Origin of the sequence: Bacillus cereus group sp. BfR-BA-01441 (assembly GCF_022663075.1) — a bacterium.
Lineage (GTDB): Bacteria > Bacillota > Bacilli > Bacillales > Bacillaceae_G > Bacillus_A > Bacillus_A cereus.
In genome coordinates this window covers 1-115,343 of sequence record NZ_JAKUEU010000001.1, presented here as the reverse complement: position 1 = coordinate 115,343, position 115,343 = coordinate 1, and the positions used below count along the sequence as shown (strand labels likewise).

The following is a 115,343-nucleotide window of genomic DNA, read 5'->3' as shown; positions in this document are numbered from 1 at the left end:
AGTTCGCTCTTTAAAACAATCAAGCCAACTAAAACAAATTCGTTATGCTCGAACTTGTTATGATCATCTTGCAGGCAAACTCGGTGTAGAGATAACTGAAAAATTACTAGATAGGCAATTTATAATTTTAGAGGATGGAGAATACATTGTAACGGAACAAGGTAAGAAATGGTTTCTGAATTTTGGAATAAATGTTGATGAGGCAGATACAAAAAGGAGGGTATTTGCAAAACCTTTCCTTGATTGGAGTGAACGGCGTTACCATATTTCTGGTTGGTTAGGGTCTGCAATTGCAAAACTGCTTTTTGAACAGGGATGGATTACGAAAACGGATAAGAACCGAGCTGTCCATCTTACAAAGAAAGGTGTAAAGTTATTGGAAGATCAATTAGGCATTGATATGAAAACTGAGGAAAGAAAAGCTTGAAATTAGAAAAATCCGTCAAAATGAAGGGCTTTTTTCATTATGGTAGGAGTGTACATGAATAATAGGATGTTACCAATAATCGTTGCCAATAAAAAATCTTTCTTTTCATTCTTCTTTTTTAAGTTTTAAAGGAGAAAGCTAGGCTTCTTATTTTTACTAATGTTATAATAAGAAAAAAGCACGAAAAGAGGTCATCTCATGCTAGAGGTTATTGCAACATGTTTAGAAGATGTAAAACGAATTGAAAGCGCTGGCGGGAAGCGGATTGAATTAATTTCATCTTATACAGAAGGTGGTTTAACACCGAGTTATGCTTTTATAAAAAAAGCGGTAGAAGCGGTAAGTATACCAATTCATGTTATGATTCGTCCGCATGCGAAGTCTTTTACATATACGGAAGAAGAAATTGAAATGATGAAAGAAGATATTATAGTTGCGCAGAAGTTAGGAGCAGCTGGTGTAGTATTAGGCGTATTAAACGAACGAAATGAAGTGGATGAAGAGAAATTAGCGGACTTACTATCTGTTGTAGATGGAATAAATGTAACGTACCACCGTGCGATAGATGATATAGAAAATCCAGTAGAAGCAATGAACACTTTAAAGAAGTTTCATAAAGTGACTCACGTTCTAACTTCAGGTGGACAAGGAAATATAGTAGAGAATATTCCGGTGCTTACAGAAATGCAAAAGGTAAGCGATGGTCAAATTCAGCTTGTAGCTGGAGCTGGCGTGACGAAAGAAAATATAAAGCGATTGCTAGATGAAACTGGAATCACGCAGGCGCATGTCGGTACAGCGGTAAGAGAAGGAAAATCATGTTTTTCTGAAATAGATCCTAATTTAGTACAAGAATTAGTTGAAATAATAAAATAAGTGCTTAAGAAAGAGGAGAAACGATGAAGGAAAATACGAAGAAAGAATTATTCTCTTGGGCTAAAACGATAGGTTTTACCCTTGTATTAATTGCTATTATTCGCGGTGTTTTATTTACACCTTCTTTAGTGCAAGGTGAATCAATGATGCCCACTTTAAAAAATAACGAACGAGTTCTAGTGAATAAGATTGGTTATAGTATAAGTGGATTAGATCGCTTTGATATTATCGTCTTCCACGGAAAAGAAGGATACGATTTAGTAAAACGAGTAATTGGTTTGCCAGGAGATACAGTTGAGTATAAAAATGATGTTTTATATGTAAACGGAAAAGCGATGGAAGAACCATATTTAAAAAAGTTTAAAGAAAAAGCAGTAGGCCGTGTATTAACTCCAGACTTTACGTTAGAACAAATCACTGGGAAAACGAAAGTGCCAGAAGGCCAAGTATTTGTTTTAGGGGATAATCGTGAAGTTTCTAAGGATGGTCGCATGTTTGGCTTTATTTCAGAAGATGAAATTGTCGGAAAAGGACAAGCTGTTTTCTGGCCGTTGGAACAAGTAAGAGCGTTATAAAGTGTGGTGAAGTATGGGAGAGATATTCTTCCATACTTTTTTATTTGCTTAAAATCTATTGATTGAATTGAAAGAATATTTTATAATTTTAAATTATATGTTTGTTTCGAAAAACGGAATTTAAGTTCCGTAATTCGGAACGAAAGGGAGATAGAATGAGTATAAATAAAACGGCAGTTAAGACAATGGATATTTTGGAGTTGTTTTATGAGCATGAAGAGCTAAGTTTAACAGAGATGGTTCAGCTTACAAATATGCCGAAAACATCTGTTTATCGTTTAATTGGCTCGTTGGAAGAGATGGAGTTTTTACAAAAAAACGAAAAGGGGAAATATCGTTTAGGGGTCGTATTTTTACGGTTCGGTCAACTTGTTTCACAACGATTATCAGTAAGAAATATAGCAATTCCTTATATGAAAGAACTTAGAGATAGTTTAGGACAGGCAGTTAATTTAATAATTCAGGATGGAAATGACGCAATTTATGTTGAAAAAATGGAAGGTGTTCAGCCGGTACGCGTGTATACGGCGGTTGGAAGAAGAGCACCGCTTTATGCTGGCGCATGTCCAAGAATTTTACTATCGTATTTCTCTGAGGAAGAGAAACGGAGATACATAGAGGAAGTGGATTTAAAACAGTTTGCAGATGGAACAATCGTGGATAAGAAACAATTGTTAGAAGTGTTGCAAATGGCAAAAAAGGAAGGCTACACCATTAGTTATTCTGAGTTAGAAAATCATACAGCCGCGATAGCAGCACCCATTTTCGCGAGCGATGGAACGGTTGTAGCAGGCATTAGTATTTCGGGATTAGCAATTGAGTACAACGAAAGTAACATTTCATATTTTATTGCGAAGGTGAAAGAAACAGCGCATCGCATTTCGAAAGAACTCGGCTTTTTGGCATAGAAAGAGGGAGTAGGATGAAATTTTCTGCGTTAGGGGATCAAGCAATTATTGTTACATTTGGTGAAGAAATTAAGAGGGATATATATGAGAAAGTACAGCGGTTATTTCAAGCACTGCAGCAACATCCGTTTGCAGGAATGATAGAGTGCGTTCCGTCGTTTACTTCATTAGCTGTTTACTACAATGTATACGAAGTATGGAAGGGAAATGAGAGAAGTGAAAGGTCACATGATTACGTTCGCCAGTATATAAAGGAGCTGTGTGATTCTTATAAAGAAGAAGTAAAACAGGATGTGAAACATATTTCTATACCAGTGTGCTACGGGGGAGAATATGGACCTGATTTAGAAGAAGTCGCGCATTATCACGGTTTACAAGTAGAAGATGTGATTCGAATACATAGTGAAACTACATATTTTGTATATATGCTAGGTTTTACACCAGGGTTCCCGTATTTAGGAGGACTTTCAAAAGAATTAGAAACACCTAGAAAAGAAACACCACGGTTACAAATCTCTCCTGGTTCAGTAGGTATTGGCGGAAATCAAACAGGTATATATCCGCTTGAAACACCAGGAGGATGGAATATTATCGGCCGAACTCCTATTTCATTATTTAATCCGGAAGAAGAAATACCAACATATATTCAAAGTGGTATGTATTTACGATTTATTCCAATAACGAAGGAAGAGTACGTATCGCTTGAGGGGGCTAAAAAATGGATGTAGAGGTTTTGCATGCGGGAATGTTTACAACAGTCCAAGATTTAGGGCGATCTCATTATCAACAATACGGTGTGCCAGTTGGCGGGGTGATGGATCAAAGTGCACTTCGGATGATCAATATGTTAGTTGGTAATGAAGAGAATGAAGCGGGACTCGAAATGACGATTATGGGACCTAAATTGTTAATAAAGAAAACGACTTTACTTGCGATTGGCGGAGCAGATATGGAACCGTTATTGAATGGAGAACGTATCCCGTTATGGCGTCCCATTTTAGCGGAAGAAGGTAGTATGCTTTGTTTTGGAAAAGTGAAAAGTGGTTGCAGAGCGTATGTAACTTTTGCGGGTGGTATACATATTGAGCGTACAATGGGAAGCAAAAGTACGTACATACGTGCTGCGATTGGTGGTATAGAAGGAAGAATGCTGAAAAAGGGTGACTACTTCCAAATTGGTGCACAACCAGAAATGGCGAGTCGTTTCATTCTAGACTTACAAAAAGATGCGAGAATAAAAACGAAATGGGCAATTAGCAACAGCGTACTACCAAAGTATAAGAAACATCCAAAGCTTCGTGTCATAACTGACTTTGAATACGATCAATTTACAGAAGAAAGTAGAAAGGCATTTTTTACGAAAGAGTATAAGGTATCTAATTATGCTGACCGTATGGGCTATAGGGTTGAGGGAGAGGTTTTAAATAGGAATGAAGAAAAAGAGATTTTATCGAGTCCTGTTACATTTGGAACCATTCAAGTTCCTAATGGTGGACAGCCGATTATATTAATGGCAGATAGGCAAACGACAGGTGGCTATCCGAGAATGGGAAATATCATTTCAGTAGATTTACCTCTTCTTGCCCAGCTAAAGCCGGGGGACTATGTTTCTTTTGAGAAAATTACGCTTGAAGAAGCGGAACAATTGTACATAGAACAAGAAGTAAATATGAATTTATTAAAGAAATTCATCGCTTTACGAAGCTGAAATTAGGAGGAATACATTATGACTACAATCGATTTAAACTGTGATTTAGGAGAAAGTTTTGGCGCTTATAAAATGGGGAATGATGATGAGATTCTTCCGTTCGTTTCCTCTATAAACGTTGCTTGCGGTTTTCATGCGGGTGATCCGTCTATTATGCGTCAAACTGTTGAAAAAGCTTTGGAGCATAACGTAGCAATAGGGGCGCATCCTGGATTTCCTGATTTAATTGGATTTGGTAGAAGAAACATGAATGTTTCAGCAAGTGAAGTATACGATTATGTTCTATATCAAACAGGCGCATTAGACGCATTTGTGAAAGCGGCAGGCGGGAAAATGCAGCATGTAAAGCCGCACGGTGCCTTATATAATATGGCGGCGTCTAATCCGGAAATTGCAGATGCAATTGCAAAGGCAATTTATCATATAAATCCAAGTCTATTACTTTATGGATTAGCAAATAGCGAGGCGTTTATACAGGCTGCAGAAAAATACAAAGTAACTCTTGTACAAGAGGTTTTTGCGGATCGTACATATAAGCAAGATGGTACATTAACGAGCCGTACAGAAGAAAATGCGCTTATAAAAGATGAAGACGAAGCGATAAAGCAAGTACTTCAAATGGTGAAAGAAGGCCATGTAAATGCGGTCAATGGAGAGAAAGTAGCAGTTCAGGCGCAAACAATTTGTTTACACGGTGATGGGGAAAAAGCAGTGCAATTTGCAAAAAGAATATACATAACATTCAAACTTAATGAAATTTCTATTTGTGCACCGAAATAAAAAATAGGGGGAAGTGCTGGGATGATTAAATTAATCGGAATACTACTTGTTGCAGTGGGCTTTTTATTTAGATTAAATACACTTTTAGTAGTTATGGTTGCAGGTATTGTTACTGGTATGGTTTCAGGATTAAGTTTTTATGATGTGATCAGCATGTTCGGTAAATTTTTCATAGAAAATAGATATATGTCTATGCCAATTATATTAACTTTACCGGTAATCGGAATTTTAGAGCGTTACGGTTTAAAAGAAAGAGCAGAAGCACTTATAACGAAATCAAAAGGAGCAACAACTGGAAGAGTATTAATGTCATATTTTACGATAAGAGAATCATCAGCAGCACTAGGGCTTAATATTGGTGGGCATGCGCAAACAGTAAGGCCGCTCGTTGCACCGATGGCAGAAGGGGCCGCGCAAGGTAAATACGGTAAACTTCCTGAAAAATTAAGAGAAAAGATTAAAGCAAACGCAGCAGCTGCTGAAAATACAGCTTGGTTTTTCGGAGAAGATATTTTCATCGCAACTGGAGCTATTTTATTAATGAAAGGATTCTTCGATTCAGTAGGTATGCATGTCGGAGTATGGGATATGGCACTTTGGGGCATTCCGACAGCAATATCTGCACTTATTGTAAGCTGGATTAGATTTAGAAGGTTTGATAAATATATAGAGAAAACAATGAAGGCAGAAGGAAAAGAAGAGAAGGAGGCAATTTAATATGAACATCATCACAATGGATACAATCTATTATGTATTAGGGATAATCGTTGCTTTTATCGCTGTTCGTATCGCATTCGATCGTGAACATCCAAACAGATTCGGTTCTAGTTTATTTTGGGCATTGTTTGCAGTTACATTTTTATTTGGAAATGTAATTCCTTCGTTTTACGTTGGCTGTATCGTGCTCGCTATGGTCGTTTTAGCCTCGCTAAATAAAGTAACAAAATCAGAGGAAAAAGAAGTTCCAGTACAAGAACGTGTGAAACATGCTGAGAAATTAAAAAATAAAATTTTTATGCCTGCACTATTAATTCCTATTTTTACAATTATCGGTACGTTGACCTTAGGGAAAATTAAATGGGGAAATGTCTCTCTTGTTGATCCAGATAAAGTAACATTAGTTGCACTAGCGCTTGGTGCATTACTCGCATTTGTTGCGGCGATGCGTATTACAAAATCAAAAATAACAACACCTGTACAAGAAGGAAGCAGACTATTACAAGCTGTTGGCTGGGCTGTAATTTTACCACAAATGTTAGCAGCACTTGGCGGTATATTCGCGAAGTCTGGCGTTGGACAAGTTGTTTCAGACTTAGTCGGACAAGTGCTACCGACAGAGTATCCGTTCGTTGCCGTTATGGCGTACTGTTTAGGCATGATGCTATTTACAGTCGTAATGGGAAATGCATTCGCAGCGTTTGCTGTTATTACTGGCGGAATTGGCTTACCTTTAATAGTTCAAATGCACGGCGGAAACCCAGCAATTATGGCAGCGCTCGGTATGTTTGCTGGATATTGCGGAACGCTGCTTACACCAATGGCAGCAAACTTTAATATCGTACCTGCGATGCTTTTAGAGCTAAAGGATAAAAATGCGGTTATTAAAGCGCAAGTACCAATTGCTCTTTCAATTTTTATCATAAATATGTTTATTATGTACGGCCTAGTATATCGTTTCTAATTAGGAGGATAAAACTATGAAAACAGTATTATTAACAGGGTTTGATCCGTTCGGCGGAGAAAATATCAATCCAGCTTGGGAAGTAGCAAAAGGTTTGCATGAAAAAACAATTGGAGAATACAAGATAATAAGCAAACAAGTACCAACTGTATTTCATAAATCAATAAGCGTATTAAAAGAGTATATAGAAGAACTAGCGCCGGAAATTATTATATGCATTGGACAAGCTGGGGGCAGACCAGATATTACGATAGAACGTATCGCAATTAATATTGATGATGCAAGAATCGCTGACAATGAAGGGAATCAGCCGGTAGATGTACCGGTTGTAGAAGAAGGAGCCATTGCGTATTGGTCTACACTTCCGATGAAAGCAATCGTAAAAAAACTTCGCGAAGAGGGTATACCGTCATCTGTTTCACAGACGGCAGGCACATTCGTTTGTAATCACTTATTCTATGGACTTATGCATGAACTAGAGAAACATGATAAGAAAATAAAAGGCGGATTCATTCATATTCCGTTTTTACCAGAACAAGCGAGTAATTATCCAGGGCAACCGAGTATGTCACTTTCTACTATTCGTAAGGGGATAGAATTGGCAATCGAAGTAACGACGACAGTTAAGGTAGATATTGTAGAGGTTGGGGGCGCAACGCATTAAGTAAAATGAATTGTACAACACCTCCTGTAAACAACTGGTATAATAAGAATAGGAAAATACATAGAGGTGATTTTTGTGCAACAATTTGAAGAAGTACGTTCAATTTTAGAAAAAGCGAAGAAAATTACAGTATTAACAGGCGCTGGTGCAAGTACGGAAAGTGGTATTCCAGATTTTCGTTCAGCAAATGGATTGTATGCTGATGCGAATGTGGAGATGTACTTATCAAGAGGGTACTATAACCGAAGTCCGAAAGAATTTTGGAAGCATTATAAAGAAATCTTTCAAATTAATACGTTCCATCAATATAAACCAAATCGTGGACATCGCTTTTTAGCTGCGCTAGAAGAACAAGGGAAAGATATTACGATTTTAACGCAAAATATTGACGGTTTACATCAATTAGGTGGCAGTAAGCATGTCATCGATTTACATGGAACACTTCAAACAGCACATTGTCCAAAATGTAAATCAGGCTATGATTTACAGTATATGATTGATCATGAAGTACCGCGTTGTGAGAAGTGTAATTTCATTTTAAATCCAGACGTTGTTTTATACGGAGATACATTGCCGCAATATCAAAATGCTATCAAACGTTTATATGAAACAGATGTGCTTATCGTTATGGGAACATCACTAAAAGTACAGCCTGTTGCTTCATTCCCGCAAATTGCAAAGAGGGAAGTAGGAGCAACAACTATTTTAGTAAATGAAGAGTTAACAGGACAGGAATATAACTTTGATTTTGTTTTTCAAAATAAGATTGGTGAGTTTGTTGAAGGGTTATCTTCAATGAAATAAGTTATCGAAAAAACTGAGGTATCTGCCTCAGTTTTTTATTTGAGTAATCACTGTTTTAAGCCATATGAAAACATTTTGATAACGTAGTAACAACATCTCTATAATTTATAAAAATTAATTTGCCCCATTTTTCTTTTAGAATAATATTCATGTTATTGTGCATTAAGGGAATGGTAATAAATAGGATGTAAAAACAAAAAACTGAAAATTAAATCTTTTATTTCTTTTATAATTAATATAAAATTCTATATATATCATATAAATAAATTTGATACATAATGATTTTGCGTAGAAATGTTAATAGAATGAAGCGAGGGAGCGAAATGAGACAGAAAAAGGAGCAGAAAAAACAATCGAAAAAGAAAAAGACTCATATTCCATTTCGGTTAAATGTACTATTTTTTATTGTCTTTCTTTTATTTTCAGCTATTATAATTCAATTAGGTAAAGTACAAATCATTGATGGAGAAACGTATAGAAATGAAGTAAACAAAAAGGAAGATGTAACGGTAAGTACTCCCGTTCCTAGAGGGAAAATGTTTGATCGACAAGGTCACGTTATTGTAAATAATAAACCATTGCGAACCGTTACATATACGAAAATGAGAGGAGTAGACTCGAAAGAAGTTTTACAAGTAGCAAGAGATTTAGCTAAGCTAATTGAAATGTCGCAAGAGGACATGGATAAGTTAACAGAGACAGATAAGAAAGATTTTTGGATGCAGTTAAATGAAAAGCGGGCAGCAGCGAAAGTAACGAAAGAAGATGAGAGTAAATTTAGAAAGCAAGAAATAGAAGGAAAAGAGTTAGATAAAAAAGTAGAAGAACTGCGCCGGGAAAGAATTACACAAGAAGAATTAAATGAGCTTTCAAAGGAAGATATAGAAGTATTAGTAATTAAAAGCAAAATGAATGCGGGATATAAAATGACGCCGCAAATCGTTAAAAAAGATGTAAGTCAAAATGAATATGCTGTCGTTAGTGAAAGGTTGGCAAGCTTACCAGGGGTAGATACGACAGTAGATTGGGAACGTGAATACCCAAATGATAAAATACTGCGCTCTATACTAGGTAGCGTTTCTAATGAAAATGAAGGATTGCCAAGAGAACAATTAGATTATTATTTAGTTCGTGATTATAATCGAAACGACCGTATTGGTAAAAGTTACATTGAAAAACAATATGAAGATGCACTACATGGAACGAAGGAACAGTCTAAAAATATTATGGATAAAGCAGGGAAGATTGTTCGAACAGAAAAAGTGACTGAAGGAAAAAGTGGAAATAACTTGATGTTAACAGTCGATATGGATTTACAGAAAAGAGTAGAGGGCAGCCTTGAAAAGAATTTACGAGCCTTTCATGCTGCAGAGCCGATGATGGATCGTGCGTTCGTAGTAATGATGAATCCGAAAAACGGTCAAATTTTATCAATGGCAGGAAAGAAAATTGTAAATAAAGATGGCGGTATGCAAATAGAAGATTATGCATTAGGAACGATGACAAGTTCTTACGAGTTAGGGTCAACTGTAAAAGGGGCTACTTTATTAACTGGATATCAAACAGAAGCGATTAAGCCGTATACACACTTCTTTGATGCGCCAATGTATTTTAAAGGAAGTTCTAAGCCGAAGAAATCGTGGAAAGAATTTGGGGATATTGATGATTTAAGAGCTTTGCAAGTGTCATCGAACGTTTATATGTTTAATACAGCTTTAAAAATGGCAGGCATTAATTATGTTCCAAACAATCCATTAGATATTAAACAAGAAACATTTAATAAAATGCGCTACTATTTTAGACAATTTGGCCTAGGTGTGTCGACTGGTATTGACCTGCCAAATGAATCGATCGGTCAAATAGGTAGAACTGATAACATACCCGGATTTTTACTTGATTACGCGATTGGACAGTATGATACATATACGCCGCTTCAGCTTGCACAATATATTTCAACCATTGCAAATGGCGGTTACCGAATGAAACCACAAATTGTACAAGAAGTTAGAGAGCAACCGAATAGACCAGAGGATGTAGGAAAAGTCGTTCGGTCGATTGAACCAGTTGTATTAAATAGAGTGGATATGGACACTTCGTACATTAATCATGTAAAAGAAGGATTTAGAAGAGTTTTTCAAGAAGCTGACGGAACAGGTACCGGAACGTTTAAAGGTCTACCATATAAACCAGCGGGAAAAACAGGAACAGCTGAGACAGTATATGGTGGAGAAAGTGATATTGGAAGAGATGAGAACAACAACCGAAAAAAATGTTATAATTTAACTCTTGCCGGTTATGCACCATATGATGCGGATCCGGAAGTAGCTTTTTCAGTTGTTGTACCATGGGTGAATGATGATAAATCAGGAATTAATTCTGCGATTGGTAAAGAGATTTTGGATGCGTATTTTGAATTAAAAACAAATAGATCAAATGCAAATTCAATTCCAGTAGAACAACCGAACAAGGCACAGTAAAAATAGTATCACTGCATGGAAACATATTGTGCAGTGATATATTTTTTGAGTTAAAAAGCGCTTTATAAGGTGGGAATGGATATGAAAAAGGAGATTAAGAGAGGCTGGGGAAAGTACATACTATTTATATTGGTGATAGTCATAGGCTACCATTCTTTTACTTTATGTAAGGTGGAAGGGGAATCGATGCAGCCGACTTTATATGAAGAAGACTACGTATTTGTAAATAAAGCGGTAGTACGTCTTTCTAATTTACAACACGGAGAAATTGTCATTATAAAAGAAGAGGATGAATCGAAATATTATGTGAAACGTGTAATAGGGCTTCCTGGTGATGTAATTAACATAACGAACGGAAAGGTATATGTGAACGATAAAAAGCAAGAAGAACCATATACAAACAAAGATTTATTTAACAACACACAAGTATTTTATAATTTTCAAAAGACAAAAATTCCGCCAAATAAGTTATTTGTAATGGGAGATAACCGCGAAGTAAGTAGAGATAGTCGAAATGGCTTAGGATATATTGAAGAAGATAACATAATAGGCAAGGTGGAATTTGTATATTATCCTTTTTCAAAAATGAAAATGATAGAATAAGTGGGGGATGAGCAAAATCCCACTTATTAAAGTTTCACTTTATTTTCTTTAAAAAACCTTTTGGATTAAATGATATGAAAAATTTATGTTTAGACTCGTCGATTATGAAGTTATTATTTTTAGTTAAAAACTCATCCACAGCTTCCATCGGGCCAGGACCCCAATCGGGAAGAAGCGGATTTCCATTAATGGAGGTATCTTCTACAATCATATAACTGCCAGTAGTGACGATAGATTTATATAGTAATAGTTCTTTGGAGACATGTTCTTTACTATGATCAGAATCTAAAATAACTAAAACCACATCATCAGGTTTGCGCATGCTTACAATTGTTTGGATGGCCTGCACAGAAACAGAAGATGCTGTTAAATACGTAATCCGATTATGTGATGGCCGATTTGGCTGCGGAGTTATATCGATAGTAAGTACGTGACCTTTTCCAATTAAATCTAACATAGAAGCTAAATACAGTGCACTACCACCGTGAAAAGTCCCGCATTCAATAATTAAATCGGGCTTTAATTCATAAATAATTTCTTGATACAAAAAGAGATCAGAGGGAAGTTTACAGATTGGAACCCCGAACCAGTGTGTATCGTTTAACCACACGAGGCTGTTGTAATATTGGTTTAGAAATTCATTGCTTATATTATCGATTTTAAATTCTCCTTTCTAAAAAGGATTCTCTCGTTTGACGTAAAGTGTTTACGCATGAAAGTTGTACTATATATTATGTAGTAAGGAATTGTAAGGCGAGTGTTTTTACTTGAAAATAAGCCAAATAACTCATGTGGAAAATGAAAGGAAATGATCGTATGTACAAATACACAATTTGTTTTATTAGAAAAAGCGATAAAATACTGCTATTAAATAGAAATAAAAAGCCGAATATGGGGATGTGGAATGGTGTTGGAGGAAAAATAGAAGAGAATGAAACGCCATACGAAGGAATAATTAGAGAAACGTTTGAGGAAACGGGTATAGAACTTTCAAGTGTAACGTATAAAGGGACTGTTGTTTTTAAAGGTAAAGATGAGCCCCAGGCTAGTGAAGGAATGTATGTGTTCGTTGCTGATTTTCCAGATGGAATGCAAATGAATACACCATTACGTACGGCTGAAGGATTATTAGAATGGAAAGAAATTGATTGGATATTAGATGGTGATAATAGAGGTGTAGTTAGCAACTTACCAAAATACTTACCGACAGTAATAACAGAAGAAAATAAGTTAAAACATATATTCACGTACGATAACCGGAATATTATTAATTACACAACTGCATGTTTGACAGAAGATGATGCGAACAAGCGATATGAAAAACAACTCATTTCTCAATAGAAGAGGATAGTGAAAAATCACGTTTTTGTTCTCATTATATATACGAAGTGATTATATGTTTCAGAAATACAATTTATTGGTCAGAATTGTAATATGTATGATATAACTTTTCTTATGGTGAAAGAGTAGAGAACATACGTAAACGGAAAAGAGGTGGCTTTGCCACCTCTTTTCCGTTAGTCACGAATCGCCTTAATGATAAACCGATGTTGTTTCACATCAAAATATCCTTTTTGTAAGATAATTTCATGTATACGATATAACTCCTCATAATACCTTTCGACAGTAAAATCAGGAATTTGCCACGGAATCGCTTTTAAATAGTAGACGATAGCGCCAATATCATAAAAGCGTTGGAAAGGGAATTCTTCCTTTGCTTCTAAAATAGTAAATCCAGTTTCCTCTAACTCACTACATGCTGCTTCAAGTGACCAACTTGCAAATTCGTTATTTAGCGGTGCGTTAAATTGCTCATTAAGTTCCACACAATCGAGACCACCAACTTGTTGTGTAAGGAAAATCCCATTTTGAGAAAGGATTCTTTTTACTTCAGAAGCAGCATATGATTCATGTTGGTTTAGGATTAGATTAAACTGACCATCTTGAAATGGCAATGCAGTATCATCGTTCACCTCTACAACAGTAACCCCTAAAGGCTCTAATTTCTTTCGAGCAATTGGCACGTTTGGAGCGTAGCCCTCAGTAGCATAAATAGTTGACGGGAACGGTTGTAACATAGATAAAAACTCTCCGCCGCCAGTTCCCATATCTAGCATTGATTTAGCGCGTTGCATAAGCTGGAAAGCAGTACTGCCGTACGACCATGATAAAGGCTCGCTCTTCATTCGGCCCGTTTCTGAAATGAAAGAAAAATCCCAACCGCTAAAATGTGTATTTGCACTTTCTAATAAAGTTAAAAATAATGGATCACGTTTCATAATTATGTCCTCCTATTTTTCAATGAATGATATGATGAGAAAGGAGAAAGGAGAACGGGAGGACCTCTCATGAAAGAGAAGCGGTTTTACGTTTCGTGTTCGAATAGATTCATATAAATTTGCTCCTTGTGAGAATAGTAATTTATATATTCGGGATAATCGAGTGGGAATCCTTTGAGGGTATAAAAGAAGGCAGTTGTTTAATGAAAAAATAAATTGAGTTATCTAATTTTATAGTGTAATTGTTCATCCATACGCATAAAAAAATTATTCTCTCCATAAAATAGTAAAATTATATTGGAGGTTGAATTATGAAAAAATTTAGTGTATTTTCAATAACATTGATGACTTTTGGAATGTTATTATTTGGATTAAATAGGATAATAGATAGCTATTCTGAGCCTATTATCCTATTAGGGTATATTTCTTTTTTAATTGGAGTGGTTCTGAGTATTATAGCGATTGCTAGACGTGAAGATGGAAGATTAAAATTCATATCACTTATCTCTTTCTTTGTTCTCCTGTTTTTCATTACTTGGTTTGAGTCGTTTCAGGTACTACGAATTATTACTTGGCTAAAAAATATCTATTAAAATTTAAATTGTTGGTAAAAATGGGAAACCTTAAATTTAGGTTTCTTTTTATTATATTCGATTATCAATATTAAAACTTATTAGAGCCATTAATAAAAGAAATAGATATATAAACCGAGTGTAAAAATATTTTAATTCTTTGAAAACATTCAGCGATTTAGTATTCTTTATATATGGAATATTTTGTTTATGCGAAAAGAGGGCAAGGTGCTATATGAAAAGAATAAAAAATGTAATGTTACTATTGTTATGTTTCTTATGTTTAAGTGGGTGTAATTATAAAGATGACGATCAGGTGAAAAAATATGTGAAAAAAAAGCACGGAATTGATGTGATTGTAACACATTGGGGTGCTATAAACGAAGGGAATATGGGGCATACATATCATACTGTTCAAGCAAAAAATAACAAAAATATTCAATTTAGAGTAGAGGTAGATGGCTTCTTATATTCAAGAATAAAAGGTGATGAATATCAATACGGAAAAAAAACATATGAGGAATATAAGAAATTTAAACCAATGCTAGAAGAAATGAAAAAATTAGGTTACGTGGAACCTGAAAATAAAAATGTTTTTCAATATATAGTGGATGATGATATAGAGGAGAAACCAACGGATACGTTATTATTAACTTTAAAAACGAGTGACAAGATTGATTACAGTCAATTTGAATCAAAAGAATTAGATCGTTTATATGCTCTAATCCAATTCATTCAGAAGAGTAATAGAAAGATAACAACACTTGAAATTGAGGATTATAATGGTGAATCTATAGGCTTGCCTTTTCAAAATGTGCAAAAAGCTATAACGAAAGAAGAACTGCTTTTAACAATGAAAAACACAGTAAGCGGTTATTGGACATATTTGGTTCAAACTGAAACAAAAGTAGGCGTAAGGTTAAATGAAATTCAAAATGATCGTTTTGAAATTGAGGATATTACTTGTCCACACCCGAAAGACGGCAATTGTCTAGAGTATGAATTGACATTAGTTTTCAATGACAGTGAGATAAAATATAGAAATGATCCATATGTAATAGATGATTTGAGAAAGGTAGTCACTATTCTTAAAGAAGAACTATATAATAAGGAATTTAACATATATTTAAGGAACAAGGATGGAACAAGTTATTCACTCTGGCTATCATCCGAAAAAATTAAGGAAAGTAATAACATAGAAGAGTTAGTAAAATAATGATATAAAGAAGAAATTTAAAGTACTTTTTATGTTTGTTATTTCTGTATTCAAAAGGAAAACCGCTTATACTTCATTTTTGAAGCATAAGCGGTTTTGTTTAAAATACTCAAAAACAAAAATCTTTTGGTAAAGTACCATTTTTAATAACTGTTCTTAACCCATGTTTTATAATCCAAGGATTAATAGGATGCTGTTTATCACGTAATTGCTGTAACCACTGAAAAACGAGTTCTTTATCTTCTTTCGTAATATCGTTAATATGATTGGCTACAGATTTTTGAACATATTTAGAAGGGTCATTCATTAATGGTTCAAGAAGTTGTAAATTGTACTTAAAATTACCTTTTAGAGCTCCTATTTTTTTAGCCCAAGGAAGCCTTGGTCTTGTACCTTCAGAAACTAATCTCCTAATGTGACTGTTTTCGTCATGAATCCACTGTTGTAATATGTTTAGTGTATCTTCATGGTATGTTTCAAGAAAGGGCCGAATGGCATATTCAGCAGTATTCCTTTTCGTTATTTCATACATTGCATTAAACGAGATTTTAAAATCGTTAAGCCCATATTTTTCAACGTATTTTGCAAGAGGCATGTACATATATCCGTTTGTAAATGTGCCTACTTCTGTTGTATTTTCTGGGCCTAATGTTTTTAGTAATATATGTATTGCGGCATTAAAATCTTTTTGTAATGCATTATGTAATTCATCTGCTATTACTTCTATACGCTGCTTTAACTCTAAATTTTCAACTTTACATGTCACCGAATCTACAAAGATGCTTTTAGAGAAAGAAGGATCATGTTTACAAATAGAATCAGCTATTTTTTCGGCTAATTCTTCATTAAATAAAAATTTTAACGGAACATATTTACCCATTTTTTCACCTCATTGGTCGGATAAACGATTTTTATTTTTTAATCGACAATCCATAAACCAAAGTCTCACTCGGAGTCGTAATACTAAAACCTGTCGTCTTATAATCAAGCTTCACTGTATAACCAGTGTAGTCTTTCGTAAATGAATCCATTTGTACGATAAGCTCCGCATCTTCATATACAACATCATCTGCGTTAAATGTATCCCAAATTAAATCGACATCAACGAAAATACTACAAGAGTTTGTCATTGTTCCTCTAATGCGAATGATCTTTTTGTCTTCACGTTCTAATCTATGTATAGCTGCTTTTGCTTCATCAGTAATGCGAATGTTCATTGTATCCCAACCTTTTATTTATATTTCTTCTATTATGGCAAAAACAGGAGCAATAGGGAAGCAAAGAGGTTTGCAACAAAAAACGAGCAAACAAATTTGTTTGCTCGTTTCACTTTATTTTAGTTCACATTTATCAAGTGGAATCACTTTTGTTTTTTTCGTAAATTTATATCCTAACCATAGTACTAAGAAGAGTGGCAAACCGATGTAAGAAACGAGTACGCCATTCCAATCGATTGATTCACCCATAAATGCCCCGTAGTTTTGTCCTAAAATTACGATGATACAAAGTGTAAATGCAAAGATTGGACCGAATGGGAACCATTTTGCTCTATATGGTAAGTCTTTCAAATCTTTTCCTTGTGCAATATATGCTTTACGGAAACGGTAATGACTAATTGCAATGCCGACCCAAGCGATAAAGCCAGACATTCCTGATGCATTTAATAACCAAATGTATACAACACCGTCACCGAATAAAGAAGCAATGAAAGCGATACTACCGACAATCGATGTTACGATTAATGCGTTAACAGGTACACCGCGGCTATCTAATTTACCAAGAAACTTTGGTGCTTTCCCTTGGCGAGCTAAATCCCAAAGCATACGAGTTGATGCATACATACCAGAGTTACCAGCAGATAGTACTGCCGTTAAAATAACAGCGTTCATAACAGAAGCAGCAAAGGCAACGCCCGCTTTTTCGAAAATAAGTGTAAATGGACTTACTGTTACATCACTTGCAGCAAGACTTTCAGTTGTATAAGGAATTAATAAACCGATAACGAGAATCGCAAGGATATAGAATAAAAGAATACGCCAAAAGATTGAACGAATTGCTTTTGGGATATTACGTTCTGGATCAGATGTTTCACCAGCAGCTACTCCTAATAGTTCAGTACCTTGGAATGAGAAACCAGCTGCCATAAACACACCGATAATTGCCATGATACCGCCGTTAAATGGTGCATCTGCAACAGTGAAGTTTTTAAATCCAACCGTTTCACCGCCCATAATTCCAAAAATCATCATGAAACCAACAATTAAAAAGATAATAATCGTAACTACTTTAATAAGTGCGAACCAATATTCAGATTCACCAAACCCTTTAACAGATAAATAGTTTAAAAGGAAAATAATAGCTAAACATAATCCGCTCCAAATAAGAGAAGGGGTATCTGGGAACCAAAATTTCATAATTAATGTTACGGCTGCAAGTTCAGCAGCAATCGTAATTGCCCAGTTATACCAATAGTTCCATCCAAGTGCAAAGCCAAGTGATGGATCAACAAATTTTGTTGCGTACGTGCTAAAAGATCCAGTAACAGGCATGTAAGCTGCGAGTTCAGCTAAGCTTGTCATTAAGAAGTAAACCATAATTCCAATTGCGGCGTATGCAATTAATGCACCACCAGGTCCAGCTGAATGGATGACACCACCGCTGGCAAGAAATAGTCCGGTACCAATTGTACCACCGAGAGAAATCATCGTAAGGTGCCTTGATTTTAGACCGCGTCTTAATTCACCTTTTCCTTGTGTAGTTTCTGTTTTAGAGGTAGCTTGATTTGTTGCGCTATTCATGTTCAACACTCCTTTTCTTGTAGGTTAGGAAGGAGCGGGGGAGAAAAATACAAAAAACCGCCAAAGGAATTTGGCGGAACGTTTCACAAATAACCACCCCATCATACCCTTCCGTTAAGATAGCACCCCACGTTTACACGGTAATTTTGTAAACGTGACAGTTCTGTTCCTTTCGGAGACAGCCCCAGCTCATATTTCCAGAGAAGAAATATAAACTTCGGCAACTTTTCCTTTCAAACGGAGTCGGTGACATTCTCTGTGTCTCGTCCGTCGTACTCTTAAAAGTCGCAACCTCTACCTCATCGGATTGATGAGGATTTATATATTGCTAAGATTTTTAATATATGGCAATTGTAATGACTTTCTGAATATATTGCAAGATATTTTGTTAGGAAAAGTCAAAAAATATCGGTTATTGTATAGGAAACGCTTGCGAAACTCCACCCGAACCTACTATTATGTAGCAATAAGCAAAGAAAAAATTGTTATACAAATGTTTCGCAAAAAATATTGAAAAACCCTCTAAATTAAAAGAAAATTCAGAAAAATATAATTCGACATTCATAATAAAGTCATATTATTTGTTATAATTAGAGTAACGTTTAAGCAAAAAGGGGAAATCAAAATGAAATTAGAAACAGAAAGGCTCTATATAGTGCCGTGTACAGAAGAGAGGATTCAAGTCGCTAACGAGCAAGGATATAATAGCGGTCCGCATATTGTAGGGCATGTAGAGAATGTGAAACAAGATGAGGTTTTATTACCATGGGGGGCGTGGTATGTTCTTCGAAAAGAAGACGATAGCGTTTTAGGTGATATTGGGTTTAAAGGGAAACCAAACGAGGATCAAACAGTAGAAATTGGCTATGGATTCATTGAGAAATATTGGAATCAGGGCTATGCAACAGAAGCTGTAAAAGAACTAATCGATTGGGCTTTCAAAACAGGTGAGGTAGAAACAATAATTGCAGAGACACTTCTAGATAATTATAGTTCGATGCGTGTTTTAGAAAAGTTACATATGAAGAGAGTAAATGCTACAGAAATGATGATTAATTGGAAAATAGAAAAATAAAAAATACCGCTCTAAATTGAGCGGTATTTTTTATAGTTATGGTAGCATTTGCTTCTGATCATTCGGATACTCAGCCGTTGACGTATTAGGACGATTGGAATGATTACGAACAGCAATGAAAATAGAAATAATAACGACAAGACCAACTGCAACGTAAGAAAGTGAAATAATAGTTGGATCCACTTTAAATGTAGTAAGCAGTGTACGAATGTTTGTAAAGATAATAAGACCACCAACTAATACGCCAAGTAAATGAGAAGGAACGATGCGAACTAGCCATGCCGCGATTGGTGCCGCTACGATACCACCGAGCATGAGAGAAAATACCCAAACCCAGCTTACTTGTTCCCAGCCAAGTGAGATGAAGAAGCCGATTGTTGCAGCGAGTGAAACAGGAAATTCACTCGTATCTACAGATCCAATAACTTTTCTAGCTTCATTTCCTCTTGCTAGAAGAACAGGTGTCGTAATCGGCCCCCAACCACCGCCACCAGTTGAATCAACGAATCCAGCGAATAAACCAAGCGGCACAAGTTGTTTTGCAGACATACGCTTATTTGAAGTGACAATTTGTTTTTGAATGATGAATCGTAATAAAATATAAACCCCTAAAGTAAATAAAAATACGGAAATGTACGGTTTAATTACATCACCAGGTAAATTGCTTAAAAAACATGCCCCAACAAATGCGCCGATTGCCCCAGGTAATGTAAGCCTGGAAACTGTATATTTATCAACGTTTCCAAATTTGATATGAGATGCGCCAGAAGCTGCAGTTGTAACGACTTCAGCTAAATGAACTGATGCGGAAGCTACAGCCGGTGCAATACCAAACATTAATAATAGTGAAGTAGACGTTACCCCATACGCCATTCCGAGTGCTCCATCGATCAGTTGAGCGAAAAATCCAATAATAGCAAAGACAATTAATTTCTGCATAAATAATCCCCCTGTAATAATAAATGAAAAAGACACTTTTCCCGTATGAGAAAAGTGCCTTTGGTTTTTCCAATCAGCAATAATTAAATTTGTTTCATTATAATACATATTAATCGTATAAATCAACTAGGTTTTAAAGTTTTTGAATTGAATGAAAGAAAAATAAAATATACAATAAAAGGATGGAGAGAAAGGGGAGAAAGAATATGTTAGCATTTGATCATCTCGTTCACGCAGTGCAATGTACACCGGAGGAAGCGGCAAAACAAATGCAGGAGCTTGGATTTCATACTGTATTAGGCGGAGAGCATACTACTTGGGGTACTTGGAATAGTTTAAGTTATTTTGACTTATCATACATAGAATTTTTAGCAGTTCAGCATGAAGAAAAAGCGAAAGAAGCAGAAAATCCATTAGTACAAGAAACAGTGGTGAAACTACAAAATGGAGAAGGAATGCTACAAATCGCGATCCGAACAGATGCAATTGAGGAGCTAGCAGTTAACTTTAATAAGTACGGCTTACATACGATAGGGCCATTTGAAGGGAAACGCATGAGAAAAGATGGCCGGCTTTTAGAATGGAAAATGTTATTTGTTAAGCAAGAAGAGAACGGACCGAAATTACCTTTCTTTATACAGTGGAATGAAACGGACGAAGAAAGAAGAAACGATTTACGTAACAGTGGGACGATCACTGAATATAAAAACAAAGTGCAACAAATTGAAACGATTCATTACGCAGTAAAAAACGTTCGAGAAACAGTACGGAAATGGAAAAAAGTAATGGGACTATCTACAAGCTCAGTTGTGAAAAATGAAAAATGGAATGCTGAGAGTCAAAGTGTAGTGTTTGGAAATATTCATGTGCAGTTTTGTGAACCGATTGGAGAAGGGCTAGTACTAGAACATTTGAATAAGAATGGCGAATATCCATTTGCAGTAGAGTTTAAAGGTGGAAATAAACGAGAGCATGAAGTGCTAGGTAGTTTGTACATATATTAATAGAGGTGAACGTTGTGGAAGAAATGCTTAGGGAGATAGAGAGAATACTAGAATGGCCTCGTATTGTAAAGTGTACAGCTATTTCAAAAGGTTTCTCACATGAAGAGAAACATAAAATAGAATTAGAAAACAAAGTAACATATTTTGTAAAAGTATGTGATACAGTTCATTTTGAACGTAAACAAGAAGAATATACGTATATGAAACGATTAGAGTCATTACATATTCCAACACCCAAGTTAATTCATTTCATAATAATTGAGAAATTAAATAAATGTGTTCAAGTATTTGAATGGACCCGAGGTATAAATGGTGAAGAAGGTTTAACGAAGTTATCGGTGGAAGAACAGTATAAGGCAGGAAGAAAAGCAGGGGAAGTATTAAAGAGGATTCACTCAATTGAAAGAGAAAGTGCAAGTAATAAATGGGAAACATCTAGATGGAATAAATACGAAAGATACATAGAGGCACTAACAGATTACGAGGTGAATTTTCTGGATTTGAAGCCAGTATTAACCTTTGTAGAAAATCATAAAGATTTATTGGGAAATCGTCCAATAAGATTTTTACATGATGACTTCCATCCAGCAAATAGTATGATTCATAATAAGGAGTTTATCGTTATTGATTTTGGTGGATATGATTTTGGCGATCCAATACACGATTTTTATAATGTAGCGATTTTTACTACAAGAATAAGTAAACCATTTGCGGTTGGACAAGTTCACGGTTATTGCGGAGGCGAACCATCGCTTCATTTTTGGAAACTCTATACATTGTACGCCGCGATGACATTCCCAGCGGATATCGTTTGGACGAATCGAAGTACGCCGCATTTAGTAGATGATATGAAGGAAAGATTAAATGGAATTTTAGAAGATCATAATCATTTTTCATCTTATATTCCAAAATGGTATCAATCAAGCGAATTTAATAAATAAAGGAGTAATTTATATGGATAAAATAGCGGTAATTTCAGATATACATGGTAATATTCAAGCATTAGAATCCGTGTTGAATGATATTAAATTAAGAGGAATCGAGCGCATTATTTGTCTTGGAGATTTAGTAGGAAAAGGACCTCATTCCAGTGAAGCAATTGAAATCATTCGTAAAGAATGTGAAGTAGTCGTAATGGGAAACTGGGATGATTTTATTACAAAGCCGACTGAATTTGAAGCATTGAAATGGCATCAAAAACAATTATCGGAAGAACAAAATGACTATTTAAGAAACTTACCATTTTCAATCGAGTTTTATATGAGTGGGAAATTCATTCGTATGTTTCACGCTTCACCGAGAAGTTTATATGAAAGAATTCAACCACACGCTTCAAGAGAAGAACGTATTAGTATGTTCGAAAATAGTGATCTGACGGAAAATATAGAAGGGGAAAGAAAACCAGATGTCGTTTGTTACGGTGACGTTCACCAAGCATTCGTTCAAAATTTCAGAGGGAAAACGTTATGTAATGCCGGTAGTGTAGGAAACCCACTTGAAATAACACAAGCTTCCTATTTAATATTTGAAGGAACTTACAATAAAAAAGAAGCAGCGAGCTTTTCTATTCAACTTGTACGAGTACCGTATGATATTGAATTAGCTATCAGACTAGCAGAAGAACTCGAAATGCCAGAAATTGAAGAATACAAACAAGAATTACGGACTGCTTTATATCGAGGGTTTAAGGGGAAGTAAGCTAATAATATATCAACGATTTTTCAAATATATCTATCATAACTTAAAATATATCAACGATTCGACAAAGGATATCGATTTACCGACAAATAGTGACATGAATTGTTACTTATAATTATATTATGTAAACTAATTATAAAGGGAGATATCATGAACCGAAAACAACGAATCAAAGAAATTGCAGATCATATTGTAAAGCTAAACTTAACCTATCCAACAAGAGTTGGAGTAAGTGGTATTACAGCATCAGGAAAAACAACATTTGCAAACGAACTAGCGGAAGAAATAAAAAAACGAGGATTACCAGTAACACGCGCCAGCATTGATGATTTTCATAATCCAAGAGTGATTGGCTATGCAAAAGGAAAAGAATCTGCAAGAGGGTATTATGAAGATGCACACGATTATACAGCTTTCAAAGAAAGATTATTAATGCCTTTAGGACCTAACGGAAATTTACAGTATGAAACGATTTCTCATAACTTAATAACGGATATGCCTGTACATAATGAGCCGCTATTGGCCACGCAAAATATGATATTAATAGTAGATGGAACGTTTCTATTGAAAAAAGACGTTGCGTATTTATTTGATTACAAAATCTTTGTAGATACAAATTTTGAGATTGCGAGAAAACGTGGTGCTAAGCGGGAAACTGAAGCTTTTGGAAGTTATGAAGAAGCAGAGAAGATGTTTTTGAACAGATATCATGCGGCCTGTAAGATGTATATAGATGAGCATAATCCAAAAGAGTGTGCGAATGTTATATTTAAGAATAGTGATTTAGGAAATCCAGAAGTTATATTTCATGAAAGAGCGTAATACATAATCAGAAATATATGTATAGCCTTTTGTTTATTGTTATAATTAAATTAATTTTATGAAGCAAATAAAAGGGGATAAGACAATAAAAAACGCAAAAAGGGGACAAGAAATATAATGAATGAAGTACTCGAACTAAAAGAAGAACTACTACAAATTAAAAATAATAATTATGCTGTACCAGAAGACGTAGATGCATATCCATATGCGCAATGGATGCTAGATTATATCGGATCACCTGATGCTGAATTACGTGATGATTTAATTTATAGTACGCTTCACACATGGATTACAAATGATGTATTTAGACAAAAAGAGTTAAGAGGATTAATGTTACAAGCAATTAGTCCTGATTATTTATTTTATAAAATTGGTGAAAAGGGAACAGACTCTGTATTTAAACGTGCATTCTCCGTATTAATTCCACCACTTATTTTATCTGTTCATGAAAGAGAACCGTTGTTATCGGAAGAACAATTGTACAGTGTGGCAGAACAAGTGTTGGAATATGTGTATTTAGAAGAAGATGTAAGGGGCTACGTAGAAGGAAAAGGCTGGGCACACTCTACTGCACATGCAGCAGATGCGCTCGATGCGTTAGCACGTACAATTCAAAATCGTGAGTTTTCATATGCGATTCTTGCGGCTGTTCGTCAGAAGGTTCGATTGAGTGATTACGTATATGTACACTTTGAGGATGAGAGATTAGTAAAGCCAATTATGTCGTTACATAACCAAAAGCTTTTAACTGAAGAAGAGTGGAGCAATTGGCTACATAGTATAGCAACTGTTGAGGACATCCGACATCCGCAGCGTGCTATTTTAGTACAAAATATTAGATCGTTCTTAAGAAGTTTATATTTCAGAGTTTTAGAGACAGAGGGTAGTACAGCCTTTACAGATGATATATTGGAGACTTTGAAGGGTTTGCGTAGGTATTAAAAATTCTTTTTTCTAACAGAAAAGTACATAAAATCAACATCTCCCAACCATACTAATAAAATGTGTTGGAGGTGAGTTTAATGGACAAAAAAGACTTTGAAAAAGTATACAATGATTATTTACATCAAGGGGAAGAGCACGCTCAATTTGAAATAGCTCAGGAAGTTACTTCAGGAGCAGAACAAATTGTTGCTGTTCGTAAAAATGATGAAGGTAATTTGATTGCTTTTAAAACAAGTAGCGGGAGAGAGTTAAATTATATGACTGCTCTTAATGGAGCAAAATCAGGGAAGTTAGCTCATGTGGACGTATTTCATAAGTATGGCAGAGATATTATACGTAGTGAACCTGATGGAATAAAAGAAAATAACTTAGATAATTTACCTTCATTTTAAACGGGTAAACCTCAAGAAGAGAATGTTCATTACGATATTCTCTTCTTTATTTTGCGAAGTTTTCCTTGTAAATAGACGATTCATTTTTAAAGTGCAATCATACTTTTAAAGAGCGCTCTAAATTTCTCTTTATCTTCTGCTGTAAATGGTTTCGGTCCCTTTGTACGTTTACCACTTTTTCGAACCATTGCACTTAAATATCGTGTTTGTAACAATTGTTCAATGTTATCATTCGTATACTTATAGCCTTTATGGTGTAGTACGATACAGCCTTTTGCTAAAGCGAGCGAAGCAAGACCGTAATCTTGTGTTACGATTAAATCTTCTTTTTTTGCTAACTGCATAATTCGGTAATCTGCAGCATCTGCCCCAGAATCAACATAAATTGTTTCTACTCCTTTTGGTTGCTGAGCATTAGAATAATGAGAAAAGCTAGTAACGAGGGTAACAGGAATTTCTGCCTTCGTAGCTTCAAAAATAATCACATCTTTTACAGGACAAGCATCTGCATCAACGTAAACTTTCATTGGTATCACTCCTATAAATAGGTTCGTGTTGATAATAATGGTAGATTTTTCTTTTGTCAAACGAGAAAGCTTTATCTCACATTATTTTTCACAAACCAAAATAGCCTCACGTAAACGAGAAATCCCTTCCTCAATTTGATCAATATTCACTTTTCCATAAGATAAACGAATATAACCATCTTTCGCGCCGAAAATACTACCCGGCATAAAGGCGATTTCTTGTTTTAAACTTTGCATAATGAGTTGTTTTTCGTTTATAGGTTCTTTTAATTTCCCCCAAATGTATATACCACCAGTAGGGTTTGAAAAAGAGATTTTGTCGTGAAGTTGCTCATTTAAGGCGCGAACGATAACGTCTCTTTTTTCTGCTAGTTGTTTTCGTAACGGTACGATATGCGACTGAAATGGTACAGTTTCAAAAAATTGTTGCATAAGCCACTGTGGGAAAATGCTCATACCTAATTCCATTTGGTGTCTTGCGTCGGATAACCTTTCTACTACAGACTGCGGGGCAACAAGCCAACCAACTCGTAAGCCTGGTGCAATCATTTTTGATAAAGAATGTACATAAATGACAGTTCCATTTTCATCAATTGATTTCAAAGTAGGGCAAGGTTGTTTCTTTTCTAGCGTAAGTAAACTAGACGGATCATCTTCCACAATCGCAATTCGTAAGTCTGCACAAAGTGATAATAGTTTTTTTCTACGGTTTGGATGAAGCATCGTCCCCGTAGGGTTTTGGAAATTTGGATTTAAAAAAATCATTTTAATGCGGTGCTTTCTATATAACTCCTGTACATCATCTGGGTTAATGCCGTGTTCATCAACAGGTAATGGGAAAATACGAATACCTGCTGATTGGAATAGAGGCAGGGAATAACAGTGTGAAGGACTTTCGAAAGCAACAGCATCACCTGGATTTAATAAACATTGCACGATAAGGTGAAGTGCTTGCTGTGCGCCAGATGTAATCATAATGGATTGTTCAGTCGCCTCAACTTTTAAATATTCCTTCATATATTTTACGACCGCTTGTCTTAGCGGGAGATAGCCTTGCGGATGATCGTAACTTAATGAATGCGTTAACGGTTGTTCACGTAAAATCGCTTGTAGTTGATCGTGGGGATAAAGATTACAACCGAGCTCTCCGTTTGCAAAATCAATAATATTTTCATTTTGTTGTACTTCTGCCCGAATATGGCGAAGTAGTGGTAAGTTTGGTAAAAAAGTACCACCTTCTACGAAATTTCTCCAGTTCGGCGTTAATGTTGGAGAAACACCCCACATATGTGTACTCACGCGTGTTCCTTTACCAGTCGTACTCTCTACAATTCCCATAGCACGTAGTTCATTATAAGCAGTCGTTACTGTACTTCTGTTTACATTTAACTGCGTAGCTAATTTCCGTTCTGAAGGGAGGAAGCTTCCTGGAGGAAGTTCTCCATATGTAATACGTTTTTCAATAAAGTCAACAACTTGCTGATAAATAGGGATTTTACTGTCACTATCTAGTTTCCATTCCATAAAAAACGCCTCCGTATCTCTTATATACATCAAGTATAGCAAATTGGCTGGGTAAAAAAACAGCCAATTGGACGGTGTTATATACAGCCAATTTTACTATGCTAAATAGGGAAGGGGAGATTCGGATGAAACGATGGCAAATGGAATGGCTCCTAGTATCAGTTGCATTAGTATGGGGAGCAAATTATACAATAGGAAAGTATGGAGTGGCATATATGTCATCCATTCAATTTAATAGTTTACGATTTTTAGTAGCATCACCGGTATTATTACTTATTACATTTTTAATGGAACGCTCATTACGTATTGAAAGAAAAGATTGGTTACGATTAGTAGCAGTCGGTATCGTTGGTACGACAATGTATCAAACGATGTTTATGCTATCTGTGAAATATACTTCAGCAACAAACGCCTCATTATTAATTGCAATGTCACCTATTTTTACAGGGATATTAGCAGTATTGCACAAACAAGAACGTTTTTCGATGAAAGTACAAATTGGTTCAATAGTGGCCTTTGTTGGTGCAGCATTCGTTTTATTAACAGGGCATACAGGAGGAGCTACTTACGAATATGCGTGGCTCGGAAACATAATTGGATTAGTCGCAGCGATTGCGTGGGGATGGTACCCAATATTAGCGCAACCTCTTATAACAAAATATTCCGCAATGAGAGTCACATCTTGGTCAACTTTAATTGGAATTGTACCTCTCGTTGTATATTGTTTATTCAACGTAAATACATTAACGTGGCCAGTAGACATGCCAAGCTGGGGGTCTCTAGCATATTCAATCGTCTTCGCGACAATCTTCGGACTTGCAATGTGGTATGTCGGTATTAGTAAAATAGGCTCAACGAAAGTAATGGTTTATATGTATCTTGTACCATTGTTCGCAGTTATCTTCGCGGCAGTAACTATCGGAGAGCAAATCAACATGATGCAACTCGTTGGCGGACTTATAATCTTTATCGGCTTATATGTTGTAAAAAAGGGTGGAATTCAAAAGCAAGCTCTCAATTTGAAAAAAGTAAGTTAACAATAAAAAGGATCTCTTTCATATAGAAGGAGATCCTTTTGGTTTTTGTAATAAAAGCGCTTGTTCAACAGCCCATTTTTGATGATCATGAATGAGAAGCTCTACAGCAAGTAAAGGAGACATCCACCGCAAAACATGATCTTCCTCACAGTTTTCAGTTTGTGTTTGCACCATGTTCGCAATATAAAAGAACCCATCGTTTAAATAATATGTATCTTCTTTTTCCGCATAAAAATAGCGCATTGCATTACCGATATATTGATTAATTTCAATTGCCCATCCTAATTCCTCTAGTAGTTCACGATGTAAGCATTCATCTTTTGTTTCGGTACCTTCCATACCGCCACCAGGTAAAAAATAACGGTCTCCTTTTTGGATAATAGCAATGTTTGAAGAAGTTGAGTTAAAAATAATTGCATAACAACTAGGTCGTAATACATATTGCTCAGTAGGCTTTTTATAACCAAAAATAAGTTTAGATATCATAAAACACGTCACCTCTCTATAAAATACACAAAAGGAATAATAAGGTAAAAATAGAATTGTATAAGTATAATCTTACGAGATTGGAGTGATAACAAAATGATAAATCGAAAGTGTTCGCGCTGTAAAGAAATTACAGGTACATTGCACGGTGGTAAAAAAATTAAGGAAGAATTTCTATGTGAGGACTGTTTACAAAAAGGAATTGCGAGCGGTGAAATCGAATTATCACAAGTGGAGCAAGAACAAACTTCGTATCTTTCTATAAAAATATTAAAAATAATGAGTGTGATTTATTTAATAGCATCTATTTTAATGGCTTTTTCAACCGGTCCATTTATACATAATATAGGATTTGATGAAATGTCCATTTCAGGCCCAGAATTAGGTTTAATAAGTATTGTTATGCTAGGTTCTTTATTCCAGTCTGTTCTTGTATTTTGCGGGATATGGGTATTCATCCTTTTAGTAGAAACAGTCATTAAAATTTATGAAAAAATGAAGTGAGTGAGAGGGAGAAACATATGCGAGTAAGAAACATCCAAGGGGAAGATTATGTAAAGATTCATTCTGTTTTAAATGATTGGTGGGGCGGGAGAGACATGGCTGCCATGTTGCCAAAATTGTTTTTCGTTCACTTTCAAGAAACGAGTTTTATCATTGAAGAAGATGGCGAAACGTTAGGTTTCTTATGCGGATTCTTTTCGCAAACGCATAAAGAGGAAGCGTACGTTCATTTTATCGGGGTAAATCCGAAGTATAGAAGAAGAGGAATTGCATCGACATTGTATTCGTATTTCTTTGATGTCGCACGTGCAAATAATTGTAAAGTTGTAAAAGCAATTACGTCACCAGTTAATAAAAAATCGATACAGTTTCATCAAGAAATCGGTTTTCGAATTGAGGCTGGGGATGATGAGATAGAGGGTGTATCGGTACATACAAATTATGATGGGAACGGCGGTAGTAGAGTTTTATTTTTGAAACATGTGTAAAAGTAGGCTAGCGAAAAGTTAGCCTTTTTGTTGTGAGGAGCTAGAAATATGGAGAGTAAACAAAGTAGAAATGAATACTTACGACGCATTTATAAAGTGCAAGATTATATAGAATCAAACATAAATGATTCACTTTCAATTGAAGAGTTAGCGGATGTAGCAGGATTTTCAAAGTTTCATTTTCATCGGATTTTTAAGGGGATAGTAAACGAGTCATTATCACGGTATGTAAACCGATTGAAGTTAGAAAGGGCAACACATCTACTTACATATCGGACAGATATGACGATTACAGATATTGCGTATCACTTCGGATTCACAGATTCAGCAGTTTTCTCCCGAACATTTAAAAATTATTACGGCGTAAGTCCATCTCAATATCGAAACGACAATAGCAAGAATTGCAAAGACGTAAGGGGAATTCCTCAATACAATGAATGTAAGAAGGTTCGAGGAAATGTTGAAATTGTAACAGCAGACAATATAAACGTCGCATACATAAGACATATCGGTACATATGAAGAGTTAACTATAGCTTTTCCGAAAATGATAGAGAAATTATTTCATTACGCAGCTAAGCAAAACTATCATGTATTTGAGGATACGAAAGTATTAACCATTTACCACGATCATCATGAATTTACTGAGGACTATCATTTAAGAACAAGTTTATGTGTAACAATTTCAGATGAATCCACAGTAGAAACGAACGACGTTGGAATAATGGTAATACCTTCTGGAAAGTATGCAGTAGGACATTTTGAAATATGCCAAGATGAATATAAAGGAGCATGGGACTTTATATACGGTGAGTGGCTTCCAAATAGCGGATATAAACCGAGAGATTCGTATCCTTTTGAAGTATATAGAAATGACCCAAAGCAGCATCCAAAGCATAAACATATAGTTGATATATATGTACCTATCGAACCTTTTTAATTATAGGTTAAAGGGGAAGGAATAATGAAAATTGCTGAAAAGTTAGATCAGATTATAAAAGAAGAATATGAAAATATGAATGGTATGTTAGTAGTGCAGAAAGGTAATGTTATTTTTGGAAAATATTATAACGGTTACGGTCCAGATGATGCATTTCACATAGCGTCAGTCACAAAAACGATAATCTCTGCGCTAATTGGGATATGTATAGATAAGGGCTATATAAAAAGCGTTGATCAAAGAGTAATAGAATTTTTCCCGGAATATAACGTTAATTCATCTGAAATAACAGTACGACATCTGTTGACAATGACAGCTCCACATCCTTTCGTAGACTGGCAGGAGCCGTTAGAAGAACTATGTATGCAACGAGATTGGGTACAGTATACGTTAAATAGGATAGGACAAGGCGGAGAAATTGGGGCTTTTAAATATTCATCTGCAGGAGCTCATATACTATCAGCGATCATAACGAACGCAACAGGAAAAAATGCGCGTGAATTTGCGAATGAATACTTATTTCAGCCACTCGGCATGAGAGAAATTCCAAACTACAATATGAAAGCATTTGGATTTGATGACTTATTCGGAAAAGATGTGAAAGGATGGGTTCACGATCCAAATGGTATTTCGACGGGTGGCTGGGGACTAACGTTAACGGTTAGAGATATGGCGAAGTTTGCACAGATGTATTTGAATGAAGGTATTCATAATGGAAAACAAATACTATCAAAATCATGGATAAAAGAATCGACAGAAATGAACCCAAATCAATATGGTTACTTATGGTGGTTACGAGAAGAAGATGGAATCTTTTCATACTGTGCAATGGGTGATGGGGGGAATATGATTTGTTGTATTCCGAAGCAGGATTTGGTTGTAGTAATTGCTTCTGAAGCTAAGCCGAATGCACGGGATAGATGGGAATTAATTAAAGGGTGCATACTTCCTTATTTAAAAGATTAATATGGTTATTTTTATAAAAATAAGAATGAAAGGTTTAGTTAAACTTGTTTTGTTCTCCATGATAGAAAAAAGTGTTGTGTTAACAAAGTTATGTAACTAAGATTATAAAACTTCAACACCTATACCATTATTAAATAATTGCAAGGTGTTGAAGTACTTTTTAATCTATTAAAGCTGCTTTCAACTAAAAGAAGAAACATCTTTTTTCTTAGCTGTTTAACTATTTTTTAACTTTGTGAAGTATGAGATACATCGTGCCCAGCACAATTGCTAGTAAGGTAAATTTAATTAATTCTATTAGGCTGGCATCCCACTTGTTTTGTACTATATCTGTTAAATAAAATACATTAAACATACCATGTGAAAATGCGGGTGATATTACAGAACCGCCATATTCTCTCGTGTACGTTAAAATTATAGATAATATAAATAATAAAGAGAGATAACTTAATATTCCTACAAACTGAAACTCATAATTTTTATAAAAGATTGCTATTGGTAAATGCCATGAAGACCAAATTGAAGCTATAATAATAGCTGTTTGTATGAATGTATATTTTTTTCGTAAATAGTAATGAAAATTCCCTCGCCATATAATCTCTTCTAATAATGCAGATAAAGATCCAACTGTAAGACCAACGAGCAAGAGAAATCCTACTTCATTCCAATGATGATATAAGAACTTTATATCATAAATATAAAAATAAAAATGGAGACATAGCCCTAGAAGTAGTGGAAATAATATGGAGAAAATTAGTGTTTTTATTTTTGAACGTGAAATTCCTAGTGTATGAACTATTTTTTGTTTCTTATATAATGTTTGATATGAAGTAACTGCTAAAAGCGGAACAACCATTGTAAACCCTAAATAATTACGACCATTTTCTATGTTCAGCAAGATGATATATACAAGTGATGTAAGAAAATAAATACATAATGTTGAATGATAAACTATGTGTTTATTAATATTTTTCACCTGCCTAAGTATGTATAAGTGGTTAATCGAATATCCGATATTTTAATTATATATGAAATGGAAATCGACAGAATGAATATTTCCATATTATTGTTTTTTAGATAGAAAAAGTGTCGAAATTGCATATATTGAACTTGTAGAAAAAATTTAATTATCCCCGTAACTTTTCACAACAAAAAATCGTTAAACAAAAGAATAGATTTTTTATCACGAATGGGGGAGAACCATGAAAATGTTAATACTAGGTGGTACACGATTTTTGGGAAGAGCTGTGGTAGAAGAGGCTTTGAAAAGAGGGCATGAAGTTACATTATTTAACCGCGGAACAAACAAAGAAGTTTTTCCTGAAGTGGAGCAGCTGATCGGTGACAGAAATGGCGATGTATCAAGTTTAGAAAATCGAAAATGGGATGTTGTTGTGGATACATGTGGGTTTTCTCCGCATCACATTAGAAATGTTGGAGAAGTACTTAAAGATAATATTGAACACTATATATTCATCTCAAGCCTTTCCGTATATAAAGATTGGATTCCGCATGACATAAAAGAAGACTATATATTACAACCTGAACCGACGGATGATCAAATAAAGGCTGTAGAGAATGGTGAAGTTTCACCTTATGAGTATTATGGTGCACTGAAAGTATTATGTGAAAAAGAAGCAGAGAAGTATTGGCCGGGGCGTGTATTACACGTAAGAGCAGGACTTCTTTCAGGAATGTTTGATTATACAGATCGACTTCCATACTGGATTCAGCGTGTAGCAAAGGGTGGGAAAGTATTAGTACCAGGAAGAAAAATTCGTCCCGTGCAATTAGTTGATATAAAAGATGTCGCGAGATGGGGGCTAAATATGGCAGAACATAATAAAGCAGGAACATTTAATATAACAGGTCCGAATGATGAATTGACGATGGAAGAGCTATTAAATACGTGTAAAAAGGTTACGAATAGCGATGCTGAATTTGTTTGGGTAGACGAATCATTTATGAGTGAACATAATGTGCAGCCTTGGACAGAAATGCCTTTGTGGATTTCAGAAACTTTTCCATTAGATGGTGAGACGAAGCCGTGGAGAGGCGGGTTTTCTATTTGTATCGAAAGTGCGGTTAATGAAGGGCTTACTTTTAGAAGAATAGAAGAGACAGTTACAGATGTGTATGAGTGGATGGAGAGTACGGAAGAATGGGAATTAAAAGCAGGTATTTCAGGCGAGAGGGAGAAAGAATTGTTAGAAAGATGGTATCAATAAATTTAGCGGAGTTCTTTGAATATGCTTGATTGCACATAAGGAGGAAAAGGTGATGTGGAAAGACACCATTCACAGTATCTCATCAAATTTAAGCTTGAAAAACCCAGCTACGAAGGATGAACTTACTGATATACAAAAATGTTTACATGTGGAGTTACCGAATGATTTATATCAATTATTACAGGAAACAAACGGTATAGAAGGTGAATACGGTGACTTTATATGGTCTGCTTCAAAAATTAAAACTGAAAATATGAGTATGAGAAATATAGTTGATTTTAAGGATTTATACATGCCTTTTGACTGTTTATTATTTTTTGCTGATGGGGGAAATGGTGATTTGTTTGGCTATTCTATTTTGAATGGAAAAGTACAAAAAGATGATATATATGTATGGAACCATGAAAATGATAGTAGAACGTGGGTTGCTCCTTCTTTAAAGACTTTTATGGAGTGGTGGGAGAGTGGAAAGATGATAATTTAAATATAGTATCAAAAAAAGTGCCTTGTTACTAAAGAAACAAGGCACTTTTTCACGAATAATTAATCTACCACTCAATCGGTTCTTCCCCATACATCTCCCATAGCCTAGGAAACATCTTTTTTAAACCTTCTTCATCGTCTTCATCCCAGTCAAATTCAAAATCTACATCGTCGAATTCTTCATTAGATAAGACATGGTAAAGTGTAAAGTAAGTATCATCTTCGTCACCAGTTTTTTCTGCATATACAGTGAAACCGAAATATAAAGAAAGTTCTTCTATTTCTGGGACGTCATACTCACTCAAATTTTCTAATACAGGAATTAATCGTTCTGGATCTTCAATACAAGCTTCGTATGTCTCTTTTCCTTGATATAATAACCATCCGCGGAAGTAATCGAAAGTATCATCTGAACAGCCACCCATAATAATATAGGTTGCTGCCCATAAACGGGAGGTATAGGAGTCTTTCAAAAGGCGATGCATATGCGTATCAAAAGCTACAATTTCATGTACTGTACGTTTAGCAAGGTGAGAAGTAAGCCATTCTATTTGTTCTTCTTGGTCCTCACCTTTCGTTTTTGCACGATGAAGTAGCTCCCAAAATTCTTCTTCGGTTATCGTTTTTTCTTTTATGTAATCTTCCCCAGGCAACGGGTCTGTATATCCTTTTTTACGTTTGGAAGCAACTAGTTTATTAGCTTCATTCATACATTCTTCTTCTGTTTCAAACTCTTTCGCTTTCACACTGCCAGCTGTGCCAATTTTTCCGTAAAACACAACATAGTCTTTTTCTTTCACAACGATTTTCCAAAACTTATTTGATTTCTCAGTTTGCTGGATTAATAACGTTTCCATCCGTACCCCCATAATGTTTTCTAGTGTGCAATATGATTGTAACATATGTATATGCACTTGTAATGATGAAAAATAATAGTTTAGAAAATTCAAAAACCGTTGAATGGAGGGGATAAATTTAGTAACCTTATTTGTACAGTAATTACATAATTGTTTTGTAATAATTCGATATTTATATAAGGGGGCGTTACGGATGGATCTTACGTTTAAAGTTGAGGAAACATGTTTTAATTACCGCGTTGGAGCAATTTATAAACAGGATAATAAAATACTTATTCTGCAAGGTGACGGTGAAGATTTTTGGTACGTACCGGGCGGAAGAGTGAAAATGTTAGAAAACAGTGAGGATGCGTTACAACGGGAACTTGCAGAAGAACTAGCTGCTCCTATTAAAGGGAAGAGATTAATATGGTCAGTAGAAAATTTCTTTACACTTTCTGAGCAAAAGTTTCATGAGATTAGTTTTTATTATGAAGTAGAGCTACATGAATTACCTGCAAATGGAGCGGATCAATATATTTTGGAAGAAGAGGATAGAACATATTTGTTTAAGTGGGTGCCGGTAGAAGAGTTACATGCATATAATTTACAGCCTGCATTTATAAAAGAGAAAGTAAAGAATATAGCAGTTCATACAGAACATATCATTTTACAAGATTAAATGTATTCCGAGGAGAAAAGGATGAAGGGGATTAAAAAAGAGATACATATAAATGACAAAGTAATTTATTACACACATATCGAAAAAGGTTCTAGTACGGTTTGCTTTATGTTTTCAGGTTCAGGATACAATTATGATAAGCCGTTATTTTATTACGCGACGATGCTTATGCTTGAACATAAAATTGATGTTGTACATATTCATTATTCTTACGACGAACAAGTAATGAATAAACCAATGGAAGAAGTAACAAAAATAATGATGGATGATATGAATCCTGTAATGAAGGAAGTATTAAAAGCTGAGCAATACAACGATACTATATTTTTAGGGAAGTCACTCGGAACAATTCCAATTGCGAATGATTTAATGAAGAGAGAAGAGTTTTTACAGTCGAAAATGATATTACTGACACCGTTACTGACGTTTGATACGATTTTTGATTCTATCTTGCATAGTAATCACGAAGGGTTTTTAGTTATTGGGGATAAAGATCATCAATACAATGCAGATCAAGTTGATCAGTTACATAAAACGAATTTAACGATCGATGTTGTTAAAAACGCAAATCATTCTGTAAATGTTGGGGAATATGAAACAAAGAATTCAATTGAAGCGATAGCAAATATAATAGAAAAACTTAAAGAAGTTGTTAGGACAAATTAACCTATCAACACATGCAAGAAGAGGTGCGAATTGCACCTCTTTTACTTTAATAAGCCTTCAAAACATGAAGTAAATAATCCTTACGATTCAGCGGATTATAATCAACACGTTTTCGAGTAGGGAAGGGAGCCATAAGTTTTGTGAAACCAGCTGGCTTCGTTGTAAATATGCCTTCTCCTTCTGTAAATGAATGTAGTATTCGTTTGAAACTCTCTGTTTTCGCAACAGGTAATGATCCTGTTAACTGATAAGAATTGTTATTGAATATAGGCTCTGCAAAAGTTGCTGGAACGGCAGCGAGCTTATACATTGCGGTACTAATTGCTTGCTCCGGTACAGTTAATTCAAACGCATTAACTGGTTCATATACATCTGTTGCAGCTTGTTTTAAAGCATCCATTAAAACGAGCGGTGTTAAGTTTCTAAAGTCACTCGCTGTTGTAACAGGACTAGCATAACCAGTATGTGTTAACGTGACGATAATATCTGTAACTTCCCACCCATATAATCCTTGTTTTAACGTTTGAAATACCGTATCTTCAATCGCTTTATGAAATGCTAAAGGTAGTGAGCCGAGCTCAACACCTAATTTATATGTTATACCGCAATTAAGTTCACCACGTTCAACTTTGAATCCGATTGTTGCGTAAAATGGATTCTCTTTTTCACCCATTACTTCAACAGAATTGCCTACGCCAATTGGTTTCTCGATACATACAACTCGCGTATTTGAAAAATTAACCTGCAAATTATATTTCTCATAAAGTGTTGTTTCAATTACTTCTTTTTGTACCTCACCGAAAAGGCGAATATATAGTTCATTATGAACATCGTCTTTCCAAACTTTAATGAGCGGATCTTCTTCACATAGTTCCATAAGAACAGCGTATAAATTATGAATTTGCTCTTTAGGTACCGCATCAATGGCAGCTTCCATTTGTGGTTCGGCAAAGTGAATATCTTTTATATAATCTGTACGTTCACCGATAATATCACCAATTTTAATATCATTCAGCCCCCACACTTTACAAAACTCACCGCTAGGAACGGTAGAAGTTTGAACGGTATCTCCATTATGAAATAGGCACATTTTTTTTATCTTTTCTTTATGGAATAGAGACTTACTGCGCTGTATATTAACATATTTTCTAACATGTAAGCTACCTGAAAAAACTCTTATATACGCAACCTTTTCTCCAGAAGGTTCACGTTCAATTTTAAAAACAATACCGGATAATAGTTCCTCTTGTGCCGATGTAAGAGCTGGCATTAGGGCCGGTAGTTTTTCAAGTAGTTCAGTTACTCCTATACCTGTCATTGCTGAACCGAAAAAGATTGGATACACATTCGCTTGCTGTATTTGCTGTTCTAGTTTTTCTCTTAATAGTGCGTCCGGTATTATTTCGTTATTTACATATGATTCAAGTAATGATTCATTAAATGGTGCTAACAGTTCCATACAATCGTCATATGATTTGTATTCAATGATCCGGGCTTCTTTCGTTCCTTCGTTTAGAACAGAATAGAAGGGGAATGCTTCATTTGAAAGAACCTCTTTTATTTGTTTCATAACTTTTTCATTGTTTGCGCCACTACGATCAATTTTATTAACGAATAAAATAGTCGGTATGTTTAGTTTCTGTAATGTTCGCATTAAAATTTTTGTTTGTGCTTGCACACCTTCAACGGCAGAGATAACTAAAATCGCACCGTCTAGAACGCGGAATGATCGCTCCACTTCAGCGATAAAATCAGCGTGTCCAGGTGTATCAATGACATTTACTTTTACAGCATCAATAAAGAAAGAAACGACAGATGCTTTAATCGTAATTCCGCGTTGTCTTTCTAATTCCATTGAGTCAGTTTGTGTATTACCACTATCTACTCGGCCAATTTCTTTAATCACATTCGTTTCATAAAGAATACGCTCAGTCAAACTCGTCTTGCCAGCGTCTACGTGCGCGACAATCCCTATATTTATTGTTGTCATTTGTGAATATCCTCATTTCATTTTCCATTTTCAATTCCTCATTTCTATTTGTATATTGCCGCATTATCAATCACTCTCCAGTTCTTTAAATTAGTATTATTATAGTGCAATTAACATTATTTGTAACGCTACAAAGCGCCTTAATTTGGAAAAATAAAATGAAAACAAAATGCTTGCATTCTAAATCGATATAGATTATATTAATTGACATATCAACTATTGATACATCAAATGTTTTTATTTTGATTGTAAAGGAGGGTTAATTTGACAAGTTCATGCTCAAAAGAAGCGATTATTTTATATAAATTACACTTTCTAAATAAAGAAGTAAGTTCGAAATTTGAAGGGTGTACGGGTATGAGCCAGTCTCGATTAGAGCTTATACTTCAGTTATATGAAGTAGGTGAAATTAGTCAAAAAGCACTTCAACAAGAAGTGAATATTGATAATGCTGCGATAACAAGGCATTTAAAGCAGCTTGAGGCCAATGAAATGATTGTAAGACGTAAAAATCCAGATGATAACAGAATTACGTTAGTTTCTCTTACTGAAGAGGGACGAAATAAAATTCAAGCATTTCAAGAGGAAAAAGAACGTTTTGCAGCATCTGCATTTAAAGGATTAAGTGAGGAAGAACGCGATAATCTTTTAAATATGTTAAATCACATTCAAGAAAATATAAAAGAATTATAAAAAAGGGAGAATACAACTATGACTAACTCAGTAAAAACAAATGATTTTAACGAAATTTTAACAGGACGTCGTTCAATTCGTAAGTACGACCCTTCAGTGAAAATTAGCAAAGAAGAAATGACAGAAATTCTTACAGAAGCAACACTTGCACCATCTTCAGTAAACATGCAACCATGGAGATTCGTAGTGATTGAAAGTGACGAAGCGAAAGCAACACTTGCGCCACTTGCAAAATTCAATCAATCTCAAGTAGAAACATCTTCAGCAATGATCGCTTTATTTGGTGACTTAAACAACTTTGATAACGCAGAAGAAATTTATGGTACAGCAGTAGAGCGTGGACTTATGCCAGCAGAAGTAAAAGAAGATCAAATGAAAAAACTTTCAGCTTACTTCTCTATGGTTACACCAGAAGTAATGAAAGATACAGTATTAATTGACGGTGGTCTTGTAGCGATGCAATTTATGCTAGCAGCTCGTGCGCACGGTTATGACACTTGTCCAATTGGTGGATTTGAAAAAGACCAAATCGCAGAAGCGTTTGGACTAGATAAAGAACGCTACGTACCAGTAATGCTAATTTCAATCGGGAAAGCTGCTGACAGTGGTTACCAATCAGTACGTCTTCCAATTGACAAAGTTGCTGAGTGGAAGTAATCTAATTAGGTCATAGAAATATATGGAATATGAAAGGGGAAACACCATGATTATTATTCACGCAATATTTCAAGTAGACCCAGCAAAACAACAAGCATTTTTAGAAGAAATTCAGCCACTCATTCATGGTTCAAGAGAAGAAAGTGGAAATGTATCTTATGACTTATATAAAGATACAGAAAAAGAAAGTGTTTATACGATGGTAGAAGTATGGAAAGATGAAGCAGCAGTTGCGAGCCATAATACGAGTGAACACTTCACATCTTTCGTTAGTAAAGCAGCACAATTTTTAACTGCTCCGCTTAATATAAAAGCTTATAATGGAGAATTAGTAAAATAATAAGGTAGAAAAAGATGACTTTAGCATATGGCTGAAGTCATCTTTTTTGTATAAGTAGAATCCATTTTGGACTCAGTTATGTTGATAGATAAGCGTTGCTCGCATCCTCAGTAACAGTGCTGAATTGTATGTTAAATTCGAACATTCGGTTTATTGGGATATTTTTCCGTGGTATAATTTTCTTGTAAGTAAAAGGTAGAGGGGAGTAAGTAATGGGAGAATTTCAAAGTAATTTGCATACGGCAACGCAACTTGCAACGAAAATGAGAAATGCTTCAGATAGAATGCAAAGTGCTACTAGTCGCTCTATAAATAAGGCAACGCGTACGACACTATCTGTGAACTTCCAAGCACAAGAGGCAAATCAACAAAATTTACAGATCACGAAACAATTTTGTACTGCTTTTCAACAAACAATTGATAATATCCATTCCGTAGCAAATGAATTTGAGAAAATGGATACAGGACTTCAAAAGACTTTTCAATAATGTAACAACCTACGTAAAGGGGAAAAGGTAGGGAGAAAAGATGAGTCAAGAAATTGAAACGAGAATCAGTCAATGTAATCAAAAATTACGAATTATATTTGAAGAACAAAATGAAAACCGAATTGCGCTGCAAAATCAAGAACGAGCTGAGGTTAGTTTTCATGAATGGAAAAATAGAAGTAATCGTTTATTTAACCGAATACTAGAAACTTGGCACGGCGACAAAGAAGTGTTTCACCTTTTTACGAATATGCGGCAAGAAATCGGACAGTATGCAAGAAAACTTACATTCGAATTAGAAAATGAAAAAGAGACGTTGCTTAAAGAAAAACGGCATCTCAGTGAGAAAGAAAACGACCTTTCCTATGAACAGCAGCAACTACAAAGGGAGGCCAATACATGAGTTTAAACATGTATTTGGGAGAAGTACAAAGTCAAACTCAAAGTATGAACGCTATATGTAATGCTACGATTCAAAGTATGGAACAAGCCATTCAATCTATTGATGCATTTGCGATAGACACAGTATTACAAGGACAAACATACAGTAGTGCAAAAGCCTACCTTGTCCAAACATTTCGGCCATTAGCGCAAGGAATCATATGCTTATGTGAAGAATTAATTCGCCAAAATGAAGCATTTCCAAATGAGTTCCAAGCGAAAGTTGCTTCGACAGATGTGATTGAACAAGAAATAAGAGAACAAATAAGGGGAATTAATCAATCGATTACAAGTATAGAAGCAATAGAAGTACTTACACCAATGCCCGGAGTAGGTGCAATTGTAACGGTATTAGGTACAATGAGAAAAAAACTGGAAGAAAAACTAGAGCATTTATATGAATTCAATCATTCATCCAGCAACAACTACAGCACCGCTCTCCAATTAGCAGCTAGCATCACAGCCGGACTCGCTGAAGTGCAAAGTGGGAAAGGATTTAGTCCTGTGAGTGGTACGTTTAGTACACAAGGGTTGAATATGGATTGGGTGAGTTCGATTCAGGGGATTATAGAAGAAACAGCTCGAAAAAATGATCAGTCAATTAAAGATATAGAAACAAATAACATAATTGAGGAGAAATCTCCGGTTAGAAATGCTTGGGACGATGTGGCAGACGGTATAGTTGGCACGTTTGAAACAGCGAAAAAGATGTGGGAAGCTATTCAAAGAGGCTCGGGGAAAGCTATTGGTGATGAAATCGAGTCCGCAATAGCTTTAAGTAATATGGACATAGGAACTTTTATTAATGTAACCTATGCACTTTTCCATTTGGATGAAACTGCAAAAAATATGTGGCATGCATTTTCAAATAAAATAAAACGAGATATGATAGAGGGAGATGCAGAGAGTCGTACAGAATTGACTACCTATGGATTAACACAAATAGCTACCACAATATTAGGCGATAGGGCACTAAATAAAGTAGGCCATATCACAAAAGGAGCAAAAGCATCAAGTGGAGTAAGTACATTTGCTAATGCAGTAAAACTAGCAAAAGAATTGAAGCCTACGCTTGAAATGTTACAATCATTTAAGAGAGAGGCTTCCTATGCATTCTCTAGTGTTGGTGGAACTATCATAACCAAAATACCACAAGGTGAATTGATAGAAGCTTATTATAAGTTTGCGAAGTCTAAAGATGGTGGTAAGGGTAAACCTAGCAGTAACAAAAATACAAATGTAGACAATTTTGATGCAAAAACAGCTACAAATAAGCAAAAAGGGAATTATGGTGAAATAAAATCTAGTGACAATTTATTGAATAATCAAAGTTTAAAAGAAGCTGGATTTGATTTAAAGCCAGTCGGAAAAAGTGCACCATCAGGCATAAATGATAAAATAGTAAAAGGGATTGATGGATTATACGAAAATGCAAATCCAAATTCAAATATTAAATATGTTATTGATGAAGCAAAGTTTGGTAGTTCACAATTAGGAAAAACTAAAGATGGACCACAAATGTCAGATGGTTGGTTGACAGGTGTGAATACTGAAAAAAGTAGAATATTGAAAGCTGTTGATGGAGATAACAAATTAGCAGATAAGATTACAAAAGCGTTGGAGAGAGATAAGGTAGAAAGAGTATTATCAAAAGTCGATAGTAGCGGAAAGGTTAAAACATTTAAGATAGATGCAAAGGGTAACATCGTTGGAGAATGGCCATAATTTAGAAGCGAGGAGGAATTGAATGGTATGAGAGATTATTTATGTATAGAAGAAAAGTGTAGAGAAGGAATTGAATATCATAAAGAGTTTATAGAGGAAAATAGAGAAGATATTAAAAGTTTAGAAGAAGATACTAAAAATGGAATTCAAAGATATTCTAAAGATAATAAGAGTATTATAGAAGGGACATATCTAGCCAATTTTAGATATGAGATGGAGGATATTAGGGCAAAGTATTCTTTAGGGGAAGATGTTAGTGTAATAGAAAAAGATTTTCATAATGCAATTTATGATTTAGAGAATACAGGAAGTAGGGAAATTGGATATTTAAGTCTGATTTGGATGATTTCCTTAGGAATTTTGTTAGAAACGGATAAAAAGAATATAGAAAGATTAAAAAAGATAGTTGATACAAAAAATATGAATGACGCAGTAATTGATTTCCTCTTATGCGCTAGTGATATTGGATACACAAACATGACGAACAGATATTATAAAGAAAATCCATATGCAAAAACGAGAGAGATTATAGAACTTGCACAAACAGATAAAAAAGAAGCATCTAAAAGATTACAAACGTACATGGAGAAAGAATGGTTTAAAGGCCATTATGATTATGAATGGAAAAATGCGCATAAAGAACCTGGATATGTAGGGTATTGGAGCTTTGAGACAGCTGCAATAGTAAAGATACTCGGACTTGATGATACAAGTTTAAAAGATAATAATCATTATCCATATGATTTGGCACATTATAAAAATGAAATGAAATTCAAGCATATAGACCTAAGTGAATATCACTATGAAGATGAGACAGAAGAAATCGAGGATATAGTAGAAGGAATTGAACATAATCCTGCATTGGAAAATATTATTCCGCCAAAATGGCATTCATTGGTCAATGAATTGATTCATGACTATGAGAATATGGATGATAGTAGTTTTTATGAAAAATACAAAAAAACGATAGGAATAGGTCAAGTGTGGTTCTTACCACAAGAGTATGAAGAAGAAAATGAGCAAAAAAATCTATTAGGAAGTTTAATTGTGTTTGCCCTGACGGTAAGAGATTATATATTACAACTGGACTATAAAGACGATTTAGAAGACTACATTGATAATCTTAAAAATTTCTGGAATGTTTCAGAAACAAAGTTAGTTCAATTTATATTAGAAAATGATCAAAATTATTATGCATGGGTACCAAAAGAAGCAAGCATCCCAAATATGTATGAAGTGAAGATTGAGAGTGTCGATGTAGAGGAAGTTCTATAACGAACAAATCGAAATGGTTTTTATTATATGTAATATTAGAATGCATTTTACTAGTTAATTGAAAACAATGCATGCGTGGCAGAAAAAAGGATGTATTGTTACTAAAAATTAGAGGGAAAGAAGGCTGTTGGATTGAGTTAAGCGCCTCATTGTCAATATACGACAATAGGTGCTTTTTTGCGTGCAATGAAGAAAAAATAAAAGATTCATTTTCACTCTATTTCATCTTCGAATTACATGTTATAATTTGGAAAAAAGTATATTCTTAATTTTTAGATAATTAAAAGGTGGTAGATACTATATGAGTACATTAAAGAAAATTACTAATAATATTTCGAAGGTTATTATAGGAAAAGACGAATCGATAGAACTAGCAGCCATTGCTCTAATAGCAAGGGGACATATTTTATTAGAAGATGTACCTGGGACAGGAAAAACAACATTAGCGAAAAGTTTGGCTAAAAGTGTGGACGCTAAATTTCAAAGAATACAATTTACAGCGGATACTTTGCCTGGAGATGTTATTGGCCTTGAATACTTTGATGTGAAGGAATCGGATTTTAAAACAAGGTTAGGACCCATTTTTGCAAATATCGTATTAGTGGATGAAATTAATCGAGCTGTACCGAGAACACAATCTTCGTTACTTGAGGTTATGGAAGAGCGTACTGTTACAATTGCGAAACAGACACATTCATTACCAGAACCTTTTTTAGTTATAGCAACGCAAAATCCTCTTGAATCTGCTGGTACATTTCCTTTACCAGATGCTCAATTAGACCGATTTTTACTTACGATTCGCCAAGGTTATCCTACGAGAGAAGCTGAAAAGGAAATGATGAATCGGTTTCAAATGAATGATCCGTTAGAAACATTACACTCTATTATTTCAAGTGAAGAAATTATTACGATGCAAAAGCGTGCAAGAGAAGTGTTAGTAGGGAGTGATGTGCAAGATTATCTTCTTGAAATTATTGAAGCAACTCGTAACCATGAGTTAATTGAAATTGGTGTAAGCCCTCGGGGAACGTTGGCATTTATGAGAGCGATTCAAGCACGGGCAATATTAAATGAAAGAGATTACTGTACGCCAGATGATATTAAGACGCTCACTGCATCAGTTTGTGCTCATCGTTTAACGTTAACGATTGAGGGAGAGATGAAAACGACGAAAGAACAAATTATGAAAGAAATTCTTCATACGATTAGTGTGCCAGTGGAGAATGTACGATGAATCAACAGCTTGTGTATACACCTTTAGCGGAGCCTTTCGTAATGGGGGTTATGTCAGTTGTAGCCGTTATTTTAAGTGTATTTTCAAGTAATCTACTGTTTTTATCTCTCGTATTTTTATATGTAATTTTAATAGGCGCTATGCATGTATATATACGTAAAGTATCTCGTGTTGAATGGGAATACAGTCAAGGGAATTCGAATGTTTTTATAGGTGAAACGAATATGTGCAAAATGAAAATTTCAAACAAGTCGATATTTCCTATTCTTAATATCGTATTTCGATTTAAATGTGAAAATAAGCTAACTTGGAATCATGATGAAATAAACAAAAATCATAGTACAGGTTCAAATTATTATATGAATTTTAAGTTAAAAGGAAGGGAGTCAGTTTCATTTGATTTGCAAGCTGTAGCGTTAAAAAGAGGCATCGCGAAATGGGAAGAAGTTGAAATTGTTATTACTGATCTCTTTGGATTTATAACGAACCATATAACATATAAACAAGTTGATACGCCCTCTTATTTAGTTTTACCAGCTGTTCCGAAAATACAAGTTCCTGAATTACAAGAATGGTCACGAGGATTTCGAAAAGCGATGTCTTCACCCTTATATGATGAAACGAAAGTAATGGGAGTAAAGTCTTATGAAAATGAAGATTTTCGTTCCATCCACTGGAGTGCAACAGCGAAAACAGGGACAATAATTGCGAAAAAGTATGAGCGAACACAATGTGATAAATACGCGATTTATCTCAACTTGCAAAATAAAAGTGGTGTTTCTTTGCGAAATGATATAGAGGAACTAATTGAATTAACAGCAGGTATATGCAAACAACTTCTTATGCAAAACTGTTCGTTTGAAGTATGGATCAATAGTGTAAAAGATAACGGTTTGCTACATATAAAAAATGGGGATAATCGGAAACATTTGCAAAATGTATTAAGGGTACTTGCCTCGATATCAGACCAAGATACGCCTATATCTTCTTCTTACTTTTACACAGCAGGCTTTCGTCGAAAGGAACTGGATGCGGTTCCTTTAATTATTGGTACTTCACCAAAGAAATACAGTAGAACGAATAAATGGATTGTAATGAAAGAATAAGAAGGGGCTTATGTCATGGTGAATAAAAAGCGACATATGAAAGTGAAGTTATGGAGTGTGAGAACTTTAATCATACTTTTCTTTGCGATTAGTGCGATAACGTTATCACAAGGTATTGTGTATGTACAAGACATAGTAAAAGAGCGTTTTTTCAGTAAGACTAAGACAATATCGGAAAGAAATTATGACTTTACTAGTATAGGTGAAAATTTTGATGATTCCAAAATAGATGAAGATGAATATGAAGAAGTAAAAGATACGGGTATAAGAACGAAAACGGGTAAAAAATTTCAACCTTTCGAAAGAGAAAGTCTATGGAATGACGTGCTTTCTGTTCTTTCAAATGTATGGATTACTATAGTTTTTTATGTGATAATCGCAATATCAATTATATATGCCATCTACAAGTATATTAGGAAAAAATTGACGAAAACAGAAATAGTACAGGAGAAAGAATCGATCACAAAGCAAACTGCGGTAAGAAGCATAAAGAATGAAAAAGTCATTCATCAGTTAGAACAGCCGTTACCGACAGATAAGATAAGAAAAACGTTAGTTGAATGGGAAAGAACATTACCATTTCATGAACAGAGAAGGTCCTATGAAACGATACAACAATGGTTAAAAAGAATTTGTAGAACAAGGGATATTATCTCGTTATATGAGTCTGTTCGTTATGGTGAAAAGACGTATACGGATTTAGATGTGAAAGAAATAATGAAGTGGGTAGAGGGAGACGGGAAGGTGGATACATAAATATCCACCTTTTCTATTTTTATACGGAAATTTGATTAACATGAATTATTTTCTTATATGAAACCGTCTTCAAATAGGTAAACAAAATTAGCTTTATTTACTTATACTTCATTACATGTTAACCTATACTTAATTTTTATAAATTATAATTAATTTTTGATTTTTTAAGGGTGTGAAAATGTAATGAAATCGGTATTAAAAAGCATACTTATTTCCTTTGTTTTTTCAGCAGTAGGTATGTGTTGGTTACTGTACGTATTATTCAAAGGAGACGGAGACTGGTTATTGTCTTGGATAGGTGTATTAATGGCATATTTATCTTTATATACTTTAATAGATTTATATTGTAAAAATACATACGATAAAAAAATAAATAAATGGCTTATAAAAACATCGGTGACTAGTTTTAGTTTTGCTGTATTAGGAATCTCATTTTGTATCATACATGAGCTATTAACACCGTGGAGTCTTAGTTTAATGGTGTGGTATTGGTTGCTAATGTTAGTATTATTTTTAACAACTATAATATCATTAATCAGTTTAGTATTTGTTAATCGTAAAAATCACAATTTCACCGTTGGATATAGAATGCTCATACTTCTAAATATATTTCTTACACTAGGACCAGTATTATGGCCGCTATTACTTTCTATTATTGGAAATGGTATGAATGCTAGTGCGGGCTGGTAAAAAGGAATATAAATTAGTTGTGTAAAGAATAGGATGAAAAGTTGATATAGAATTTTAAATGTTTAAGAGAACATGTTTACATAAAAAATGAAAACATGTTCTCTTTTTATTTGCATGCATAACTCTTCCTCAGTTTACCGTATTTAAATTTAAACGTAAGTATTTCGTAAGGAATGGATAAGAAAAAAGAGAGATTTATCATATAGGATGAAAGTATAGCTTGAATCAATCCGATATTAATGGAGGAGAGAAAGCCTTATGAAAAAATGTAATTCAATTAAGTTAGCAAGTTTTGCAGTTTTATTAGCGGGTACTGTTCTATTCACACCTGGTTTTACTGTGACTGCAGAGTCAACTCAAAATATTTCTAGTTCGTCACAAGTACATGATCAAAAGAATCGTAATGGCTGGAAACAAGTAATGCAGGAAACAGTACAGCTTGGTGCTGTAGGAATATTAGCTAAGGCGTCTAACAACGGAAAAACTAGTAGTTTTACTGCTGGCGTGGCGGACTTAAGTACAAAGAAACCGGTGAATTCGGATTATCGCTTTCGGATTGGTAGTGTGACGAAGACGTTTACTGCGACGACTGTGCTTCAATTAGTAGGAGAAAATCGCTTACAACTTGACGATCCAATTGAAAAGTGGCTACCAGGTCTCGTGCAAGGAAATGGGTATGATGGTAATCAAATTACGATACGACAACTTTTGAATCATACGAGTGGTATCGCTGAATACTTAAAGTCAAAAGACGCGGACATAATGAATTCGAAAAAAACGTATACAGCAGAAGAAATAGTGAAAATAGGCCTTTCGCTGCCTCCAGATTTCTCGCCGGGTAAAGATTGGTTGTATTCAAACACAGGATACGTAATACTAGGAATGCTTATTGAAAAAATAACTGGAAATAGTTATGCGGAAGAAATCGAAAAGCGAATTATTGAACCTTTGGATCTATCAAATACGTTTTTACCAGGAAATTCACCCGTCATCCCAGGAAAGAATCATGCTCGTGGATATGTGAAAATGGAAGGAACAGGCGAGTTCAAAGATATTACGTATTATAATCCGAGTTTAGCTAATGCAGCTGGAGATATGATTTCTAATGCGGATGACTTAAATAAGTTCTTTTCATCTTTACTTGGTGGTAAGTTACTGAAGGAACGCGAGCTAAAAGAAATGCTTACTACAGTTCCTATAGAAGGCAAAGGGGTTGGTGACGCATACGGTCTTGGAATCTATGAGACTAAACTTCCAAACGGTGTTTCAGTTTGGGGGCATGGAGGAGGAATTCCTGGATTTGCAACTTTTGCTGGGGGAGTAATTGGAGGCAAACATACATTAGCTATCAGTCTTAACTCAATAGGTGGGGTCGATATTGTTCCGCAGTTAAATAAAATGATGCAAATTGAATTTAATAAATAGATGAAAAGAAAATGAATAGAATTTTGTTATAGTTGTATTTAAAAGAGGTGCTTTTTTAAGTTCGCAACTATGGACAGTAGTTGCATTTATGATATGACATCAAGTGTATTCCAAAGTGAAAATCAATCTTAATGCTTACGACAAAATAAAAAAGGATGTCAGTTACATGACATTCTTTTTATTTTGGATAAAAGAGGTATGTATATAGTTCTGAAAATTGTTATTTTTTTAATTTTTACATATAATGAAGGATATAGGGGCACCAATAGGGGAGTTATGAATGGAAAATACTTTAGTTAGTTAAATATTACTCGTTTTAATCAAAATAACTATGAGTTGATTTGGAGTTGAATACAATGGGGAAAAATCATTATAAATGGAGTAATAAACAATTACGAGAACATGTTGAAGTACTAGATGGTAAGAGAAGCACACACATATTATTAAAGAATGCAACATATTTAAATTCTTATATGCGCGAGTGGATGACAGCGAACATTTGGATATATAATGATCGAATTGTATACGTAGGGGAGCAGCTGCCAGAGCAATTAACGGAGTGTGAAGTTGTTGATTGCGAAGGAAAGTATGTCGTACCCGGTTACATAGAACCACATGCACATCCGTATCAGTTGTATAACCCAGAGACGCTAGCGAATCATGCGATGCAGTTTGGGACAACAACTTTCATTAATGATAATTTAACTTTATTTTTCACATTAAAGCGTGAAGAAGCATTTCGTTTATTAGATGAATTCAATAAGGTTCCAGCAAGTATGTATTGGTGGTGCCGTTTTGATGGACAGACTGAATTGCAAAACGGGGAATCTTTGTTTAATCGTGAAGAAATAATAGAGTGGCTGCAGCATGAAGCGGTTCTTCAAGGTGGCGAGCTAACAGCATGGCCAAAACTATTACATGGCGATGATGAAATGTTAACTTGGGTGCAGGAAACGAAGCGATTGCAAAAGAAAGTAGAAGGACATTTTCCGGGTGCATCTGAAACGACTTTAGCGAAGTTAAAACTGTTAGGTACAGATTGTGATCATGAAGCGATGACAGGGCAGGAAGTTTTCACTCGTCTTATGCAAGGTTACACTGTTTCCCTAAGAAATTCTTCAATCCGCCCAGATTTAGAAGTTTTACTGAAAGAATTGTTAGAACTAGGCGTAAAGCAGTTTGATAGATTCTTTTTTACAACAGACGGCTCACATCCTTCGTTTTATGAGAATGGAATGACAAACGTTATGATTTCTACCGCGATAAAACAAGGCGTGCCAGTAATAGATGCATACGATATGGCAAGTTATAATATTGCTCGCTATTATAATATGGAACATGTACATGGTTCGATTGCGACAGGTAGAATTGCTAATATCAATATTTTAGAAAGTAAAGAAAACCCAGTACCAATCAGTGTCCTTGCAAAGGGGAAATGGGTGAAGCGTGACGGTGTAAATACACATGAAGCATTACATATAGACTGGAGTAAACATAAAGTAACTCCATTATTATTAGATTGGTCAATAGAAAAAGAGGATATGATTTTCTCTAATAAAACGGGGATACACTTATTAAACAACGTTATTACAAAACCATACACTAGTGAAATTAATATAGACTGTGATGAATTGTCCACAGATCATGATGAATGTTTCTTTATGATGATTGCTCGTGATGGCAGTTGGCAAGTGAATATAGCTGTGAAAGGTTTTGCGAAAGAACTAGGTGGGCTTGCTAGCTCTTATTCTGGTACAGGTGACATCATTCTTATCGGAAAAAGAAAAGAAGATATGCTTACAGCTTTTCGTAGAGTAAAAGAGCTCGGTGGTGGAATGGTCATAGCAGAAAACAATGAAGTGTTACACGAAATAGCATTACCACTGCTCGGGATTATGTCTAATTTAAAAATGAGAGAATTAATACAGGAAGAGAAACAGATGGTGAAATTACTACAAGAGCGTGGCTACGCGTATGATGATCCAGCATTTACAATTTTATTCTTTTCTGCGACGCACTTGCCTTTTATACGAGTAACACCTATAGGATTATATGATGTGAAAAGTAGTAAGGTAGTTGCCCCGCCCGTGAATTTGATAAAGCAATATTAAAAGGAAAGATCCTATAAAAATTTTATAGGATCTTTCTCATTATTAGCATAAGAATATTGTAAGCCTCAAATGATATAGTATCTAAATCATTTGAGGTGATATGTAAATATGAAAAAAATATTTTACATTTTAAGCGTATTTATTCTGTGTGTATCGATACAACACGTTGTACATTCCCAATCAGATGCACCAGAATTATCTTCGGATTGTCTCGAAGAAAGAAAAGTTAGAGATGAAAAGCATGTGAAGAATATAATACAGGACATTAAATCCACATTTAATTTAAATATTGATGAACATAGTTTTTGGGAAGTAAGTAAAAGAGATCTGGAGGCTGCTCATTTGATGTATGGTGGAAAGGAAAATGATTCTTATTATAATTCGCTAACTAAAATTTATGATAGTGGTGGATTTAGCGAACAGCCCAGCTTATTTGTGAGGGCGCAAGAAGCATTTTTACTTTATAAAGAAAAAGATAATATCAATGTAATGAAACGCCTAAAACTAGACGTTGAAAAAGGGGAATGGCTCGTTATAAAAACGAAAAAGAAGAAAGGGAAAAAAGTGAAATTCAAGCTGTTGCAATGTGAAAAAGATTATATGAAAAAGAGAAATGAATAACAAAATACTTATTCATACTGTTTTTATTCAACGATATTTTGCTGTTGATGTGAAATAGAAAAAGGTAAACGAACATATTAGCTTTATGGAATATGTTTGTTTACCTTTTTTTGAGAGATTTAATAATTGGGGATTATTTACTGGCTAATGAACTTATAATATTCAATGAATTTGTTCTTCATAAACATTAGATTTTGTGTCAAATGATTTATACATTGCCGAACCACCTATGTATATTTTATTCTACAGTATTTATAAAAGAATGTTGGCTATTCATAAGAAATATGATTGGCACGGTTTTTGCTTGTATTACATGTAAGGAAGGGAGATTGTATGTAAGGAATCTGTACTCGTAATAGTATAAAACAAGCTACTATTGCATTATTAATCATAGTTGTATTTATAGCGGAACTGTAAATACATACAAATAAGTGGGTTTTTTGATTTCAAAATTCTGAATTTTCTTTTAAATTATTAGGGGGCAATGGGATGGTTAAATATTCGAAAATTTCTAAGTGGATTCTTGGTGTTGGATTAGTGACAATAACATGTAATGGTTTGCAAATTCAAGCAGAGACAAAAGAGCAAAATGTGAAGAACGTATTACAAATGGAGCCGGTAGGAATACAGAAATCTGTTGATGAATTGGCGCACCCTTCAAAAGTACAAGAAAATGCATCTTTTACAAAACGGTTAAAATTAGCGGATTTATCACAGCGTCCACTAGCACCAACCGATAATATTAAACCGTTAGCTGAAGAAAAAAAGTATTCAATGGCTGAGTTAAATCAATTAAATAATAAACAATTAACTGATCTTCTTGTGACAATTAAATGGTATCAAATTCCGGAATTATTTCAGTTTAATAGTGATAGTCTTAAATTCTATCAAGATGATAGCCGAATGCAAGCAATTATTAATAAACTAGCAGAACAAGGACAAGCTTATACGAAAGATGATTCAAAAGGGATTGAAACATTAGTAGAAGCTCTACGTGCAGCATTTTATTTAGGTTTTTACCATGATGAATTAAGCAAACTAAATGAGCGTAGCTACCATGATAAGTGTTTACCAGCTTTAAAAACAATTGCAAAAAATCCAAATTTCAAACTTGGTACATCAGAACAAAATAAAATAATTGCATCATATGGAAAATTAATTGGAAATGCATCAGCAGATGTTGAAACGGTTTTATATGCAGGTGAAATTTTTAAACAATATAACGATAATCTTGCAACTTTCATTGAAGACCGAACAAAAGGAGACGCTATATATGAGTTGATGAAGGGAATTGACTTTGATATTCAGACGGATATGTACACGACTGGAAAAGAGCCAAAAGATACGATGTGGTTTCGGAATATCGATAACTTTATTAATGAAGTAAATCGTTTTGCACTACTTGGTACAGTAACAAATAAAAACGGATGGTTAATTAATAATGGAATTTATTATGCTGGCCGATTGGGCAAGCTTCATAGCACGCCGACAAAAGGACAACAAGTTGTTACAGATGCAATGCGAATTTACCCATATTTAGGAGAGCAATACTTTGTTGCGGCAGAACAAATTACTACAAATTATGGAGGAATAGATGCGAATGGAAAAACTGTAAATTTAGATCAAATTCGAGAAGAAGGTAAAAAGAAATATTTACCGAAAACGTATACGTTTGATGATGGAGCAATTGTCTTTAAAGCTGGGGATAAAGTTAGCGAAGCGAAAATTAAACGTCTATACTGGGCGGCAAAAGAGGTGCGTTCTCAATTTTATCGTACAGTTGGTAGCGATAAACCACTTGAAAGTGGACATGCTGATGATGTGTTAACGATGGTTATTTATAATAGCCCAGATGAGTATCAATTTAATCGTCAACTGTACGGATATGAAACGAATAATGGTGGGATTTATATTGAAGGGACAGGAACTTTCTTTACATATGAACGTACACCAGAGCAAAGTATTTATAGTCTGGAAGAATTGTTCCGCCATGAATTTACGCACTACTTACAGGGAAGGTACGAAGTTCAGGGATTATGGGGCCAAGGGGAAATGTATCAAAATGAACGTTTAACATGGTTTGAAGAAGGGAATGCAGAGTTCTTTGCAGGTGCAACTCGATTAGATAGTGTAGTACCGCGAAAAAGTATAATTGGCGGGTTATCTAATGATCCTGCAAAACGTTATACAGCATCACAAACGTTAAATGCGAAATATGGAACGTGGGATTTTTATAATTATTCGTTTGCGCTGCAATCATATATGTATAATAAGCGCCCAGAAATGTTCGATAAAGTACATGATTTAATTCGCGCAAATGATGTTTCAAGTTACGATGCATACCGTGCTACATTAAGCAAAGATAATAAGTTAAATGAAGAATATCAATCTTATATGCAAATGCTTATTGATAATCGCGATAAGTATACGATTCCACAAGTATCAGATGAATATTTAACTCAACATGATCCAAAATCGCTTTCGGACGTTACTTCAGATATTACGAATGAAGCGAAATTAAAAGATGTGAAAGTAACAAAGAATAAATCACAATTCTTTAATACATTTACACTACAGGGAACATATACAGGAAGTGTGGCTAAAGGAGAAGTTGAGGACTGGAAAGTGATGAATGAAGCAACAAATGATATGTTGAAACGTCTTTCAGGAAAAGAGTGGACTGGATATAAAACATTGACTGCTTATTTTGTAAATTACCGTGTAAATAATGCTGGGCAATTTGAATATGATGTTGTGTTTAGCGGAGTGAATACGGAAGAAGGTACGGCTGTAGAAAAAGAACCAAATAATTCATTTGAAACAGCAAACCCACTATCTTTGAATATTTTGTTAAGAGGAACCTTGAGCGATCAAGATCAGGGGGATAAATTTGTTATTGATGTAAAGGATCAAAAAGATTTACAAATTTCTGTTACGAACGAACAAAATCTTGGACTGAACTGGGTATTATATTCTGAATCAGATTTAAATAATTATGTAGCTTATGCAACAAAACGTGATGGAAACAAATTGCTTGGAAATTATAATGCAAAGCCAGGGAAATATTACTTAAGTGTATATAAGTATGGTGGTGGAACAGGGAATTATACGGTACAAGTAAAATAGTTTACTATAGTTTGTTTTGAAAGGCTACTTATCGCATTTTTTAGCGAAATAAAGTATGTAATGTTAAACATTAAACTAAGCCAACATATCCCTGTTCTATAATTAGAACAGGGATATGTTGGCTTTATATTTTTAAATTAAATAACCTCATTGGATTTTGACAAGAAAATAATTAATATAGATTTGAATTCTCATTCGTAAAGCATGTTTTAATCTTCTTAATGCTCTTTCATTTTTGTCTCAATGCTTGTTTTCAAATCGGTTGATACTTGATTGAAATACCCCAAAACGATCTCCCTAATATCATCGGATATAACTTTCAAATCACTAGCTAAGTTTTCAGCGAGATGTTCTTTTTCTATTGGCTGTAACTTCGTATAAAATTCACCAGCCTGCGTAAAGTCATCCTGTTTCATTATAGAAGTTCTTTCAAGTTTACCTTCAACGTACCTTCCTTCACCGGTTGTAATTTGATTAGCAGGTGTCCAATCTTGCTGCTGGTTAATCGTTAATTTGCGAAATTCTGGACCAATTCTTCTTCTTTGTGAATCACTGTAAATGTTAGCGCGCCCTTGCAGCATTTTATCATCTGATAGTTCTGCACCATCCAGTAAATTAGAAGGAGAGAATGCGACCTTTTCTACTTGTTCCATAAAATTTTCAGGATTTTTATTTAATACCATTTTCCCGACTGGTATGAGAGGATACGTCTGTTCATCCCATACTTTTGTGTCATCTAAAGGATCATAAGAAAGGTGCGCTTCATCTTTCGGATCCATGAGCTGGACGTATAAACCATACTCCACTGGTTTACCATTTTCAATAGCATCATATAAATCTTTCCCGCTATAATCAGGATTTTCAGCAGCTAATTTAATTGCTTCTTTACTAGTAATGTACTGTACACCTTCAAATGGGTACCAATGATACTTTACATACTTTCGATTACCTTCCGCATTTCTCCATACATATGTATTAACACTATGTCCTGGAATGTGGCGAAGACTTTTGGCCGTACCATTATTAGAGTATAAACGGACAACAAAATGAATAGATTCAGGTGCTTTAGCGACAAAACTCCAAAATCTATTAGGGTCTATTAAGTTATTTTTAGGTGAAGGCAATAATGCTTGAATCGTTTCAGGGAAACGCATTGGATCACGGACAGAAAAAACAGGAATGTGATTACATAAAAGGTCAAAAATGCCTTCTTTTGAATAAAATTTTGTGGAAAAACCGCGTACATTTCTAGCAGTATCCGGTGTTCCTTTCGTACTAACAGCTAACGAAAATCGAACCATAACAGGAACTTTCTCATTAGAATTTTGTAAAAAACTTAATTTAGTATGTTCAGACATCGAATATATCGTTTGAAAATAACCGAACGCACCAAATCCTTTTACATGAACAGGTCTTTCTAAAATTTTTTCATGAATAAATTGTTGTAATGACTCATGCAGTACACTATCTTGCTCTAGTACAGGTCCACGTGAACCAACTGTTTGAGAGTGAAATTTAGCTGGTTCAGTAAGTTCTCGATGTTTATTAAAGTCTTCTTCTAATAATTCTTTCCTATGTTTATCATATTTTTCATTCATCGATATAGCCTCCAAATTTTTTCGTCGATTGTTACTAAATATGATTTTATAGTCTCGATTATGTATGACATACAAAGTTCAAAGCAGTAACATACCGCTAGATGAAAAAAACACATATGTAGTGGACCTGTTGAAATAGAAGAAATTATGGAAAAATGAATATCGGGAAGAGAAAGCACACGTTTTAATAAAAAATGTGGAAGAAAACCACTATTAAAATTTCAATCTTAAAACTTAATTTATAAACGATTATATAGAGAATAAACGTTAAAAAAGGAAAAATAACTAGGAGGAATTTAACATGTCGGATTGGTTTCAATTAGATAAAGAATATATGATGTCTACATATTGTCGGACAGAGGTTGCAATGGAAAGAGGAGAAGGATGTAAACTATATGATGTAGATGGTAAAGAGTATTTAGATTTATTTTCTGGCGTAGGAGTAAATGTACTAGGATACAATCATCCTAAAATTGTACAAACGACAATGGAGCAAGTTGTGAAATCGTTGCATTTACCGTTTCATTTCTTAAACCCAGTTGCAATTGAGTATGCAAAGAAATTAGTAGAGTGTACTTTAAAAAGCGGAAAAGTCTTTTTTACAAACTCTGGTACGGAAGCGACAGAAACGACATTAAAATTAATTGATAAATATAGATCTATTGCGAATGAGGAGCGTGACGGAGTAGTTGTGTTAAAAGATAGTTTTCACGGGAGGACGTTAGGGGCACTACATTTTACGAGACAAGAAAAGGTATATCAAAATTTCCCTAAAACATCTATTCCTGTATACGAAGTAGAGCGTGAGAATATAGACCAATTAGAGGAGACCATTATTAAAGAAAAACCAATTGCGATTATGCTAGAGCCTGTTTTAGGAAGTGGGGGGATTTATCCTTTATCAAGTAAATATTTGCATGGTGTTCAAAATTTATGTGAAAAATATAATATACTTCTTGTCGTTGATGAAGTTCAAAGTGGTATGGGTCGAACGGGAAAACTATTTGCTTATCAAAATTTTAATATCACACCGGACATTATTCAAATTGGTAAAGGAGCAGGAGGCGGGATACCGCTAGGAGGAATTATTGTAGGTGAAAAGTTATGTGATGTATTTTCACCAGGAGATCACGGGACAACGTTTGCTCATTCATCAATGGGAACAGCTTTAGGTTTAACGGTATTAAATACATTACTTGATGATGGGTTAATGCAAGAAGCTTATGAAACGTCACTATATTTGAATGACAAACTGCAAGACATTCAGAAAGAAAATTCTTATTATATACAGGAAGTGCGTCATGCTGGCATGATGTTTGGAATTAGTCTGAATGATACGAATGAAAATGTGAAGAAATTACAGGTTGAGCTAATGAATAAAGGAATGTTAGTCGATGTAACACAAGGGAATATTATTCGATTACTTCCGCCGTATATTATTACGAAAGAGGAAATTGACGCATTTATGAATCAGTTTATTATTTGTTTAGATAAAGTTGCTGCTGTAGTAAGTGCTTAAAAATTAAAGCTATATTTTATATAAAGTGCACTCTAATTGTTGGGGATAGTTTACAATTGGGGTGCATTTTTTATAGTTGAATTTTGTAAAATACAGTCGTTTGTATATGATAACGGAAAAATAGAAGGAATTTCGTTATATTTGAGTGGTGAAGAAAAGGGAAAGTAAGTATAAAGATAGTAGATAAAGCGGGTGGTTTAAATAACTAATGATAGAACGTTTTGAAAATAATAGCATACGAATATATAAATAATAAGAATGAGGTGATATATTGGAAAATAATGATATTCAATTTACTTCTTTACAAATGAGAACGGATAAATATGGTTGGGCTAGTATTCAATATACAAATAAAAAGCAGGCTATCTTATATACTCAAAATAGAGGAGTAGAATGGGATGTTGTCAATCCTCTTAATTCAATTGTATTATTTGGGTATCCAATAAACGCTCGAAGCTCTTGGGCATATGGTTTAACAAAAAAGAATGACGATTTATTGCCAGCTATATTTTATACAGTTAATAGAGGAGAAAGGTGGAGTGAGTTTATTTTACCGGTTGAAGAAGATTGGGAGAAATCGACTGATGTTCAAGTACAATTGCATGCTACGAATATGGATAGTATATGGATTGTATTATCTAGAAAGCTTGCATCAAATAAATTTGAACATAATTTATACTATTTGAAAACGAAAGGGAAAGTTTGGAAAGTAATAAAAAATATAAGTATTAGTGATAGTATTTCAGGGATAACATTTATAAACGATCTAATTGGGTTTATTTCATTACAAAAACATTATGAAACATCAACGGTATTTAAAACAATAAATGGTGGGGAAAGTTGGCATCCTATAAAAGATATTCCAAGTCTTGAAGGAATTAATAATGGGACTGCTATGGCTTATAAAGCAATCTATAAAAATAACTTATTAGTAATACCAACTAAAAAGAATGATGATGTATTTTTAATGAATTACTCATTTGATAAGGGGAATTCGTGGCATATTTCAAATAAAACAATAAATACTAGTAAAGTGGCTGTTTCGTTTTTTAGTTCCTATTATGGCTGGGTTATAAATAGTGAAAATGGAAGTGTGTATCAAATAATAAAAAAAGGAGCAAAATGGATTAAAGTATCAAGTAATCCATTGTTAAAAAATGTATTTTGTTTGCATTTTTTTAATCGGCGTAAAGGTTGGGCGTGTAATAAAAAAGAAATATTTACTACAAAAGATCGCGGTATAACATGGAAAAAGGTAGTATATAAAATTAATAATATTGATAAATTTATTTAAAAAAGTCCTAAAGAAATTAGGACTTTTTTTGTTTTTTATGGTGAGAGTTGTAACAAACAATGATAAGAGAAAGGAGGTAAGTGCAGAATTATATTTTTAAAAATAGACGTTTGTTTTCACACAGTATAATTCACTTTTGAATATGTTAATAAAGTAGCAAATTCATAGGAAATGGTAATACTTAATATTTTATGTCACATGATGTGTAAAGGGGGCGTGTAATGAAATCGTTAACGGTTATTATTTTGTACAGTGAAAGAGAGCAAATATTAGAAGAGTCAATTCAATCTATATGGAAGCTAAATCCTCTTGAAATTATAATTTTAGTTCCTAACGATAGAAGTAATTTGTATGAAATAGCAAAGAAACATAAATGCCATATTGTTTTGATGGATAAATATAGTACGTATTATGATGGGTATGAAGCTTCTGTAAAGGCAGCAAAAGGAGATGTATTGTTATTTGTAGATAGTAATTTTTTATTATCCACAAATGAAATGCAGAGATTTATTGAGCCAATTGTTACAAATCAAGCCGATGTAGTTTTAAATAAAATAGATAAATTGATAGAAATAGGTAAATGTCCAAATATGGATATTGTATGGAGAAAAATGTTAAATGAAATTTTAAGTCGACCAGATTTAAAAAGCAATTCAATACTTTCGTTACCATATGCGCTTACGAAGGAAGTAGTGGAAAATATCGGCTTTAATTATATGGAAGATATCGTTCTATCTCATATGAAGATTGTGAATCAAGGGTGGCGGATTAACGATCAATATGCAATCAATACGTTATCTAAAGATGAGACTATAGAGGAAGGAGGATATTTAATAAAAAAAGAGTTATCCAAAAATGAAAAAGAGAAAGTAGAAAGATATTTACGCGGTATAGCTAAATGGATAGAGAAAAAAGGAAGAAGAGTAGGGTTTACTGATGCAGGAAAAAGAAGAGATATTGTTCAAAAACTAGGTGAATGTAAGCGATACCCTTCCTATCATCAAGGGTGGGGAATGCATTCTTCAATTTATGATGGGAAGCAACTTTCTGTCATTATACCAGTACAAAATGAAGAAGAGACTATAGAACAAGTAATACTTGAGGCGAGAAAAATAGAACCACTAGAAATCATCGTCGTTGTAAATGGTTCGACAGATCAAACGGCTAATATTGCTAAAAGACTTGGTGTTACTATTATTGAATATAACGAACGACTTGGTCATAATGTTGGACGTGCTATTGGAGCGCTTGAAGCTACAGGAGATATTCTTTTATTTATTGATGGTGATTTTAGTGTTTCAGGAAGTAATTTGCATCATTTTACAAAAGCAGTTTCAGCTGGTGTAGACATAGCATTAAATGATTTGAATCCGATGTTACACCCTCCGTTTTATGTTGTAGACGTCGTAAAATATATGCTTAATTTAGCATATAATCGTCCAGAATTAAGCAATGGCTCATTAGTAGCAATTCCACATGCTATGAGTAGATCATGTTTAGATGCAATAGGCTGGGAAAGCTTACTATGCCCTAGTCTTGCACAAGTAAAAGCAATATTACAAGGGTATAGAGTAGAATGTGTACATTACGTTGATGTTGTAAAACCGAATAGAATTCGTTTAATGGAGAATGTAAGTCACAATGGGCATCCTCCGGCAGTATTAAGAATCATTGGTGATCACGTTGAAGCTCTCTCTTACTTGATAGAACAACTTGAAATGGATGGAAAGGGTGATTAAACTGTTAGACCAGTATAAAATAATTAACATTTCATATGAACAATTATGGCAAATGGATTTTCAAATTACAGAACCATTTATACTCAAGGTTGATTGGGATAAAGTAACGTATGAATTTTTAATTCGTATTAAGCCCGATGCTTCTAACACTATTGTTTTTGGATCCGGAGCAGGTGGGTTTCAAGAACAGCCAATTGGTCCACCTATTTTTCATCGACATTCTTGGATGGATGAATTTGAAGATACTGTTATATATTATAATGACCCTACGTTATATCTTGGGAAATTATCTTTAGGTTGGGGACAGGGAGAGTTAAATAGATTTTATTTACAAGATATAGCAAATATTTTAGAAATAGTATTTGTAAAGTTAAAAGTAGATTCGAAAAATGTGTTGTTTTATGGCAGTTCTGGGGGAGGATTTATGTCTTTAATTTTAGCTGGATTCGTTAAGGGCTCCACAGCTTTCATTAATAATCCTCAAACAAATTTATTAAAATGGATACCTGTACCAATAAATCTAGTTTTCGATTTGTCTTATCCAAATTTATCAAGAGAAGAAGTTGAAGAGAAATTTGGCGAAAGAATTAATGTTGTGAAATTTTTTAATCACATTAAATATGTACCGAATATTTATTTTTTGCAAAATTTCGCGTGTGAATTTGATGTGCAAAATCATTTGCTACCATTTATTTCCGAATTAGAGCAACTTGATAAAGACACGGAAGTAAATCAAATTATAATTGACTTATATTTTGATAAAAAAGCAGGGCATGCAGCTGTAGGGAAGAGTGAAACAATTGAATATATAAAAAAAGTAAAACCTAATCAGACTGTAAAAGAAGAACAAAAAGAAGTGGACCTATCAGTTGTTATAGTTTTAGGAGAAGAAAAATCAAAATTGAATCAAATTTTAAATAAAGTGCAGCATATAAAACCACTAGAAATTATTATTGTAGCTGATGATAGAATGAGTGCGATACAATCTATACCAACATTTGTTGAAAGTAACGTTGTTGTGATTGAGGAGAAAAGTAAATGGAAAGCACCAGTTCATGGGGCAAAAGTCGCCAATGGTGATGTAGTCTTATTTTTAAATGGAGAAGATGTTATTTTTTCGGTAGAATTAGAACGATTTATAGAACCGCTACTAAAAAAGGAACAGGATGTAATTTTAAATAATATAGACTCGGTTTGTTTTGAAAAGATGAGAGTAGAATGGCCAAGCATTGCTATGGTGTATAGAAAAATAGTAAACGATGTATTGGGGCGTATGGATTTAAAATATGATTCGATGTTATCTATGCCATATGCTATTACTAAAAAAGCAATTGAAGACATTGGATATGATATCTTGCAGAATCCTATTCTGTCCCAAGTCACTCTTATTGAGAAAGGGTGGCGACTACAATCCTCGTCAGCCATCACTAACACCTCCTTGAATAATATGCCTGCAAACAAAACCTCTTTCTATAAAAATGGATTAACTAAATTAGAAGTATATGAGATTAAAGAAAATATAAAAGCTTTGGAGAGTTGGTTACAACGAAAAGATGATAGAGGTAATTATACAGATGGAGGAAGAAAAAGAGAAATTATAGAGCAGTTAAAAAACCAAAAGAATTATTCACGTTTCCATAAAGGATGGGGAATGAATTCCTCTATTTATAATGGAAAACAGTTATCAATTATTATACCAGCACAAAATGAAGAATCAACGATTAAAGAAGTTATTCTTGAGGCAAGAAAAATTGAACCGAAAGAAATAATTGTTGTCATTAATGGGTCAACAGATCAAACAGAAGCAATTGCTAAGCAATCAGGGGCAACAGTAATTGTTTATGAAGAAAGATTAGGGCATGATGTAGGACGGGCAATTGGTGCACAAGAAGCGACAGGAGATATACTTCTCTTTATTGATGCTGATTTTGCTATTCCAGCAAAAGATCTTCATCCGTTAACGCAAGCTGTTGCGGATGGTGTTGATATGGTTTTAAATGATTTAAATTTAAATCTTAGATTTCCTCTATATATTGTAAGTTTATATAAATATATGTTGAATATTGCTTGTAACCGTAAAGATTTAGGGGTAGGATCTACAATTGCTGTTCCCCATGCTATTAGTAGAAAATGTTTAGAGGGAATTGGCTGGGACACTCTTCACACAGCGTGTGTTGCACAAGTAAAGGCAATATTAGAAGGGTATAAAGTCGAATGTGTCCATTTTGTAGATGTAATGAAACCAAATCGTATTCGGCCACAAGAGCATTTTGCGACGATAGGACATCCACCAGCTGTATTGAGAATTACTGGGGATCATTTAGAAGGACTTTCATATTTATTGAAGAATAAGGATTTTAAAGATTTATTTTAAAAGGTAAATTTGTCTATTGAATGAGTAACTTAAACATTTCATTTATGCAACTTGACGATATTTAGTATTGCAATGAAACTAAAATCAAAAATTTTTATTATTTTTAGCTCAGGTACAAGTGAAGAGCATGTTTCACTGACTGATAGTAAATGAACAAGTAACTAAAAGGTAAAGGCTTCTTTATATATATGAAGAAGCTTTTATCTTTTTTATTTTAAGTATGGAAGGTAAAGAGTAAATAAAGTTGTAACGGTATTTTTATTTTTGGATAAATTGATATTAGATATAAGAAAGGAGGGAATATCTTGTCTTGCATCAATAAAAGTTGTTTTCATATTTCTTTAGAAACTAAAGTCAATCCAAATGGTGGGGCAGAAATATTCGTAAGGTGCAATGATGAATGTTTATCTAATTTTAATGTAATACCGTTTATTGCATGTGTTTCTATTTCAGTAAAGGATGATTTGAGTTTTTTAGTTGATTTAGATAGTTTAATAAAACGTTAATTTTCTATGCAGTTAATAATAAAATAACATCTAATTTATAAGACTTAGTAAGAGAGTCGTGTCCGAATTTAATTAACTGCATATATTGTTAAAAGAAAGGAGGGAGAGTTATGGCATGTACTACGAATAATGTTTGTTTAGATGTGTGTCTTAAAATTACAATTACCCCTGGTAGTGGAATTGATGCAGTAGTCGATTGTGGAGGCACATGTGGGACAAGTCCTACTATTGTAATTAGTCCTAGTGGATCAATTGTTATTACTTTACCATTAGTTGCATGTTTCTCAATTGCACTAAAAGATGATTTAAGTGTTGACTCTTCATTAACAAGCCTCTATTTTCAAACTTCTTAAGAAAGATACAGAAATGAAAAGCCTGCCTGCTACTTTTCTTTTGATCTAATGTAAAAATAAAAAAGATGGTTACAACCATCTTTTTTATTTTGCTATATATTTAAAATGAATTCATATATTATTTGGTGGTAAGAATATACAATTAAAAGCATTCAGTGTTTCTTTTTTGTTCGATGAGGTAAGAAATTGCTTCTATATGATCACCAATGATTTGTTGCGTTGCTAATGAAAGGTAGCCTTCCTGCGAGAAGTGTTTTTCTGGTCGAACTCGATTTATCTTGTCAACGTCGATAGAATGAACATTTTGTACATGCAATCCTGCTAAAATTGTTTTAACTTGACTTAAGGTTGGTGAAAGAAGAGAATCAAACCCAATTGTATCAATGCATTTTCGACTAAAAGCATGAGGGACAGCAGTTGTGGAGCCCATACCTAAATCTTTTCGATTACATGCTAAATTAACAACATGCTTACATGCAGTTACGATAGTATAAGGAACACGATACATGTAGTAGTGCTCTAATTTATTTAAAGCTAAATCGGTTCCATTTTGAACAGATTGTACAAATGGTAATAAATCAGAACTAGGAATTAAGAAATCACCATCAATAAATAATAATATATCACCTTTTGCAAAATATGCACCAACGGCACGTCCGGTATCAATGCCGAGTGCTTCTTTGTAAGTAATAACTGTTGCACCGCAATTCTTCGCCAATTCCTCTGTTTTATCTGTTGATCCATTAACAATAATGATGATTTCTAAAGGTTTTAATTTCTGCACCTCAAAAATGATAGATTCTATCGTTTTTTCTTCATTTTGAACAGGGATAATGATGGATAATTGTTTATTTCCATAAGTATTTGAATAAAACTTTTTACCTGTAATTATTTTGGGTATAGCTCTTTGTTCGCCGTTTTGAAGTTCTAAAATAATATCTCGCCTTCGATTATTATCAGTATAGTTTCCTCTTGAATTTTGTAATATATTTACCCAATTTTCAATTGCTTCTAGGTGATAACGAATGAGTTGTTTTGAGGGGAAGGAGGGAATTTGCGGTATAGAAATTTTAAAATGATTGCTAATGCGAAATTTATTTTTAATAATTTTCATTTGTGCCAATATCGGATTTAATAAACTTTCTGGAGTAATTGCATCAAGAATCTCTTTTGTTATTGCATAGGGAGGAAATAATAGTGAGTTAACATGTAAATCTGGACGATGAAAAAAATGATTCGTAACCTGCTGCCAAATCATTTCTATAGTTGGCTTTTGCTTTTGATAAAAAAAGTCATCTAAATTGTTTAATACTATGTCAGCTGATTCGTCTAGTAATGGTTGAAGAAATTGTGTAAGTAAGGAAGATTGGATAATGTAATTTGCATCTAAAAATAAGAGGTACTTACCCTTTGCTTTTGTGGCACCAATTACATAACAATTATTTAATTCTGACGGTTCTTCTAATGTGATAATTTTACAATTGTAAGATTGTGCAATATCAATGGAATCATCGATATATCCGTTAATAGTAAGGATGATTTCTAAAGGGTGTAGTTGTTCACAGGCTTTCAAAATTTCAGGTAAAACTTTTATGTTATGCTGTATACGAATAATAATAGAAATCGGATTTTTACACATAAGTAGTCTCCTTTTTAATCAGAGGTAGTTATTAATAAGGTTAGATAAAATAGGAGATATATATTTTATTATATACGTAACCACTATTTAGTTTTATCAGACTTAGAATTTTCATTACTTGAATTGGAACCTTTATTTATTCCAGACGCGAGTAAATTATTGAGAACGCTAAGGTCTAATTGCATAGGGATTGAGTTTTGGGATGTAGTTTTCTCATTTTCTTTTTTTGTAGTTAATATAGTCTTTATATTTTTTATTTCTTTATATTGTTTTAAGGTAATGAAAAATCCAGAAATAATGAAGAGAAAAGAAACAGTAGCAAGTAAAAGTATTATTTCCAACATAAAATAGCCTCCTTTAAATCTATAATAATACTATAGTTGAATGTAATAAGACAAAATTCGAGCTAATGAGTTCACTTTTTAAATATATGCAAATCTTTAGTAAAAGTTACTAATTTCTAGGTTAAAGGAAGCAATTATAGAAACGTTATAAATATAAATAAATGAAAGTTTCATTTGTAGTGTAAAGGTATGTGTTATATAAGCTGAACGTCATTCTATAACAAGTTAAACAGGGTTTAATTTTATATAAAAAGAGCATTTAATTGGACAAATAATTAATTATGTGAAATAATAATAACAGATAAGGAGACGTTGCTTTTCCTTAAGTGCTTCGAATTAATTTTATTCAATAAGAGAAGGTGTGCTTAAAGAAGTTAAATTAAATAAGGAGCTGTTTTATTATATGCAACAAAATAATGATTTAAATTTTGAACCTCAAGACGTTAATATTGTTAATCCTAAACAAGCCAGGAAAGCAGTAATTGCTACTGGTATAGGGAACGCAATGGAGTGGTTTGACTTCGGATTATACGCGTATTTAGCGGTAATTTTAAGTCAATTATTCTTCTCTGGTGTTGATAATAGTGGATTGCAACTTGTACTTACATTCGGTACATTTGCAGCAGCCTTTCTCGTTCGACCAATCGGAGGTGTATTCTTTGGTAGAATAGGAGATAAGTACGGCCGAAAAATCGTGTTAAGTACTACTATTATTTTAATGGCACTTTCTACATTATTCATCGCATTACTACCAACCTATGAACAAATTGGTGTATGGGCACCAATACTACTTTTAGTTGCCCGAATGATTCAAGGCTTCTCTACAGGCGGAGAATATTCAGGAGCAATGGTTTATATCGCAGAATCTTCTCCAGATAAAAAGCGTGGTATACTCGGTAGTGGTCTTGAAATTGGAACACTCTCAGGTTACATTGCTGCATCGGTAATTGTTACCATTTTGACGTTATTGTTAACAGATGAGCAAATGCTCAGCTGGGGATGGCGTATTCCGTTCTTAATAGCTGCACCAATTGGTTTGGTCGGTTTATACTTACGCCGTCATCTAGATGAATCTCCAATCTTTGAAGAGATGGAAAAAGCACAAGAGGAATCTGAAGACAATGAACAATTTTCATTCATGGATATTATTAAATATCACAAAAAAGACTTCTTATTAAGCACAGTAATTGTCGCCTTCTTTAATATTACAAATTATATGATTCTTTCGTATATTCCTTCTTATCTAACTCAAGTACTTAAAGTCGAAGAAACAACAGGCTTATTAATTATTTCTATTACGATGGCACTTATGATTCCACTAGCACTATATTTCGGTAAATTAAGTGATAAAATTGGTAATAAACGCGTTGTGCAAATTGGTTTACTTGGTTTAACTGTATTTGCAATTCCAGCATTTTTACTAATAGGTAACGGACATATTGCAGCTATATTTGCAGGTATTTTCGTACTAGGTTTCTTCTTAAGTGTATATGAAGGAACATTACCTTCATTATTACCATCACTCTTTTTCACTGATGTACGTTATCGAGCACTTTCGATCTCATTTAATATTTCTGTATCGATATTCGGTGGAACAACACCGCTCGTATGTTCATACTTAGTTCATGCAACTGGTAACCCGCTCGCACCGGCATTTTATTTAGCAGGTGTAAGTATTATTGGATTAGTTGTATTTAGTGTACTATTCGTTACAACTTCAGGGCGTGCGCTAAAAGGTTCATATCCTACAGTAGAAACGAAAAAAGAAGCACACCAAATCGCTAAAGAAGACCCTGAAGAAACACTTTGGTGGCATGAAGAGTCATTAGAAATTGAAGCAGGGAAGAATGCTTCCATTTAAAAAGCAACGTAGAAGTACAAAAAGACTCCTATGAATATAGGAGTCTTTTTGTTACGTTATTTCTTTCGTTTCTTCAAACTTTTTTGATATGCATAAAGCTTATGAATCTCTTCCTTAAATTCATGTAGAAGTACAGTGTTTGCACCATTTGAATAACGCACCGTATTATAAGCATCTATAATAATATCACTTTGAATATTTACATCTTCTTCATCGTTTATTCTTTCTAGCCAAGTTTCAACAGTTTCTCCCCGTTTTCTATTTAAAGGAGAGGTTAACTTACTCTCTAGCTTAAAAATTTCCTTCCGAATTTCGTTATGTGGCGGTTTATTTCCTTTAAAACGATTTTGGATCATTCCTTCTTTATCAGTAATGATAGTAGATTCGAAGACGTGCATATTTGGTAAACTTAAATGTTTTCGTTTTTTTACTATTTTCCAAACGACGTAAATAGCGATAGCTGTACAGACTATTATTGTAGTGCTATTTATGAGTATTGGATCAAAATCAGGAATTTTTTTTCCGTCTTCAATTTTTGGTTTTAAGAGATGTCCTTTATTTGCCCAAACATCTTCAGTATCTTTTAATTCCGCTGCTTTAATTAATGGCATTAAAGCATAGCCGACGCCTAATGCGACTACTTCCGTTATAAAACCAAAAATAAGTCGAATGAAAGGAAATACTTGAACAATTAATATACTCATTAAGCCAATCGTAATGATAGAAGAAAAACGTAATAGTTGTTGTTTGCGATTTGCCCCGGTTAACCAAAATGTAATCATAAGATGCAAGGCTAACATTAATAGTTTCCACAACGGTGGAAAGGGTGCATAAAATATAGCTGAAACGACAAACCATACAATACCACCTAAAGATTTTTGACCTGGATATCCAGGTCCGACCACATGTACGATAAAGAAAAATAGTGGTAACATGATTGTGCCAAATAGAGAAAAAGGTAAAAATAAAGAGAAAAGAACGATTTGAAGAACTAAAAGTATTACAAATCCTGTTGTTTTTTTCTGCATAAATTTATGAATAAGAAATACTCCAATATAGCCTGTTGTTAAAAATATTGCAATACTAATTAGTTCATCTCTTTCTGTTAATAATGAAAGCAGAAGGAGCAGAATGAAATCATGAATGTGATATAGCCAAGTTTTCAACTGGTTCCACCATCCCTTCACTAGTAATGAGAAACGTTGGCTGCGAGAGAAGAGGGAGTTCATTTCTTTGTAAACCAATGTATATCATTGTAGACGATCGTTCTCTTTTTCTCTTTACATAATGAAGGAATCCTTGTTTCGGAAGTAACGTACTATCATCTGAAATACGGGCTAATTCTTCTAAAGCTTTTGCATATTGTGTTTGTCCTTCATTTAACGGTACATGTAATGCACCGCCTTCTGCTAATACACTAATAAACAATTCAAACGGAATGTGGTGCTTCGTTGCATACTGGAAAATGTATGTTGCATATGAAATAAGTTCTTCTACATTATCTTTCCAACCAAATCCACGATCGGCAGCTAAAGAAAGACAAATCGTCCAACTATAATTTTTTACAGGTTCATATTGCTTCGCCTGTAATTGTTGCATTTTAGCAGATGCCTTCCAATGAATAGAGCGGAAAGACTCACGCTCATATCGCTTTACACCGATAATAGATGTTTCATCATTGTAAAAAGAAAAATTCGTTCGATAAGATCCATTCAAAAGTTGCTGAAGTTCTTGCAAACCTGCTACTTCTTTAGGAGAAGGATACACAATAATTTCAGTCCTTAATTTATCAAAAACAGGTAAATGTACAGTTAATAGATGAAATGGATCTTTTAATACACATTCAAATTGTTCAATTTGAAACACACCACGCTTCGTGGCGGTTAATGTTAACCCCCATTTTTGTGCCGAATGTGCAGGTTGTGAAAATGGGAAAGAGAATAACGTTTTTGATATTTGTTCAATGCCTTGCTCTTTATGCGGTATAAGGGACGAATTTAAATGAAAGTAACAAACACCATTAACGATTGGTATGCTGGCTCCATTTTTTAAATGAATAAAAAACTGTCCAGATTCCTCAGGAAAAATCCGTGTAGTTTGTTTCTCATTTATGATTTGAAACTTCTTCTCTATGAAAGCGACATATTTATAAATAAAAATCGCAAATAAATAATAGAAGAAAAAGAGAAACATAAGCATTCGTTGCGGGAAAAAGAATGTGAAAAGTAATGCGATTGGAACGGTTAGTTGAATAATATGGAGTTGAAAAAATAAAGGCACAGTTACAACACGCTGTCCATTCATGCTTGTTCAATCTCCACAGGTACGTCAACTTCTTTTAAAATACTTTGCATAATATCATTCTTTGTCGTACGCAGGGCACCTTCCATTGATAAGACGATACGGTGATTCCAAACAGAAGGAACTAACAATTGTATATCTTCTGGTGTGCAATATTCTCTCCCGCGTAAAAAGGCTAAAGCTTGAACAGCACGTACTAAAGCTAATGTGGCACGTGGGCTTACACCGTTAGCGATATAATCATGATTTCTTGTAGCATGAGCAAGTTTAATAATGTAATGTTCTAACGGTTCCGAAACAAATATTTCTTTTACTCGTTTTTGAGCTTCTAAAATATCTTCTAATGAGATGACAGATGTGACACTTTCTAATGGTAAATCGTTCCGAAAACGTCGCATCATTTGTAACTCATCTTTAGGAGTTGGATGACCGATTGAAATCGTCATTAAAAAGCGATCAAGCTGTGCATCTGGAAGAGGGAAAGTCCCTTGTGATTCAATTGGGTTTTGCGTCGCAATAACAAAGAACGGTTTCGGAAGAGGAGTTGACTGCTTCTCCAGCGTCACTTGTCGTTCTTCCATCGCTTCTAACAAACTCGACTGCGTTCTCGGCATTGCACGGTTAATTTCATCTGCTAGCAAAATGTTTGTCATAACTGGTCCAATTCTTAATTCGAATTCGCTTGTTTTTGGGTTGAAGTATTCAATACCTGTTACATCACTTGGAAGTACATCAGGGGTAAATTGAACGCGAGAAAAACTACCACCAATACTTTTTGAAATGGTTTTCGCCAGTAACGTTTTCCCAGTACCAGGCACGTCTTCGAGTAGTACATGTCCATCAGCAAGAAGTGAAACGAGCAGTAGATCAATAACATTTTCTTTACCAACAAACACAGATCCGATGTTTTCTTTCAATTTATTTATCATATGTACCATTCCTTTCATTATAAAAGAGCTAATATTTCTATATTTTAACAAATTATTCAGAAAATTGGTATGATTTTTTAATTCAAAGAAATGGATATTTAATTATTAAATTACTCTTGCATATTTTGGAATATAATTATACAATATCGATATACGATATATCGTGAGTCGATATATCATATATCGATGTATCGGAGGTAGTTATAATGAATGCGAAGGCGCAAAAATATATTCCATTAACGGAGGCGACATATTACATATTATTGTCACTCGTGAAGCCGTTGCATGGCTACGGAATTATGCAAATGGTAGAAGAGATGACAAATGGGGAAGTAAAGCTCGGCCCTGGTACTTTATATGGAAATACGACGAAATTACTAAAAGAGAAGTTAATTGTTGAAGTTGCCTCTACAGACAGAAAGAAGTGCTATGAGTTAACGCCGTTTGGGAGAGAAGTGTTAGAGCTCGAGTATAACAGATTGCAGAGATCTGTAAGGAATGGAAATAGTATATTAGGGGAGTGAATGAGAGATGGAGACAAAGAAGATATTCAAACCTTTCGCAGTATGGAGCTTAGAAAAAGAAGAAGCGTATTTACGTAAAATGCATCAACAAGGCTGGGCGTTACAAAAGTATAACGTAATGTATACGTTTAAGAAAACTGAGCCGAAAGATGTAGTATATAAAGCAGACTTTAGATTAGAGTATAAAGATTCGACAGAAAAACAAAAAGAATATATCCAAATATATGAAATGTGTGGCTGGAAACATGTAACGAGTTTTGCGAAGTGGAATTACTTTTGTAAAGAAGTAGAAGAGGAAAATGAGTTACCTGATATATATTCAGAGAAGGAAACGAGGATACAAAAACTTACTGAGTTGTTACAGTTTTTTGTAATTATGTTTGTAACAATAATGCCAGCGCTTTACTTATGTTTTCTTGGACCATCAGAATCTAGAATTCCTTATATATTTAAAGGCATGATAGGATTTATAGGTTGTATGTATTTATATATATTTATTAATGTATATTGGAAGATTAAAAAGTTAAAAAATGAAATATTGTAACAAAGAATGGGTTTATTAAAGAAGATGGTTGTATATTGAATGGAAATCATCTTCTTTAATTTCTATATATCCTTGTTTTGTTGGATATTTTTTATATAATAAAATATTGTATATTTAAGGCATAGAACTAACAGTTACAAAGATGATACCAGTAACAATACCTAAAAAAATCATAAATGAAGAAGTAATTAATAATAACGAACTAGCAATGAATATCACTTTATTAGATTTTTGTTTTTTATAAAGGAAATAAAGTAAAAGACCACAAATAGTAGAAAGTATCCATATAGCTAAACCGTAAGAACTCGAGATTTTCTTCCAATCGGAAATCCAAAAGTAAAAGATGATTATGTGACAAGTTAATAGTAGAAATGTTGATGGAAGCATTATCTTTTTATTTAAAATCATTTGTTTCACCTCCCTTATATAAATATTACTAAAATGGTGTGGAATTTAACATATAATAAGGAAGAAATACATTTTTAATTAACGTATTAAACGAAAAAATCCCTTATAGAAAAATCTATTTCTACAAGGGATAATCATATTTTTATTAGAAAGACTGATTTTGCGCAGGTTTAATAAATTGTTCAGGGTTTTCAACAAGTCCGCATACAGCACATTGGACACGGTATGTAGGTCCTTGATAAGCCATATGAAAAGCATTCATCGTTTCATTTGTGTATTCTTCTTCCACTTGACCAGTTTGTGGATTTATTTTGACTGGTTTTACTTGTTGCTCAAGAATATTAAAGCGAGTACGGTTCGTTTTACAACTTGGACATAGCATTGGTTCCATATGTATACACCTCCATTTGTATCATTTCTTAAAATCTTTAATTTTATGCAAGCAAAAAACTTTCTCAATATAAATAGGTGTTTAATGTATTTAAAATTCAGAAAAAATAAAATATAATAAAAGTACGAACTGGTTATGTCCAAACCAAATCTCCTGTTTTATGCCAATAAGCTGGGGGGCCGAGAAATCGGCCTCATTTTTTTTTGCTCATTACTACAAGGAACAAGGTTTTTATGAGACTTTTGTCGAAATTTTAGGGATAGATACAAAGGGGGATGTAAAATGAATTTGAAAATGAAGTACATCATTTTATATGTAGAAAAGTTTGAGGAATGTTTAAAGTTCTATAAAGATATTTTACAGTTACCTATAAAAGCAGAGCACGGCACATATATTGAATTTAATACTGGAACTACCATTTTAGCGATGAATACGCGGCAAGATGTGAAAGAATTAACAGGACTACCGCTTACAGAAGGTAAATTAAAGTTTTCTCATTTCGAATTAGGATTCGTTGTTGAGAATGTACAAGAAACGATTGAGCAATATAGAGAACAAGGAATCAAGATTTTAGTTGAACCGATTGTAAAACCGTGGGGGCAAACAATTGCCTACATTGCTGATCCAGATGGAAATTATATTGAAATTTGCAGTTCATTAGAATAGAGGGAGAAAGAGAGATGGGATTTCCAAAACTAGAAACAGAACGTTTATTCTTAAGAGAACTTACACTATTAGATGCAGAAACGATGTTCCAATATTTTTCGAAAGAATCAGTTATACGTTATTTCGGAATGGATTCTTTCGAAAATATTGAGCAAGCGAAAACCACGATTCAAACGTTTAAAAATCGTTATGAAGAGGGCAGTGTATTTCGCTGGGGAATCGAGAAAAAAGGGACGGGCCAATTAATCGGAACGTGCGGATTTCATTTAATTAATAATCATCATAAACGAGCTGAAATTGGTTATGAATTAGATGATACATATTGGGGACAAGGATATGCATCGGAAGCATTACAAGCGATTTTAGCTTACGGATTTGAAATGCTGCAACTAATAAGAATCGCAGCGGTTGTATATGTAGAAAATAAAGCTTCTCAAAAATTGTTAATAAAAGCAGGATTTCAAGAAGAAGGATTACTTCGAAAACATATGATTCAAAATGGTGTCGCTCATGATACCATTCTATACTCGTTATTAAAAGAAGAGTGGAAGAAGTAATGAGTACAAATGAGCTTATAAATGTTATGAAGAAGCATAAAGAAAACCGCTTTATTTTAGGGATAGATGGTTTAAGTCGATCTGGAAAAACAACATTCGTAGCCAATTTAAAAGAAAATATGAAACAAGAAGGCATTCCGTTTCATATTTTCCATATTGATGATCACATAGTGGAGCGTAATAAACGATATCATACTGGATATGAAGAATGGTACGAGTATTATTATTTACAATGGGACATTGAATGGCTAAGGCAGAAATTTTTTCAAAAGCTACAACATGAAACAAAATTGAAATTACCTTTCTTTCATGAAGAAACAGATATATGTGAAATGGAAAAAGTACAGATTCCTATTGTAGGCGTAATTGTTATTGAAGGAGTTTTTCTGCAGCGAAAAGAATGGAGAGATTTTTTTCATTATATGGTCTATTTGGACTGTCCAAGAGAGACAAGGTTTCTACGTGAGAGTGAAAAAACGCAGAAAAACCTTTCAAAGTTTGAAAATAGGTATTGGAAAGCAGAGGATTATTACTTAAAAACGGAATTGCCGAGGGATAGGGCGGATTTAGTCATTGAATGATTTGAAAATAGAAGGTGAATAGAATGAATATTTTATGGGATTTTGATGGGACGTTATTTGATACGTATCCTGCATATACAATGATGCTTTCTGAAATATTAGGTGACTCAGTAGAAAAACAAGAAATATACAAAAACTTAAAAATATCATACTCTCATGCAATTCAGTATTATAATATTTCATGCGAGCAGGAAGAAAAGATTAAAGTTTTGAAGGAGAAATTCACGCCAAAAGATATGAAACCTTTTGCAGGTGTCGAAGAGGTTTTGAAATTTGCAAATAAAAATGTGATTATGACCCATAAACATAGGGAAGGGGTTATGGGCATTTTAAAATATTACGGCTGGGAAAAATACTTCGTAGATATGGTTACAATTGACGATGGCTTTCCTCGAAAGCCAAACTCTTTAGCTTATAATCATCTGCATAAAAAATACAATATTGATTTAGCTATTGGAGATAGAGAATTAGATTTATTACCTGCAAAAGAATTAGGTATTTCAACATGTATGTTTCAAGGTAATTGTGATGTAGCGGATTATTCTTTATCACATTACTCGGAGTTTTTTAAGGTAGTGAGTGATAGAGAGTTTTCTTTATAAAAAAAGTTATTAATAAAGACTGTATCTTTCATTTTAAAGGTACAGTCTTTATTTTTTAGAGCTATTATATACCAATTGCCGTGGATTAAAGAATGATTGTATATCTTTAGTAAAGAAATAGTCAGGTTAGTTGTTAGATAGAAATAGACAGATAAAGTGATAGTGTCCGTTTTATCTGCTTTTTATCATAACCAAATTATGGTTATTCATGCTAATATAAACTCATAGCTATATAGAAGGGGGGGGGGTTAGTATGAAAACTGAAATAGTTCCTAAAAAGAAGTACAGTATAATAAGCTATGTATCTTTACTCATCGGCATTTTGTGTTTTCTATTCGTTTTTATAACGCCAACAAGGATAGCGAATGCAGGTAATATAGTTGGAGATTATATTACAATTGCCCTGACAGGTGTAGGGATCATGCTTTCAATAATCACAATGACGAAAAAAACAGAGAAGAAGGGGATTGCTATTCTTTCATTAATACTGTCCTCATCATTTTTTATATTTTGGATCATAGCGATTATCCTATTGTTTACTGGTCAAATTAGTTTTGCGCCGTAATGTGTAATAAAAAGAGTCCTTCTCGTATGAAGGACTCTTTTTACTCGGTATCTTCAGGTTGATATTCTAAAATATCCCCCGGTTGGCATTCTAATGCTTTACATATTGCTTCTAAAGTTGAAAAACGGACTGCTTTTGCTTTTCCATTTTTCAAGATAGAAAGGTTAGCCATTGTAATTCCAACCTTCTCCGAAAGCTCTGTTACACTCATTTTTCTTTTCGCTAACATTACATCAATATTAATAATAATTGCCATATTATTCACCTCAGACCGTTAAATCATTTTCTGATTTTATATCTATAGCATCTTTTAATAGTCTTTGGAGAACGGCAGCAAAGACCGCGATTACCATTGAAGCAAAAATCATAATCATTCCGATAATAATAATGCCAGGGGCGTCATCTCTCTCTGCCACGAGATAGAAAAGTGGCATACTTAATACATATAATACACTAATTGCCAATGCGCTGTACTTAATATTTTTTAAAGCTTGAACAGATAACTCTGAGAATGCGTTATTTTTATCAATATAGTTTAAAAGCTTAAATGTTTGGTACAGTGCGAAGTAATAAGGTATTGCTGTTGCATATAAATTGATAAATACAAGATATTTAATATATGCAATATCTGGATATAATTCTGCAGCGAAAGCTCCTATTTTAGGGACTAAAAAAATGCACATAGCAAGAACGGGGATTCCGATCAGAATCACAACGGTCTTTAAAAAGAGTGTGGATCCTTGTTTCATAAAAAGCACCTCATTTATTTAATATCTTATTAATTTAACACGAAATTTATTGTTTAACAATAAATTTTTATTTCTTTTGATCGAGGATTTATTGTTAAACAAGTAATTAATGAAAAGGATGTTAAATCTTTTTTATAAGATAGATGATACATACCGATATTTAATAAAGGAAAGAAAGGGAAAGTAACTATTGTTAGCTTTATGAGAATTGGGAACTAATAAAACATATGTAGGTTTTGGTATGGAAAAGGAAATAGTGTGTATTTAAAATGAATGCAAAGTTTATGGAGGAACAATCATGTTGAATTATGGTGTGAAGATGAAAAAGTTGCTATTAGTGGCAGCTATAATAGTAAGCGTATTAAGTACGGAAAGTATGATGAATTATCATGCGGCCAAAGCTAAGGTGAAAAAAGTAGAACATCAGCCTAAAAATATAATTATGATGGTTATGGACGGAACGAGTTCAACGGCGACAACATTGGCTCGCTGGTATAAAGGGGCACCGCTTACGTTAGATCAAATTGTAACAGGAGGAGTTCGTACGTTTTCGGCGGAATCAGCTATTACAGACTCAGCGCCAGCAGCAACAGCATTAGCAACTGGAAATAAATCAAATTCAGGATATGTAGGTGTATTACCTTCTATTGTAAGTTCGCCTAGCTTAGAGCCAATAAAAGAAGAGGACAAGTTACGGCCGGTCGCAAACGTATTAGAAGGTGCAAAACGTACTGGTCGTGCAACTGGAATTGTTGCTACATCTGAAATTCAGCATGCTACTCCGGCGGGATTCTCGGCTCACCATGTCAATCGCAAGCAATTTGACGTAATTGCGAAGCAGCAAGTATATCAAAATATAGATGTCGTATTAGGCGGGGGAAAAGCAGCGCTGCTACCTATGCAAAGTAATGGAATCCGAAAAGATGGTGAAAATTTAGTGAAGGTGATTCAAGACAAAGGATACGATTTCGTTGAAACGAAAGATACGTTATTGAACTCCAAATCTAATAAAATTTGGGGCTCTTTCTCACATCATGCTCTTGCGTTTGATATGGATCGTATAGCAACAAACCCAGAACAACCAACACTTTCTCAAATGACAGAAAAAGCAATTCAAACATTATCAAAAGATAAAGATGGCTTCTTTTTATTCATAGAAGGTAGTAAGCCTGATTGGGCAGCCCATGCTAATGATCCAATTGGGATGATTAGTGATATATTGGCATTTGATGAAGCGGTAGCAAAGGCGTTACAATTTGCGAAGAAAGATGGGGATACGATGCTCATCGCTTTAACTGATCATGGTAACAGCGGCATCTCTATAGGGAATAGGAATACGACAAAAGGATACAATACTACACCGGTTTCTGCATACATTGATCCATTGAAAAAGGCGAAAATGACACTTGAAGGAACTATAAATAAACTGAAATCTGATTTATCAAATGTAGAAGATGTAGCTAAACTATATGGTTTGGATAATCTAACTCATGATGAAAAAGAAAAATTAAAAGCGGCAAAAAAGAAAATGGATGTAGGACGAATTCTTACTACATTATTGGCTAATCGTGCAAATATCGGCTTTACGACAGGAGGACATACAGGTGAGGATGTATTCTTACATTCTTATGGACCTCAAAAACCAGAAGGCTTAATCCAAAATACAGACATTGCGAAGACGATGGCGAAAGCGATGGGCTTTAACTTAGAAGAAGTAACGAATAAAATATTTTTAGAGAGTGAACAAGTCTTTAAGAAAATCGGTGCAACTGTAACAGCCGACAAAACCGAAGGAGCAAACCCGTTACTCGTAGTAAAACGTAATAAAGTAGAAGCACAATTATTTGGTAACAAAAATATAATTCGTATCAATGGTAAAGGGTATGAATTAAGAAGTATTATTGTAGAGAGTAATGGAAAGTGCTATGTACCAGAAGAAGCAATTCAACTATTTGTAAAGCATTCTCGTTAAAAAATTGCCAACCAGTTAAGCTAACTGGTGGCAATTTTTTGTGTTTATTCTAAATATAAGGGTTCGGATTGTTTTGGAAAGTTTTCCAGATGAGACTTGTATAAATGTGAAAGGGGAGTTATATTTTTTCTTACATTAAAAAATTTCGTTTTGTAGAATAGAGAATTTATACATATAGTAAAGTCTAATGTGTTATCAATTAATATTTACGAAAAATATATTAATACTTTAGAATTTCTTTAATTTTCATTATTTTTTATTTAAGGTTATCCGTTATATTTATAATGTATTTATTTCAATTTATTGTATTTCAGCGCAGTTTTATATAATTATAAAGCAATCATCAAAATAAAATCTCCACTAGAGTAAATTTATTATTTTTTTTGCGAAAATTATTATGCAGCTAAGAAAACTGTAGTTTATTGAATTAGAAATATATTAGAATTTAGTTGAAGAAAGAGAGAGGGAATAAAATGAATATAGTGCACTTACGTCCTAAACAGCGGTCTAAGTATCGCATTATGCTAGGGAAGTGGTATTACTCTACAAAGAGGTACATTCAGTGGTTAGCAGACGGAAAAACATATGCAAAAAGGTTCCAACAAGAAAAGCTACCTTGTACAGCAATTCAGCACCAAACGATATTACTTCGTAAGCTCAAAGATGTAGATATGTGGTATCAACAGAATAAGGTTGTTAATTTGAAAATTGCTGTTAAAAAACTAAATGATATCGTCATTAGACCGGGAGAAACATTTTCTTACTGGCGTTTAATAGGTAAGCCAACGAAGAAAAAAGGGTATGTAGAAGGTATGGTATTACACTACGGATCTTTTCAAACAGGTATTGGAGGAGGTCTTTGTCAGCTTTCGAATTTAATATATTGGATGACTTTACATACACCACTGACAGTAACCGAACGATATCGTCATAGCTTTGATGTCTTTCCTGATTCTAGGCGAACTCAACCGTTTGGGAGTGGGGCGACTTGTTCCTATAACTATTTGGATTTACAAATTAAAAATGAAACGGACCAACCGTATCAACTTCACCTTTATATGACAGATGAACATTTAGTTGGTGAATGGAGAACAGTCTATCCGCAACTTTATCAATATGAAGTGTATGAGAAAGAACACTCAATTCAACCTGCATACTGGGGCGGTTATATACGACATAATGTGATTCAACGTAAAGTATATAATCTACAGAAACAGTTAATAGAAGATCAATATGTAACAGAGAATCACGCTATAATGATGTACGAACCACTATTAGCTTGTAATAATGAGAATAGTGAGTAATATGGTAACCCATAGATTAAATAGTATAGAGAATATTTAATTCTTATTTTTACTAAAAAAGTTCACTGTTATTTATAGGTGAGTTTGTTTTTCTATCGTATGTATTTCACCCTTCATAAAAAATATTTCTCAACATTTTATTTGTTGAAAAAGATTGAATATTCGTATTATAACGAATATTATGTTGTTATCGGCAAAAAACGATAATTTGCAGACACTGGGGAGGAAATACATTGAAAAAGAAAAAGAAATTAAAACCATTAGCGGTATTAACAACAGCAGCAGTACTAAGTAGTACGTTTGCTTTTGGAGGTCACGCAGCGCATGCTGAGACACCAACATCATCTCTACCAATAGATGAGCACTTAATACCGGAGGAGCGCTTGGCTGAAGCGCTAAAACAACGGGGGGTAATTGATCAATCTGCATCGCAAGCTGAGACGTCAAAGGCTGTCGAAAAATATGTTGAGAAAAAGAAAGGGGAAAACCCTGGGAAAGAAATTTTAACAGGAGATAGTCTTACGCAAGAAGCTTCTGATTTTATGAAAAAAGTAAAAGATGCAAAAATGAAGGAAAATGAACAGGCACAGCAGCCTGAAGTAGGCCCAGTAGCTGGACAAGGTGCAGCATTAAATCCAGGGAAATTAAATGGAAAAGTACCTACTACATCAGCGAAGCAAGAAGAATACAATGGAGCTGTTCGAAAAGATAAAGTACTTGTTTTACTTGTAGAATTTAGCGATTTTAAGCATAACAATATTGATCAAGAGCCAGGATACATGTATTCTAAGGACTTTAATCGTGAACATTATCAAAAAATGTTATTTGGTGATGAACCATTCACTTTATTTGATGGATCGAAGATTAACACATTTAAGCAATATTATGAAGAACAATCTGGTGGTAGCTATACAGTTGATGGGACTGTAACAGAATGGCTTACTGTTCCAGGAAAAGCATCAGATTATGGTGCTGATGCGGGTACTGGGCATGATAACAAGGGGCCTTTAGGACCAAAAGATTTTGTGAAAGAAGCATTAAAAGCAGCGGTAGCAAAAGGAATCAATTTAGCAGACTATGACCAATTTGATCAATACGATCAAGATGGTGATGGAAATAAAAATGAGCCAGATGGAATTATTGATCATTTAATGGTTGTACATGCTGGCGTTGGTCAAGAAGCTGGCGGCGGTAAATTGAAAGATGATGCGATTTGGTCACATCGTTCAAAACTCGGTTCAAAACCATATGCAATTGATGGCACGAAATCTTCTGTTTCGAACTGGGGCGGAAAGATGGCTGCATACGATTATACAATCGAGCCTGAAGACGGAGCGGTTGGTGTGTTTGCACATGAGTATGGCCATGATTTAGGCTTACCAGATGAATATGATACAAAGTACTCAGGACAAGGTGAACCTGTTGAGTCATGGTCTATTATGAGTGGTGGTAGCTGGGCTGGAAAAATTGCAGGAACAGAGCCAACGAGTTTCTCACCACAAAATAAAGAGTTTTTCCAAAAGAATATGAAGGGGAATTGGGCGAATATCCTTGAAGTAGATTATGACAAACTTAGCAAAGGCATCGGTGTTGCGACATATGTAGATCAAAGTACTACAAAATCTAAACGACCTGGAATCGTTCGTGTTAACTTGCCGGACAAAGATATAAAAAATATCGAATCGGCGTTTGGTAAGAAGTTCTATTATAGTACAAAAGGAAATGACATTCATACAACACTTGAGACGCCAGTATTTGACTTAACAAATGCAAAGGATGCTAAGTTCGATTATAAGGCATTTTACGAACTTGAAGCGAAGTATGATTTCCTTGACGTATATGCGATTGCAGAAGATGGAACGAAGACACGCATTGATAGAATGGGCGAAAAAGATGTAAAAGGCGGCGCGGATACAACTGATGGTAAATGGGTTGATAAATCATACGATTTAAGCCAATTCAAAGGAAAAAAAGTAAAACTGCAATTTGAGTACTTAACAGATATTGCAGTAGCTTATAAAGGATTTGCGTTAGATAATGCAGCCTTAACTGTAGATGGAAAAGTTGTTTTCTCTGATGATGCAGAAGGTCAGCCAGCAATGACGTTAAAAGGCTTTACTGTGTCTAACGGATTTGAACAGAAAAAACATAATTACTATGTAGAGTGGAGAAATTACGCTGGTTCTGACACTGCGTTACAACATGCACGTGGCCCAGTATTTAATACAGGAATGGTTGTATGGTATGCGGATCAAAGCTTTACAGATAACTGGGTAGGCGTTCATCCAGGTGAAGGGTTCTTAGGAGTTGTAGATTCTCATCCAGAGGCAATTGTAGGGACATTAAACGGACAACCTACTGTGAAGAGCAGTACGCGTTATCAAATTGCCGATGCGGCATTCTCATTTGATCAAACGCCAGCATGGAAAGTAAATTCACCAACTCGCGGTATCTTCGATTATAAAGGATTACCAGGAGTGGCAAAATTTGATGATTCTAAGCAATACATCAACAGCATTATTCCTGATGCAGGACGTAAGTTACCGAAACTAGGACTGAAGTTTGAAGTGGTAGGCCAAGCTGAAGACAAGTCTGCAGGTGCAGTGTGGCTTCATCGATAAAATAAGGTAAAACGAAGAGGAGCTGCGATAAGTCGGTGAAACTGACTTATCGCAGCTTTTTTCTTCTTGTGAAAAAACTTGCTGTTTTTTTATGTACTTATTGGAAAAATTCGAAGTTTCTTTTATAAATAAAATACTCCGCCTGTCCAATTATAGAAGCTATTTTGGGCGTAAGTAATTTGTAAGTAATGAGTAAGAAAAAAGAGATTTTCATAGTATATAATATTTATTATAGCTACTTTTAACACCTGATACTAATAGTGTGCTATAATATGAATTAGCAACAAAAAGGAAAGGAATTAGAACAATGACCTTAGAAAATACTAAAAATTTAAAAAAACAAGTTGCTCCTTTTGAAAAATCAACGATTAAAAAAAGTGTTTGGCAACTGATCAACACAATCGTGCCATTTATTATTTTATGGTACCTTGCTTATAAAAGTTTGTCAGTTTCTTATTGGTTAACATTAGTTCCAGCACTGTTAGCCGCTGGATTTATGACAAGAATTTTCATTATTTTTCATGATTGCACCCATTATTCGTTCTTTAAAAGTCGACGTGCAAATAGAATAGTTGGAACGTGTATGGGTGTTTTAACATTATTCCCATTTGATCAGTGGGGGCATGAACATTCTATTCACCACGCTACGAGTGGTAATTTGGATAAGAGGGGTACAGGGGATATTTGGACGCTTACAGTTGATGAATATGTAGCTGCACCATTTAGACTTCGTTTAGCATATCGCTTATATCGCAATCCATTCGTTATGTTTGGATTAGGTCCGATTTATGTTTTCTTGCTTAAAAATAGATTTAACCGAAAAGGTGCAAGGCAGAAAGAACGTATGAATACTTATTTGACGAATATTATAATTGTTGCTGTAGTAGCTATACTTTGCTGGGCAATTGGGTGGCAATCGTTTCTGTTAGTACATGGTACTATATTCTTAATAGCAGGTTCAGTAGGGATTTGGCTGTTTTACGTACAGCACACATTTGAGGATTCTTATTTTGAAGAGGATAAAGATTGGGAATATGTGAAAGCGGCAGTGGAAGGAAGTTCTTTTTATAAGCTTCCTAAAATTTTGCAATTCTTAACTGGTAATATTGGATTCCATCATGTTCACCATTTAAGCCCAAGGGTACCTAACTATAAACTAGAAGAGGCACACAATAATACGCTTCCGTTAAAAAATGTACCAACGATTACGCTTGCTACAAGCTTACAATCACTACGTTTCCGTCTTTGGGATGAGAAAAGTAACAATTTTGTTAGCTTTAAAGATGTCAAAAATATAATTAAAAATAATGTTTCTGTTCGAGTGAAATCTGAACTATAATTGCATCGTATATAAAACTCCCCTTAATCATTTTCGATTTAAGGGGAGTTTGTGTTTAAAGAGTAGATGCCAGATAAGAGGAAAATTTACATAATTCAAATTGTAATTGAAGCAGATTAGGAATTGCTCGTACGTAAGTACAAATATAAGATGGTAAATGCATTATGTTAACAAATTCATAGTAAAAGGGGGGATCGTACAACATTATATCCAAAAATAAGAAAAGACTTGAACGAAAATTCCATTCATTTTTCTTGGTGTTCCGCATTCCATACACTTAAATAGGACGCATATTCTAATTCATCTGGATTCTCATGTAGCATAGAAATGAATTCTAATTTGTTTCCATCACAATCTAGAAAGTATACACTTGCAGCAGGCATCCACCTTTGGACAATTGGCTCTTGATTTCCTTTTCCTTGACTTCCTATCACTGCTATTCCATGTTCCTCTAACCACGCTTTAGAAGTCATTAAAAACTCTAAATTTACACCAAAAGCAAAATGTCTCGGCTCAAAGTCTTCAATGTTATGTACTTCCCATAGTCCAAGCATTTGTTGTTTATTTTCTCCGACCCAAAAGAAAGCCACTCTTCTTTTGGAGAGTTTTCTTGCTAACGTTAATCCTAGCTTGTTTTGATAGAAATTTATTGCCTTCTCTAAATTTCTTACATGTAAATGAGTTTCGTATATGTTCTGTATCATTATGATCATCCCTTTCTTTATTGGTAACTACCAATTGAATAGTGAATATAATTCTAAAGTTGAAATATGTATAAGCCTAGTAATGTACATCTATATCCGATATACCTATTTGCTATTATATTGAAATTGGAATGTGATAAATCCCACTGAGGTAGTAAGTGTTTAAATGAACACTCTACTACTTTTGTAGGAAAGGGGATATATTCATTAAATTCAGATGAAATCATATTAAAATAATGAAAAAAGACCACACATGAAGTGAAACGCTATGTGTGGTCTTTTATGTATAGTCAAATATTACGAAGTCTCGCTAATTTTAGTTTCACTATGAGTGTTAGTAGAATTTCTTTTCTTAACTTTAAAGTGATAGTAAGTGTAGCAAAAGATGATAAATGGGACAGTGCAATAGATTCCAAGTCGTTGTTCTGGGATAAAAATAAGACTGATTAATATAATGCCATACAATCCAAAACCAAGAATTGGTACGAGTGGATAAAGTGGCGTTTTAAATTTTAAGTCTTCTAATTTTCCGCCGTCTGCTAAATAATGTTTGCGGAAAAAGAATTGAGAAACACAAATTGACATCCAAACAATAATGGTAATGACTCCAGAAATTGAAATGAGCCACAAGTAAACAGTTTCAGCAGCTACTACACTTGTCAAAAGAGAAAAAGCAGAAATAGCTATTGTCATGATTAAAGCGTTGAGAGGAATCCCACGTGATGATAATTTCTTTAAAAATGCTGGAGCCATTTCGTTTTTTGATAAAGACCAAAGCATTCGAGTAGCAGCGTATAGTCCTGAGTTTGCGACAGAAAGAACAGCAGTAAGAATAACAAAGTTCATAATATCAGCTGCATATGGAATACCGATATTATCAAAAACAGCAACGAATGGACTCTTTGTTAATCCAGCTTCTTCCCAAGGAATTAAAGCAACAAGAACAAAGATTGCTAAGACGAAGAAAAACATTGTGCGCCATATAATATTTCTAATAGAACGAGGTAAAGTTTTTGCTGGATCTTCACTTTCACCTGCTGCGATTCCGACAAGCTCTGTACCTTGGAAGGAATAATTGACTGTAACCATTGTTAATAGAATAGCTGCAAGTCCATTCGGAAATAAACCACCATGATTTACGAAATTTGAAAGAAGTGGAGCTGGTTCATCGCCTTTTAAATCAATAAAACCGAACATAGCGGCGCCACCAAGAATTATAAAAGCTATAATGGCAGATACTTTTATACTTGAAAACCAAAATTCTGTTTCTGCATAACTACGAGCAGATAATGCGTTAATAGTGAAGATGGTAACGCCAAATATTAAACACCAAACCCAAACAGGAATATCAGGAAACCAGCGCTGCATTGTAATACCGGCAGTTGTAAATTCAAGACCGGTCGTATTCGCCCAGCTTAACCAATACAACCATCCGATTGTAAAGCCAGTTGCAGGATTGATGAATTTAGTAGCATATTCCTGAAAAGAACCTGAAACAGGCATGGCTACAGCAAGTTCACCAAGACATAGCATAACGAAATACATTAATAATCCACCAGCAATAAAGGCAAGTACGGATCCACCAGGTCCAGCCTGACTTATAATAAAGCCAGATCCGTTAAATAACCCGGTTCCAATCACACCACCGAGTGCAATCATGAATAAGTGTCTACTTTTCATCGTACGTTTTAATTCATTGTTTGTATTGCTTACTTGCGCCATTGTTTTCCTCACTTTCGTAGTTGATAGAATAACGTTTGATGTTTTTCCGTATTATGGAATGTATTCCGTGATGTGAAATCTTGTTATAATTTTCAGATAATTAAAAAGAAAAGTCAATATTTTTTTGTTTGCGTTTTCAATTCGTTGTTAGTGATATGTTTTTATTGTTAGAAAATTAAATAAATAGATTGATTTCATTTCGAATGTTTGCTAAATTGATAGTTAATTAAGCGTACTAACATATTACGAGTAAAGTTGAGGCGAGTTATGGTACAGTCCATTGATCGAGCGATAAGTATTATTAAATTATTGAATTCTACAAATGAAAAAGAGTATTGGGCTATTTCTGATATAGCTGATGGAACACATCTCCCGGTTAGTACAGTACATAGATTACTTAACTCTCTAATGGAGCATGGGTTAGTTACACAAATTACAGAGACAAAACAGTACAAAATTGGACCAATGTGGATGGAAATAGGGTTGCGTCAATTGGAGAAGGTAGACTATAGATCTGTTGCAAGAGAAGTGATGAAACGTTTGGCTTCTGAAGTGGAAGAAAGTGTCTATTTGAATATTCCAAACGGAACACATTCTATTATCATTGAAAGAATTGATAGTCCTTTAAAAATTCGAGTTATCGATAATCTAGGAGAACAAATTCCACTTTCAATTGGTGCTGCAAATAAAACGATGCTTGCCAATATGAAAACGAATGAAATGGAACATATTGTAGAGCATTTACTTCCTTCATTACCAGAACAAAAGCAAATTCTTCTTAATCAAATAAAGCAAATAAAAAATGAAGGATATGCTGTCAGTTATGGTGAAAAAACAGAAGGGACAGCTTCAGTAGCTGCACCTATTATCGGATTTAATCATAAAGTAGTAGGAGCATTAAGTGTTGGGTTAATTAGTCATCGTATTAATGATGATCGACTATCTTTTCTTATTAGCAAGGTAAAACAAGCGGCTCATGAAATATCAATAAAAATCGGCAGTACATCAGAACTATAATTTTGATAGCTGTCGTCATTTTTTATTCATATACTGGAATTAGTTTTCATAATGCGGAAAATAGGGGGATTTATATGTCAAAGTGGCAATCAAAAGAACAATTGGTTCAATTATTAAGCAGTCTTGTTGAAATTCCTAGTATTACCGGTTCAGAAGCTGAAGTAATATTGCCAGACTTTGTTGTGGAACAATTATCTGACTTACAGTATTTCAAACAAAACCCGCACCATTTGCAAAAAAATCCGACAGGGGACGGACGATATTTTGTTACAGCACTAGTAAAGAAAAGCGATAGTACAAAAAATACTGTAATTCTAGTAAGTCACTTTGATGTTGTAGATGTACAAGATTACGGAATGTGGAAAGAAGATGCATTTAATCCTAAAAAGTTAACATCTATGTTTTATTCTCATAAAGATGAACTTCCAGACCATGTACGTGAAGATATAGAACATGGAGAATGGCTGTTTGGTAGAGGAACAATGGATATGAAATGCGGCCTCGCATTACAAATGGCAATGATTGAGCAAGCTTGCGAAGAAAGATTTGATGGGAATGTTCTTTTATTGGCTGTACCAGATGAAGAAGTAAACTCTGTAGGGATGAGAGCTGCTGTTCCAAGATTACTAGAGTTAGCAAGAGAACATGATTTAGAGTATAAAACGGTACTAAACTCAGAGCCTATGTTTTCAAGACATCCTGGTGACCAAAATAAGTATATTTACACTGGCTCTATTGGTAAAGTGTTACCTGGTTTTCTTTGCTACGGAAAAGAGACACATGTAGGTGAACCTTTTGCAGGGTTAAATGGGAGTTATATGGCTTCATTAATAACAGCAGAATTAGAGTTAAACACAGACCTTTGTGATATTGTAGAAGGGGAAGCGAGTCCTCCGCCAACTAACTTACTTCAAAGGGACTTAAAAGAGGATTATTCTGTACAAATTCCGCATCGTGCAGTTACATTATTTAATTTGTTTTTATTAGAAAAATCAATGACAGATGTAGTTTCATTGTTACGTCAAAAAGTAACGAAAGTAGCAGAGAAAATAGAAGAGTCGTATGAAAAACATGCATATCGTTTTTCTAAATATAATCCATTTATACCACCTAATCTCAAAGTAAATGTATTAACTTATGAAGAGCTTATCACATATGCAATTGAGCAACATGGACGAGAAAAAATAAATCATATTCAATCTAATATTATAAAAAATAGAGGAGATAAAGATGATCGTGCGGTAACCATTGATTTAGTAGATAAATTAGCGATTTTATGTAAAGAAAAGGCACCGATGATTGTACTTTTCTTCGCTCCGCCGTACTATCCAGCTGTGAGTTCACGCAACAATCCTTTAATAAAAGAGGTAGTTGTAGAAATGGAAAAGTATGCACACTACAATCATAAAATTACATTTGAAAACCAAAATTATTTTGGGGGGATTTCAGATTTAAGTTATGTAGGCTTGCAGTATCCACTGGATTCAATGAGTTCGCTTGTAGACAATATGCCATTATGGGATAAAGGTTATTCAATTCCGCTTCAGGAATTAGAAGAGTTTGATGTTCCAGTATTAAATATGGGGCCGGTAGGAAAAGATGCACATCAATGGACAGAACGTCTAGATGTAAACTACGCATTTGAAACGCTATTAGATATGTTACCGAAGTGCATTGAAAAATTATTAGTTTCTAATAAAATTACACAATCATAGTAGGGAATAGGTAAGGGATAAAACAGAACCTGTAAAGAAGATTTGAATGAAATTATTTTAATATAATTAAAACTGAAACGGCCAAACTCAATTATATATGAGTTTGGCCGTTTATCATGTAGTGAATTTCTAATTAAATTCATATGAATTCATAGCTAACGCGATCTCTTTTACAGTTTTACTTTTTAGTTTGACCAGATAGTTCAACAGACTTTTGCGTACAACGCTGCATAGCTGAAATAATCGCTGTTCTCAGTCCTTTTTCCTCCAATGTTGCTACAGCTTCTATTGTCGTTCCGCCAGGAGAACAAACCATATCTTTCAATTCACCTGGATGTATTCCTGTTTCTAGTACCATTTTTGCAGAGCCTAACACAGCTTGAGCAGCGAATTTATATGCTTGATTTCTTGGCATACCATCTAGTACAGCAGCATCTGCCATCGCTTCTATAATCATATATACATAAGCTGGTGAAGAACCACTTACAGATGTTACAACATCCATTAATTTTTCACTTACGATCTCTGTTTGACCAAAACTATTGAAAATGTTTAGTACATCTTCTAAATCTTTTTCTGTCACCATTTCATTCGGGCATAATGCAGACATTCCTTCTCCAACAAGAGCAGGAGTATTAGGCATTACCCTTACAACCTTTACTTTTTTATTAAAGGCATTTTCAGTACTTTCAATACTTTTCCCAGCAGCGATCGTAACGATGATAGCATCGTTTTTGATTATTTCTTTTATTTCATTAATTATTGACGCGTATAGGTCTGGTTTGATTGATAAAATTAAAATATCAGCATTTTTAGCTACTTCATTGTTGTCGGTAGTTGTAGTTAGCCCATATTTTTCACTAGCATTTTTTAAATTAGCAGTGTTTAAATCTGAACAAATAATTTGATTTGAAGACACTATATTTTTGTTTATCATTCCGCCAATCATAGCCATTCCCATATTTCCGCAACCGATGAATCCAATTTGTTTATCCATAATAACTCAATCTTGCTCCTTTTATAATCAATTATATCGGTTTGATATTATTTTCTTAGAATAAGAATAACATCCCTGTGCAATATAAAGAAACATTCTAAGAGAATATATTCCTTTTTGCAACACTAAAAGATAAAAATTAATTATATTCGACATTATGTAAATATATACACTATAATGTAAGGTTTTATGTTTATGAATATGAGTTAAACTTATATCATTTTGTATTTTCATTCAGTAGGGCGATAATTTCATACAAATAACTTGCGGCTCTATTTATTTTTAAAAATACCTCTTGACACCGAATCGAACTATATCGCATAATATAAAAAAATTAGATTGAAAATCGTTGAAGGGAATTAGTACATATGTCTTCTTGCGAAAGAGAGTGGAATTCACCGGCTGAAAGATTCCTCGTATAGAATATATCGAACCTATCCCTGAGTCTTAAATGAAAGTTTAGGCGTTCGCCTGCGTTATAGGCACCAAGTGGATATCTATGTATATCAATTAAGGTGGTACCGCGGAACAATGACCGTTTCGTCCTTTTTATTTTATTAAGGGCGAAGCGGTCATTTTTATTTTGCTCTTAAATACCTCATTGCAGCATTGATGAGAATAGATATAGTTACAAAGTGAATGAAGTGTAATTTATAAAAAACTTTGATTTTAGACTTGGGGGATAAAAAAGTGAAAAAACAACGAGTTGTTGTAAAGATTGGGAGTAGTTCCTTGGCAGATAGTCACGGAGGCATCTCTACAGAACAGCTTTCAGATCACGTTGCCGCATTGGCTCGGTTGAAAGAAGATGGGCACGAGGTTGTGTTAATTACATCTGGAGCCGTCGCTGCAGGTTTTTCAGCGCTAGGATATCCTAGCAGACCTGTAACGATTAAAGGGAAACAGGCTGCAGCAGCTGTCGGACAAAGTTTGTTAATGCAGGCGTACACGGAGGAATTCCGTAAATATGGCATCGTTACTGCGCAACTTTTGCTGACGAGGAGTGATTTTTCTAGAAAAGAACAATATAGTAATGCTTACGCTACGTTAGGAGAATTATTAAACCGCTCCGCTCTTCCAATTATTAATGAAAATGATTCCATCTCTTTAGAGGAGCTGACGTTCGGTGATAATGATATGCTGTCAGCTTTAGTAAGCGGACTTGTTTCGGCGGATATGCTTATGATCTTTACGGATGTGAACGGGTTATATGACAAAAATCCTCAGAAAAATGCGGATGCAAAAAAATATTATTTTCTTCCTGAAGTTACGGAAGAAATTTCTTCTCTTGCAGGAGATGCTGGCTCAAAACTTGGGACTGGCGGTATGAAATCAAAAATCGACGCTGCAAAGACAGCGCTCTCTCTTGGTGTGAGTGTATTTATCGGAACAGGACGTGGACAGGAAAAGTTTGTAGATGTTTTGAAGGGTAAGGGTGATGGAACGTATGTTGGTAATGCTCCTCAAAAAGAAATGAAGATGAACAAGCAATGGATTGCCTTACATTCGCTTGTTAGCGGACAAATTGAAGTAGATGCTGGGGCAGCTACTGCCATCATTCAGCATGGTAAGAGTTTACTTCCAGCTGGTGTTACGAATGTATCAGGATTTTTCCAAGTGGGTGAAGTTGTAGAGGTTGTAACGCAACAAGGGCGCGTAATAGGAAAAGGACAATGCACATATAGTGCAGAGGAACTAATAGATGTAAAAGGTATGCAAAGCCAAGATATTCAAGTAAGAGGCGAGAGACATAGTTATGAAGTCATCCATAGGGATCATTGGGTTTCACTTTAAAAAGGAGGAAATAAAAATGAATGAAGTGTTGGCAAAGGGGATAAAAGCAAAAGAGGTTGCTAGAGAGCTTGTGCTTAAATCTACAGAGCAAAAAAACGAAGCACTTTCCGCAATAGCTGATCAGTTAATATTAGAAACAGCTTATATTTTAGAAGAAAACAAGAGGGATATTGAAGAAGGTAAGGCAAAAGGATTTTCTGATTCACTCCTTGATCGTCTTCTGCTAACTGAAAATCGTATTATTGATATGACAGAGGGGATTAAGCAGCTAATTGAATTACGTGATCCTGTAGGAGAATGTGTAAGTGCATGGGAAAGGCCAAATGGACTATCTATTCAGGAGATACGCGTACCACTTGGTGTTGTCGGGATGATTTATGAGGCAAGACCGAATGTAACTGTTGATGCTGCTACAATTTGTTTAAAAACAGGAAACGCAGTAATACTACGTGGTAGTTCTTCTGCTATCCATTCTAACAAAGCCATCGTTAGCGTTATTCACCGGGCACTTAAGCAAACTAGCTTGCCTTCAGAAAGTGTACAGCTCATAGAAGATACAACGAGAGATAGTGCAAAACAGTTGTTTACATTGAACGAGTACTTGGATGTTCTTATACCAAGAGGCGGTAAACAATTAATTGATACAGTAGTGAGAGAAGCGTCTGTTCCAGTACTTGAAACAGGTGCGGGAAATTGTCATATATTCATTGATGAAACAGCAGATAAACAAATGGCGTTTAATATTATTATAAATGCAAAAACACAGCGTCCATCTGTATGTAATGCAATTGAGACGATTGTACTTCATGAGAATTGGGCAGAGCAATATGGTAGCGAGTTGTTTTCTTCCTTGAAGGAAAGAGGAGTGGAGCTACGTGGTGATAATAAAGCAGTGGCGATTGATTCTTCTATCTTACTTGCGACAGAAGAAGACTGGGAAACTGAGTTTTTATCTCTCACACTAGCAGTGAAAGTGGTTTCCACTGTTGAAGAAGCGATTCATCATATAAATACGTATGGATCTATGCATTCTGAAGCAATTATTACTGAAAACGAGGAAAACGTCAGCAAGTTTTTTACTTCTGTAGATGCCGCGGCACTTTATCATAATGCATCGACTCGTTTTACAGATGGATCCGAATTTGGATTCGGAGCGGAAATTGGTATCAGTACACAAAAGTTACACGTAAGAGGACCAATGGGGCTTCCAGCATTAACTTCTACAAAATATGTGATTCGTGGAAATGGACAAATTCGAAAATAATAATAAAAGACACTCAATTGGCTTGGGTGTCTTTTATTATTAAAATTAATTACCATACAAATAGCCCAACGAGCATAGCACTTAATAAAGAAACAGCCATCCCGCTAACAAGAAGCTTCCAAACATTTTTACCGATGACTGATGATTTTTCTCCGCCAAATAATGAATTGTAAGTTCCGTAAATCATACCTACTGTACTAAAGTTAGCAAAAGAAGCTAGAAATGTCGTTGCAACCGCAACCGTATGCGGTTGTAGCGACTTTAAGTTTGATTTTAAATCCATCATTGCAACAAATTCATTCGTCGTTATTTTGATCCCCATTAATTCAGCTACATACATAGCATCACTGCCTGATAAACCGAGTAAAAATGCAAAAGGACTAAAGATAATGGAGAAGATTTTTTGAATTGTTAACCCCGTTACAAAAAATCCTAAAATCCCATTTAAACATGCTGTTAAAGCTACATAACCAATTACCATAGCTAAAATAACGATAACCATATTCATCCCAACTAACATACTGTTTGAAATAGTAGAAAAGAAATCCTTTTTTTCATGTTTTGAAGGTGTGTAAACAACGTCTTCTTCTTTCGAAACTTCCACAGGATTTAATACATTGGCTAAAATTAATGCGTTAATACAGTTTAATGGGATTGCGCTGAAAATATATGTTGCTGGAACCATTGATAAATAAGCACCAAGAATGGATCCGCTAACGCTACTCATACTCATAATTCCAAAAGTTAATAATCGATTTTCTTTTAAAACAGATAATTGATCACGAACAACCGCAAGTGCTTCGGTGTTTCCTAAAAACATCATTTGAATCGAAAAGAAACTTTCTAACTTTGGTAAACGAGAAATCTTTGAAATAACTGCACCTACTTTATCAATAATCCAAGTTAAGATTCCGAAATAAGAAAGAATATCGAAAAAAGTAATAACAAAAATGATAGGAAGTAACGCACTAAAGAAGAAATCAATGTGCTGACTTTCCATAGCTGAAGGAAATGCAAATCGAATACCTTCATTCGCACATGATAGTAGCCAACTGAAAAATGACGCAATTTTATTAATGATAATACTGCCGAGCTTTGTGCCTAACATAAACCACGTAATAAAAAGCTCCAATAGGATGAGAATTACAATTGGTCTCCATTTTATATGTTTTTTATTAGGCGAACATAAGAAAATGATTAATATGACAACGAAAATCCCTAACATATTCAATATGAAATACATGTCAACAACTCCTTGAGAGTTATTATTTGTATATAAAAAAGCATCTATTCTTCCAAATTTGGATTATGATTAGAAGTTATGAAGCATGTAAGTTATGTTAGGAATCAATGTATTTTAATTTGCTTTATTTTGAGCAATCGCAGTAATTATCGAACAATTAGCTGTTTTCAATTGTTTTGTTGGATATTAAACGTATGCGATTTTAAACATCGTTTATTCCGGATTAACGGGCAGTAAGATTTTTACCTCAAAATTCAAGGAAAGCAAAGAAGTGAGGTGGGGGTGGGCTGCCCGCAAAATCCCGATTGGTAAGAGCTGATTAAAATTTCACTTTATAAATAAGAACGGTGAGTTGGCCATGAACCTTGAAGTTTCCGAAGCTGTATAATTTGTCCTGTATGATAAGCATCATGCAAAAGGATATTCATATATTGTTGCCAAACTGGTAGAGAAGGACTTAGTTGATCTAGTTCTGCTTCTTGAAGGGCGGTTAATGAAGATTGTAAGGCATCATGTACTTGAAGCGTTCGCTTTACGGTTTGCTGCCAAGCGGCATCATCATTAGGTCCACCTTGTGGATAAACGTCTCATCATTATTTTGTGGAGCAACAAATGTGTCGTCTTCATGTAAGCGGGAAAGTAGGCGTTCTTTAAAGATTAATAAATGGTTCACATTTTCCCAAATCGTATTACTGGCAGCACCTTCTGGTTGCCAACATGCTTGTTCAACCGTAAGATTCTTTAACGCTTCTGATATTGGTGGGTACCATTCTTCTTCGTAAAAAACTTGTTGGACTCCATTTTGCAACATTTCTTTTCTTCCCATTCGTATAGCCTCCTGTTCATTTTTCTTAATAAAACCAATTCTCTTTTCTCTTCAATAAACCTTTTCTATAGTTGCACAAGAGGGTGAAAGACAACTTATAACAGAGCCATTAAAAAACTTCTTTTTAATATGATACTTAATAATCAAGGCTTTAATTGAGTCAGAATGAAAAAGAGTATAAACCTTTCTCTATTTGCTCATGGATTAGAGTTTTTTGAAGTCGCAAAATAATTCTAAAAATATAGAAGGTTAAATTCGATAAAAATAGAATTTGATATATAGCAAACAAGGAGGGGATAAAAATGGAGGTCTATCACATAACGAGTAGAAAGAGGGAAACTTATAACGTTCAAGTGAAATATTCGATACTTTTCGAATGTGCGCTTGGCATTGCAGCAATTACTCATAAGAGGTTAATTGATACACTTGAAAAGAGTCAAAATGAATGGGAAGAAATTAAGAAATCATTAACAGAAGAAATGAGAGAGCACTTACAATTTGTCGAAGAAAATAATACGTGGAAAGCATTGCTTCAGTTGTTGTATGAAGAAGACATACAGGATGTATCACAGTTTCATGTTAAAATCGATTCACTTTCAGAAGAAGATTTGAAGTATATATGTTTACCGTTTTTAGGGGAGAAATATGAGAAAAAAAGACGTTTAGCCGCAAGTAGAGATGGAACTGCAATACATGAACTAAAGGAATTAACACATGATCATCAGTTTTTCTCTACGTACATTCGCTTTATATGTGATGTAGATGTACAAGTGCTGAAATCTCATTTAATTGCTGTAATGACAGGTTGGTATGAGAGTGTAATTAAGAGTGAGGAAGAAGAAATACTTTCTATATTAAAACGAGATTATGAAGCAAAAAATGAAATGAATAAAAAGATGAAGCCGGAAGAGTTTGTCGAGTGGGCGACTGGTGGCGTGAACTATATGCCAGAGCCAAGTGTTCATCACGTACTTCTTATTCCGCAAATGACGTACAGACCGTGGAATATTGAAGCAGATATTGATGATACGAAAGTATTTCATTATCCAGTTGCGAATGAAAGCATTCATCCTGAAGATCCGTATGAACCGAATTATTTTTTAGTTCAAAAACATAAGGCTCTTGGGGATGAGGCGAGATTGCGAATTGTAAAAATGTTGTTTGAAAAAGAACGTACATTACAGGAAATAACGGAAAGATTGCAGCTTGGTAAATCGACAGTACACCATCATTTGAAATTGTTACGTGCAGCGAAGTTAGTTGATATACATGATGGAAAGTATGTATTAAGGAAGAAAGCAGTGCAGTCGTTAGCGAAAGAATTAGAAGCGTTTTTGAGTAGATAATATGCAACAAGAATGTACATAAAGGGAGGAATTTAAGAGAAAAGTTGGTGAGCTATAATGAAGAGTGTATTGAAAAATCGTTCGTTCTTTTTTATGTGGATTGGTAATGCAATCTCTGAATTAGGAGGGGCTTTCGGAACGTTATGTAATTCAATTCTAGTATATGAGTTAACAGGATCAGAAATGGCTTTAAGTAGTATGTGGTTATTATATTTCATCCCATCACTCATATTGCAATTAATAAGTGGCCCATTTATTGATAAATGGAGCCGGAAGTGGATTATGATATTTTCACAATGGATACGAGCGTCCGTATTTTTATTACCTTTGGTGATGCTAGTTTCGGGTAGTATAGAAGTTTGGCACATTTATGTTGTTCAAATTGTAGTGGGACTTATTACACCACTTTATACACCTGCAAGTCAAGCAATTACACCGAGCATTGTAGGGAAAGAACAACTTCAAGATGCAAATGCGTACATTGATGGAATGACTCGCCTTATGATGTTTCTTGCGCCAGTATTAGGCGGAGTAGTCATTCATTTGATTGGAACAGAACTTACATTATCTTTCGTATGCATATGTTTATTTGTTAGTGGCACTTTCTTATTTTATATAAAAGAAAATAGAACGTCGCAACCTATTCGGAAAACGTGGCTAGAACAGTTTTTTCACGGTTTTACATATTTTTTCACAAAACCAATCATCGTTTGGCTCGGTATATTTCTTACTTTCGTGCAGTTTGGAGTAGGGGTAACGATGGTCACAAATCTTCCTTATATAAAAGACGAGCTGTCAGCGGGATATGCAGAGTACGGTTATTTCATGGCAGGTTTTCCACTTGGCTACGTAATTGGCTCAGTATTAGTCGGAAAAGTAACATATAAAAGCCGGCGTATACTTATGCTTGGAGGATTGTTTATAGGGGGACTCACATACATTTCATTAGGATTCAATCATAGTATTATCATTGCAATAATAATTGAAGTAATAGCAGGGATTTGTATTGCATTTTTCAATGTTCATAACACAACAATATGCCAACAAATCGTCCCAAATAATATGATAGGACAAGTATTTTCAGTGCGTTTATTTTTTATACGATCCGCTATGCCATTAGGTGTGTTAGTAGGGGGAATATTGAGTGAAATGTGGGGAGTAAGAGCGCTATATGTAATTATCGGTGCAGTTATATGTGTTACATCTTTAATAGGGATGTTACTTCCATATTTCAAATTTTTAGATGAGGCGATAGAAAAGAAATCAGCATAATTCAAAAAATTAAAACTTTACAATTGAAAATAATTATCATAATCAATTATAATAGAAGAATACTAGTATTCGTATAACAAAGAGGGAGTGGAATATATGTTTATCGAAACGAAAACATTTACAGTAAAAGAAGGTACATCAAATATAGTTGTAGAACGTTTTACTGGAGAAGGTATTATTGAAAAATTTGAAGGCTTCATCGATTTAAGTGTTCTCGTGAAAAAAGTAAGACGCGGCGACGAAGAAGTTGTCGTAATGATTCGCTGGGAATCGGAAGAAGCATGGAAAAACTGGGAAACAAGTGAAGAACACTTAGCTGGACATAGAGCGGGCCGTGGTAAACCAAAACCAGATCATATTATTAATGTGGATCATGCGGTTTATTATGTGAAATCATCGAAATCGGCTTATCAACAGTTGTAATATATAAGTAGAGGATACATGTTGTAGGTGCTAACATGTATCCTCTTTTTGTAGTAATGGGGGATGGAAATGATGGAGAGTTTTTCATTCATTACAAATGAAAAACATAAAAAATTGGTACAAACAATTTTAAATGAATATTTATTTAGAGATAAAGTAAATGGATTCATGCTAATTGGATCTGTTGCAAGAGGCGATGCATATCCTGAATCTGATTTAGACTTCTATATTCTTTTAGAAGACGGACAAAAGAAGAAATTTCATTCTGAAATGAGAGAAGATATTTTAGTTGAATATAAGGGTGCAGATTTTAATCAAATTCAAGTAAACTTTAAAAACAATCCGATGGAACTATACTCATTTCTAGAAGGGAAAATTTTGTTTGATAAAAGCGGTGAGTTAAAAAAGTTAAAGGAAATAGCTACATATGAATTTGAAAACTATCGTGTTTCAAGCGACAAAATGAAGGGCATTTCTCATTGGTTGCATAGTTCGCTTATTAAAATTCAATCTGCTTTAAAAGCAAATGATGAGTTAAAAGCTTCATACTTAGTTCATACGTCAACTTGGACATTGTTAGAAGGGATATGGGCTATTAATAATAAGCCAGTACCGCCAGCGGGATCTGCTTTAAGGTATATTCAAACGTTGCCGAATAAGCCAATTCATTTAGATGAGTTACTTAATAAGCTATTTTTAGGTGATACAACAGAGCGCATCCCTTCAGCAATTTTCCTGGTTGAGTGGGTTCTACACAATCTGGAAAATAAATAATGAGACTATTTTATATAGGTACATTAATATTTCACGTCGAACAGTTTATATAATTGCAGTCATAAAAAACGTTCTAGGCTATGGAGAAAAGTATTAGACTTATAAAGCATAGTCTTAGATGGAACGCTTGAATATCTTGCCTTACATATTTAAGGGTTATGAAAATGAGTCTATATCCCTTCTTTTTAAAAGGAGATGAGTACATGAAGCTGAATCATTTAAATTTATGTGTTGATGACTTATCAGAAGCGAGACATTTCTTTGAAACATTTTTTGATTTTCAATTTTTAGAGCAAAAGGGAAAGGCATTATTAGTAATGAGTGATGAGAGTGGATTTATACTGGTGCTAAGCGACCCCAAAGCATTTAAGGGGAATAAGGAAGTGATGTATCCTGAAGCTTTTCATATTGGTTTTTTAGTGGATACTTCAAATGAAGTTGATCAAGCGTATAATCGTTTAGTAGCAGGCGGCATTGAAATAGATAAGGAACCTTATTCGATGCGAGGTAGTAGTTATGGTTTTTATTTTACAGTATTTAATGGCTTATTAATTGAAGTGTCTTGTCTTGATTATAGAGAAGGTAAGAAAGTTTCAAAGCTTAATAGCGATCAACAAGAGTAATCATTTGAAGGTGTATAAAATTTAAGTATGTATCATATTAGAAGACGGATTATGAAAGTTTCACTGTAAAGTAAAAAAGACAGACTAATAAATAGTCTGTCTTTTCACATTAATTCTTCACATCATCATAAAGTTCAAGTGCCTCTTTCACATTCAATCCATTTTTCACAATGCCATGTATTGCTTGGATCATCGCAGCTGGGTGCTCGGATTGCCATATGTTTCGGCCCATGTCTACTCCAATTGCTCCTTCTTGCAATGCATTGTACGTAATGTTTAATGCGTCTTCAATTGAATCTAGTTTTGGGCCGCCCGCGATGACGACTGGGGCAGGGCATGTGCTCGTTATTTTTTCGAATCCTTCGCAGTAATACGTTTTAATAATATCAGCACCCATTTCAACACATACGCGGGAAGCAAGTGCTAGAAAGCGAGCTTCACGTTTTTGTAATTCCTTTGCGACTGCGGTAATGCCGAGTACTGGTAGGCCGTAATCATGAGCTTCAGAAACTACATTTGCGAGATTTGTAACAGTTTGTGTTTCATAGTCTGATCCGACAAAAACAGAAACGCCAACGCCAATTGCGTTTTGCTTCACTGCTTCTTTTACAGGTGTAACAATTGTTTCATTCGCTAAATCTTTACCGACGACAGTAGCGCCACCAGATACACGCATAACCATCGGTGTGCTGCAGTTTTCAGGAATGCAGGAACTAAGTACACCGCGTGTTAAAAAGAGGGAGTCTGTATACGGAAGTAAGTTTTTAACTGTTTCAAGTGGTTGTTCTAGCCCGTGAATTGGCCCTAAAAAGTAGCCGTGATCTATTGCTAACATAACCGCTCTACCATCAGGTAAAATTGTATTTAATCGATTTTTAAATCCCCAAGTCATTCAAAATCACTCCTTCGTTAATGTTGGATTTTCCGTTTGTACCGTATCTTTATTTGGTAAATGTGGTGACTTTATAAAAACAGCTTTAAAAGGTTTGTCAGAATGGTTAATCAGATAGTGAGATTCATGAGGGCGAACTTGCAGGACATCACCTTGTTTAATCGGAACTCTTTCGTTATTTACATAGAAGTCTATTTCACCTTCTAATGCATAAAAGACCTCTTCGCACGTCGTATGATAATGGTTTTGAAACTCCTGGCCCGGTTGAATGACAACAAGGCCAAGATCAATATTTGGCCCTTGTATTAAATATTTCGGCCCGTTATCACCGAAGCGATAGGAGAAGTCATTTTCATTCGCTTTTAACATACAGTTCACTCCTTTATGTAATGTGTTACAGTGCACCAGGCGCAATCCACATATGTGAGGTGAGCCCTTTATCAGCTAAAGCGAGCTGACTGTCATATACAGTTTTCCATGTTTCATAGAACTCTTTATATAGTTCGTGATTTTCAGTAACTGGTTCGAATGTTTGCTCCCACTGTACAAACTCTTCGGCAGTTTCTTCCATAGATGAATATATGCCAGCACCAACTCCAGCAGCAATCGCAGTTCCTAAAGCAGCTGCTTCTTTCACAACAGGTACTTTTACAGGAATACCGAGTACGTCTGATAGAATTTGTGGCCATAGTTTTCCTTTAGCGGCACCGCCAGCAAAAATAACTTCAGAAGGGAATGTGCCAGTTAGATTTTTTATTAATTTTAAGTTTCCAAGTGTAATGAAGGCTGCATTTTCTTCAATAGCACGAAACAGTTCTTTTTTTCCGCATTTGTCAGCGTCTAAACTTAAATTTAAGAATGAAGGTGCGGCATGACGCCAAGAAATGTAGTTCATAACGTTTGAAAAAGTAGGGATAATGCCATGTGAACCGACAGGTACGTCTTTCGCTTGTTCTTCTAGTAATTCATAAGCATCTACACCAAGTTTATCAGCAAGTTTCTTTTCTTCTTGGCAAAAAGCGTCTCGAAACCAGCGCATAACGAGACCTGGGAAAAAGGCGATTGTTTCATATTGCCATAGGTTCGGAACGACGTGACAATTTACTCGAATCGCAGCATGTGGATCTGTTATTGGCTCAGTAACATTCACTTCTTGTTGCCAAAAGCTACCCCCGCATATTAACGTTTGATTTGGTTTCACGATTCCTGTTCCGAGCGATGCCATTTGAGCATCTCCACCCCCGGCGACGACAGGAATCCCTTCACGTAATCCAGTTAATGCTGCACACTCTTTTGTAACGTTGCCAATTACTGTACCAGCTTCATTTACTGTTGGTGAAAATGGCAAAGATAGACCGCACTCCTTAGCGACATCGTTATCCCACACTCTATTTTGTAAGTCAAAAATACCTGACGTGCATCCGTTTGAGGGATCAATTTGTAGTACGCCGCTTAGTTTATATAAAATCCAATCGTTTAACATTGTAAAAGAGTAAATATTATTATAGACGTCGGGTTCATGTTTTTTTATCCAGAGTAGGCGTGGTAAAGCACCTAATGAAAAAGTTTGACCAGACTTTGTATATAAATCTTTTTCAAGATGTGACCGAATTTCTTTTAATTCACTAACTTCGACGGATGCGCGCCCATCAACATTTGCACACGCCCATATTTCTTGCCCATCTTGATCATATAAAACAAATCCTTCTCGCATACTTGTAGCGCTAATAGCAAGAATAGAAGAGGCAGGAGTGTTGCTTTTTTGAAGCACCTCTTTCGTACATTCTTGTACTAGCTTCCAATTTTCTACTACATCAAAGTTCATAGAGCCTGGATAACGAAGGTCAGATTTGTGAATCCATTCTTTTTGACTTACTGCAATTTGATTACCATGTAAATCAAAAAGAACTGCTCGAATGCTCCCTGTACCAGCATCGAAAGCTAATAAATGGGACATTAACAATCACCATCCTTTCGTAATAAGGAGAGGGCAGTTTCCTCATCGGTAATTAATGAATGAATAAACTTTCCTTTTAAGGCACCATAAATTGCATCTATCTTTTCAGTACCTCCAGCAACACCGACGACATGCTTCATATTGCGCAAAATAGAGAGGGGCGTGCCAATTAGACGATTGTGATGCGAGAGTTCTAATAAATCGCCATTTGTATTATAAAACTGTCCTAAAATATCGCCAGCACCGTTTTGACTACGAATATATGTCATCTCACGTAGTGTTAATTTTTCTTCTTTTACAATCGTAGCGTCTTGAGATAATCCCCCAATACCGACAACAGCCGTATGAGCAAGTGAAGCGACTTGAAGCATATCTTTTACACTCGGTTCTGATAGAATACTTTGTGCCATTTCGGTTGTAGACGCTAGAAACGGCGTAGGGATAATGTGAAGCTCGCCTTGCATGTAGTGTAAATAGTTTTGTTTTCTCGGGAGATAGTGATTTACCCCGCCTGTGAGCGTTACGATTGAAAGGTTGATAGAACTTTCAAAATGAATGTTTTCTAGCATTTTGCTAATTGTTTCTCCCCAGCCAATACCGAGTAAATCGCCTTGCTGGAGATGAGTTTCTAAATATTGTGCAGCAGCTTTTCCGAGAGAAGCGTGATAATTGTTTACTGGGGTAGGGATAATAAAAGCATCTTTTAAGTGGAATTTTTTCATTAGGTCACGCTCAATACTTAAACAGTGCAAACCAGTCCCTTTTACGTGAAATGTAACGATACCTTCACTCCGCGCTTTATCTAATAACCGGACGACTTTATTTCTTGAAATATGAAGAAGTGACGCGATCTCCTGTTGTGTTAATTGGTCTTTATAATAGTACCAAGCTACTTTAGTTAATAAATTTTCTTCAAAGTTCAGCTGAGTCATACTCTTCATCCCTTTCAACAATTGACCACAGCTTAAACATATGTACCATATATTTTGTTTATTCCAGTTGAAACGATTAATAGTACGTAGAAAAAAGTGTTCTAGATATAAAAAAAGGAATATACAATGCTACAAAACAAGTAGAACAAATAATCATTTTCTCAAAAAATGTTCTGGATAAAGGCAGGTGACATCATGTGGAGAACGTACCTTTATTACAAGTAAAGAAAATGAGTAAGGCGTTTTTAAATCAACTTGTATTAAAAGAAGTGAACTTACAAGTAGAGCGCGGAGATATATACGCTTTAGTGGGGGGAAATGGCGCCGGGAAATCAACATTAATGAAAATATTAACGGGGTTATATTCGTATGATGATGGAGAGATGTATGTAAAAGGAAGGAAGCAACAGTTTTCAAATCCATCAGAAGCACACCGAAAAGGTATTTATTTAATACCGCAAGAACCACTCATTTTTCCGCATATGACTATTGAAGAAAATATATGTATCGGGTTAAAAGAAAAGAAAAAGAAACTAAAAGTACAGATTCAGCAATTGATTAGCAGCTTAGGATGGGATATTGACCTTAATAAACTAGGAGGAACATTATCGATTGCGCAACAACAGTTAGTAGAAATCGTTAGAGGATTAATAAGAGAAGCTGAGATTCTTATTCTAGATGAGCCAACATCGACATTAACAACACACGAAATTAAGAGTCTTTTTGTGTTGATGAAAAGTTTACAAGAAAAAGGAATTGGGATGATTTATATTACGCATCGTTTTCCAGAAATCTTTGAAATTGCCAACAAAGTAGCAATACTACGTGATGGAATGGTTGTAAGCCAAGGTGATGTATGTGACTATACATATGACATGCTGATGGAGGGACTATTGCCAAAAGGATATAAACAGAAAGAGAAAATAGAAGTAGTTCAAGAGACAGTAAAGACGAAAAAAATATTAGAAGTGGTTGATATAAATGGTCACGCATTCGAAAATATATCATTCACTGTACATGCGGGTGAGGTTGTAGGTGTTGCTGGCATTATAGGATCTGGCAGAACGGAATTAGCAGAAGCGATATTTGGATTGAAAACTATAAAATCAGGGTCTATCTTATTGGGTGGAAAATCAATTGATACGTGTTCTTTGCATAAAAGGCTAGACGAAGGACTAGTTTATGTGCCAGAGGATAGGGCGAGGAATGGAATTTTCTCAATTGCTTCTGTTAAAGAAAATATTGCAGCAGCAAGTTTATATCAAAATAATCGCTTTTTTATAAATAAAGAAAAAGAAAGCGCTTTAGTTAATTCGTTTATAGAACAGTTCCGAATTGTTGTACAGGATATGAATAAAGAACTGGCATCTTTATCAGGGGGTAATCAGCAGAAGGTCGTGCTTGCGAAGTATCTTGCATGTAATCCTAAAATTATTATTCTTGATGAGCCGACTCGCGGAATTGATGCGAAAGCAAGGCTTGAAGTGTATGAGACGATAAAAAAAATGAAAAGGGAAGGACTCGCAATTTTATTAATCTCTTCAGATGTTGAAGAAATTGTCCAATTAGTAAACCGTGTATATGTAATGAGAAATGGGCGATTTGTTTCTCATATGGAAAAAGAACAACTGAGTGTGAATGAAGTTACACGCCTTGCATACGGAGGTGTAGCGGAATGAAACATATGTTAAAAATGCATGAAACGTCTATCATACTGTTACTACTAATTTATATAGCTATTGTAGGAATGATAAACCCTAGTTTTATTCAATTTAACTCGTTATCTTTACTGATGAAATCAAGCGTTATTTTAGTCGTGCTAGCAATCGGTCAATCGTTCGTCTTATTTACGAAAAATATAGATGTATCAGTTGGTTCAAGCATGGGGTTAAGTGCAGCAGTTTGCGGAATGATGTTAACGAATGGGTATAGTGCATTCTTGTCGATATTTGTAGCTATTATACTTGGGGCCATTATTGGTTTCGTAAATGGTATTGGAGTTGCGAAGTTTCGGGTACCAGCCATTATTATGACATTAGGCATGTTAGGAATTATTAGAGGTACAATGTTAATTTTCACAGGCGGGAAGTGGATTGAAGATATTCCAAACGATTTTAAGCAGCTGTCATCTATCATCATTCTTGGTTTACCTATAACTGTATGGTTCGTTCTTATTATTTTACTACTACTATACTTCTTTTTAAGAAAAGTGCCATTGGGAAGATACTTTTATGCGGTAGGTGATAATGAAGATGGCGCGAGGCTTATTGGTATACCTGTAAATAAAGTGAAGATATATGCGTTTATGATTTCAGGCATAAGCGCTGCGCTCGCTGGTTGCATATTTGTTATGAATATCGGTTTCGTGCCAAATCAAACAGGTACAGGATTAGAATTACAAGTAATCGCAGCCGCTGTACTAGGAGGAATTCATTTAAAAGGAGGAACAGGATCTTTATTTGGAGCTGCATTAGGAGCGTTATTTTTAGAAACAATAAGTAGCTCACTCGTCTTTTTAAAAATACCAGCATTTTGGAATAATGCTATTTCAGGTTTTTTATTATTACTTATCATCATATTAGATAGTGTTATGAAAAAGTGGAAGGCAGAAAGGAGGATGAATCTATGAAGTATGTATATAGATGGGAAGGGGTTCTAATTGTATTACTTCTTGTAGAATTCATCCTTTTTAGTTTAATAAATAGTGATTTCTTAAATATTAGTAATCTCCTTTTTAGTACAAATGATTTCCTATTTATCGCAATTGCGGCGATACCAATGACTTTTGTTATAGTAACAGGAGGAATTGATGTATCGATCGGCTCAATAATGGGGCTCACTTCGATCTTAATCGGTGTACTTTGGATGAACGGAATACCTATTTTGTTTGCTGTTATAATCGCCCTAATAATTAGTTGTTTAGCAGGCGCTTTAAACGGACTGATTATAAAAATGACGGATGTAGAACCACTCGTCGTTACACTCGGAACGATGTTTTTATACGGGGGAATTGCCCTCGTCATTTCAGGAGGGGCAGGTGCTTCTGGGTATGAAGGAATAAGCGGTTTACCAGACGTATTTGTACAACTGGCAAATGGTAGTTTTATAGGAATACCGAATTTATTATGGCTACTGATCGTATTAACAGTTTTATGTACTGTATTATTTCATCGAACTATATACGGGCGCCATGTAAAATTAACAGGTGCGAACGAAAATGCAGCAAAATACACTGGGATTAAAACGAAAAAAGTAGTCATTATTGCTTACATACTTTCAGGGTTAGGAGGTGGATTAGGAGGCGCTTTCTTAACTGCCTACTTCGGTTCCGCACGTGCTGATATGGGAAGTGAAACAATTTTACCAATCATTACAGCAGTCGTCTTAGGCGGTACACTTATTACAGGCGGAAAAGGAAGCATTATTGGTACTTTACTGGCGAGTATTTTCATTGGGCTCATGCAGTATGGCTTGCAAATGACGGGTTTAACAAATGAACAATCCAATGTAGTAATAGGTATTATCCTTATTCTTTCAGTTATTATGAGACATTTCAAATTACATCAATTCTTAGCGGAGAAAAGAAAGAATTTGCATAAGGGGGAAATGTCATGAAGAGAAAACTGGGGATTGTATTGATTGTATGTATTTGTTTAATCGGTTTAATTGCGTGTTCTAGCCAAACAGCAGATAAGAAAAAGGTTGATGATGTGAAATTTGCATTTATTCCGAAATTAACAGGAGTTGGTTTCTTCACATCGGGTGGTGAAGGGGCAAAAGAGATGGGAGATAAGTTAGGCGTGCAAGTGAAGTATGATGGACCGTCTGAAGCGAGTGTTTCAGGGCAAGTTAAATATATAAACAATTTCATTAATCAAAACTATGATGCGATTATGGTTTCATCTACGTCAGTGGATGGGTTATCGCAATCACTGCAACGTGCTAAGAAAAAAGGGATGACGGTGTTAACATGGGATTCTGATGTGAATCCGAAAGATCGTTCTTTTTATATCAGCCAAGGAACACCAGACCAACTTGCTAATTTATTAATAGAAATGACTTCAAAGCAAATTGGAGATAAAGGAAAAGTAGCCTTCTTTTATTCTAGCCCGACAGTAACGGATCAAAACCAATGGGTAACGAAAGCGAAAGAAATTATTAAAAAGAAATATCCGAACTGGGAAATTGTAACGACGCAGTACGGTGAAAATAATGCGCAAAAGTCTTTGTCAGTAGGAGAGAATATTTTAAAAACGTATCCTGATATTAATGCAGTCATTTGTCCAGATGCAACGGCACTTCCGGCAATGGCACAAGCAGCTGAAAATTTAAAAATGGATAAAAAGGTTGTCGTAACTGGCTTCTCTACACCAAACGTTATGCGTGATTACGTAAAACGAGGAACAGTAGCACAATTTGGTTTATGGGATGTAAAACAACAAGGTGCTCTCGCAACGTATGTAGCAAATGAAATTGTTGTAAAAGGGAAGAAGTTAAAAGTAGGGGATAGCTTCGAAGTAAAAGGAATTGGAAAAGTGAAGGTAGAGCCAAACTCCATTCAAGGATATGATTATGAGGCAGAAGGGAATGGAATTATCGTATTACCAGAACGAGTTGTATTTACGAAAGATAATATTGATAAGTATAATTTTTAGTAGACAAAAAAACGTCCGAATATATCGGACGTTTTTTTATTTCTTCATTAATTATGAACAGTTTCTTTTTCGTTTAATCCAAGTGTACGACCAGTAGAAGTGTGAAGATCTTGGAACAATCTTGGATTTTCAGTTAGTGAAATGCCATATGAAGGAATCATTTCTTTTATTTTTTCTTCCCATTCTACCATGCGGCTTGGGAAACATTTTTCTAATACTTCAAGCATGACGTGAACAGCAGTAGAAGCACCTGGTGATGCGCCTAGTAATGCGGCGATTGAGCCGTCAGCTGCACTTACTACTTCTGTACCAAATTGAAGTGTCCCTTTACCACCAGCATCAGTATCTTTAATTACTTGTACACGTTGCCCAGCAACTACAATATCCCAATCTTCACTTTTCGCGTTCGGAATGAATTCGCGTAATTCTTCCATACGTTTTTCATGTGATAACATAACTTGCTGAATTAAGTATTTTGTAAGTCCCATTTCTTTTACACCAGCGGCTAACATCGTTAAGACGTTATTCGGTTTTACAGAACCGATTAAGTCAAGATTTGAACCTGTTTTTAAGAATTTAGGTGAGAAGCCTGCGAATGGTCCAAACAGTAAAGCTTTTTTATTGTCTATATATCTCGTATCTAGATGAGGTACAGACATTGGCGGAGCACCAACCTTAGCTTTACCGTACACTTTCGCATGATGTTGCTCTACAACTTTTTGGTTTTTACATACCATAAATAGTCCACTTACCGGGAATCCACCGATATGTTTTGATTCAGGGATACCAGTCTTTTGAAGTAGAGGTAGGCTACCGCCACCGCCGCCAATAAAGACGAATTTAGCAGTATGATGCTCAATTTTACCACTATTCATATCGTGTACTTTTACTTCCCACAAACCATTTTTCGTGCGCTTAATATTTTCGACACTATGCTTGTAGTTTAGCTCGACATTTTTTGTTTTTAAGTAATCAAATAACATACGTGTTAATGCACCGAAGTTAACATCTGTTCCAGAGTCAATCTTCGTTGCCGCCATCGGTTCATTAGATGTGCGGCCTTCCATAATGAGTGGAAGCCATTTTTTTAATGTTTCAGGAGCATCAGAAAATTCCATTCCTTGAAACAGTGGATTTTTTGAAAGCGCTTCAAAACGTTTTTTTAGAAACTCAACATTTTTTTCCCCTTGTACTAAACTCATATGAGGTAGTGGCATAATAAAATCTTGTGGATTACGAATTAATTTGCTCTTTACAAGATATGCCCAAAATTGTCTTGAAAGCTGGAATTGCTCATTCACTTTTACAGCCTTACTAATATCTATAGATCCGTCAGCTTTTTCGGAAGTATAGTTCAGTTCGCATAGCGCAGAATGCCCTGTACCTGCATTATTCCATTCGTTAGAGCTTTCTTCCCCGGCACTTGCGAGTTTTTCAAAAACTTTAATTTCCCATTCTGGTGCTAATTCTTTTAGTAATGAGCCTAACGTTGCACTCATAATTCCTGCACCAATTAAGATAACGTCTGTTTTTTGCTGCATGTTGCTCATGATAATCTCTCCATCCCCTATATTGGCAAAAAAGTGTAGGTGTTTTCTATGTCTAAGCCGTAAAAGAGAAACACCGCCTAGGCCCCACCTAGGTGTATACCTTTTTTGTCTCAATTATATAACCATCTCATACTCTATTATAATAATTAATAGACTAAAATATCTAGTGTTATCTGATAATTTTAAACTATTTAACGTTTTATTCGCTAAAAATCTTATTTAACAAGCTCTTTTAAGGTGATAAATAGAAAAAAATTACAGTTTGAAATTATCTCGAAAAAGCTTACGTATCCTTAAGTGACTAAATCGAGTACCTTTTTATAGGATTATTCTTTCTGTAATGGTAAGATTATTCTGAAAAATAAAAAGGAGGGACTCTAATGTGCACAAAAGAACAAATTTCAAACTTATTTCGAAACTTTTCAATAAAGGAATGTAAAGGGTCAAGTGATTTATATGAATATTTATCAATGAAAATTGCTGAAGATGAGGAAGTACTTACACTATCGTCCTATGCTCAGGTAGGTCAACCAGTCCCAAACTTACTATTAGGTGCAGTACATTATTTATTGCTAGCAGGGAAAGAACATCATTTAAAAACGTATTATAGTAGTTTAGTTGAAAATGCTGATACAAATTTAGATAAAGCTTTTAATCATTTTAAAGATTTCTGTAAAGAGTACCGAGAAGAAATCATTACTTTGTTACAAACGAAACTCGTTCAAACAAATGAAGTAAGACGGTGCGCATACTTATACCCAAGTTTCTGCTACATATTTAACAAAGTGAAGAAGCCGTTAGCGTTAATTGAAATTGGGACAAGTTCTGGGTTGCAACTGTTCTGGGACCAATATAGTTATTCGTACGGGACGGATGAAATGTACGGAAATATAAATTCAAATGTGCATGTAACTTCTGAAATAAGAGGGACGAATGTGCCGCATTTTCTAAAAGAAAGCCCATCTGTCGTAGAAAGAATTGGACTGGACTTACATGTGAATGATTTACATAATAAGGAAGATTATTTATGGTTACGTGCTTTAATTTGGCCAGAACATAAAGAAAGGCTTGAGATGTTTGATCAAGCTGCATCTTTAGTGAAAAATGAATCTGTCCAATTAATAGAAGGAGACGGTGTAGAGCTATTATCATCTATTATTGAACAAATAAGTGAAGAAGCTGTTATTTGTATTTTCCATACACATGTTGCAAATCAAATACCAGAACAAGTAAAACATAAGTTAGAAAAACAAATACAAGAAATTGGAGCAAAACGTGATGTATTCCACCTGTATAACAACATGTGGGATCGTGACCTTCATATTGATTATTATATTAACGGAAACGAATATCGTGAAACGGTTGGAGAAACAGAAGGGCATGGGAGATGGTTTAGCTGGAAGATTGGAAATGAGACGCTTATTTAGATTAATAGGGGCGCCCTCACTTGTAAAAGATGGATCCATAGGCTCAAGCATTGACTAAATGGTTAAGGAATAAATGTATTAGTAACATACGAAAAATGCTTCGGAGAAATCCTAAGCATTTTTTGAATTACATTTAAACCCCATAATGGATCATGTACTTCTGTTCTGCTGCAGCTTGTACAATTTTTGAAGCTAACTCATTCAGCTCATCAGATTTTCTGAAGAACTTTGAGGATGTAACTGTTTCATAGAAAATTGCTAATGATTCAGGCGGGATAATTGTAATACCACAATAAGCTAAACCGTATTTCTGATTTTTGACTGTATGGAAGTAGGTTTTCATAATTGATAAATTTTGATTTAAACTACTGATAATATCATCATCAACAGATATACAATGATATTTCTCTGGTGTATAATCTTCGTAATTTTTTTGAGAAGTAAAATCGTCAATTATTCCAAAATCATGGACACATGCCATCATTATCATCCTTTCAACTTTAATAAAGTGAGTTCTATTAAAGTAAAATCGTCATTTTGTTTACGTATAATAGAAATGATTATGTAGTTCATTAGTATAGTACTTCATAAAATATCTTCGTTTCTTCTTCGTGAAGACAGTTTACTTATCGGTAAACTCATCGGGAGCCCAAGTGGCGATTTCATTCCCAGGTGCAGCGACTACAAGCCATTGCTCACATAGGACACCAGCTTGCCAACATTCATAATAATCATGAAAACCATTTAAAAAAATAATTTGTCCACTCTCTAATGTAATAATTAAATGAGGGCTTTCTAAGCCAAGTTGTATATCGGTAACTTTTTGTCTTCTTATCTTACATATTCTTTCATATTCTTCTTTCTCAGAATAAACTTCAAATTCATCTTCATTTAATGGGTAGCTTTTTTGAGGTTTATTAAATAAACACCATTTGGATTCGATATTGATATATAATTGTCCGTCATAATCAACTGAGTCGTGAAAGTTTGTGAAATGAATCTTTATAGCGCCTGGAGAAATACCAAATTGTAATCCATCAACTTGTGATCCGATGAATAGATTTTTCAACACTTTTTCAGCGTGAATTTTATCCTCTGTATTCATTATTGAATTCCTCCTTTTCATAAAAATATACCTTATATTTTTATTGTAATAAATAAATTTTCATGTAAAATGAACCTTTTGTGAAAAACGAGCGAATATAGTGTGAAGGATTATGAGAGGGGAACGGAGCTTTGGATGAAGTACAATTAAAAGAATGGCTATATAAACGAAAGTATGTTATCTAAAAAAGACCTTGAGAAAGTGTTACTTTCGATTGTTGAATAGATATTTAGTAAAAGAAGCAACTAATAATTATATTATGTAAACTCTTTTTGTAAAACACCCATAAAAAAATGGATGTTTTATATTTTGATATATTAGGTGGAATATATAGTTTAAAAAAGCGGAATACTTTGCGGAAAGTTAAAGACATTTTTCGCAAAGTATTCCGCTTTTACTTCCATTAATCGGTCAAAGTTGCAACTGAAGTATGCATCTGGCCAATTTTTAATGGATAGGTCAGGAGTATTAACATAGACACCTTTTGTAAATGGAAGCATTGCTAAGCGGAAGTCTTCAACCCATCGAATACTTCCACCAGCACCTTCTGGCTGTTCCCAAGTAGCGAATATTGGCATGTTTGATAGTGCTTTTCGGTAAAAGTAAGCAGTTGCCTCATTTGGCACCTCAACAACAGCACCGCCTAATCTGTGGAAAAATACGGAGGTGGTGGAAAAGGGTAAGTTAAATCGTAATTTCTATTTGATTGCCTTCTGGATCGCCTATTACACTTTCATAATAGCCATCTCCAGTAAAACGTGGTCCATTTAATAAAGGATAACCAGCATCTTTTATCACCTTTGTTAGTTCATTCACACGTTCTTCACTACCGACAGAAAAAGCCATATGAGTATAGCCGGTTATGTTTAAATTAGGCTTATTTTCAATCCCTTTTTTACGCATAAGTTCAAGTCTTGCTCCAGATTCGAACGTAATAAAATAAGATTCAAATTGTTTCGTTTTATTATGATATAAAGAGTTTGCTTTACCATTAAAGTATTTCATATAAAAATCACGCATACATTCTAAGTCATTTACCCAAATTGCAATATGTTCAATTTTCATAGGTTTCACCAATCCTATCTGTATCAATTAGGCTTCCACTGTATTAAATTTGCATTTGCATTGCAACAATTTTGCTTCGCTATTAAAGCTAGTTGTTAATTTTTGATTATGTACGTACATACAATATGTAATTAAGTGAATGACCATCATAGTAATTACAGAAAAGGGTGAATGAAGCATATGAATCAATTTGAGCAAATGATGTACGTTGGTGTCATCATGTCTATTGTACTATCCGTAATGATTTTAGGGTCCTTATATTATAATCCTCGACTTTCGTTAACTGATTATCCGAAAGATATTCAAAAAGTAGTTTTTCCAAAATCGATTCATGAAAAAAAGCAAACCATTTATTTTAATATTGTATATAATACTATTCTTTTCGGTACTCCTTTCGTTTCTACATATATACTACATAAGCATGAAAAGTTAATGTATATGGATGCCTATTTACACACTTTTGGTATTTTAATGATTTTCAATTTAGTAGATTTACTTATAATTGATTGGCTAATTTTTTGCTGGATTACTCCAAGGTTTGTTGTGATTCCTAGTACGGAAGGTATGAAAGGATATAAAGATTATAAGTTTCATTTAAGAGGGGCTATTGTCGCTACTCAAATTTTAGCAATCGTAAGTTTATTTTTGGCGGGAATTGCCACAACTATTTAGTGTGAAGAAGGGCATGGAGCTTTTATAAAAGATAAGGAGATTTATAATATATAGAATTAGAAATGAGAATTTGATAGTATTGGAGTAAGGAGTTTTAATAACAGTATATTAAACAATATTAATATACTGTTGCAAATGTTTTGATATTATGTAAAATTATACAATTTTACGGAGGCATTTGATAAAATTCAAAAAAATTTAATGGAGGCTAATATGAAAAAAGTAATTGGCGCAGCAACAGCAACTGTTTTTGGATTGGGAGCGTTTACCACAACTGCTACCGCAGAAACAATCGTAACAGCAGATGTACTTAACGTACGTGAAAAACCGACTACAGAATCAAAAGTGGTCGAAAAAGTAAAGAATGGGCAAGAGTTAAAAGTCATAAATACCGAAGATGGCTGGTCAAAAATTGAGTTGAATGGTAAAGAAGTGTTTGTAAGTTCGGAGTTTACAAAAGATGTATATCATGTAACGGCGAATTTGTTAAATGTACGTACTGAAGCAAACACAGATTCAGAAATTCTTGGCAGACTAAAAAAAGATGATGTAATTGAATCAACGCATCAAGTAAAAGACGGATGGCTGCAATTTGAGTATAAAGGAAAAACTGCTTATGCAAACGTTTCTTTCCTATCAAGTACAGCACCAACTGAAAAGAAAACCGAAGAGAAAACGAAGCAAGTAGCGAAAGTACAAAAATCAGTTAAAGAAAAGAAAGAAGTAAAGACGCAGAAAGTAGCAAAAGCGAAAGAAACAACGAAAGCACAAGAAATAGTAAAGCCTAAAGAAGAGGCAAAA

At 34.6% G+C, this 115,343-nt stretch carries 116 protein-coding genes, 1 pseudogene, 1 riboswitch and 1 other annotated feature (1 of these 119 running past the window's edge); of the genes and pseudogenes, 81 read left to right on the top strand and 36 right to left on the bottom strand.

Annotated elements, in window-relative coordinates; translation table 11 throughout:
• The 13 genes from MR107_RS00585 to lepB (MR107_RS00525) form a co-directional block, all read left to right on the top strand.
• Positions 1 to 427 carry the 3' portion of an ArsR/SmtB family transcription factor gene (locus MR107_RS00585; RefSeq protein WP_242245174.1) on the top strand. It extends 281 nt beyond the left edge of the window, so the window shows 427 of its 708 coding nt (coding positions 282-708); its start codon lies off the left edge, out of view; its stop codon occupies positions 425 to 427.
• Between the two features lie 198 nt (positions 428 to 625).
• Positions 626 to 1,303 carry a copper homeostasis protein CutC gene (locus MR107_RS00580; protein ID WP_227900570.1) on the top strand — a complete coding sequence of 226 codons (678 nt, stop codon included), beginning with the start codon at positions 626 to 628 and terminating at the stop codon, positions 1,301 to 1,303.
• Positions 1,304 to 1,326: 23 nt separating this feature from the next.
• Complete coding sequence (gene lepB, locus MR107_RS00575; protein WP_000662498.1) at positions 1,327 to 1,878, top strand: signal peptidase I; 552 nt, start codon at positions 1,327 to 1,329, stop codon at positions 1,876 to 1,878.
• A 155-nt stretch (positions 1,879 to 2,033) separates the two neighbouring features.
• Entirely contained in the window at positions 2,034 to 2,786 is a 753-nt protein-coding gene (locus MR107_RS00570) for an IclR family transcriptional regulator (RefSeq protein ID WP_000026367.1), read from the top strand.
• A gap of 14 nt (positions 2,787 to 2,800) precedes the next feature.
• The gene (gene pxpB, locus MR107_RS00565) at positions 2,801 to 3,514 is read left to right on the top strand and encodes a 5-oxoprolinase subunit PxpB (protein WP_000672280.1); all 714 of its coding nucleotides are present in this window, start codon (positions 2,801 to 2,803) and stop codon (positions 3,512 to 3,514) included.
• On the top strand, positions 3,505 to 4,494 hold the full coding sequence (locus MR107_RS00560; protein WP_000382245.1) for a 5-oxoprolinase subunit C family protein: 990 nt from the start codon (positions 3,505 to 3,507) through the stop codon (positions 4,492 to 4,494). The genes pxpB and MR107_RS00560 overlap by 10 nt, the downstream gene beginning before the upstream one ends.
• Before the next feature lie 18 nt (positions 4,495 to 4,512).
• Complete coding sequence (gene pxpA / locus MR107_RS00555; protein WP_242291987.1) at positions 4,513 to 5,274, top strand: 5-oxoprolinase subunit PxpA; 762 nt, start codon at positions 4,513 to 4,515, stop codon at positions 5,272 to 5,274.
• Positions 5,275 to 5,295: 21 nt separating this feature from the next.
• On the top strand, positions 5,296 to 5,991 hold the full coding sequence (locus tag MR107_RS00550; RefSeq protein ID WP_000593392.1) for a DUF969 domain-containing protein: 696 nt from the start codon (positions 5,296 to 5,298) through the stop codon (positions 5,989 to 5,991).
• A 1-nt stretch (position 5,992) separates the two neighbouring features.
• On the top strand, positions 5,993 to 6,955 hold the full coding sequence (locus tag MR107_RS00545; RefSeq protein ID WP_001021658.1) for a DUF979 domain-containing protein: 963 nt from the start codon (positions 5,993 to 5,995) through the stop codon (positions 6,953 to 6,955).
• Positions 6,956 to 6,971: 16 nt separating this feature from the next.
• Positions 6,972 to 7,619, top strand: coding sequence for a pyroglutamyl-peptidase I (gene pcp / locus MR107_RS00540; RefSeq protein WP_000859708.1), 648 nt, complete (start codon positions 6,972 to 6,974; stop codon positions 7,617 to 7,619).
• 75 nt (positions 7,620 to 7,694) lie between these two features.
• The gene (locus tag MR107_RS00535) at positions 7,695 to 8,423 is read left to right on the top strand and encodes an NAD-dependent protein deacylase (protein ID WP_001183793.1); all 729 of its coding nucleotides are present in this window, start codon (positions 7,695 to 7,697) and stop codon (positions 8,421 to 8,423) included.
• Positions 8,424 to 8,746: 323 nt separating this feature from the next.
• Positions 8,747 to 10,900 (top strand): peptidoglycan D,D-transpeptidase FtsI family protein, encoded by a 2,154-nt coding sequence (locus MR107_RS00530; RefSeq protein WP_001249190.1) that lies wholly within the window; start codon positions 8,747 to 8,749, stop codon positions 10,898 to 10,900.
• An 81-nt stretch (positions 10,901 to 10,981) separates the two neighbouring features.
• Positions 10,982 to 11,503 carry a signal peptidase I gene (lepB, locus tag MR107_RS00525; protein ID WP_002094069.1) on the top strand — a complete coding sequence of 174 codons (522 nt, stop codon included), beginning with the start codon at positions 10,982 to 10,984 and terminating at the stop codon, positions 11,501 to 11,503.
• A gap of 34 nt (positions 11,504 to 11,537) precedes the next feature.
• On the opposite strand, the gene MR107_RS00520 is transcribed toward lepB (MR107_RS00525), so the two are convergent.
• Positions 11,538 to 12,161, bottom strand: coding sequence for a cephalosporin hydroxylase family protein (locus MR107_RS00520; RefSeq protein ID WP_265736937.1), 624 nt, complete (start codon positions 12,159 to 12,161; stop codon positions 11,538 to 11,540).
• 158 nt (positions 12,162 to 12,319) lie between these two features.
• Here MR107_RS00520 and MR107_RS00515 point away from each other — a divergent pair, with 158 nt between their 5' ends.
• A complete protein-coding gene (locus tag MR107_RS00515) occupies positions 12,320 to 12,844 on the top strand; it encodes an NUDIX hydrolase (RefSeq protein WP_002182860.1) in 525 nt (174 codons plus the stop codon).
• Positions 12,845 to 13,020: 176 nt separating this feature from the next.
• Here the strand turns inward: MR107_RS00515 and MR107_RS00510 are convergent, their stop codons facing one another.
• On the bottom strand, positions 13,021 to 13,782 hold the full coding sequence (locus MR107_RS00510; protein WP_242291986.1) for a class I SAM-dependent methyltransferase: 762 nt from the start codon (positions 13,780 to 13,782) through the stop codon (positions 13,021 to 13,023).
• Positions 13,783 to 14,093: 311 nt separating this feature from the next.
• Here MR107_RS00510 and MR107_RS00505 point away from each other — a divergent pair, with 311 nt between their 5' ends.
• Together MR107_RS00505 and MR107_RS00500 are read left to right on the top strand one after the other, a co-directional pair.
• Positions 14,094 to 14,375 (top strand): hypothetical protein, encoded by a 282-nt coding sequence (locus tag MR107_RS00505; RefSeq protein ID WP_000714730.1) that lies wholly within the window; start codon positions 14,094 to 14,096, stop codon positions 14,373 to 14,375.
• Between the two features lie 214 nt (positions 14,376 to 14,589).
• Positions 14,590 to 15,570 (top strand): hypothetical protein, encoded by a 981-nt coding sequence (locus tag MR107_RS00500; protein WP_242291985.1) that lies wholly within the window; start codon positions 14,590 to 14,592, stop codon positions 15,568 to 15,570.
• 109 nt (positions 15,571 to 15,679) lie between these two features.
• Here MR107_RS00500 and MR107_RS00495 read toward each other — a convergent pair whose 3' ends face one another.
• The 3 genes from MR107_RS00495 to MR107_RS00485 all read right to left on the bottom strand — a co-directional run bounded on the left by MR107_RS00495 (position 15,680) and on the right by MR107_RS00485 (position 18,368).
• Positions 15,680 to 16,450, bottom strand: a complete 771-nt coding sequence (locus tag MR107_RS00495) for a DNA alkylation repair protein (RefSeq protein WP_242291984.1) — start codon at positions 16,448 to 16,450, stop codon at positions 15,680 to 15,682.
• A 31-nt stretch (positions 16,451 to 16,481) separates the two neighbouring features.
• A complete protein-coding gene (locus MR107_RS00490) occupies positions 16,482 to 16,787 on the bottom strand; it encodes an iron-sulfur cluster biosynthesis family protein (RefSeq protein ID WP_078187478.1) in 306 nt (101 codons plus the stop codon).
• Positions 16,788 to 16,901: 114 nt separating this feature from the next.
• Positions 16,902 to 18,368 (bottom strand): amino acid permease, encoded by a 1,467-nt coding sequence (locus MR107_RS00485; protein WP_098771498.1) that lies wholly within the window; start codon positions 18,366 to 18,368, stop codon positions 16,902 to 16,904.
• Positions 18,369 to 18,480: 112 nt separating this feature from the next.
• A riboswitch (Lysine riboswitch) is annotated at positions 18,481 to 18,673 on the bottom strand.
• A 320-nt stretch (positions 18,674 to 18,993) separates the two neighbouring features.
• Between MR107_RS00485 and MR107_RS00480 the strand changes: the two genes are divergently transcribed.
• On the top strand, positions 18,994 to 19,443 hold the full coding sequence (locus tag MR107_RS00480; protein WP_242291983.1) for a GNAT family N-acetyltransferase: 450 nt from the start codon (positions 18,994 to 18,996) through the stop codon (positions 19,441 to 19,443).
• A 36-nt stretch (positions 19,444 to 19,479) separates the two neighbouring features.
• On the opposite strand, the gene MR107_RS00475 is transcribed toward MR107_RS00480, so the two are convergent.
• Positions 19,480 to 20,490 carry a sulfite exporter TauE/SafE family protein gene (locus tag MR107_RS00475; protein WP_002024365.1) on the bottom strand — a complete coding sequence of 337 codons (1,011 nt, stop codon included), beginning with the start codon at positions 20,488 to 20,490 and terminating at the stop codon, positions 19,480 to 19,482.
• Positions 20,491 to 20,588: 98 nt separating this feature from the next.
• Here MR107_RS00475 and MR107_RS00470 point away from each other — a divergent pair, with 98 nt between their 5' ends.
• The 6 genes from MR107_RS00470 to MR107_RS00445 all read left to right on the top strand — a co-directional run bounded on the left by MR107_RS00470 (position 20,589) and on the right by MR107_RS00445 (position 25,243).
• Positions 20,589 to 21,386 carry a VOC family protein gene (locus tag MR107_RS00470; protein WP_242291982.1) on the top strand — a complete coding sequence of 266 codons (798 nt, stop codon included), beginning with the start codon at positions 20,589 to 20,591 and terminating at the stop codon, positions 21,384 to 21,386.
• Between the two features lie 14 nt (positions 21,387 to 21,400).
• On the top strand, positions 21,401 to 22,327 hold the full coding sequence (locus MR107_RS00465) for an aminoglycoside phosphotransferase family protein (protein WP_063245363.1): 927 nt from the start codon (positions 21,401 to 21,403) through the stop codon (positions 22,325 to 22,327).
• A 13-nt stretch (positions 22,328 to 22,340) separates the two neighbouring features.
• Positions 22,341 to 23,084, top strand: a complete 744-nt coding sequence (locus MR107_RS00460; protein ID WP_242291981.1) for a metallophosphoesterase family protein — start codon at positions 22,341 to 22,343, stop codon at positions 23,082 to 23,084.
• Between the two features lie 150 nt (positions 23,085 to 23,234).
• A complete protein-coding gene (locus MR107_RS00455; protein ID WP_242291980.1) occupies positions 23,235 to 23,906 on the top strand; it encodes a nucleoside/nucleotide kinase family protein in 672 nt (223 codons plus the stop codon).
• A gap of 117 nt (positions 23,907 to 24,023) precedes the next feature.
• Positions 24,024 to 24,848: a DUF2785 domain-containing protein gene (locus MR107_RS00450; protein WP_242291979.1), complete on the top strand. Its 825-nt coding sequence runs from the start codon at positions 24,024 to 24,026 to the stop codon at positions 24,846 to 24,848.
• An 80-nt stretch (positions 24,849 to 24,928) separates the two neighbouring features.
• Positions 24,929 to 25,243: a DUF3892 domain-containing protein gene (locus MR107_RS00445; RefSeq protein WP_242291978.1), complete on the top strand. Its 315-nt coding sequence runs from the start codon at positions 24,929 to 24,931 to the stop codon at positions 25,241 to 25,243.
• 86 nt (positions 25,244 to 25,329) lie between these two features.
• Here the strand turns inward: MR107_RS00445 and MR107_RS00440 are convergent, their stop codons facing one another.
• Together MR107_RS00440 and pdxR are read right to left on the bottom strand one after the other, a co-directional pair.
• Positions 25,330 to 25,770, bottom strand: coding sequence for a YaiI/YqxD family protein (locus tag MR107_RS00440; protein WP_033695857.1), 441 nt, complete (start codon positions 25,768 to 25,770; stop codon positions 25,330 to 25,332).
• Positions 25,771 to 25,851: 81 nt separating this feature from the next.
• Positions 25,852 to 27,294 (bottom strand): MocR-like pyridoxine biosynthesis transcription factor PdxR, encoded by a 1,443-nt coding sequence (gene pdxR, locus MR107_RS00435; RefSeq protein WP_033695858.1) that lies wholly within the window; start codon positions 27,292 to 27,294, stop codon positions 25,852 to 25,854.
• 125 nt (positions 27,295 to 27,419) lie between these two features.
• On the opposite strand from pdxR, the gene MR107_RS00430 reads away from it, so the two are divergent.
• Positions 27,420 to 28,331 carry a DMT family transporter gene (locus tag MR107_RS00430; protein ID WP_006927576.1) on the top strand — a complete coding sequence of 304 codons (912 nt, stop codon included), beginning with the start codon at positions 27,420 to 27,422 and terminating at the stop codon, positions 28,329 to 28,331.
• Positions 28,332 to 28,349: 18 nt separating this feature from the next.
• On the opposite strand, the gene MR107_RS00425 is transcribed toward MR107_RS00430, so the two are convergent.
• Positions 28,350 to 28,817, bottom strand: a complete 468-nt coding sequence (locus tag MR107_RS00425) for an NUDIX hydrolase (RefSeq protein WP_000623966.1) — start codon at positions 28,815 to 28,817, stop codon at positions 28,350 to 28,352.
• A 96-nt stretch (positions 28,818 to 28,913) separates the two neighbouring features.
• On the opposite strand from MR107_RS00425, the gene MR107_RS00420 reads away from it, so the two are divergent.
• From MR107_RS00420 to MR107_RS00405, 4 genes are read left to right on the top strand one after another with little or no spacing between them, the layout of a single operon-like run.
• The gene (locus MR107_RS00420; protein WP_000610496.1) at positions 28,914 to 29,321 is read left to right on the top strand and encodes a DUF3980 domain-containing protein; all 408 of its coding nucleotides are present in this window, start codon (positions 28,914 to 28,916) and stop codon (positions 29,319 to 29,321) included.
• Between the two features lie 17 nt (positions 29,322 to 29,338).
• Entirely contained in the window at positions 29,339 to 29,809 is a 471-nt protein-coding gene (locus tag MR107_RS00415; protein WP_016122751.1) for a GNAT family N-acetyltransferase, read from the top strand.
• 48 nt (positions 29,810 to 29,857) lie between these two features.
• Entirely contained in the window at positions 29,858 to 30,748 is an 891-nt protein-coding gene (locus MR107_RS00410; protein ID WP_000444280.1) for an AraC family transcriptional regulator, read from the top strand.
• 24 nt (positions 30,749 to 30,772) lie between these two features.
• Entirely contained in the window at positions 30,773 to 31,714 is a 942-nt protein-coding gene (locus tag MR107_RS00405; protein ID WP_071739203.1) for a serine hydrolase domain-containing protein, read from the top strand.
• 220 nt (positions 31,715 to 31,934) lie between these two features.
• Here MR107_RS00405 and MR107_RS00400 read toward each other — a convergent pair whose 3' ends face one another.
• The gene (locus MR107_RS00400; protein WP_071739202.1) at positions 31,935 to 32,690 is read right to left on the bottom strand and encodes a CPBP family intramembrane glutamic endopeptidase; all 756 of its coding nucleotides are present in this window, start codon (positions 32,688 to 32,690) and stop codon (positions 31,935 to 31,937) included.
• 226 nt (positions 32,691 to 32,916) lie between these two features.
• Here MR107_RS00400 and MR107_RS00395 point away from each other — a divergent pair, with 226 nt between their 5' ends.
• Positions 32,917 to 33,942 carry an SDR family oxidoreductase gene (locus MR107_RS00395; protein ID WP_134208650.1) on the top strand — a complete coding sequence of 342 codons (1,026 nt, stop codon included), beginning with the start codon at positions 32,917 to 32,919 and terminating at the stop codon, positions 33,940 to 33,942.
• A gap of 52 nt (positions 33,943 to 33,994) precedes the next feature.
• Positions 33,995 to 34,426, top strand: a complete 432-nt coding sequence (locus tag MR107_RS00390) for an SMI1/KNR4 family protein (protein WP_242291977.1) — start codon at positions 33,995 to 33,997, stop codon at positions 34,424 to 34,426.
• A 64-nt stretch (positions 34,427 to 34,490) separates the two neighbouring features.
• Here MR107_RS00390 and MR107_RS00385 read toward each other — a convergent pair whose 3' ends face one another.
• Positions 34,491 to 35,282, bottom strand: coding sequence for a DUF4240 domain-containing protein (locus tag MR107_RS00385; protein WP_242291976.1), 792 nt, complete (start codon positions 35,280 to 35,282; stop codon positions 34,491 to 34,493).
• A gap of 193 nt (positions 35,283 to 35,475) precedes the next feature.
• Between MR107_RS00385 and MR107_RS00380 the strand changes: the two genes are divergently transcribed.
• Together MR107_RS00380 and MR107_RS00375 are read left to right on the top strand one after the other, a co-directional pair.
• Positions 35,476 to 35,943 carry an NUDIX hydrolase gene (locus MR107_RS00380; RefSeq protein ID WP_227900607.1) on the top strand — a complete coding sequence of 156 codons (468 nt, stop codon included), beginning with the start codon at positions 35,476 to 35,478 and terminating at the stop codon, positions 35,941 to 35,943.
• A gap of 21 nt (positions 35,944 to 35,964) precedes the next feature.
• Complete coding sequence (locus MR107_RS00375) at positions 35,965 to 36,609, top strand: alpha/beta family hydrolase (protein WP_227900606.1); 645 nt, start codon at positions 35,965 to 35,967, stop codon at positions 36,607 to 36,609.
• Positions 36,610 to 36,655: 46 nt separating this feature from the next.
• Here MR107_RS00375 and MR107_RS00370 read toward each other — a convergent pair whose 3' ends face one another.
• Positions 36,656 to 38,599, bottom strand: coding sequence for a GTP-binding protein (locus tag MR107_RS00370; protein WP_242245160.1), 1,944 nt, complete (start codon positions 38,597 to 38,599; stop codon positions 36,656 to 36,658).
• Between the two features lie 264 nt (positions 38,600 to 38,863).
• Between MR107_RS00370 and MR107_RS00365 the strand changes: the two genes are divergently transcribed.
• The 15 genes from MR107_RS00365 (at position 38,864) to colA (ending at position 55,287) form a co-directional block, all read left to right on the top strand.
• A complete protein-coding gene (locus tag MR107_RS00365) occupies positions 38,864 to 39,292 on the top strand; it encodes a MarR family winged helix-turn-helix transcriptional regulator (RefSeq protein ID WP_000204172.1) in 429 nt (142 codons plus the stop codon).
• 18 nt (positions 39,293 to 39,310) lie between these two features.
• Positions 39,311 to 39,949, top strand: a complete 639-nt coding sequence (locus MR107_RS00360; RefSeq protein ID WP_000185390.1) for a nitroreductase family protein — start codon at positions 39,311 to 39,313, stop codon at positions 39,947 to 39,949.
• A gap of 46 nt (positions 39,950 to 39,995) precedes the next feature.
• Positions 39,996 to 40,289: a putative quinol monooxygenase gene (locus tag MR107_RS00355; protein WP_000583805.1), complete on the top strand. Its 294-nt coding sequence runs from the start codon at positions 39,996 to 39,998 to the stop codon at positions 40,287 to 40,289.
• Positions 40,290 to 40,501: 212 nt separating this feature from the next.
• Positions 40,502 to 40,777: a TIGR04197 family type VII secretion effector gene (locus MR107_RS00350; RefSeq protein ID WP_000503641.1), complete on the top strand. Its 276-nt coding sequence runs from the start codon at positions 40,502 to 40,504 to the stop codon at positions 40,775 to 40,777.
• Positions 40,778 to 40,817: 40 nt separating this feature from the next.
• Complete coding sequence (locus MR107_RS00345; RefSeq protein ID WP_071740766.1) at positions 40,818 to 41,180, top strand: DUF3958 family protein; 363 nt, start codon at positions 40,818 to 40,820, stop codon at positions 41,178 to 41,180.
• On the top strand, positions 41,177 to 42,943 hold the full coding sequence (locus MR107_RS00340; protein ID WP_226368881.1) for a T7SS effector LXG polymorphic toxin: 1,767 nt from the start codon (positions 41,177 to 41,179) through the stop codon (positions 42,941 to 42,943). The genes MR107_RS00345 and MR107_RS00340 overlap by 4 nt, the downstream gene beginning before the upstream one ends.
• A gap of 27 nt (positions 42,944 to 42,970) precedes the next feature.
• Positions 42,971 to 44,218: a PoNi-like cognate immunity protein gene (locus MR107_RS00335; RefSeq protein WP_242245157.1), complete on the top strand. Its 1,248-nt coding sequence runs from the start codon at positions 42,971 to 42,973 to the stop codon at positions 44,216 to 44,218.
• A 301-nt stretch (positions 44,219 to 44,519) separates the two neighbouring features.
• On the top strand, positions 44,520 to 45,452 hold the full coding sequence (locus MR107_RS00330; RefSeq protein ID WP_063245380.1) for an AAA family ATPase: 933 nt from the start codon (positions 44,520 to 44,522) through the stop codon (positions 45,450 to 45,452).
• The gene (locus tag MR107_RS00325) at positions 45,449 to 46,558 is read left to right on the top strand and encodes a DUF58 domain-containing protein (RefSeq protein WP_242291975.1); all 1,110 of its coding nucleotides are present in this window, start codon (positions 45,449 to 45,451) and stop codon (positions 46,556 to 46,558) included. The genes MR107_RS00330 and MR107_RS00325 overlap by 4 nt, the downstream gene beginning before the upstream one ends.
• Positions 46,559 to 46,573: 15 nt before the next feature.
• Positions 46,574 to 47,314 (top strand): signal peptidase II, encoded by a 741-nt coding sequence (locus tag MR107_RS00320; protein ID WP_134208639.1) that lies wholly within the window; start codon positions 46,574 to 46,576, stop codon positions 47,312 to 47,314.
• A gap of 183 nt (positions 47,315 to 47,497) precedes the next feature.
• The gene (locus MR107_RS00315; protein ID WP_000843838.1) at positions 47,498 to 48,004 is read left to right on the top strand and encodes a DUF3902 family protein; all 507 of its coding nucleotides are present in this window, start codon (positions 47,498 to 47,500) and stop codon (positions 48,002 to 48,004) included.
• Between the two features lie 258 nt (positions 48,005 to 48,262).
• Complete coding sequence (locus MR107_RS00310; protein ID WP_000710640.1) at positions 48,263 to 49,429, top strand: serine hydrolase domain-containing protein; 1,167 nt, start codon at positions 48,263 to 48,265, stop codon at positions 49,427 to 49,429.
• 356 nt (positions 49,430 to 49,785) lie between these two features.
• Positions 49,786 to 51,540, top strand: coding sequence for an adenine deaminase (locus MR107_RS00305; protein WP_242291974.1), 1,755 nt, complete (start codon positions 49,786 to 49,788; stop codon positions 51,538 to 51,540).
• A gap of 108 nt (positions 51,541 to 51,648) precedes the next feature.
• The gene (locus MR107_RS00300; protein ID WP_000719372.1) at positions 51,649 to 52,161 is read left to right on the top strand and encodes a hypothetical protein; all 513 of its coding nucleotides are present in this window, start codon (positions 51,649 to 51,651) and stop codon (positions 52,159 to 52,161) included.
• A 489-nt stretch (positions 52,162 to 52,650) separates the two neighbouring features.
• On the top strand, positions 52,651 to 55,287 hold the full coding sequence (gene colA, locus MR107_RS00295; protein ID WP_242291973.1) for a collagenase ColA: 2,637 nt from the start codon (positions 52,651 to 52,653) through the stop codon (positions 55,285 to 55,287).
• Positions 55,288 to 55,505: 218 nt separating this feature from the next.
• Here the strand turns inward: colA and MR107_RS00290 are convergent, their stop codons facing one another.
• Positions 55,506 to 56,885 (bottom strand): catalase, encoded by a 1,380-nt coding sequence (locus tag MR107_RS00290; RefSeq protein WP_001003610.1) that lies wholly within the window; start codon positions 56,883 to 56,885, stop codon positions 55,506 to 55,508.
• A 301-nt stretch (positions 56,886 to 57,186) separates the two neighbouring features.
• On the opposite strand from MR107_RS00290, the gene MR107_RS00285 reads away from it, so the two are divergent.
• The 6 genes from MR107_RS00285 to MR107_RS00260 all read left to right on the top strand — a co-directional run bounded on the left by MR107_RS00285 (position 57,187) and on the right by MR107_RS00260 (position 64,670).
• Entirely contained in the window at positions 57,187 to 58,404 is a 1,218-nt protein-coding gene (locus MR107_RS00285; protein ID WP_033695871.1) for an aspartate aminotransferase family protein, read from the top strand.
• Between the two features lie 271 nt (positions 58,405 to 58,675).
• The gene (locus tag MR107_RS00280; protein ID WP_000429609.1) at positions 58,676 to 59,698 is read left to right on the top strand and encodes a hypothetical protein; all 1,023 of its coding nucleotides are present in this window, start codon (positions 58,676 to 58,678) and stop codon (positions 59,696 to 59,698) included.
• Between the two features lie 221 nt (positions 59,699 to 59,919).
• Positions 59,920 to 61,437, top strand: coding sequence for a glycosyltransferase (locus MR107_RS00275; RefSeq protein WP_000839312.1), 1,518 nt, complete (start codon positions 59,920 to 59,922; stop codon positions 61,435 to 61,437).
• 52 nt (positions 61,438 to 61,489) lie between these two features.
• A complete protein-coding gene (locus MR107_RS00270) occupies positions 61,490 to 63,811 on the top strand; it encodes a glycosyltransferase (RefSeq protein ID WP_146632150.1) in 2,322 nt (773 codons plus the stop codon).
• Positions 63,812 to 64,116: 305 nt separating this feature from the next.
• Positions 64,117 to 64,317 carry a hypothetical protein gene (locus MR107_RS00265; protein WP_001277646.1) on the top strand — a complete coding sequence of 67 codons (201 nt, stop codon included), beginning with the start codon at positions 64,117 to 64,119 and terminating at the stop codon, positions 64,315 to 64,317.
• Between the two features lie 110 nt (positions 64,318 to 64,427).
• Positions 64,428 to 64,670, top strand: a complete 243-nt coding sequence (locus MR107_RS00260; RefSeq protein WP_000752474.1) for a hypothetical protein — start codon at positions 64,428 to 64,430, stop codon at positions 64,668 to 64,670.
• A gap of 142 nt (positions 64,671 to 64,812) precedes the next feature.
• Here the strand turns inward: MR107_RS00260 and MR107_RS00255 are convergent, their stop codons facing one another.
• Both MR107_RS00255 and MR107_RS00250 read right to left on the bottom strand, forming a co-directional pair.
• Positions 64,813 to 66,309: a glycosyltransferase gene (locus MR107_RS00255; RefSeq protein WP_086395736.1), complete on the bottom strand. Its 1,497-nt coding sequence runs from the start codon at positions 66,307 to 66,309 to the stop codon at positions 64,813 to 64,815.
• 83 nt (positions 66,310 to 66,392) lie between these two features.
• Positions 66,393 to 66,653: a hypothetical protein gene (locus MR107_RS00250; protein WP_048656529.1), complete on the bottom strand. Its 261-nt coding sequence runs from the start codon at positions 66,651 to 66,653 to the stop codon at positions 66,393 to 66,395.
• A gap of 403 nt (positions 66,654 to 67,056) precedes the next feature.
• Here MR107_RS00250 and MR107_RS00245 point away from each other — a divergent pair, with 403 nt between their 5' ends.
• Positions 67,057 to 68,514 carry an MFS transporter gene (locus MR107_RS00245; protein WP_001186926.1) on the top strand — a complete coding sequence of 486 codons (1,458 nt, stop codon included), beginning with the start codon at positions 67,057 to 67,059 and terminating at the stop codon, positions 68,512 to 68,514.
• 56 nt (positions 68,515 to 68,570) lie between these two features.
• Here MR107_RS00245 and MR107_RS00240 read toward each other — a convergent pair whose 3' ends face one another.
• Genes MR107_RS00240 through MR107_RS00230 form a run of 3 tightly spaced genes read right to left on the bottom strand, consistent with a single transcriptional unit; the run spans position 68,571 to position 71,744 of the window.
• Positions 68,571 to 69,680, bottom strand: coding sequence for a DUF4018 domain-containing protein (locus tag MR107_RS00240; protein ID WP_048656531.1), 1,110 nt, complete (start codon positions 69,678 to 69,680; stop codon positions 68,571 to 68,573).
• Positions 69,652 to 70,818 carry a DUF58 domain-containing protein gene (locus tag MR107_RS00235; RefSeq protein ID WP_001014398.1) on the bottom strand — a complete coding sequence of 389 codons (1,167 nt, stop codon included), beginning with the start codon at positions 70,816 to 70,818 and terminating at the stop codon, positions 69,652 to 69,654. The genes MR107_RS00240 and MR107_RS00235 overlap by 29 nt, the downstream gene beginning before the upstream one ends.
• Positions 70,815 to 71,744 carry an AAA family ATPase gene (locus MR107_RS00230; protein WP_000608784.1) on the bottom strand — a complete coding sequence of 310 codons (930 nt, stop codon included), beginning with the start codon at positions 71,742 to 71,744 and terminating at the stop codon, positions 70,815 to 70,817. The genes MR107_RS00235 and MR107_RS00230 overlap by 4 nt, the downstream gene beginning before the upstream one ends.
• Positions 71,745 to 71,950: 206 nt before the next feature.
• Between MR107_RS00230 and MR107_RS00225 the strand changes: the two genes are divergently transcribed.
• Together MR107_RS00225 and MR107_RS00220 are read left to right on the top strand one after the other, a co-directional pair.
• A complete protein-coding gene (locus tag MR107_RS00225; RefSeq protein WP_000991882.1) occupies positions 71,951 to 72,268 on the top strand; it encodes a PadR family transcriptional regulator in 318 nt (105 codons plus the stop codon).
• 7 nt (positions 72,269 to 72,275) lie between these two features.
• Positions 72,276 to 72,812 carry a DUF2812 domain-containing protein gene (locus MR107_RS00220; RefSeq protein WP_000448311.1) on the top strand — a complete coding sequence of 179 codons (537 nt, stop codon included), beginning with the start codon at positions 72,276 to 72,278 and terminating at the stop codon, positions 72,810 to 72,812.
• A gap of 114 nt (positions 72,813 to 72,926) precedes the next feature.
• Here MR107_RS00220 and MR107_RS00215 read toward each other — a convergent pair whose 3' ends face one another.
• Both MR107_RS00215 and MR107_RS00210 read right to left on the bottom strand, forming a co-directional pair.
• On the bottom strand, positions 72,927 to 73,220 hold the full coding sequence (locus MR107_RS00215) for a hypothetical protein (protein WP_000602672.1): 294 nt from the start codon (positions 73,218 to 73,220) through the stop codon (positions 72,927 to 72,929).
• Positions 73,221 to 73,365: 145 nt separating this feature from the next.
• Positions 73,366 to 73,611: a hypothetical protein gene (locus MR107_RS00210; protein WP_000433602.1), complete on the bottom strand. Its 246-nt coding sequence runs from the start codon at positions 73,609 to 73,611 to the stop codon at positions 73,366 to 73,368.
• Positions 73,612 to 73,893: 282 nt separating this feature from the next.
• On the opposite strand from MR107_RS00210, the gene MR107_RS00205 reads away from it, so the two are divergent.
• From MR107_RS00205 to MR107_RS00185, 5 genes are all read left to right on the top strand, one after another.
• The gene (locus tag MR107_RS00205; protein ID WP_242291972.1) at positions 73,894 to 74,277 is read left to right on the top strand and encodes a VOC family protein; all 384 of its coding nucleotides are present in this window, start codon (positions 73,894 to 73,896) and stop codon (positions 74,275 to 74,277) included.
• Between the two features lie 14 nt (positions 74,278 to 74,291).
• A complete protein-coding gene (locus tag MR107_RS00200) occupies positions 74,292 to 74,834 on the top strand; it encodes a GNAT family N-acetyltransferase (RefSeq protein ID WP_033695878.1) in 543 nt (180 codons plus the stop codon).
• The gene (locus MR107_RS00195) at positions 74,834 to 75,415 is read left to right on the top strand and encodes a kinase (RefSeq protein ID WP_000106109.1); all 582 of its coding nucleotides are present in this window, start codon (positions 74,834 to 74,836) and stop codon (positions 75,413 to 75,415) included. Before MR107_RS00200 ends, MR107_RS00195 begins: the two co-directional genes overlap by 1 nt.
• Positions 75,416 to 75,438: 23 nt before the next feature.
• On the top strand, positions 75,439 to 76,017 hold the full coding sequence (locus MR107_RS00190) for an HAD-IA family hydrolase (protein ID WP_001024236.1): 579 nt from the start codon (positions 75,439 to 75,441) through the stop codon (positions 76,015 to 76,017).
• Positions 76,018 to 76,270: 253 nt separating this feature from the next.
• On the top strand, positions 76,271 to 76,582 hold the full coding sequence (locus tag MR107_RS00185; RefSeq protein ID WP_000845559.1) for a hypothetical protein: 312 nt from the start codon (positions 76,271 to 76,273) through the stop codon (positions 76,580 to 76,582).
• A 40-nt stretch (positions 76,583 to 76,622) separates the two neighbouring features.
• On the opposite strand, the gene MR107_RS00180 is transcribed toward MR107_RS00185, so the two are convergent.
• Both MR107_RS00180 and MR107_RS00175 read right to left on the bottom strand, forming a co-directional pair.
• Positions 76,623 to 76,838: a helix-turn-helix domain-containing protein gene (locus MR107_RS00180; protein WP_000974619.1), complete on the bottom strand. Its 216-nt coding sequence runs from the start codon at positions 76,836 to 76,838 to the stop codon at positions 76,623 to 76,625.
• A gap of 10 nt (positions 76,839 to 76,848) precedes the next feature.
• Positions 76,849 to 77,331 carry a DUF2975 domain-containing protein gene (locus tag MR107_RS00175; RefSeq protein WP_016122723.1) on the bottom strand — a complete coding sequence of 161 codons (483 nt, stop codon included), beginning with the start codon at positions 77,329 to 77,331 and terminating at the stop codon, positions 76,849 to 76,851.
• A 298-nt stretch (positions 77,332 to 77,629) separates the two neighbouring features.
• Between MR107_RS00175 and MR107_RS00170 the strand changes: the two genes are divergently transcribed.
• From MR107_RS00170 to desA, 4 genes are all read left to right on the top strand, one after another.
• Positions 77,630 to 79,303, top strand: a complete 1,674-nt coding sequence (locus tag MR107_RS00170) for an alkaline phosphatase (protein WP_242291971.1) — start codon at positions 77,630 to 77,632, stop codon at positions 79,301 to 79,303.
• A gap of 473 nt (positions 79,304 to 79,776) precedes the next feature.
• Complete coding sequence (locus tag MR107_RS00165; protein ID WP_001028241.1) at positions 79,777 to 80,607, top strand: VanW family protein; 831 nt, start codon at positions 79,777 to 79,779, stop codon at positions 80,605 to 80,607.
• 233 nt (positions 80,608 to 80,840) lie between these two features.
• On the top strand, positions 80,841 to 83,228 hold the full coding sequence (locus tag MR107_RS00160) for an immune inhibitor A domain-containing protein (RefSeq protein ID WP_000727440.1): 2,388 nt from the start codon (positions 80,841 to 80,843) through the stop codon (positions 83,226 to 83,228).
• A gap of 307 nt (positions 83,229 to 83,535) precedes the next feature.
• Positions 83,536 to 84,567: a Delta(5) desaturase DesA gene (desA, locus tag MR107_RS00155; protein WP_000171504.1), complete on the top strand. Its 1,032-nt coding sequence runs from the start codon at positions 83,536 to 83,538 to the stop codon at positions 84,565 to 84,567.
• Between the two features lie 245 nt (positions 84,568 to 84,812).
• Here the strand turns inward: desA and MR107_RS00150 are convergent, their stop codons facing one another.
• Positions 84,813 to 85,271 (bottom strand): VOC family protein, encoded by a 459-nt coding sequence (locus tag MR107_RS00150; protein ID WP_060852533.1) that lies wholly within the window; start codon positions 85,269 to 85,271, stop codon positions 84,813 to 84,815.
• A 297-nt stretch (positions 85,272 to 85,568) separates the two neighbouring features.
• Entirely contained in the window at positions 85,569 to 86,993 is a 1,425-nt protein-coding gene (locus MR107_RS00145) for an amino acid permease (protein ID WP_000079991.1), read from the bottom strand.
• A 267-nt stretch (positions 86,994 to 87,260) separates the two neighbouring features.
• Here MR107_RS00145 and MR107_RS00140 point away from each other — a divergent pair, with 267 nt between their 5' ends.
• Complete coding sequence (locus MR107_RS00140; protein ID WP_242291970.1) at positions 87,261 to 88,010, top strand: IclR family transcriptional regulator; 750 nt, start codon at positions 87,261 to 87,263, stop codon at positions 88,008 to 88,010.
• 74 nt (positions 88,011 to 88,084) lie between these two features.
• Complete coding sequence (locus MR107_RS00135; RefSeq protein ID WP_000049571.1) at positions 88,085 to 89,725, top strand: M20/M25/M40 family metallo-hydrolase; 1,641 nt, start codon at positions 88,085 to 88,087, stop codon at positions 89,723 to 89,725.
• Between the two features lie 178 nt (positions 89,726 to 89,903).
• On the opposite strand, the gene proC is transcribed toward MR107_RS00135, so the two are convergent.
• Complete coding sequence (proC, locus tag MR107_RS00130; protein WP_000360723.1) at positions 89,904 to 90,722, bottom strand: pyrroline-5-carboxylate reductase; 819 nt, start codon at positions 90,720 to 90,722, stop codon at positions 89,904 to 89,906.
• Positions 90,723 to 91,062: 340 nt separating this feature from the next.
• Positions 91,063 to 91,273, top strand: a binding site (T-box leader).
• A gap of 139 nt (positions 91,274 to 91,412) precedes the next feature.
• Between proC and proB the strand changes: the two genes are divergently transcribed.
• On the top strand, positions 91,413 to 92,516 hold the full coding sequence (gene proB / locus MR107_RS00125) for a glutamate 5-kinase (RefSeq protein WP_000744803.1): 1,104 nt from the start codon (positions 91,413 to 91,415) through the stop codon (positions 92,514 to 92,516).
• 16 nt (positions 92,517 to 92,532) lie between these two features.
• On the top strand, positions 92,533 to 93,780 hold the full coding sequence (locus tag MR107_RS00120) for a glutamate-5-semialdehyde dehydrogenase (protein WP_242291969.1): 1,248 nt from the start codon (positions 92,533 to 92,535) through the stop codon (positions 93,778 to 93,780).
• A gap of 49 nt (positions 93,781 to 93,829) precedes the next feature.
• On the opposite strand, the gene MR107_RS00115 is transcribed toward MR107_RS00120, so the two are convergent.
• Entirely contained in the window at positions 93,830 to 95,023 is a 1,194-nt protein-coding gene (locus MR107_RS00115; RefSeq protein WP_242291968.1) for a NupC/NupG family nucleoside CNT transporter, read from the bottom strand.
• Between the two features lie 332 nt (positions 95,024 to 95,355).
• Positions 95,356 to 95,849 (bottom strand): annotated as a pseudogene (locus tag MR107_RS00110) (DinB family protein).
• Positions 95,850 to 96,151: 302 nt separating this feature from the next.
• Here MR107_RS00110 and MR107_RS00105 point away from each other — a divergent pair.
• The 5 genes from MR107_RS00105 to MR107_RS00085 all read left to right on the top strand — a co-directional run bounded on the left by MR107_RS00105 (position 96,152) and on the right by MR107_RS00085 (position 100,287).
• Positions 96,152 to 97,195, top strand: a complete 1,044-nt coding sequence (locus tag MR107_RS00105; protein ID WP_025687459.1) for an ArsR/SmtB family transcription factor — start codon at positions 96,152 to 96,154, stop codon at positions 97,193 to 97,195.
• Between the two features lie 57 nt (positions 97,196 to 97,252).
• Entirely contained in the window at positions 97,253 to 98,467 is a 1,215-nt protein-coding gene (locus MR107_RS00100) for an MFS transporter (RefSeq protein WP_242291967.1), read from the top strand.
• A gap of 96 nt (positions 98,468 to 98,563) precedes the next feature.
• Entirely contained in the window at positions 98,564 to 98,890 is a 327-nt protein-coding gene (gene hmoA / locus MR107_RS00095; RefSeq protein ID WP_000469497.1) for a heme-degrading monooxygenase HmoA, read from the top strand.
• Between the two features lie 69 nt (positions 98,891 to 98,959).
• Positions 98,960 to 99,664 (top strand): nucleotidyltransferase domain-containing protein, encoded by a 705-nt coding sequence (locus MR107_RS00090; protein WP_242291966.1) that lies wholly within the window; start codon positions 98,960 to 98,962, stop codon positions 99,662 to 99,664.
• A gap of 203 nt (positions 99,665 to 99,867) precedes the next feature.
• On the top strand, positions 99,868 to 100,287 hold the full coding sequence (locus MR107_RS00085; protein ID WP_000773073.1) for a VOC family protein: 420 nt from the start codon (positions 99,868 to 99,870) through the stop codon (positions 100,285 to 100,287).
• Between the two features lie 109 nt (positions 100,288 to 100,396).
• Here the strand turns inward: MR107_RS00085 and lsrF are convergent, their stop codons facing one another.
• Genes lsrF through MR107_RS00065 form a run of 4 tightly spaced genes read right to left on the bottom strand, consistent with a single transcriptional unit; the run spans position 100,397 to position 104,068 of the window.
• Positions 100,397 to 101,179, bottom strand: a complete 783-nt coding sequence (lsrF, locus tag MR107_RS00080) for a 3-hydroxy-5-phosphonooxypentane-2,4-dione thiolase (protein WP_000219782.1) — start codon at positions 101,177 to 101,179, stop codon at positions 100,397 to 100,399.
• 6 nt (positions 101,180 to 101,185) lie between these two features.
• Positions 101,186 to 101,548 carry a cupin domain-containing protein gene (locus tag MR107_RS00075; protein ID WP_000909986.1) on the bottom strand — a complete coding sequence of 121 codons (363 nt, stop codon included), beginning with the start codon at positions 101,546 to 101,548 and terminating at the stop codon, positions 101,186 to 101,188.
• A gap of 25 nt (positions 101,549 to 101,573) precedes the next feature.
• Positions 101,574 to 103,136 (bottom strand): autoinducer-2 kinase, encoded by a 1,563-nt coding sequence (gene lsrK, locus MR107_RS00070; RefSeq protein WP_000018815.1) that lies wholly within the window; start codon positions 103,134 to 103,136, stop codon positions 101,574 to 101,576.
• Positions 103,136 to 104,068: a sugar-binding transcriptional regulator gene (locus tag MR107_RS00065; protein ID WP_000192709.1), complete on the bottom strand. Its 933-nt coding sequence runs from the start codon at positions 104,066 to 104,068 to the stop codon at positions 103,136 to 103,138. The genes lsrK and MR107_RS00065 overlap by 1 nt, the downstream gene beginning before the upstream one ends.
• A 197-nt stretch (positions 104,069 to 104,265) precedes the next feature.
• Here MR107_RS00065 and MR107_RS00060 point away from each other — a divergent pair, with 197 nt between their 5' ends.
• The 4 genes from MR107_RS00060 to lsrB are packed head-to-tail and all read left to right on the top strand — an operon-like array spanning position 104,266 to position 108,723.
• Complete coding sequence (locus tag MR107_RS00060; RefSeq protein WP_000432615.1) at positions 104,266 to 105,747, top strand: sugar ABC transporter ATP-binding protein; 1,482 nt, start codon at positions 104,266 to 104,268, stop codon at positions 105,745 to 105,747.
• The gene (locus MR107_RS00055; RefSeq protein WP_000682144.1) at positions 105,744 to 106,697 is read left to right on the top strand and encodes an ABC transporter permease subunit; all 954 of its coding nucleotides are present in this window, start codon (positions 105,744 to 105,746) and stop codon (positions 106,695 to 106,697) included. The genes MR107_RS00060 and MR107_RS00055 overlap by 4 nt, the downstream gene beginning before the upstream one ends.
• Positions 106,694 to 107,683, top strand: a complete 990-nt coding sequence (locus MR107_RS00050) for an ABC transporter permease (RefSeq protein WP_242291965.1) — start codon at positions 106,694 to 106,696, stop codon at positions 107,681 to 107,683. The genes MR107_RS00055 and MR107_RS00050 overlap by 4 nt, the downstream gene beginning before the upstream one ends.
• Positions 107,680 to 108,723 (top strand): autoinducer 2 ABC transporter substrate-binding protein LsrB, encoded by a 1,044-nt coding sequence (lsrB, locus tag MR107_RS00045; protein ID WP_000823660.1) that lies wholly within the window; start codon positions 107,680 to 107,682, stop codon positions 108,721 to 108,723. Before MR107_RS00050 ends, lsrB begins: the two co-directional genes overlap by 4 nt.
• Positions 108,724 to 108,770: 47 nt before the next feature.
• Here the strand turns inward: lsrB and MR107_RS00040 are convergent, their stop codons facing one another.
• A complete protein-coding gene (locus MR107_RS00040; RefSeq protein WP_119683571.1) occupies positions 108,771 to 110,273 on the bottom strand; it encodes a malate:quinone oxidoreductase in 1,503 nt (500 codons plus the stop codon).
• Positions 110,274 to 110,653: 380 nt separating this feature from the next.
• Between MR107_RS00040 and MR107_RS00035 the strand changes: the two genes are divergently transcribed.
• Entirely contained in the window at positions 110,654 to 111,700 is a 1,047-nt protein-coding gene (locus tag MR107_RS00035; RefSeq protein ID WP_000337441.1) for a DUF2332 domain-containing protein, read from the top strand.
• 133 nt (positions 111,701 to 111,833) lie between these two features.
• Here MR107_RS00035 and MR107_RS00030 read toward each other — a convergent pair whose 3' ends face one another.
• The 4 genes from MR107_RS00030 to MR107_RS00015 form a co-directional block, all read right to left on the bottom strand.
• A complete protein-coding gene (locus MR107_RS00030) occupies positions 111,834 to 112,184 on the bottom strand; it encodes a hypothetical protein (protein ID WP_001999997.1) in 351 nt (116 codons plus the stop codon).
• Between the two features lie 138 nt (positions 112,185 to 112,322).
• Complete coding sequence (locus MR107_RS00025) at positions 112,323 to 112,805, bottom strand: hypothetical protein (protein ID WP_001090913.1); 483 nt, start codon at positions 112,803 to 112,805, stop codon at positions 112,323 to 112,325.
• A gap of 335 nt (positions 112,806 to 113,140) precedes the next feature.
• A complete protein-coding gene (locus MR107_RS00020) occupies positions 113,141 to 113,431 on the bottom strand; it encodes a BBE domain-containing protein (RefSeq protein WP_002041349.1) in 291 nt (96 codons plus the stop codon).
• Positions 113,432 to 113,489: 58 nt separating this feature from the next.
• Positions 113,490 to 113,870, bottom strand: coding sequence for a VOC family protein (locus MR107_RS00015; protein WP_000687535.1), 381 nt, complete (start codon positions 113,868 to 113,870; stop codon positions 113,490 to 113,492).
• 180 nt (positions 113,871 to 114,050) lie between these two features.
• Here MR107_RS00015 and MR107_RS00010 point away from each other — a divergent pair, with 180 nt between their 5' ends.
• Together MR107_RS00010 and MR107_RS00005 are read left to right on the top strand one after the other, a co-directional pair.
• Positions 114,051 to 114,542, top strand: coding sequence for a hypothetical protein (locus tag MR107_RS00010; RefSeq protein ID WP_001071244.1), 492 nt, complete (start codon positions 114,051 to 114,053; stop codon positions 114,540 to 114,542).
• 213 nt (positions 114,543 to 114,755) lie between these two features.
• The coding region (locus MR107_RS00005) for an SH3 domain-containing protein (protein WP_242291964.1) at positions 114,756 to 115,343 on the top strand (588 nt) is incomplete at its 3' end.

Coding starts and splice junctions, on each gene's coding strand:
- MR107_RS00580 (WP_227900570.1), top strand. CDS start 626: ATGCTAGAGGTTATTGCAACATGTTTAGAAGATGTAAAACGAATTGAA.
- lepB (WP_000662498.1), top strand. CDS start 1,327: ATGAAGGAAAATACGAAGAAAGAATTATTCTCTTGGGCTAAAACGATA.
- MR107_RS00570 (WP_000026367.1), top strand. CDS start 2,034: ATGAGTATAAATAAAACGGCAGTTAAGACAATGGATATTTTGGAGTTG.
- pxpB (WP_000672280.1), top strand. CDS start 2,801: ATGAAATTTTCTGCGTTAGGGGATCAAGCAATTATTGTTACATTTGGT.
- MR107_RS00560 (WP_000382245.1), top strand. CDS start 3,505: ATGGATGTAGAGGTTTTGCATGCGGGAATGTTTACAACAGTCCAAGAT.
- pxpA (WP_242291987.1), top strand. CDS start 4,513: ATGACTACAATCGATTTAAACTGTGATTTAGGAGAAAGTTTTGGCGCT.
- MR107_RS00550 (WP_000593392.1), top strand. CDS start 5,296: ATGATTAAATTAATCGGAATACTACTTGTTGCAGTGGGCTTTTTATTT.
- MR107_RS00545 (WP_001021658.1), top strand. CDS start 5,993: ATGAACATCATCACAATGGATACAATCTATTATGTATTAGGGATAATC.
- pcp (WP_000859708.1), top strand. CDS start 6,972: ATGAAAACAGTATTATTAACAGGGTTTGATCCGTTCGGCGGAGAAAAT.
- MR107_RS00530 (WP_001249190.1), top strand. CDS start 8,747: ATGAGACAGAAAAAGGAGCAGAAAAAACAATCGAAAAAGAAAAAGACT.
- lepB (WP_002094069.1), top strand. CDS start 10,982: ATGAAAAAGGAGATTAAGAGAGGCTGGGGAAAGTACATACTATTTATA.
- MR107_RS00515 (WP_002182860.1), top strand. CDS start 12,320: ATGTACAAATACACAATTTGTTTTATTAGAAAAAGCGATAAAATACTG.
- MR107_RS00510 (WP_242291986.1), bottom strand. CDS start 13,782: ATGAAACGTGATCCATTATTTTTAACTTTATTAGAAAGTGCAAATACA.
- MR107_RS00505 (WP_000714730.1), top strand. CDS start 14,094: ATGAAAAAATTTAGTGTATTTTCAATAACATTGATGACTTTTGGAATG.
- MR107_RS00500 (WP_242291985.1), top strand. CDS start 14,590: ATGAAAAGAATAAAAAATGTAATGTTACTATTGTTATGTTTCTTATGT.
- MR107_RS00495 (WP_242291984.1), bottom strand. CDS start 16,450: ATGGGTAAATATGTTCCGTTAAAATTTTTATTTAATGAAGAATTAGCC.
- MR107_RS00490 (WP_078187478.1), bottom strand. CDS start 16,787: ATGAACATTCGCATTACTGATGAAGCAAAAGCAGCTATACATAGATTA.
- MR107_RS00485 (WP_098771498.1), bottom strand. CDS start 18,368: ATGAATAGCGCAACAAATCAAGCTACCTCTAAAACAGAAACTACACAA.
- MR107_RS00480 (WP_242291983.1), top strand. CDS start 18,994: ATGAAATTAGAAACAGAAAGGCTCTATATAGTGCCGTGTACAGAAGAG.
- MR107_RS00475 (WP_002024365.1), bottom strand. CDS start 20,490: ATGTATTATAATGAAACAAATTTAATTATTGCTGATTGGAAAAACCAA.
- MR107_RS00470 (WP_242291982.1), top strand. CDS start 20,589: ATGTTAGCATTTGATCATCTCGTTCACGCAGTGCAATGTACACCGGAG.
- MR107_RS00460 (WP_242291981.1), top strand. CDS start 22,341: ATGGATAAAATAGCGGTAATTTCAGATATACATGGTAATATTCAAGCA.
- MR107_RS00455 (WP_242291980.1), top strand. CDS start 23,235: ATGAACCGAAAACAACGAATCAAAGAAATTGCAGATCATATTGTAAAG.
- MR107_RS00450 (WP_242291979.1), top strand. CDS start 24,024: ATGAATGAAGTACTCGAACTAAAAGAAGAACTACTACAAATTAAAAAT.
- MR107_RS00445 (WP_242291978.1), top strand. CDS start 24,929: ATGGACAAAAAAGACTTTGAAAAAGTATACAATGATTATTTACATCAA.
- MR107_RS00440 (WP_033695857.1), bottom strand. CDS start 25,770: ATGAAAGTTTACGTTGATGCAGATGCTTGTCCTGTAAAAGATGTGATT.
- pdxR (WP_033695858.1), bottom strand. CDS start 27,294: ATGGAATGGAAACTAGATAGTGACAGTAAAATCCCTATTTATCAGCAA.
- MR107_RS00430 (WP_006927576.1), top strand. CDS start 27,420: ATGAAACGATGGCAAATGGAATGGCTCCTAGTATCAGTTGCATTAGTA.
- MR107_RS00425 (WP_000623966.1), bottom strand. CDS start 28,817: ATGATATCTAAACTTATTTTTGGTTATAAAAAGCCTACTGAGCAATAT.
- MR107_RS00420 (WP_000610496.1), top strand. CDS start 28,914: ATGATAAATCGAAAGTGTTCGCGCTGTAAAGAAATTACAGGTACATTG.
- MR107_RS00415 (WP_016122751.1), top strand. CDS start 29,339: ATGCGAGTAAGAAACATCCAAGGGGAAGATTATGTAAAGATTCATTCT.
- MR107_RS00410 (WP_000444280.1), top strand. CDS start 29,858: ATGGAGAGTAAACAAAGTAGAAATGAATACTTACGACGCATTTATAAA.
- MR107_RS00405 (WP_071739203.1), top strand. CDS start 30,773: ATGAAAATTGCTGAAAAGTTAGATCAGATTATAAAAGAAGAATATGAA.
- MR107_RS00395 (WP_134208650.1), top strand. CDS start 32,917: ATGAAAATGTTAATACTAGGTGGTACACGATTTTTGGGAAGAGCTGTG.
- MR107_RS00390 (WP_242291977.1), top strand. CDS start 33,995: ATGTGGAAAGACACCATTCACAGTATCTCATCAAATTTAAGCTTGAAA.
- MR107_RS00385 (WP_242291976.1), bottom strand. CDS start 35,282: ATGGAAACGTTATTAATCCAGCAAACTGAGAAATCAAATAAGTTTTGG.
- MR107_RS00380 (WP_227900607.1), top strand. CDS start 35,476: ATGGATCTTACGTTTAAAGTTGAGGAAACATGTTTTAATTACCGCGTT.
- MR107_RS00375 (WP_227900606.1), top strand. CDS start 35,965: ATGAAGGGGATTAAAAAAGAGATACATATAAATGACAAAGTAATTTAT.
- MR107_RS00370 (WP_242245160.1), bottom strand. CDS start 38,599: ATGACAACAATAAATATAGGGATTGTCGCGCACGTAGACGCTGGCAAG.
- MR107_RS00360 (WP_000185390.1), top strand. CDS start 39,311: ATGACTAACTCAGTAAAAACAAATGATTTTAACGAAATTTTAACAGGA.
- MR107_RS00355 (WP_000583805.1), top strand. CDS start 39,996: ATGATTATTATTCACGCAATATTTCAAGTAGACCCAGCAAAACAACAA.
- MR107_RS00350 (WP_000503641.1), top strand. CDS start 40,502: ATGGGAGAATTTCAAAGTAATTTGCATACGGCAACGCAACTTGCAACG.
- MR107_RS00345 (WP_071740766.1), top strand. CDS start 40,818: ATGAGTCAAGAAATTGAAACGAGAATCAGTCAATGTAATCAAAAATTA.
- MR107_RS00340 (WP_226368881.1), top strand. CDS start 41,177: ATGAGTTTAAACATGTATTTGGGAGAAGTACAAAGTCAAACTCAAAGT.
- MR107_RS00335 (WP_242245157.1), top strand. CDS start 42,971: ATGAGAGATTATTTATGTATAGAAGAAAAGTGTAGAGAAGGAATTGAA.
- MR107_RS00330 (WP_063245380.1), top strand. CDS start 44,520: ATGAGTACATTAAAGAAAATTACTAATAATATTTCGAAGGTTATTATA.
- MR107_RS00325 (WP_242291975.1), top strand. CDS start 45,449: ATGAATCAACAGCTTGTGTATACACCTTTAGCGGAGCCTTTCGTAATG.
- MR107_RS00320 (WP_134208639.1), top strand. CDS start 46,574: ATGGTGAATAAAAAGCGACATATGAAAGTGAAGTTATGGAGTGTGAGA.
- MR107_RS00315 (WP_000843838.1), top strand. CDS start 47,498: ATGAAATCGGTATTAAAAAGCATACTTATTTCCTTTGTTTTTTCAGCA.
- MR107_RS00310 (WP_000710640.1), top strand. CDS start 48,263: ATGAAAAAATGTAATTCAATTAAGTTAGCAAGTTTTGCAGTTTTATTA.
- MR107_RS00305 (WP_242291974.1), top strand. CDS start 49,786: ATGGGGAAAAATCATTATAAATGGAGTAATAAACAATTACGAGAACAT.
- MR107_RS00300 (WP_000719372.1), top strand. CDS start 51,649: ATGAAAAAAATATTTTACATTTTAAGCGTATTTATTCTGTGTGTATCG.
- colA (WP_242291973.1), top strand. CDS start 52,651: ATGGTTAAATATTCGAAAATTTCTAAGTGGATTCTTGGTGTTGGATTA.
- MR107_RS00290 (WP_001003610.1), bottom strand. CDS start 56,885: ATGAATGAAAAATATGATAAACATAGGAAAGAATTATTAGAAGAAGAC.
- MR107_RS00285 (WP_033695871.1), top strand. CDS start 57,187: ATGTCGGATTGGTTTCAATTAGATAAAGAATATATGATGTCTACATAT.
- MR107_RS00275 (WP_000839312.1), top strand. CDS start 59,920: ATGAAATCGTTAACGGTTATTATTTTGTACAGTGAAAGAGAGCAAATA.
- MR107_RS00270 (WP_146632150.1), top strand. CDS start 61,490: ATGGATTTTCAAATTACAGAACCATTTATACTCAAGGTTGATTGGGAT.
- MR107_RS00260 (WP_000752474.1), top strand. CDS start 64,428: ATGGCATGTACTACGAATAATGTTTGTTTAGATGTGTGTCTTAAAATT.
- MR107_RS00255 (WP_086395736.1), bottom strand. CDS start 66,309: ATGTGTAAAAATCCGATTTCTATTATTATTCGTATACAGCATAACATA.
- MR107_RS00250 (WP_048656529.1), bottom strand. CDS start 66,653: ATGTTGGAAATAATACTTTTACTTGCTACTGTTTCTTTTCTCTTCATT.
- MR107_RS00245 (WP_001186926.1), top strand. CDS start 67,057: ATGCAACAAAATAATGATTTAAATTTTGAACCTCAAGACGTTAATATT.
- MR107_RS00235 (WP_001014398.1), bottom strand. CDS start 70,818: ATGAATGGACAGCGTGTTGTAACTGTGCCTTTATTTTTTCAACTCCAT.
- MR107_RS00230 (WP_000608784.1), bottom strand. CDS start 71,744: ATGATAAATAAATTGAAAGAAAACATCGGATCTGTGTTTGTTGGTAAA.
- MR107_RS00225 (WP_000991882.1), top strand. CDS start 71,951: ATGAATGCGAAGGCGCAAAAATATATTCCATTAACGGAGGCGACATAT.
- MR107_RS00220 (WP_000448311.1), top strand. CDS start 72,276: ATGGAGACAAAGAAGATATTCAAACCTTTCGCAGTATGGAGCTTAGAA.
- MR107_RS00215 (WP_000602672.1), bottom strand. CDS start 73,220: ATGATTTTAAATAAAAAGATAATGCTTCCATCAACATTTCTACTATTA.
- MR107_RS00210 (WP_000433602.1), bottom strand. CDS start 73,611: ATGGAACCAATGCTATGTCCAAGTTGTAAAACGAACCGTACTCGCTTT.
- MR107_RS00205 (WP_242291972.1), top strand. CDS start 73,894: ATGAATTTGAAAATGAAGTACATCATTTTATATGTAGAAAAGTTTGAG.
- MR107_RS00200 (WP_033695878.1), top strand. CDS start 74,292: ATGGGATTTCCAAAACTAGAAACAGAACGTTTATTCTTAAGAGAACTT.
- MR107_RS00195 (WP_000106109.1), top strand. CDS start 74,834: ATGAGTACAAATGAGCTTATAAATGTTATGAAGAAGCATAAAGAAAAC.
- MR107_RS00190 (WP_001024236.1), top strand. CDS start 75,439: ATGAATATTTTATGGGATTTTGATGGGACGTTATTTGATACGTATCCT.
- MR107_RS00185 (WP_000845559.1), top strand. CDS start 76,271: ATGAAAACTGAAATAGTTCCTAAAAAGAAGTACAGTATAATAAGCTAT.
- MR107_RS00180 (WP_000974619.1), bottom strand. CDS start 76,838: ATGGCAATTATTATTAATATTGATGTAATGTTAGCGAAAAGAAAAATG.
- MR107_RS00175 (WP_016122723.1), bottom strand. CDS start 77,331: ATGAAACAAGGATCCACACTCTTTTTAAAGACCGTTGTGATTCTGATC.
- MR107_RS00170 (WP_242291971.1), top strand. CDS start 77,630: ATGTTGAATTATGGTGTGAAGATGAAAAAGTTGCTATTAGTGGCAGCT.
- MR107_RS00165 (WP_001028241.1), top strand. CDS start 79,777: ATGAATATAGTGCACTTACGTCCTAAACAGCGGTCTAAGTATCGCATT.
- desA (WP_000171504.1), top strand. CDS start 83,536: ATGACCTTAGAAAATACTAAAAATTTAAAAAAACAAGTTGCTCCTTTT.
- MR107_RS00150 (WP_060852533.1), bottom strand. CDS start 85,271: ATGATACAGAACATATACGAAACTCATTTACATGTAAGAAATTTAGAG.
- MR107_RS00145 (WP_000079991.1), bottom strand. CDS start 86,993: ATGGCGCAAGTAAGCAATACAAACAATGAATTAAAACGTACGATGAAA.
- MR107_RS00140 (WP_242291970.1), top strand. CDS start 87,261: ATGGTACAGTCCATTGATCGAGCGATAAGTATTATTAAATTATTGAAT.
- MR107_RS00135 (WP_000049571.1), top strand. CDS start 88,085: ATGTCAAAGTGGCAATCAAAAGAACAATTGGTTCAATTATTAAGCAGT.
- proC (WP_000360723.1), bottom strand. CDS start 90,722: ATGGATAAACAAATTGGATTCATCGGTTGCGGAAATATGGGAATGGCT.
- MR107_RS00120 (WP_242291969.1), top strand. CDS start 92,533: ATGAATGAAGTGTTGGCAAAGGGGATAAAAGCAAAAGAGGTTGCTAGA.
- MR107_RS00115 (WP_242291968.1), bottom strand. CDS start 95,023: ATGTATTTCATATTGAATATGTTAGGGATTTTCGTTGTCATATTAATC.
- MR107_RS00105 (WP_025687459.1), top strand. CDS start 96,152: ATGGAGGTCTATCACATAACGAGTAGAAAGAGGGAAACTTATAACGTT.
- MR107_RS00100 (WP_242291967.1), top strand. CDS start 97,253: ATGAAGAGTGTATTGAAAAATCGTTCGTTCTTTTTTATGTGGATTGGT.
- hmoA (WP_000469497.1), top strand. CDS start 98,564: ATGTTTATCGAAACGAAAACATTTACAGTAAAAGAAGGTACATCAAAT.
- MR107_RS00090 (WP_242291966.1), top strand. CDS start 98,960: ATGATGGAGAGTTTTTCATTCATTACAAATGAAAAACATAAAAAATTG.
- MR107_RS00085 (WP_000773073.1), top strand. CDS start 99,868: ATGAAGCTGAATCATTTAAATTTATGTGTTGATGACTTATCAGAAGCG.
- lsrF (WP_000219782.1), bottom strand. CDS start 101,179: ATGACTTGGGGATTTAAAAATCGATTAAATACAATTTTACCTGATGGT.
- MR107_RS00075 (WP_000909986.1), bottom strand. CDS start 101,548: ATGTTAAAAGCGAATGAAAATGACTTCTCCTATCGCTTCGGTGATAAC.
- lsrK (WP_000018815.1), bottom strand. CDS start 103,136: ATGTCCCATTTATTAGCTTTCGATGCTGGTACAGGGAGCATTCGAGCA.
- MR107_RS00065 (WP_000192709.1), bottom strand. CDS start 104,068: ATGACTCAGCTGAACTTTGAAGAAAATTTATTAACTAAAGTAGCTTGG.
- MR107_RS00055 (WP_000682144.1), top strand. CDS start 105,744: ATGAAACATATGTTAAAAATGCATGAAACGTCTATCATACTGTTACTA.
- MR107_RS00050 (WP_242291965.1), top strand. CDS start 106,694: ATGAAGTATGTATATAGATGGGAAGGGGTTCTAATTGTATTACTTCTT.
- lsrB (WP_000823660.1), top strand. CDS start 107,680: ATGAAGAGAAAACTGGGGATTGTATTGATTGTATGTATTTGTTTAATC.
- MR107_RS00040 (WP_119683571.1), bottom strand. CDS start 110,273: ATGAGCAACATGCAGCAAAAAACAGACGTTATCTTAATTGGTGCAGGA.
- MR107_RS00035 (WP_000337441.1), top strand. CDS start 110,654: ATGTGCACAAAAGAACAAATTTCAAACTTATTTCGAAACTTTTCAATA.
- MR107_RS00030 (WP_001999997.1), bottom strand. CDS start 112,184: ATGATGGCATGTGTCCATGATTTTGGAATAATTGACGATTTTACTTCT.
- MR107_RS00025 (WP_001090913.1), bottom strand. CDS start 112,805: ATGAATACAGAGGATAAAATTCACGCTGAAAAAGTGTTGAAAAATCTA.
- MR107_RS00015 (WP_000687535.1), bottom strand. CDS start 113,870: ATGAAAATTGAACATATTGCAATTTGGGTAAATGACTTAGAATGTATG.
- MR107_RS00010 (WP_001071244.1), top strand. CDS start 114,051: ATGAATCAATTTGAGCAAATGATGTACGTTGGTGTCATCATGTCTATT.